We start from the raw sequence: 114,906 nt of genomic DNA on the forward strand, positions 1-114,906 counted from the left end.
CGGGCCCCACTACAAGTGGATCGCCCTGTCCAACACCACCCTCGGCATGTTGATCGCGACGATCAACAGCTCAATCGTGCTGATCGCGCTGCCCGATATCTTCAAGGGCATCAACCTCAATCCGCTGGAGCCGGGCAACACCAGCTACCTGCTCTGGATGATGATGGGATTCCTCGTCGTCACCGCGGTTCTCGTGGTGAGCTTCGGCCGGCTCGGTGACATGTTCGGGCGCGCCCGGATGTACAACATGGGCTTCGCCATCTTCACCGTGTCGTCGATCTTCCTCGCCATCACCTGGTTCGACGGTCCCGAAGCGGCCATCTGGCTGATCTTCTGGCGCATCATCCAGGGCATCGGTGGTGCATTCCTGATGGCCAACTCCTCGGCCATCCTCACCGACGCCTTCCCGGCCAATCAGCGTGGTCTGGCCATGGGCATCAACGGCGTCGCGGCCATCGCCGGCTCCTTCCTGGGCCTGATCATCGGTGGCCTGCTCGCCCCGATCCAGTGGCACTACATCTTCCTGGTCTCGGTCCCGTTCGGCGTCATCGGCACCATCTGGGCGTACCTGAAGCTGCGCGACACCGGCGTCCGCCGCAAGGCCAAGATGGACTGGTGGGGTAACACCACCTTCGCCATCGGCCTCGTCGCGATCCTCGTCGGCATCACCTACGGCATCCAGCCCTACGGCACCTCCAACATGGGCTGGGGCAATCCCTGGGTGCTGGCCGCACTGATCGGCGGTGCGCTGATGCTGGCCGCGTTCGTCATCATCGAGACCCGGGTGGACAGCCCACTGTTCGAGCTGTCGCTGTTCAAGAACCGTTCCTTCACCTTCGGCAACATCGCGAACCTGATGGCGTCCATCGGGCGTGGTGGTCTGCAGTTCATCTTGATCATCTGGCTGCAGGGCATCTGGCTGCCGCAGCACGGCTACGACTACACCAAGACCCCGCTGTGGGCCGGTATCTACATGGTCCCGATGACTGTCGGCTTCCTGCTCAGTGCACCGGTGTCCGGCGCCCTGTCGGACAAGCTGGGCACCAAGTGGTTCACCACCATCGGCATGCTGATCACCGCCGGGACGTTCGCCGGCCTGATCGCGATCCCGGTTGACTTCAGCTACTGGGTGTTCGCACTGATCCTGCTCATCAACGGCATCGGCATGGGCCTGTTCGCCTCACCGAACCGCGCCGAGGTGATGAACAGTCTGCCGATCACCTCCCGCGGCTCCGGCGCCGGCATGATGACGACCTTCCAGAACGCGGCGATGGTGCTGTCCATCGGGCTGTTCTTCTCGATGATGATCGCGGGTCTCAGCGAGCACCTGCCCACCGCGATGTACGACGGCCTCACCGCCGGCGGAATGCCCTCGGCACCGGCCGACTCCATCGCGCACCTGCCCACGGTCGGCATCCTGTTCGCGGCGTTCCTGGGCGTCAACCCGATCCAGGAGGTCGGTGGCCAGGCGCTACAGGGTCTGCCGCAGGCCAGTATCGATCACCTCACCGGTCTCGAGTTCTTCCCGCACCTGATCAGCGATCCGTTCTCCGACGGTCTGACCGCGGCCTTCACCTTCGCCCTGGTGTGCTGCCTGATCGGCGCCGTCGCCTGCCTGTTCACCGGCTCGAAGACGTCGGTTCAGGAGTCCGTCGACGAACCCGCGGAGTCACTCGGTGAGGAGCTCGCCGCCGTGGCCGCCGACGCCTCCGGCGAGGCCCCCGCGGAGTTGGTGGTCGACGAGTACCCCGAGCAGGAACCCGCGGGGCGCCGGTAGGCGCGTGCTACCGTTCTCGGCGGTACATCGGGGCCCGCGGTGTTTGTGTCGCGGCTGTCTACTCCCCGATTTGTGACATGAGTACGCATGCCGTTCCCACCCGTCGGGTTCTGCCCGAGATCGGCCGGTCCGGTCCGTCCTGAGCGCCGCGATGCCGCCCATCGTGTACGCCTCCCTGGGCAGTTGGGAATTCGGTTGCTGCCGAACGGCTCCCCGAGTCGGGGGCCTGCTGGATGACTGTCACCGGCCCCCTGATGCTGAACGTGTCCTGGCATCCCGGCAATCCGCGGTGGCCGGCATACGACGTCCGGGTCGCGTCGATGTATGCCGACTATCGGCGTTGCCGCGTCGTCGGCGGCGGGATTGTGGCCGTTCCGGGTTCGCACATGTACGTCGAGGTCGACGCCGCGGACGAAAGGATCGGACACCAGCCGATTCCGCGGACCGAATTCGGGAACTTCATCAAGGATGAGTACCTGCTCGGGATCCGGGTCACCCCGCCTCGCCCGCTCAGCCGCTGACCGCCGACAGCATCGCCAGCTTCTCGTGACTGTCGCTGCCCGGTACGGCGGTATAAACCAGCAGGATCTGCGCGGTGTCCGGATCGAGGAGTGTCTGACAGAACACCTCGATGAGTCCGAGTTGCGGATGCACGATCCGCTTCTCGGTGTCGGCGAGCGAGGTTGCGACGTCGTGCCGGTCCCAGAGTTCGGCGAACTCCGCGCTCTCGCGACGCAGCGCATCGGCGATTTCCGCGGCCCGCGAGCGCGGCCCGTCGCGGGTGACGGCGGCCCGCAGGCGAGCGGTGTGGGCGGCGGCGTGATGGTCGTGATCCTCGGCCGGAAATCGACCGCGCGTCTGCGGGTCGGTGAACCATCGGTAGACGATGCTGCGTCGATACCCGGTCAGCACCGAATCGTCACCGAGCAACGCCACCGCCATTGCCGTCTGCCTCAACGTCTCCCCCGCACCGTTGACCACCATCGCCGGGGTGTCGGCGAGCCGGTCGACGATGCGCATCATGCCGGGACTGACATGATCGTCGCGGCTCACTCGGTCGGGCGCGTTCAACCCGGCGAGCCGGAACAGGTGGTCACGCTCGTCGAGACCGAGATGCATCGCCTGCGCGATGGCGGCAACCATCTGATCCGACGGGTGCGGTCCGCGTTGCTGTTCGAGCCGGCTGTAGTAGTCGGTGGACATTCCGGCGAGTGCCGCGACCTCTTCGCGCCGCAGTCCGAGTGCCCGACGTCGCGCACCGGGCGGCAGACCCACGTCGGCGGGTTGCAGTGCTTCGCGCCGGGCACGCAGGAACTGCGCCAGGCCCGCACGGTCGATGGACGTCATGACTCCACTGTTACCCGGTCGCCGCGACCCCGCCCAGGGATCGGCGGTCCCTGGATGACTGCGGCCTGGTGGCCGGTCGGTGAGCGCGATGAAGTGGAGTCATGAACCTCACCGACAACACCATCTTCATCCCCGGCGCCACCTCGGGTATCGGGCTCGCCCTCGCATTGCGACTCCACGAGCGGGGCAACACCGTCATCATCGGCGGTCGACGCACCGCACTGATGGACGAGATCGCCGCAGCCCATCCGGGTATCGAGACTGTTCGCATCGACACCGCAGACGCCGACGACATCATGCGGGCCAGTACCGAGGTGCAGACCCGATTCCCCGACACCAATGTCCTCATCGCGATGGCCGGCATCATGCGCGCCGAAGATCTCACCGACCCGTCATTCCTCGACACCGCGGTCGCGGAGGTGACCACCAACATCCTCGGTCCCCTCCGCCTGGTCGCGGCGTTCACCGAATTCCTTTCGGGGACGCCGGGCGCCACCATCATCACGGTGTCCTCGGGACTCGCCTTCACCCCGATGGCCACCACCCCCACCTACAGCGCCACCAAGGCGGCCATCCACTCCTTCACCGACTCCCTACGAATGCAGCTGGCGCCCAACGGGATCAGCGTCCTCGAACTGGTTCCGCCGGCAGTGGCGACAGACCTGATGCCCGGTCAGGCGGAGGCCGAGTGGGCCATGCCGCTATCCGACTTCGTCGACGAGGTGCTGACCCTGCTGCCCGACGCCACCGACGAGATCCTCGTCGAACGCGTCAGGGCCCTGCGGTACTCGGAGACCGACGGAACGCGCCGCGACATGATGGGCGCCTTGGCCCGGTTGCACTGAGCTCCTCTGGGATCTCTACTGGCACGGTCAGATTGGTGATCGGCGTCGTCTGCGGGTGATGGTGCGGTTGTGGGTGGTTCGGCGGGGACGGCGTCGGATCGGTGGGTGGGGGCGTGCTGGTTGTGGCGCCGGTGGTTGGGGTCTGATGAGCGGTGGTGCGATGCTGCGGTAGGTGTGGCCGGTGGGGGTGCGGATGTCGAGGGTGTGGGGGCCGTCGGTGGTGGCGAGGACGGTGTAGGTCCAGCCGTCGGCTTCCTTGGAGTGGTTGTGGTCACTGCAGGTGCCGTCGCCGTTGGTGGCGGTGGTGGCGCCGCCGTGGCGGTGGGGGTCGGCGTGTTCGATCTCTTCGACGGGGGCGTCGCAGTACGGGACGCGGCATCGCTGGTCGCGCAGGGAGATGAAGTGCGCCAGGTTTTTGGGGAAGCAGCGGGAGCGGGCGTCCATGGAGACGAGGGTGCCGTCGGCGGGTCGGACGTAGAGTCGGCGGATGGTGGAGGTGGTGGTGGCGTCGGCGCCGAGGAGGAGCAGTCGTCGGGCGATCTCGGCGGGGATGGGGCCGTAGCCGGGGATGGCGGCGGGTGTGTCGCTGGTGCCGAGCATGGTCTCGGCGGACATGATCAGGTTGACCGCGACGGGGACGGCGTCGGCGGTGGTGTGTCCGGTGACGCGTTCGACGAGGGTGTCGGCCATGATCTGGGCGCGGGTGCGGCGGTCGGCGCCGATGATGGAGTCGGCGTGTTTTTTGAAGGCGGCGTATATGGCGATGCCTTGGGCCATGGGTAGCAGTGCCGAGAGGTGGGTCATGAGGTCGGGTGCGGGCCGGACGCTGACGCGACGGTCTTTGTCGACCTTGGCTTTGCGGTCGACGACGGTGCGGGGTTCGAGTTGGTAGGCGAGTTCTTTGGTTTTGGCCTCGAGTGCTTTGTCACCGACGCCGTCCAATGCTGTGGTGTCGCTGCAGAGTTCGCGGTCGATGGTTTCGCGGGTTTCGCGGGTGAGGTAGGCGGTTTCGCGGACGAGGATGGTGACTCGCCATTCGGTGAGGTGGCCGGCGGCGAGGGCGGCGAGGGTGTGTGGCATCTCGTGGGTCAGGGCGCGGGCGAAGCCGAGGTGGCTGGAGCCTTTGCGTCCGGAGGCTTTGCGGGCCAGGCCGATTTCGGCGCCGAGACCCTTGCCGCGCCGGCGTTGCGGTACGCGGCGGGCTTCTTCGTCGGCGGTGCGGAGTTCGTCGAGGCGGGCGGTTTCACGGACCTGCGCGGCGGTGGCCGCGGATTTCAGTTCCTCGAGGACGGTGAGGCGGTCGAGGGCGTCGGCTTCGGTTGCCGCCGAGGTCATCTCGACGAGCGAGGTCAGTGCTCGACGGATGTCGTCGGTCGTCTCGAACATCCCACCCCCACTTGATATCGAATATGTGTTCCATGGTACACGCGTGTGAGGATGCACGCCATAGGAAAATCGTTGACAGAGAACCTTTTTCCGTCGACCGAGCCGCAATTACGTTGACAGCGCTCGGTTTCCATTGATCGCGAGTGCGCCCACTGGATGTCACCCGCCGCGGGGCGATCGCGATCAGAAACCGCTCGGTGGTGTCGGGCCGGACTTCTTGCGTGAGGACCGGAAGAGCATGGCGCCGCCGTAGATCGCCAGGGCGATCAGGGCGACCCAGAACAGGCCCTTGAGGATCGGCCCGATCATCGCCAGGGCGATCAGTGCGACAGCGATGATGCCGAGGATCTTCCAGAAGGTCAGTCCGGATTCGGAGGTGGTCTTGTGTGATTCGGTTGATGTGTTCATGACTCCACGATGACGCGTCGGAAGGGAAATTTCACTGGTCAGAGCACGCTTTGGGGGAAAGATCAGGGGACTCCCCCATGCCGGTGGGCACCGCACTCAGCCGATGTGCGGGGCCGCACTGGGCGCGGTGTAGCTACATCCGAGTGCCGTCGGACTCGGGAAGGCGCGGCGGTCGCGGAACCAGGCGACGCAGATGCCGGCCACGGTTCGCCGGGATCGACTGAGGAGGTAGCCGTGAGTGCAGTCGCGGAAGCGATCCTCGTAATTCCACCGGTCGAGCATCGCGTTCGGCACGGTGTACGCGGCCACCGCCGGAATATCCATCACCGCCGTCGACAACCGCACCATCATCGTCCGTTCACGCAGCACCACGATCTGAGCGCAGGGCACATCCAGGTCATCATCGTCGGCATCCCCGGACCCGTCATGATCGGACGGACCGAGATCGAGCACCGCACCGGCGGGCATACCGGCCAGGGAATCGACCAGCCAGTCGTACATCGCCGACCATGCCGCGGCCTGCCGGACGCCCTCCGGATCGGAGCTGTGCGCGGCATCGGGGCCGTGTGCATCGAACATGGGAGCCTCCTGGAGAAGATCGGATGTCCACAGTGAAGCACCGGCCACCGACAAGTTCGTCGAACGCGAGTGCGAAGCGTCGACGAGGCCGTCCCTACCGGGCGTCGTCCCCGGTCTCACCACGCTCCCGGGCGGAATCCCGCTTCTGCTGCTCATACTCCTCGGCGATGTTCTCGTCGTCGAAGGTGATGAGCGGCTCGCCGCCGAACTCCCGGTAGAGGGCGAAGGCGGCGAGCACCAGTCCCAGCACTCCACAGAGCCAGGTGCTTCCCGGGACGTCACCCACCCCGCGGTTGATCACGTCCACCAGCGCCCACACCACTCCGGTCAGACCGATGACGACCATGACCAGCCAGATCCCGACGCCGCCCTGCGCGCTCGGTGCGCTACCGCCCTGAGGAGTGTTCACCCGGCGATCTTCCCACGATCACCGATGCCCGCGGCCCGATCCGACGCGCGCGTCGCCCGCCGGGCAAGATGGCACCCATGCCGATCCCCGAGTTCATCCGCGACCTGCGCTCCCACGTCGGACATGCGCCGCTCTGGCTGTCCGGTGTCAGTGGGGTGGTCACCGATGACGCGGGACGCGTGCTGCTGACCCGCCGTGCCGACACCGACGAGTGGGCCGTGGTCTCCGGGGTCCTCGAACCCGGCGAGGAGCCCGCCCGGGCGATCGTCCGGGAGATCACCGAGGAGACCGGGGTGAGTGCCGAGGTCATCCGCCTGACCAGCGTCGACGTCACCGACATGATCACCTACCCCAATGGGGATCAGACCCGGTATCTGGACGTGTGCTTCCTCGCCCGTCATGTCTCGGGTGAGCCGCGGGTCGCCGACGACGAGAACACCGCGGTCGCCTGGTTCGCTCCGGACGCCCTCCCCGAACCGCTCGCCCAGACCTCGAGACTGCGCCTGGACAAGGCGCTCGCCGGCGACCCGCAGGCCTGGTTCCACCGCTGAGAAGATCGCCCGTCACCGCACACCCGGCACCGCGGGCGGATCACCCACCGGGCCGAGCGGGGTGGTGTCGGCTGCCACGCCGGTCGGCGCCTTGCCGACCTGGCCGAGGACTCGGGTCTCCCCCGGAAACTGCTCGAAATCGCGGTCGTAGTCGCCGAACTCGTGATGGAGCGGGAGATTGAGGAACGGGCCGAAGGACGTGTGGTCGCCGGCGCCGTCGGTGTGCAGGACTCGCGTCTGACCGTCGGGCAGGTACTGGTAGGTCTCCATCGACGGGTAATCGGTCACGTTGCCCGAGATGCGGGCACCGCCCCCGTCACCCTCACCGGGCGTGATGATCGTCTGACCGTTGACCGACCAGCCGGCCTCCGCCGTCCCCGGCGGCGCAAGCGGATCCGCGGCGTCGTAGTTGACGAGAACGGTTCCGTCGTCCAGTTGCGAGGCCCGGACCCGCGGTGTCCCGGTGCGCACGGTCGTCCCGTCGGCGGTCGCCGACGGATTCTGCCGGGCGATCACCAGTCCGGTCTCGTAGTCGACGACGTAGGTCACCCTCGTGTCCTCCGGATCGAAGGTCGGGTCGAAACCGCGGTTGTCACCGAGGTGATCGTCGATGCCGCCGTGCACCGTCGCAGTCGGGATGAACAGTCCGGTGGCCACCACCCCCTGCCCCGGAACCGGATTGATACGCAACACGCTGATCTGCGGTGGTACCCCGTTGTTCTTCGGGGAGTAACTGTGCGGATCGAGCACCTCGGCGACCCGCCAGTCGTTCTCCGAGGTCGGCGGCCGCCCATAGAGCGACCGGAACGCCGCGATCTGGTTGGCTTGTCGCGCAGCTGGATTGAAATCCGGATTCTCGCCGTCGGCGGTCAGTGCGATCCCGCCGCTCGCGGCGTTGAGCAGCGCCGCCAGATCGTCGTCGAAACGCTCTGCCCGGCTGCAGATCTCGGCGACGCGGCGCGTGATCTCGGTGATGGCATCCTGATGGGCCTGCCGCTCCGCCGGTGACCACCCCGGCACCGACGGCCACAGCAGGTCGGTCACCGCACCACTGACCGGATCGATGACAAATCCTCGCACATCGGCCTGCGCCTAAACACTTCTCGCGTCCCGGACGAGCGCCGTCGCCTCGTTGAAACAATCCCGGGCGGCCGCGGCCACCTTCGCGTTCTCCACACCGTAGCTGTCGATGTCGACGCGCACCCGCCCCGCCGCCGCGCGTGCCGCGTCGGCGGCATCACCCTGCCACGTCGACAGACTGTCCAGTGAGCCGAGGGTGGTGCCCAGCGTCGAGCAGGTCGCCTGCTGCGCGGAGCAGATCGCGAAGATCGACGAGATCTGCCCCGGGTCGAACCGCAACACATCACCGAAACCGACCATCTACAACCGCAATTCGATGTCGGACGACCCTGATGCATCCGGCCGATAAGGCATCACGCGCAACGATGCGGCACTCGTGTCGTCGGCCGCGAGGAAGGCGGTATCGGCCGCGGTGAGCATGGTGCCGTGGTCACCGACCACGCCGGCCAGCCCCATGCCCCGCCGTCGCCACGATTCGGCGAGAGTCATCAGCGCCTGACCGCTGTTGTCCCACAATCCGGTTGAGATCTCACACAACGATTGATGATGGCCGTCGAACTCGCGCGCGGCGTCGTCGGCGCCCGCGACGAACACCGACGACATCCACCTGAGCTCCGAACCCACGGCCTCGACGCGTCTTTCGGTCATGCGCTGTCCCCCTTCGCGTATCTGGCGGCCTCCCGGCTGCGCCGACCATACGGGGAATGTGTCCCGCTGCCGGCGGTCGTGCACCCGCCTGTGGACAACTGCCTGTGGACAACTCGGGTCAGGCATTTCCGACAATTGTGATCGCAACGGAATAGTCGGCGACCCCGGCCGCCTTGTAGCTGTCATGGCCGACACGAGTGAGACCAACGAGAACACCCTCGATATCGACTCCGCCGCCGTCACCGCGCGGCAGATCGTCGCCACCGCCTACGGCGATCCCGCGGAGGTGATGGAGGTCGTCAAGATCGAGTTACCGGTGCCCGATCCCGGCCAGGTCGTGGTGACCGTGCAGGCCATCGGTGTCAACCCGTTCGACGCGAAGACTGTGAGCGGGGTGATGGGCACCGACGAGTCGAAACTCCCGCTGCACCCGGGCAGCGAACTGACCGGAATCGTCAAGGCACTCGGGCCCGACGTCACCGAGTTCGCCGTCGGCGACGCGGTGATCGGCTACCCGGTGGCCGGCGCCTACGCCGACCACGTGGTCGTCGGCGTCGACCGACTGCACCGGCGACCGGAATCCCTCGACGTCGAACATGCCGCCGGCCTGTTGCTCGTCGGCGTCACGGCCGCCGACACGGTCGCCACCGCGGGCGTCACCGACGGCGACGTCGTTCTCGTCCACGGCGGTGCCGGCGCGGTCGGGTCGATCGCGGTGCAGCTGGCGCTGCGCGCCGGGGCCACCGTGATCGCCACCGCCGCCGAGACCAATCACGACGCTCTGCGCGCACTCGGGGCGATCCCGGTGACCTACGGTGACGGCCTCGCCGACCGCGTGCGCGCCGCCGCACCATCGGCGGTCACCGCCGCCATCGACACCGCAGGCACCGACGAGGCGATCGATGTCTCGCTGAAACTCGGCATCGACGCGTCGCGCATCGTCAGCATCGCCGCATTCGGCCGCACCGACGACGGCATCATCCTGATCAGCGGATCGTCGGACGCGACCAAACGCCACCACGCAGAGGCCATCGAGCCGCTCATCGCCGCGGCCGCCGACGGCTCGCTGATCACCGAGGTCGCGGCCGCCTATCCGCTGGAGCAGGCCGGCCGCGCGCTCACCGACCTGACCGCGCGGCATTCGCGCGGAAAGTTCATCCTGCTGCCCTGACCACCGGCATCATCGACATCACGATCCATCAACCACGTCCACAACAGTGAAAGGTGTTCCATGACAGTCCCTTCCATCACCCTGAACAACGGTGTCCAGATCCCGCAGCTCGGCTTCGGGGTATTCCAGATCGAGCCGCAGGACACCGTCGAGGCCACCCTCTCGGCATTCGAGGTGGGCTATCGCCACATCGACACCGCGCAGATGTACGGCAACGAGAAGGAGGTCGGCGAGGCGTTCGCCAAGTCCGGCCTGCCCCGCGACGAGGTCTTCATCACCTCCAAGCTCAACAACAACAAACACGCCTACGACGACGCCCTCGCCGCGACCGACGAGACCCTGGAGCGGCTCGGCGTCGATCAGGTCGACCTGTTCCTGATCCACTGGCCGCTGCCGGAGGTCGGTGACTTCGTCGAGACCTGGAAGGCGCTGGAGAAGATCTACGCCGACGGCAAGGCCCGGGCGATCGGCGTCTCCAATTTCCAGAAGCACCACCTCGAGCGTCTGTTCGCCGAAACAGAGATCGTGCCGGCGGCCAACCAGATCGAGGTGCATCCGTATCTGACGCAGGACGAGTTGCGCGCCTTCAACACCGATCACGGGATCGCCACCGAGGCGTGGTCGCCGATCGCGCAGGGCGACGTCCTCGACGACCCGGTCCTGGTGAAGATCGCCGAAGAGAAGGGACGATCGACCGCGCAGGTCACCCTGCGGTGGCACATCCAGCGCGGCGACATCGTCTTCCCCAAGTCGGTGACCCGGTCGCGTGTGGAGGAGAACTTCGCGCTGTTCGACTTCGAACTGACCCCGGCCGACGTGGCCGCGATCGACGGCCTCAACAAGAACAAGCGCCGCGGCCCCGACCCGGACACGTTCAACTGGGTGCCCTGATCTGACACCACCGGCCGAACCCACCGCGCCCGTCGCGCAGAATGTGCCCATGCACATCTCGCGACGGGCGCAGCACGTGGCGCCGTTCTACGCGATGGAGTTCGCCAAGAAGGCAGGCGCCGTGGAGGCGGCCGGGCATCGGGTGATCCGGCTCAACATCGGCGAACCCGACTTCGGCCCGACTCCGCAGTTCCTGGCCGCGGCTCGGGAGGCCGCCGACGGCAGGCCGATGACCTACACCGACGCGCTGGGTACCGCGCAGCTCCGCGAGGCCATCGCCGGGTTCTATGCGACGCATTTCGGCGCCGACGTCGATCCGTCGCGGGTGGCGGTCACCACCGGCGCATCGGCGGCGCTGCTGCTGGCCTGCGCCGCCCTCGTCGACCCCGGTGACGGGGTGCTCATCGGCGACCCGTCCTATCCGTGCAATCGGCAGTTCGCCGAGAGCTTCGGCGCCGACGTCACCCTCGTGCCGACGACACCCGACACCCGCTTTCAGCTGACCCCCGACCTCGTCGACGCCGCGTGGCGGCCGTCGACGCGTGGTGTCATCGTGGCGTCACCGTCGAATCCGACGGGCACCTCGGTGCCGCACGACGATCTGGTCGAACTGTGTGCTCGGGTGGCCGCCCGCGACGGCTGGAGCATCGTCGACGAGATCTACCTCGGGCTCGCCGATCCGGGCCCGGACGGCCATCCGCCGCACAGCGTGCTCTCCGAACCCGGAGCGCATACCGCGAACACCGTGGTCATCAACAGTTTCTCGAAGTACTTCGGCATGACGGGCTGGCGACTGGGGTGGGCCATCCTCCCGGACTCCCTGGTCGATGTCACCGAGCGTCTGGCGCAGAACTTCTACGTCAGCCCGCCGACGCCGGCGCAGTACGCGGCCCTCGCCTGCTTCACGCCCGAGTCGCTGGCGGTGTCGGAGGACCGTCGCCGCGAGTTCGTCAACCGCCGGCGCCTGGTGCTCGACGGTCTGGAACGCATCGGGCTGCGGGTTCCGGTGCAGCCCGACGGCGCGTTCTACGTCTACATCGACGTCTCCGACACCGGCCTGACGTCGGCGCAGTTCTGCGACCGGGCACTCGCCGACGCCCACGTTGCACTCACGCCGGGCAAGGATTTCGGCATCGCCACCGCCGACGATCACGTGCGGTTGTCCTACGCGGCGTCCACCGCCGACCTGGAGGAGGCCCTGTCGCGGCTGGACGCGTTCATCGGCCGGCTGTCGCGAACCGTGTGATGACCGGAAAGAAGCAACCGTCGGCCCGGACGATGCTCGTCTGGCAGGTCATCATCGCCGTCGGCGGTCTGGCGGTCGGGGCGCTGTTTCTGACCATGGGGATCGTCGGCGGCTTCGTGCAGGGACCCACGTGCGCCGACCGACCGATGGGGCCGCTGGATCGGTGCGTCTCGATGCCGGGCACCAAGTACACGCATCCGGAACTGCTGGTGCCACCGGCCTTCGACCCCGCACATCCGGGACAGGACGTGCCGGCGGCGGAAGGCCGGACACCCGACGAGGTGATCCGGTCGCAGCGCATCGTCGGGGTGATCCTGATCGTCGTGGGGTCGGCGAGCGTGCTCATCGGGTTGTCGTCAGCGCACCTGGTCACCCGCAAGATCAACGCGCACCGTCGCCGTTCGGACCCCTCCGGCGAGGTGCCGGCACCCACGGGGCACGATGGCTGAGATGAGCCACGATCCGACCCTGCCCGGCGTCATCACCGGGGTGACCAACCGCGACGCCACGATCCGCCTCGATGCGCACGGTCCGCGGACCGTCGGCGAGCCCGAGGAGTTGCGCACCGACGCCATCCTCGCGATGTATTCGGTCACCAAGTCGTTGACGGCGACCGTCGCCGTGCAACTCGCCGACGACGGACTCCTGGATCTCGACGTCCCGGCCGCCGAGTACGAGCCCCGCCTTCGCGACGTCGAGGTGCTCGACGGATTCGAGACCGACGGCACCCTCCGACTCCGTCCGGCCCGAACGCCGCTCACCACCCGGCAGTTGCTCACGCACACATCCGGTTTCGGCTACACCTTCTTCGACGAGGCGACGTCCCGCGCGGCAGAGGCACTGTCGGTTCCCGACGTCGCCGCCGGCAGCGTCGAGTCGCTGGGCACTCCCCTGGTCTTCGATCCGGGGACCCGGTGGTTGTACGGGATCGGCGTGGACTGGGTGGGCCTGGTGATCGAGGCCGTCACCGGACGCCGACTCGGCGAGGTCATGCGGGAACGCCTTCTCGACCCACTGGGCATGCGCGACACCGCTTTTGCGCGTGACGATGCGATGCTCGAGCGGGCCGCGAGCCTGCATGCGCGGCTACCCGACGGCAGCCTCAAACCGCTGCGTCGACCCACCCGGCCGGACGCTCCCGCGGTCGATCTCGGCGGTCAGGGGCTGTATTCGACGGTCGACGACATCCTGCGCTTCCTGCGAATGTGGCTGTCGGACGGCCGATCCGACGACGGCGAGCAGATCTTGCGCCCCGACGCCGTGCGCGCGGCCACGGCCAATCAGCTCGGCGATCTCACCGTGACGGCGCTTCCCGGGATCGATCCCCGACGTACACACGACATGGAGTTCTTCCCCGGACTCCGCAAGGGCTGGTCACTCGTCGCGATGACCAACGAACTCGACGCCCCGACCGGACGCACCGCGGGCAGCCTCGGCTGGGCGGGTCTGGCCAACACCTACTTCTGGATCGACCGCCGGGCGCAGATCGCCGGTGTGTGGGCGACCCAACTGTTCCCGTTCGCCGATCCGGTGGCCCTGCACGCGGCCATGGAATTCGAGACGTCGGTGTACCGCGCGATGAATTCCGGAGCCGGGATCGGTCCAACCTCCTGACCTCACCGCATCACCACATCACCACCGACAGGGAGCACACCAATGGCAACGATCCGCGTCCACGAATTCATCACCGCCGACGGCGTCTTCGAGAACCCGGCCTTCACCATGCCCTACGGATTCACCGAACGGATGGGCGAGGTGATCGGTTCTCTCACCGCGCCGGCCTCGGACATCCTGTTGGGCCGCAACACCTTCGAGATGTTCGGACCGGCCTGGTCGACCCGCACCGTCGAGGACGATCCGGGTGCCGGGTTCTTCAACGACTCCCCCAAGCACGTCGTCTCGTCAACGCTGACCGACGCCGGCTCCTGGCAGAACTCGACGGTGCTCGGCGCCTACGACCCGGCCACCATCGCCGACCTCAAGGACCGCGCCGAGGGCGACATCTACATCAGCGGCAGCGGCCGGCTGGTGCGCGCGATGCTGTCCGACGGCCTCGTCGACGAACTGCACCTGCTCGTCTATCCCGTCATCCTCGGTGCGGGCGCCCGGCTGTTCGACGGCATCGGCGAGGTGGGCTTGCAGCTCCTGGACCAGGAGGCCTTCGACAACGGCGTCGTGCATCTGAGCTACGGACCGGCCTGACACCTTCCCCACCCGCCATTCGGCGGGCAAACTCCACCGATTTCGCGTCGGGTCGGCGGTACCGGGCACGCCACAGCCCTGCCTAGACTGTGATCCATGACACGTCCGAGGCCCGAGTTCGATCCCGAGCTGCGGGCCGGTCTCGCCGTCGTCGGCGGATTGTTCCCACCCACCGTCACACCCGAGCTGATCGGTTTCATGCGGCAGTCCTATGCCTCCCGCCCCGTCGACGAGACAATGCACGGCCGAGAGGTCACCCACACCGATTATGAGATCCCCGGATACCGCGGCGACCCGATCACGGTGTCGGTGTTCCGATCACCCCGAGCCAACGGAGAGCGGCCCGTCATCGTCTACGCCCACTCCGGTGGCCTGATGTTCGGCGACCGGTTCAACGCGCTCGACGCGACGCTGGATTGGGTGGAGCGTCTCGGCGCCGTCCTGATCACGCCCGAATACCGCCTGGCCCCCGAGTACCGGGATCCCTATGCCCGCGAGGACATGTACGCGACCCTCGAATGGACTGCCGGCCAGTCGAATTCACTCGGAATCGACTTGCGACGGCTGATGGTCGCCGGTGCGAGCTCGGGCGGCGGACTGGCGGCCGGCCTGGCCCTGGCCGCACGCGAACGCGACGGCCCGGCGATTCGCGCCCAAATGCTCAGCTATCCCATGCTCGACGACCGCGGAATCGCGCCATCGACAACACAATTCGACGGCGTCGGGGTGTGGGATCGGGTATCCAACGAAACCGGTTGGCGCGCATACCTCGGCGATGCCTACCGGTCACCCGAGGTCAGTCCGCTCGCCGTCCCGGCACGAGCCACCGATCTCACCGGTTTGCCGCCCGCGTTCATCGACGTCGGCGACTGCGAGATCTTCCGCGACGAGGCCATCGACTACGCCGGAGCCCTGTGGGGTGCGGGGGTCAATACCGAACTCCACGTGTGGCCCGGCGCATTTCACGCCTGCGACATCTTCGCCCCGCACACCGCCCTGGCGAAATCCATGCTGCACACCAGATTCGTCTGGATTGCCCGCATGCTCGCCGACTGACCTCGTCGAGAACCCGGGACAACTTTCCACCGCCCCATCCGCTTCACGAGAAAGAGGAATCACCATGAGTACACCCATCGTCAGTTCCAAGCGGGTCGCCGACGCCGCGGACGCCGTCGTGGCCGCCGCATCCACCGGCGACGATCGAGTGCCCGGTGTGGTCGCCGGCGTCACCACCGACCGCGAGACGATCCATCTGAGCGCATCGGGTCTGCGAGCGCTCGACGAGGACACCCCGATGAGCACCGACTCGGTGTTCGCGATCTTCTCGACCACCAAGGCGATCACCGGAACCGCCGCGCTGCAGTTGCTCGAACGCGGCGAGCTCGACCTCGACGCACCCGCCCGCGACTACGAACCGCGGATCGGCGAGATCCAGGTGATCGAGGGCTTCGACGACGCCGGCCAACCCCGACTGCGCGCCCCGAAGTCCGATATCACCACACGCCAATTGCTCACTCACACAGCAGGCTTCGGCTACGACTTCTTCAACGAAACCTACGCCCGACTGGCCACCGAACACGGCCAGCCGAGCATCGTGACCTCCAGCATGGCCGCACTCCGGTCGCCGCTGTTGTTCGACCCCGGAACACAGTGGGAATACGGCTCCAACATCGACTGGACGGGACTGGTCATCGAGGCCATCACCGGCAAACGCCTCGGCGAGGTGATGCGCACCGAGATCCTCGAGCCTCTCGGAATGAACGACACCGCGTTCACCCGCACCGACGACATGCGTGCGCGCACCGCCACCATGCATCACCGCAACGCCGACGGCTCGCTGACCCCCGATCACGACTTCGCCCTGCCGGACGATCCGGAGGTGCACATGGGTGGGCACGGCCTGTATTCGACGGTCGGTGATTACCTCACCTTCATCCGGATGTGGCTCAACGACGGCCGCTCGGATTCCGGGGAGCAGATCCTGCGTGCCGAGACGGTGTCACTGGCCGAGCAGAACCATCTCGGCGAACTGAAGGTGAAGATGCTGCCCGGCGTCATCCCGAGCCTGTCCAACGACGCCGAGTTCTTCCCCGGCATGCCCAAGTCGTGGGCGTTGACCTTCATGCTCAACGACGAGGTCGCCCCCACGGGCCGTCCGGCCGGCTCCCTGGCCTGGGCGGGTCTGGCGAATCTCTACTACTGGATCGATCGGCGCAACAAGATCGGCGGCTACTGGGCCACCCAGATCCTCCCCTTCGCCGATGCCAACTCGGTGGGCGGGTATCTCGACTTCGAGACCGCCGTGTACGGCGCGCTCGAGGGCTGACACGGCGTTCGAGGGCTGACACGGCGTTCGATCGCGCCGGGAGTCGCACCCAACGATTTCCCGGCGCGATCGCACCGTGCGCGAGACACTGGAGCGCGCACCCCGGCCGACGCATCATCGTCGGCCGACAGAGACGACGCCGACAGAGACGACGCCGACAGCGACGACGCCGACAGAGACGACAAGGACACCCACACGTGCAGGAACTCCTCGGACGGATCGCGGCGCTGGACCCGTCCGCGAGCCTCGGCCTGCGGGTGATCGCCTGCTTCGACGAACTCGTGGTGGGCAACGTCAACCTGCACGGACTGCTCGCCACCGCCGCCGCCCTGGCCGGATGCCCCGCCGGAGTGCGCCGCGGCGATGCGGTGACGCGGGTGTCGGTACTCGGTGAGGCCCTGAGCGGTGATGCGCCCGGCGAGGTGCACGCGCTGGAGGTCGACGCGGGCACCGGCGGCGTTGCCACCCGGGTGTGGCTGGAACGTCACGGCCCCGAACTGGCCAACGACGCCATCATCGTGGAGCGTTTGGCGCTGGCCGTCGGAATCCGATACTCGGGAGGGTCGGGCGGCGCCACCCGCGACGTCGCGCGGCTGCTCGATCGCGACGCCGATCTCGATCGCCGACGTGAGGCGGCGGCGCGGCTGCATCTGTCCCCGACCGCGTCCTACCGTGCACTGGCGACGCCGCTGTTCGCCGACTGGTCCAGCCATCCGTCGTGGCCGGCCGATGTGACCGCCACCGCCATCGGCACCATCCACGCCGTGATCGCCCCCGGGGATCTCAACGTGTCGGCCGCCCCATCGACACCGTGCGGGCTGGGCGTCGCGACGACGATCGACGGCCTGGCCGACTCGTTTCGCACGGCCCTGATCGCCCTGCAGCTGTGCGAGCGACCCACCACCACCGTCGTCGACGCGGCCGAGTACGGCGGTCTCGTCCACCTGCTGGCCGAGTCACCGTCGGACGCCCGCAACCCCGACGCCGACAGCCTGGAGTCGCTCATGACGCACGCGTGGGCGCGCCCAACCATCGCCGCGCTGCTCGATGCCTCCAGCGTCCGGCAGGCCGCCCGAGCGCTCGACATCCATCACTCGACCATGCAGACAAGGCTCGAAAACGTCAGTGCCGGATTGGGTTTCGACCCGTTGGACGGTATGGGCCGGGCGCGTCTGGGCGTGGCGTTCCTGACCTGGCGGATGCGACACTCACGCGCCCTGGAGCTCCCGCCGCAGCGCTGAGCGGCACCGCCGGAGAACGTGGGTTCTGTTGGAGAATATGAGTGCTAGCGCCTCCACGTTCGCATACACGACCCACGTGCTGTTGGCGGTGGGTGACCCGGCTCATAACGCCATCATCTCCAGTTGGACCAGCCACTGACCGATGAGTTCGACGACGCGGCCGGCCTCGAGGTCTGCCCACGTCCAGCCGATGACCATGACGTCCATGCTGCGGAGCTTGTCCTCGCGGGCCTTCTCGCGCAGGCTTCGCCCCGAGGCGCAGCGCGGAGTCGAAGACGGCGAGTGCCTGCGGGAAGGTGGCTGTGGCACAGGCGATGTCGACTGCTGTTCGCTCGATGATGGTGACGGCGACCCCCGCCACACCACCGATCCAGGTCAGTGAATGTGTGGTCAGTCTCACAGTGAGACGGGTGTGATTGCCATCACGAGGTTGTATCAATAGCGCTTCAGCCCGCAGGCCGGCACGTAGCCGGCTCTTCTACAGGAGGCGCACATTGAGCAGGCAGAGCTTGACCAAGGCCCATGCGAAGATCACCGAGCTGTCGTGGGAGCCCACCTTCGCCACCCCGGCAACCCGGTTCGGAACCGATTACACCTTTGAGAAGGCACCGAAGAAGGATCCGCTCAAGCAGATCATGCGGTCGTACTTCCCGATGGAGGAGGAGAAGGACAACCGCGTCTACGGCGCGATGGACGGTGCCATCCGCGGCAACATGTTCCGTCAGGTGCAGGAACGCTGGCTGGAATGGCAGAAGCTGTTCCTGTCGATCATCCCGTTCCCGGAGATCTCGGCCGCCCGCGCGATGCCGATGGCCATCGACGCGGTACCCAACCCCGAGATCCACAATGGTCTCGCGGTGCAGATGATCGACGAGGTCCGGCACTCGACGATCCAGATGAATCTCAAGAAGCTGTACATGAACAACTACGTCGACCCGGCCGGATTCGACATCACCGAGAAGGCGTTCGCCAACAACTACGCCGGCACCATCGGCCGCCAGTTCGGTGAGGGCTTCATCACCGGCGACGCCATCACCGCCGCCAACATCTACCTGACGGTGGTCGCCGAGACCGCATTCACCAACACCCTGTTCGTCGCCATGCCCGACGAGGCCGCCGCCAACGGCGACTACCTGCTGCCGACGGTTTTCCACTCGGTGCAGTCCGACGAATCGCGCCACATCTCCAACGGCTACTCCATCCTGCTGATGGCGCTGGCCGACGAGCGCAATCGTCCACTGCTGGAACGGGATCTGCGCTACGCCTGGTGGAACAACCACTGCGTCGTCGACGCCGCGATCGGCACCTTCATCGAGTACGGCACCAAGGATCGCCGCAAGGATCGCGAGAGCTACGCCGAGATGTGGCGTCGGTGGATCTACGACGACTACTACCGCAGCTACCTGCTCCCGCTGGAGAAGTACGGCCTGACCATCCCCCACGACCTCGTCGAGGAGGCCTGGAACCGGATCGTCAACAAGCACTACGTGCATGAGGTCGCCCGATTCTTCGCCACCGGTTGGCCGGTCAACTACTGGCGTATCGACGCCATGACCGACACCGACTTCGAGTGGTTCGAGGAGAAGTACCCCGGTTGGTACAACAAGTTCGGCAAGTGGTGGGAGAACTACAACCGTCTCGCCTACCCGGGCAAGAACAAGCCGATCGCCTTCGAGGACGTCGACTACGAGTACCCGCACCGCTGCTGGACCTGCATGGTGCCGTGCCTCATCCGTGAGGACATGGTCACCGACAAGGTCGACGGCCAGTGGCGCACCTACTGCTCGGAGACCTGCGCCTGGACCGACAAGGTGGCCTTCCGCCCCGAATACGAGGGCCGGCCGACCCCGAACATGGGACGCCTCACCGGATTCCGCGAATGGGAGACCCTGCACCACGGCAAGGATCTCGCCGACATCATCAAGGATCTCGGCTACGTCCGTGACGACGGCAAGACGCTCATCCCGCAGCCGCATCTGGATCTCGATCCGAAGAAGATGTGGACGCTCGACGACGTCCGCGGCATCCCGTTCGCCAGCCCCAACGTGCTGCTGAACGAGATGAGCGACGACGAACGCCAGTCGCACATCGCCGCGTACATGGCCAACAAGAACGGCGCCGTCACGGTCTGAGCCCGTTCGGCAGGGGCGGCGGTGAGCACCCGCCCCTGCCGGACGACCAGCTCAACCATCCCAGCCCAGGAGACTTCATGGCCGACACACATCGGATCAGTTTCGAACCCGTCGACATCGAGATGGAGGTGACCGAGGACGAGACCATCCTCGACGCCGCATTCCGGCAGGGGATCCACCTCATGCACGGATGCCGGGAGGGACGGTGTTCGGCCTGCAAGTCGTACATGCTCGACGGTGACGTGCAGATGGACGACTACTCCACTTTCGCCTGCAACGATTCCGAAGAGGCCGAGGGGTACGTACTCCTTTGTCGCACATACGCATACAGCGATTGCGAGATCGAACTCCTCAACTTCGACGAGGACGAGCTGCTCGGCGGCGCACCCATCCAGGATGTGCTCACCCGCGTCGCGGCGATCGAACCGATGACCCGCGACATCGTCTCGCTCAAGCTCGACGTCGTCGAACCCGAGACCATCGAGTTCAAATCGGGTCAGTACGTCGACCTCTTCGTACCGGGGACCGAGGAGAAGCGGTCCTTCTCCATCGCCACCACCCAGGCCACCCCCGACCGCCTGGAATTCCTGATCAAGAAGTATCCCGGCGGTCTGTTCGCCGGCATGCTCTCCGACGGACTGTCGGTCGGCGACGAGATCAAGGTGAACGGCCCCTACGGTTCCTGCACCCTGCGCAGCGGTCACGTCCTGCCGATCGTCGCGATCGGCGGCGGAGCCGGCATGGCACCGCTACTCTCCCTGGTACGCCACATCAGTGAGACCGGCCTGAACCGGCCGGTGCGCTTCTACTACGGCGCACGCACCGCCGACGATCTCTTCTATCTCGACGAGATCGCCACTCTCGGTGAGAAGATCGCCGACTTCACCTTCATCGCCTGCCTGTCGGAATCGGTGGACGGCGCCCCCGACGGCGTCACCGTCGCGGCGGGCAATGTCACCGACATCGTCAACGACACCGAAGCCGACCTCGCCCGAACGGAGGTGTATTTCTGCGGTCCCCCACCCATGGTCGACGCGGCTCTCGCACTGGCTGAACAACATTCGATGCCCAGAGACCAGATCTTCTACGACAAGTTCACCAGCCCGGCATTCGACTCCTGACCCCTGGTCGCCGAGTCCGCCTGAACGACAGGAACGAAAGGTATGTCCGCACCAGCACAACCACGGGAACGCAGCTTCCCCTCCATCGAGTTCACCGACGCCGAGGCCGGCGCACGGGAATTCCCGAGCAGCCGCAGCCGTAAGTACAACTACTATCAGCCGGCCAAGAAGCGGGCCACGATCTACGAGGACGTCACCATCGACGTCCAGCCCGATCCCGAACGCCACCTGACCCAAGGCTGGATCTACGGCTTCGGCGACGGCCCGGGCGGCTACCCCAAGGAGTGGACGGCGGCGCAGTCGGCCAACTGGCATCAGTTCCTCGACCCGAACGAGGAGTGGGAGCAGACGATCTACCGCAACAACTCGGCGGTGGTCCATCAGGTCGACCTGTGTCTGCAGAACGCGAAACGTGCCCGCGCCTACGACGGCTGGAACTCGGCCTGGCTCAAGTTCATCGAACGCAACCTCGGCGCCTGGATGCATGCCGAGAGCGGCATGGGTCTGCACGTGTTCACCTCGATCCAGCGTTCCGCGCCGACCAACATGATCAACAACGCGGTCTGCGTGAACGCCGCCCACAAGCTGCGGTTCGCACAGGATCTGGCGCTGTTCAACCTCGACCTGGAAGAGGCGGAGGAGGCGTTCGACGGATCGGCACACAAGGAGGTCTGGCAGTCAGCCCCGGAATGGCAGCCCACCCGCGAGGCGGTGGAACGGCTGACCGCGATCGGCGACTGGGCCGAGTTGCTGTTCTGCTCCAACATCGTCTTCGAGCAGCTCGTCGGCTCGCTGTTCCGGTCGGAACTGGTGATGCAGGTGGCCGCCCGCAACGGCGACTACATCACCCCGACGATCGTCGGCACCGGTGAGTACGACTACGACCGCGATCTCAACTACTCCCGCGCACTGTTCCAGATGCTCGCGCGCGACGAGAAGTACGGGGTCGACAACCAGAAGCTGTTCGCCGACTGGATGGCGGTGTGGGTACCACGCTGCCTCGACGCGGCCCGCGGACTCCAGCCGATCTGGTCGCAGCCGGCGGACAAGTCGGTCACCTTCTCCTCCAGCCTCGATCACGCCAAGACCAAGTTCGCCGACGTGCTGACCGCCATCGGCCTCGACATCCCAGAGGAGCTGAACAAGTGAGCACAATGCAATTCGGGGCCAACACCGAGTTCTCCAACATGTGCGGGGTGACGTTGATGAACACCCCCATCGGCCGGATCGTCGCCGACGTGATGGGCGCCAAGGACGGCGTCGAACTCACCGAGTACCCGTCGATGATCCGCGTCGACGGCGTCAACCGCCTCATCTTCGACTACGACGAACTGACCGACGCCCTCGGCCAGGAGTTCGACGGGTCGATCTTCGAGGAGATCAGCTCCACCCACTACGGACGGATGGTGCACCTCGACGAACAGACCATCCTGTTCGCCAGCCCGGAGGACGCGGCCGAGTTCATCGGCTTCGACCTCACCGCTTCCTGATCGGGTAGCGGATCAGACTTCGCCGCCGGGGCCCCGCCCGCCCCCTTGTCGGCCCCGGCGGCGAATTCCATCCGATCCACCTCTCAGCCAACAGTTTCCAGCCCCACAGTTTTCAGCCCAGTACCAGCCCCCACAGCCCCGTCAACGCCGCGAGAGAGCGAGTGAGACCGATGTATGAGAAGAACGGCGAGAAGTATTTCATCGTAGATGCCCATGTGCACCTCTGGGACGGACGCGAGTCCAACCACCGCAACATCCATGGCAAGCAGTTCATCGACTGCTTCTACGACTACCACCGCAACCTGAGCCCGGAATCGGAGCTGTGGGACTACGACACCTACTGCTACTACGGTCCCGAACGGCTCATGCAGGATCTCTTCGTCGACGGGCCGGCCGACCACGCGATCTTCCAGGCCACGATTCTCAAGGACTTCTACGTCAACGGCTTTGCGCAGGTGGACGATTCACTCAAGCTGTGCCAGGACAATCCGGGCAAGCTCACTTACAACCACGCCTACGATCCGCGCGACGGCGAGGACGGCCTCGAGCAGTTGCGTCGTGACGCCGAGACCATGGACCTCAAGGGCGTCAAGCTCTACACCGCCGAATGGCACGGCGATTCCCGCGGGTACAAACTCGACGATCACTGGTCGCGACGCTACCTCGAGGAGTGCATCGAGCTGGGTATCAAGAACGTTCACGTACACAAGGGACCGACGATCCGTCCGCTCGATCGCGACGCCTTCGATGTCGCCGACGTCGACAAGGTGGCCACCGACTACCTCGACCTCAACTTCATCATCGAGCACGTCGGCCTGCCCCGCCTGGAGGACTTCTGCTGGATCGCCACCCAGGAGTCCAACGTGTACGGCGGACTGGCCGTGGCGATCCCGTTCATCCACACCCGGCCCCGCTACTTCGCGCAGATCATCGGCGAACTCCTCTACTGGATCGGCGAGGACAAGATCCTCTTCGCCAGCGACTACGCGCTGTGGACCCCGCAGTGGCTCGTCGAACGGTTCGTGGATTTCCAGATCCCCGAGGACATGACCGAATACGCGCCGATCACCACCGATCAGAAGCGGAAGATCCTCGGCCTCAACGCCGCAGCGCTGTATCCGCACATCGAGGTTCCCGAGGAGCTGCGGATCCCCACCGACGCCGCCGATCCCGGTGCGGAGGTGGCGGCCGGCGCGCAGGAGGCGGTGAACGCATGACCGCGCTGTCGGACCGCCACCACGTCGAAAGCGGGACGGTGCAGATCGAGGACACGGTGATGATGACAGACGCCGTGCTGGGCGCACTCGATACCGTTCTCGATCCGGAACTCGACCAACCCATCACCGAATTGAACTTCGTCCGTTCGGTTTTCATCGACGACGACGGGGTCACCGTCCATCTGCGGCTGCCCACGTCCTTCTGTTCACCGAACTTCGCGTACCTGATGGCCTCGGATTCGCTGGATGCCCTCGAGGACATCGAGGACGTCGGTCAGGTGCGGGTGATGCTCGATGATCACCACGACTCGGACAAGATCAACGCCGGTCTGGCCGCGCACGCCGGCTACAAGGGCACCTTCGGGGTCGAGGCCGAGCAGGATCTCGAAGAATTGCGGATGACCTTCCTGCGCAAGGCCCACACCGCGTCGATGGAACGCGCGGTCAGTGCGCTCATAGCCTCGGGGGCGGCCACCGCCGCCGACTGCGAGCATCTGCTGCTGCGGGACCTGCCCGACGGGCCCGCGAAGTACGCACTGCTACGGCGACGGGTACAGATCGGTCTGGGTGTGTGCCCGAACTGCCGGGTCGTAGTAGACGAGGACGGCAGTCCGTTGCCACCGGAGCAGGTGCCGGTGCGGCTGAGATTCGCACGGTCGGTGCGGATCTCGGTGGAGGGCAACTCGCACTTCTGCCGCGGCCTACTCGCCACCCGCTACGCCGACGACGATGCATGCGACGGCACCAGCGGACCGGTCATCACCAATGTGCGCACCCGCGCACTCCCCGACAGCAATTTCCTTCAGGAGAGGTCATCATGAGAGCCGTCCAGGTCGTCGGATATCACGACAAACTGCAACTCAACGAGATCCCCGACCCGACGATCACCGGTCCGCTCGACGTGATCGTGCGGATCGGCGGGGCCGGGGTGTGCCGCACCGATCTACACATCCTGGAAGGTCAGTGGGAGGCGAAAAGCGGTGTCGCACTGCCCTACACCATCGGCCACGAGAACGCCGGCTGGGTGGAGGCGATCGGTGATGCGGTCACCAACGTCGCCGTCGGCGACAAGGTGATCCTGCATCCGCTGATCACCTGCGGATTGTGCCGTGCCTGCCGCGACGGCGACGACGTCCACTGCGAGAACAGCCTGTTCCCCGGGATCGACACCGACGGCGGCTACGCCGACTATCTGAAGACCACCGCGCGCAGCGTCGTCAAGATCGACGATTCGCTCGAACCGTCGGATGTGGCCGCGCTCGCCGATGCGGGCCTGACCGCCTATCACGCCGCGGCCAAGGTGGCCCGGATGACGCGTCCCGGCGACACCTGTGTGGTGATCGGCGCAGGTGGATTGGGGCACATCGGGATTCAGGTCCTCGCCGCCATCTCCGGGTTGACCATCGTGGTGGTCGACCGCAATCCGGATGCGGTGGCGCTGGCCCTTGAGGTGGGTGCGCACAAGGGCATCGTCGCCGACGGCACTCAAGTCGACCAGGTGCTCGCACTGACCGACGGCAAGGGCGCCGAGGCGGTCCTCGACTTCGTCGGTGAGGGCGGTGCCACCGCCGAGGGGGTGGCGATGCTGCATCGGGCGGGCAACTACTTCGTCGTCGGCTACGGCGAGAACATCAACGTCCCCACCATCGACATCATCTCCACCGAGATCAACTTCATCGGTAATCTCGTCGGTTCCTACAACGATCTCACCGAGCTGATGACTCTCGCCGCGCAGGGAAAGGTCAAGCTGCACACAGCAACCTATGCACTCGACGACTACCAGAGCGCTCTCGACGATCTGGATGCCGGTCGGGTGCGGGGCCGCGCGATCCTGATTCCCTAGAACTCCGTCACGGGACCTGCCCCGAGCTTCCCGGCTGACACGTCGAGTCACGGAGGTGTCCTCGATACACCTCCTCGCTTCGCTCGTCGGCACTCGGAGGGCGGGCGGACAACTGAATACAGCCCGACCACAACAACACCGAACACAGAGAAGAGGTTGACGACATGGCCAAAGAGTTGCGCTACAACGCCGAAGCGCGGCTGCGGCTGGAGCGGGGCGTGAACGCCCTTGCCGACGCGGTCAAGGTGACACTGGGCCCCAAGGGCCGTAATGCGGTCCTGGAGAAGCTCACCGGTCCCCCGACGATCACCAACGACGGTGTCACCATTGCCCGGGAGATCCAGCTGCGCGACCCATTCGCCAACATGGGCGCCCAATTGGTCAAGGAGGTGGCGATGAAAACCAACGGTGTCGTCGGTGACGGCACCACCACCGCAACCGTGTTGGCGCAGGCGATGGTGCGCGAGGGGTTGCGGGCCGTCGAGGCCGGCGCGAACCCGATGCGGGTGCGCCGCGGCATCGAACGGGCCGTCGCCGCGGTACTGGAATCCTTGTCATCCCAGGCGGTTCAGATCGGTGGTCGCAGTGACCTCGAGCGCATCGCATCGCTGGCCGCCAGCGATGACGAGGTGATCGGTGCGGTCATCGCGGCCGCCGTCGAACATGTCGGCAAGACCGGGGTGATCACCACTGAGGAGAGCGACACCCTCGGCCTGTCCGTCGACGTCGTCGACGGCATCGAATTCGATCACGGCTACATCTCCGGCTACATGGTCACCAATCCGGAACGGATGGAGGCGGTCCTGGACAATCCGGTGATCTTGTTGACCAACAAGAAGATCACCTCGGTGCAGGAGATCATGCCGGCCATCGAGACGGCCAAACGCGCCGACCGCCCGCTGCTTGTCCTCGCCGAGGACGTCGACGGACCGGCGCTGCAACTGCTCGTCGGTGGCAACATGCACAAGACGATGCTGTCGGTGGTGGTGCGCGCACCGGGCTTCGGACATCGCCGCATCGCCGAACTCGAGGACCTCGCGGTGGCGCTCGGCGGCCACGTGATCGCCAAGGACACCGGCATCGATCTGCACGAGGTGTCGATGGAACACCTCGGCACCTGCGATCGGGTGACCGTCACCGAGAACGAGACGACCATCGTCGGGGCGCACGGCGATCAGGAACTCGTCGACTCCCGGGTCCGGCATCTGGAGGCCCAACTCGAACGTGCCCGCATCGACGCCGATCGCGACGCCCTCGAACTGCGCATCGCACGATTGACCGGCCGGGTCGCGGTGATCCGGGTCGGCGGTGTGACCAGCGTCGAACTCAAGGAGCGGATGCTGCGGGTGGAGGACGCCCTCGCCGCCACCCGCGCCGCGGTGGAGGCGGGCATCGTCTCCGGCGGCGGCACCGCGCTTGCCCAGGCGCATCGGGCGCTGGAATCCCTCGAGGCCACCGGCGACGAGAAGGTCGGCATCGAGGTCGTCCGCGATTCCCTCGCCGAACCGCTGCGCTGGATCGCCACCAACGCCGGCTTCGACGGTGACGAGGTGGTCACGGTGGTCTCCGGACTACCGCTCGGACACGGCTTCAACGCCCTGACCGGTGGTTACGGCGACATGTTCGACGAGGGCGTCATCGATCCGTGCAAGGTCACCCGGGCCGCGCTGGAGAGCGCGGCGTCCATCGCGGCGCTGCTGATCACCACCGAGACCGCCGTGGTCGAGGAGGTCATGGGCAATCCCGGCGCGATCCCGGCGCCCGGTTTCGGTGACCTGGCCGAGGGTATGGTCCGCCCGTCCAACATCTACTGAACTGATCTGATCTTGTCCGGTCGGGGACACCGCGTTCGCCCGGTGAGGTGATTCCCGACCAGCCCCGGACTGGGCCGACCGCGATCCGAACGGCATCTGCCGTTCGCGGCGTTGATCGCGGTCGGCCCTCCCCTTCCCCCGACGAGGTAGACTCGTCGGAGAGGTGAGATACAGATCACAGAGGAGTCGCTTGCTCGGTGATTTCACAGCCCCCAGCCCAGCCCAGTACGTCCACCGCCACGGTCGCCCGCGCCCGGGAGAAATTCCTGAGCGACGACGGACTCGATGACGCCGTCCGAGAATCGATCTCGACGTCGTGGCGGCGATCCCGCGCGTTCAATGTCCGCGCCGATCGCCTCGAACTGCCTTTCGTCCGGGAACCGAACACCGACGGGCCGTTGATGACGGCCGCACGCCCGATCATCGATCAGCTCGCCGGCGATCTGTCGTCGGAGCCGATGTCGATCATCCTGACCTCGGCCGACGGCGTGGTGCTCTCACGCACCACCGCCAGTACCGGACTGCGTCGGATGCTCGACGAGGTGAGTCTCGCACCGGGATACAGCTACAGCGAGGAGTTCGCGGGCACCAACGGCATCGGCACCGCACTCGAGACCCGCCAACCCACCGTGGTCAGCGGCTCGGAGCATTACGCCGACAGCCTCGGCCCGTTGACCTGCGCGGGCGTGCCGATCGTGCATCCGATCTCCGGAGCGGTGGTCGGCGCTCTCGATCTGACCTGTCGCAGCGAACTCGAGCAGCCGTCGACGTTGTTGCTCTCGCTGGCCAAGTCAGCGACCTCGCAGATAGTGCAGCGCATGGTGTCGCAGGCCAGCGAGCGCGAATCACGACTGTTGAACGCGTACCTGGCCACCTGCCGGCGGGCACCGAATGCCATGGTGCTCGCGATCTCCGGCGACGTGGTCCTGATGAACCGGCGCCTGCGTCACAGCGTCGACCCGGCCGACCAACTCGCCATCCTCGAGCACGCCGTCGACCAGTCGCCCACGCGCGGAACACCGGGCCGGGTGAGCACGCTGCCCAGCGGGCGGGTCGCGCGGCTGTCACCGGTGTCGGAGTACTGCGACGACGGTGCGCAGATCGCGGTCTTCCGGGTGCATCTCGTCGACGCCGCACCCGCACCGTCGGTGGCCGCGCCGAAAACGCCGACGGCAACCCTGCCCGGAGTGGTGGGGCGTAGTTCGTCGTGGCGGCAATGCTGTTCGCGGATCGTCGGTCACGTGCGGGCCGGCCAATGGATCGCGGTGTCGGGCGAGGCGGGATCGGGGCGGACCGCGACCTTGCGTGCGGCCGCCGAACGCTACCAACCGGCCACCACCCGGGTGTTCGCCGCCGACGACTTCGCCGCCGACGACTTCGCCACCGACGCCCTCGACGACACCACGGGCGTCGCCGAGGACACCCTCGACGCGCTGGCCACCGAACTCGATCGGGACGGCTTCTGCGTCATCATCCGCGACATCGACACCATCGGCGCCGACGCCCAGGCGGCCATCGCAGACCTGCTTCCCGGCCGCGAACACGCCGGGTGGCTCGGCGTCACCACCGCGGCGTCCGCGGTCGAGGCGGGGACCACGCTGCTGCCCTTCTTCGGCCACACCGTGGAACTCCCCCCACTGCGGCATCGGATCGAGGATCTGCAGGATCTGGTGCCGACGTTGCTGCGGCAGTTGACGCGCGGCCGTGAACTGAGTGTGGCACCGGATGCGATGCGCCAACTCAGCAAGTATTCGTGGCCGGGCAATGTGGCCGAACTGCGCCAGACACTGCGTGAGGTGGTCACCCATCAACGCTCCGGCGTCATCGGCGTCGGTCAGCTGCCACCGCGGTGTCGCACCACCAGCCGGCACACCCTGACCCGCATCGAGGCCCTCGAACGCGACGCGATCGTGCGCAGCCTCGAGGAGAACGGCAACAGCAAGGCCGACGCCGCGGCCGCACTCGGCATCTCGCGGGCGACGATCTACCGCAAGATCAAGGAGTTCGGGATCGTCACCTGACGACGACCCATTTCGTCTTTTTGCGTCGGCGCGCGCTATTGTTCATGACAGTCATTTTCAACAAGGAGCTGTCATGAAGGTTCGCGTATCCCTCCGATCCATCAAGAATCAACCGGGCGCCCAGGTCATCCGACGACGCGGCCGTGTCTTCGTCATCAACAAGAACAATCCACGATTCAAGGCACGCCAGAAGTGAGCCCCGCGGCCGCGCACCTCGGGCACAATCGAGCCGCTTGTCCTCCACATGCATGTCGATGGGTCTAACGTCGATGGGGTGGGCATCGACGATCACCGCGCCTCTCTGTGCGCGGCCGCGCATCATCTCGCGGCCTCGGCCGGGCTCACCTCCCGCACCGACGGCAACCTGTCGGTTCGCAGCGGCGATCACGTCCTGCTGACACCGACCGGATGCCGGCTCGACGCGGTCACACCGGATCAGCTGGTCATCGTCGACCTCGACGGCGTCGTCGCGGTTCCGACGCCGTACCGCCCGACCAGTGAACTCGGCCTGCACCTGGAGATCTACCGCACCACCTCGGTGTCCGCGGTGGCCCACGCCCACTCGATCGCGTCGGTGTCGGCAGGCACCGTCGTCGACGAACTGCCGGCCATCCACTACACCGCGGCCATGCTCGGCGGCACCGTACGCGTCGCGCCCTATGCCGTCTTCACCAGCCTGGAACTGAGTGAGCTGGTGGGCGCCGCTCTGCACGAGCGCACCGCCGCCCTCATGCGCAACCACGGTTCGATCGCGGTCGGCAGCAACATCGAGACGGCATGCGAGCATCTCGAACTCCTCGACTGGCTGTGCGAGGTCTACCTCCGGTCCGTCAGCGCCGGCACACCGGCCGCGCTCGACGATGCACAACTCACCGAGATCGTCGCCTCGGCCGCGCGGCAGTACTACACCCCGTTCCCCGGAACCGATCACTGATCACTGATCACTGATGGCCGACCTCAGGTCGCGAGCACCATCCGAAGGGCCATCCGCGCGTACATCTGCCCCACCGTCGCCGGGTCCCGGTGCGTCCGCGTGGGGAACCATCGGCACACGTCGACGCACAGCGACGAGATCGCGAGGACGACGTCGTCGGGATCGTCGGCCGCGAACTCACCCGCCTCGACCCCGCCGGCCACGATCGTCGCGATCATCTCGGTGGTCTTCCGCCGCAGTGCCGCGATCGTCCGGAAGTGCGACGGCGTCAACGCCCGCATCTCGTACTGCACGACCTTGGCCAGTTGTTGATGGCGCGCCTGCCAGCCGGCGAAGGCCGCCACCACCGCGGTCAACCGTTCGGTGTGCGACGCACTCGCGTCGTCGGCGGCGGCGATCGCCTCGTTCACCGATCGGTGCCCCTCCAGCGCGATCGAGTACAGCAGTTCCTCTTTGGAGCGGAAATGGGGATACATCGCCGCCGCACTCATCCCGAGGCCGGCCGCGATCTGCCGCGTCGAGGTACCGGCATAGCCGGACTCGGCGAACGACGCGATGGCTGCCTGCCTAATGCGCTGTGCAGCGGCGGATTCCGTGACGCGAACCGTGGTCACTCGAACCGGCCTCCTGTTGGTGATCGCCCGGCACTATTGACCCATCCGGGGGGTTACGGGCAGTATAAGCGAGTGCTTATAACTGAGCGAGTGCTTAGGTGCACGCACGACCGAACGGAGATGTGATGGCCGACCCCTTGTCGCGGCGCGACCTCGAATTCCTGCTCTACGAGTGGCTCGACGTCGAATCCCTCACCAGCAGGCCGCGCTTCGCCGACCACTCACGAGAGACCTTCGACGCGGTCCTCGACCTCTCGGCCGACATCGCGATCAGCCGGTTCGCACCGTTCAATCGTCTCGGCGACTCCCACGAACCGTTCGTCGGCGACGACGGCACGGTGGTACTGCCCGACGAGATCACCGCGGGCATCCACGAATACCTCAAGGCCGGCCTGGTGGCCGGCTCCTTCGACGACGCCCTCGGCGGCATGCAACTGCCCACCGTCGTCGGCCGCGCCTCCTCGGCATGGTTCCAGGCGGCCAACGCGGCGATGTCGTCGTACGCCTTCCTGACCGTCGGCAACGCCAACCTCCTCGCCGAATACGGCACCCCCGAACAGATCGACACCTGGGTTCGCCCCATGATCGAGGGCCGCTACTTCGGCACCATGTGCCTGTCCGAACCCCAGGCCGGCTCCTCACTGGCCGACATCACCACCAAGGCCGCCCCCGCCGACGACGGCACCTACCGCATCACCGGCACCAAGATGTGGATCTCCGCGGGCGATCACGAACTCGGCGAGAACATCGTGCACCTCGTCCTCGCCAAGGCCCCCGGCGGCGGCCCGGGCGTCAAAGGCATCTCACTGTTCATCGTTCCCAAGTTCCTGCCCGACGGCACCCGCAACGACGTCGCGCTGGTCGGCCTCAACCACAAGATGGGCAACCGGGCCACCACCAACTGCCTGCTCAACTTCGGCGACGGGAGTTTTGCCACCGCTCGCTCCGCTCCCGGCGCGGAATCCACTCCGCCCGCTCGCTCCGCTCCCGGCGCGGAATCCACTCCGCCCGCTCGCTCCGCTCCCGGCGCGGTCGGCTACCTGGTCGGCGAGGAGCACAAGGGCCTGTCCTACATGTTCCACATGATGAACGAGGCCCGCATCGGAGTCGGATTCCTCGCCACCTCACTGGGTTACGCCGGATACCTCGCCTCACTGGAGTACGCGAAGGTGCGCACCCAGGGCCGCCCGGTGGACCAGAAGGACCCAGACGCCAAGCCCATCCCGATCATCGAGCACGCCGACGTCAAGCGAATGCTGCTGGCGCAGAAGTCCTATGTCGAGGGCGCATTGGCACTCGGGCTGTACTGCAGCAAGCTCGTCGACCTGCAGCAGACCGGCGACGAGACCGAGAGCGCCCGCGCCGGACTGCTGCTCGACGTACTCACCCCGATCTCCAAGTCGTGGCCGTCGCAGTGGTGCCTCGAGGCCAACAACCTCGCCATCCAGGTCCTCGGCGGCTACGGATACACCCGCGAATTCCCGGTCGAGCAGTACTACCGCGACAACCGCCTCAATCCCATTCACGAAGGCGCGCACGGCATTCACGGCCTCGACCTGCTCGGCCGCAAGGTCACGATGGCCGGCGGGGCCGGGCTCGCGCTGCTCGCCGAGACCATCGGCGACACCATCACCCGCGCAGGCCGGGTTCCTGAACTCAGTGAATATGCTGCGGCGCTGCGTGATTCGATCGACACCCTCGTCGCGACCACGGCCACGGTCTGGTCGGCCGGCGACGTCGCGGTGTCACTGGCCAATGCGACCGCCTACCTCGAGGCGACCGGACATCTCGTCATCGCCTGGATGTGGCTCGAGCAACTCCTCGCCGTGGGCGGAAAGTCCGGGGACTTCTACGACGGCAAACGAGCCGCTGCGGCATACTTCTACCGCTACGAACTGCCCAAGACCGCGGTGCAGTTCACCCTGCTGGCAGCCCTGGACCGCACCACCCTCAACACCGACCCGGCCTGGCTGTAGCGCGCCCGATACAGTCAGCGAATCTGAATCATTCAACAGCTTCTCGACAACAGCTTCTCGACAACCAAGGAGTGACCGCGTGTCCGTTCTCGACCTGTTCTCCCTCACCGACAAGGTCGTCGTCGTGACCGGCGCATCGTCGGGTCTGGGCGTCTCGTTCGCCACCACCTTCGCCGAGGCCGGCGCCGACGTGGTGCTCGCCGCCCGCCGCACCGACAAGCTCGCCGACACCGCCGCCAAGGTGGAGGCGATCGGCCGAAAGGCGTTGTCGGTCACCGCCGACGTCGCCGATCCGGAGTCGTGCCAGAAGGTCATCGACACCGCGATGGAGACCTTCGGTCACGTCGACGTGCTGATCAACAACGCCGGCGTCGGCACCGCCGTCCCCGCCACCCGGGAAACCCCGGAACAGTTCCGCAGCGTCATCGACATCAACCTCAACGGGTCGTACTGGATGGCGCAGGCCGCCGGTCGGGTGATGACTCCGGGCAGCTCCATCATCAACATCTCCTCGATCCTCGGCATCACCACCGCATCCCTGCCGCAGGCGGCGTACGCGGCCAGCAAGGCCGGGGTCATCGGTCTCACCCGCGACCTCGCCCAGCAGTGGGGCGCCCGCAAGGGCATTCGCGTCAACGCCCTGGCGCCGGGCTTCTTCAAATCGGAGATGACCGACGGCTACAAGGACGGCTACCTGGACTCGCAGATGCCGCGCGTGCTGCTCGGCCGCACCGGCGACCCCACCGAACTCGCCGCCACCGCGGTCTGGCTGGCCTCACCGGCCGGCGGTTACGTCACCGGACAGACACTGCCCGTCGATGGTGGGATCACCGTCACGTAGCGTCGCCCGACGTCGCATTCTCCGCGCGCTGGCGCTAGAACTCGTCGTTCTGGAAATCATTTGCATTACAGGTCGACGGAGAGGTTCCACAGATGGCGATGCATGCACTGTTGGTGAAGGCGGGTTCGGCGGTGGCCACCGGGATTGTCGGCGCCGCGGCGTATGACCTCGCCCGCAAGGCCGTGGCGAAGGCCCCGCTGCGCGAGGGTGCGGTGGTGGTCACCTCGTGGGGACTGTTGGGAACCCGCAAGGCCGAGGCCATCGCCGAGGACGCACGCCTGCGCACCGCCGACATCATCGCCGAGGCGTAGGATCGCATCGGCGAAGAGGCGAATCCACCCGGGGTGTCGGAACCGCACGATCACGAGCACTGATCCGCGGTGACCGTCGTCGCAGCCGACATCCGCTCGGATGCCGCCGGCCGACTCCGGCTGATCACACCCGATCTCCGTGGCGCCCCTGCCCGGCGGGCGGTGGCCGTCGAGGACGCACTGATGGCCGTGCCCGGTGTCCGTGCCGCACACGTCTACCCGCGCACCGGATCGGTGGTGGTCTGGTATCGCTCGACCACCGATCGCGCCGCACTGCATTCGGCGCTCGCCGACGGGCTGTCGGTCGACCTGACCAGCGTCGCGCGGGCTCACCCGCATTCGGCCGACATCACCAACACCGAGCTGGTCCGGCTCGGTATCGGCGCCGGGGCTCTCGTGCTTCTGGGCTTGCGGCGCTACGGTTTCCGGCGTCCGCGGCTCCTCGGGCCCGCGTCACGCACCGTTGCCACCGGCGTCACCATCTTCTCCGGGTATCCGTTCCTCAAGGGTGCGCTGCGGTCGCTGCGCGGTGGTCGCGCCGGCACCGACGCACTGGTCTCCGCGGCCACTGTCGCCAGCCTGCTGCTGCGCGAGAACGTCGTCGCACTGACGGTGCTGTGGCTGTTGAACATCGGTGAGTTCCTGCAGGATCTGACGCTTCGCCGACCCGCCGGGCCATCTCGGATCTGTTGCGCGGCAACACCGACACCACCTGGATCCAGCTCGACGACGGTACCGAGGTGCAGGTGCCCATCGACTCGCTGGCCGTCGGCGACGTCATCGTCATCCACGACCACGTCGCCGTGCCGGCCGACGGGACGGTCGTCGACGGCGTCGCGGTGGTCGATCAGTCCGCCCTGACCGGCGAGAATCTGCCGGTGACCGCGGCGGTCGGTGATCACGTGCACGCCGGCTCGGTGGTGGTCAGCGGACGACTGGTGATCCGCACCTCCGCGGTCGGGACCGACACCGCCATCGGTCGCATCATCTCCCGAGTCGAGGAGGCCCAGCACGACCGGGCGCCGATCCAGACCGTGGGCGAGCAGTTCTCCCGGCGGTTCGTGCCCGCATCCTTCCTGCTGTCGGCGGCCACCCTGCTGGTGACCCGGGATCTCCGTCGCGCGATGACGATGCTGCTCATCGCCTGCCCGTGTGCTGTCGGCCTGTCCACCCCCACGGCCATCAGCGGCGCCATCGGCAACGGCGCGCGGCGCGGCATCCTGATCAAGGGCGGCTCGCATCTCGAGGCCGCCGGACGCGTCACGGCGATGGTGTTCGACAAGACCGGAACGCTGACCACCGGGCGTCCGATCGTCACCAACGTCATCTCCTTCGACGACGCCTGGACCCCCGAACAGGTGCTCGCGCACGCCGCGAGTTCGGAGATCCACTCGCGACATCCGTTGGCCGAGGCCGTGATCCGATCCACCACCGACCGTCGCATCGAGATCCCAACACACGCCGAATGTGAGGTCATCGTCGGGTTGGGGATGCGTACGCTGGCCGATGACGGCCGGGAACTGCTGTTGGGTAGCCCGGCCCTGTTCGCCCAGCATGACGTCGCCCTCAGCGACGACGCCCGGGACTGGGTCGATCGGCTCCGAAACGATTGCGAGACACCTCTTCTGCTGGCCGTCGACGGTCGGCTGGTCGGTCTGGTGAGCCTGCGCGACGAGGTCCGCGAGAATGCGCGCGAGGTCTTGGACGTCCTGCGGTCACGCGGTGTCGAACGCATCGCGATGCTGACCGGCGACCATGCCGCCACCGCCGCCGCGATCGCCGAGTCGCTCGGTATCGACGAGTGGCGTGCCGAGGTCCTCCCCGACGACAAACTCGCCGCCGTACGCGAACTACAGGCGCAGGGCCACGTCGTGGCGATGGTCGGCGACGGAGTGAACGACGCACCGGCGCTCGCCGCGGCCGACGTCGGCATCGCCATGGGTCTGGCCGGCACCGATGTGGCCGTCGAGACCGCCGACATCGCGCTGGCCCGGGACGATCTCGCGATGCTGCCCGCCGTAGGCGATCTGGGCGATCACACCCTGGGGGTGATCCGGCAGAACTACGGAATGGCCATCGCCGTCAACGCCATCGGTCTGCTGATCGGGGCGGGTGGTGCGCTGTCCCCGGTCCTGGCGGCGATCCTGCACAACGCCTCGTCGGTGGCGGTGGTCGGGAACTCCGCCCGGCTGATCCGGTATCGGCTGGACTGACCGATCACTCAGTCACCGGCGTCGTCGTCGGCCCCCGCGTCATCGCCACCGCGGGCCCGCGCCGCCGAGATCGCCGGCGCCATCACCACGGCGAGGTCGGCGGCCACGTCGCGGTCGCTCTCCGGTGGCATCGCCACGTAGCTCAGGGCCATGCGGACGATGGCCCGCGCGATCGGGAGGGCGTCGTCGTCACCGAGTCCGATCCACGACGTGGTGAGCGTGTCGATGAGGGCCGCACTCGCGGTGGTGATCAATGGACCCGCGTCGGTGGTGATCAGGCGCAGCAGGTCGGGTTTGGCCTCGCCCCGCTGGAGGGAACCGATGAGAGGGTCGTCGGCTGCGGTGCCGAAGAAGTCGGTGAATCCCTGATACAGCGCGGCGTCGACATCGCCTGCGGTACGCGTGATCGCGTCGGAGACGATCGCGGAGAATTGCTGAGCCAACCGCATGGCGTAGGCCTCGGCGATCCCGTGCCGCGAGCCGAATTCGTTGTAGACGGTCTGGCGGCTCACCCCGGACACCCGCGCCACGTCGGCGACGGTCACCGACGGCCAATCCTGTTCGAGGAGCAGGTCATGCAGGCCGTCGAGCAGCGTCGTCCGCAGGAGTTCCTTGCTCGCCTCTGCGAATGTCCGCCTCGTCCTCACCCCGACGAGACTACCGAGGCACTCCCCGGCCGCCCGCCTCGCCGGGGTCGGGGCTCTCATACCGTCAGCCGGGTCAGCTCGGCGGTCATCTCCTCGCGCGCCGTACGACCCGCTCGCGGCCGCCCGATCGCCACCGCGCCGACGAGTTGTCGGTCGTCAAAGCACCGCACCACCGCATCACGTTCGGCGAGCGAGCCGTCGATCTCATACCGCGTCCCCGAGGCGGGCCACCCGGCGATCTGGAAGTTGACTCCGTAGTGAATCGTCCAGGCGAGTGGGACCTCGCGGTAGGCCGGCGCCGACCCTCCGGCGAGATCGGCGGACACGCTCAGCGCGGCCGCCATGCCCTGCTTGGTGGCCGACATCCAGTTCTCGGTGCGGGCGGGCCGCCCCGTACGCGGGTGCGGCGGCGCGGCCACATCGCCTGCGGCGTAGACGCCGTCGGCGCTGGTGCGCAGGTGGTCGTCGGTGGCGATTCCCGCCGCAGCCACCTCGATCCCCGCGGCAACGGCCAGCGTGACATCCGGGCGCAGTCCCAGCGCCGCCACCACCGGACCGTCGAGTCGCGCACCACCGCTCAGGGTGAGTCCGGCAGCGTCGGCCGAAGCCACCCGGGCGCCGCATCTCAGCACCACCCCCCGCTCGCTGTGCAGCTCGGCAATCACCTCGGAAACGATCTCGGGTACAACGCGTTCCATGACACGATGGGCGCGCTCGACGACATCGACCGGGTATCCGGCGGCCGCCGCGGATGCGGCGATCTCGAGGCCGATGAGCCCACCGCCGACGACCGACACACGCCCGGTGTCCGCGATCGACTCCCGGATTCGCTGCGCGTCGGACCGGGTACGCAGCGTCGGCACCCCGGCCATCGGTTCCGCGCTGGCGGCGCGACCGCCGGTAGCCAGGATGAGCGCATCGTAGGGCAGCGTCCGTCCGTCGGACAGTCCGACCAGCCGGCCGGCGGTGTCGAGGTCGGAGGCCATCACCCCACAGCACACCTCGATATTCTTCTCGGTCCAGAACGCCGACGGCCGCAGCCTTATCCGATCTGCCGACAGATCCGCGCGCAAGAGATCCTTGGACAGTGCGGTGCGCCGGTAGGGATCCTCGGGTTCGCTTCCGATCACCGTCACCGGACCACCGAACCCGTTGTCCCGCAATGTCTGGGCCGCCGTCATCCCGGCGATCCCGGTACCGACGATTACGACACCACCCGTCACGGCCGAGCCACCTCGATCATCTCGAAGTCGGATTTGGCGGCGCCGCAGTCCGGACAACTCCAATCGTCGGGGATGTCGTCCCAGCGAGTGCCCGGCGCGATCCCGTCGTCGGGCCAGCCGAGTGCCTCGTCATATTCGAAACCGCATTGGACGCAACGGAACAGCTTGAAGTTCATGATCGTTCTCCTGGAGTGAGTTGAGGAATGAGGGGCGGGCGATCGCTCACACCGCGGCGCGGACGGGCTCGAAGTCGACCTTTTCGCGGACGCCGCAGTCGGGGCAGGCCCAGTCGTCGGGGACGCCGTCCCACGTGGTGCCGGCCGGAAAGCCCTCGCGCGGAGCGCCGGTCGTCTCGTCGTAGATGTAGTCGCAGACGGGGCATCGGTACGCGCTCATCGGGTGACCCCCGCGCCGGTCGCGGACCCGCCGTGGCGGGCGATGATGCGCTCCGCCTTGCGGGGATGCAGGTTCACCCTGCTGATGTCGCCGTCGTAGTGATCGAGGACGCGGTGATCCATCACCCGCCGCCACAGCGGCGGAAAGTAGGTGAGGCCGATCATGCTGGCGTAGCCGCTCGGCAGGCTCGGTGCCTCCTCAAAGGACCGCAGGGTCTGATATCGCCGGGTGGGATTCGCGTGGTGATCGCTGTGTCGCTGCAGGTGATACAGGAAGATGTTGGTGCAGATGTGATCGGAGTTCCAGCTGTGCCGGGGTGCGCAGCGTTCGTAACGCCCGCTGGAGGTCTTCTGCCGCAAAAGTCCGTAGTGTTCGAGATAGTTGACCGCCTCGAGCAGGCAGAATCCGTAGACCGCCTGGATCACCGCGAACGGCAGGACCTGCCAGCCGAAGATCGCCGCGAGCACACCCCACAGCACGATCGTCATCGCCCAGGCATTGAGCACGTCGTTGCTGTAATGCCAGACCGGTCGCTCGAGACGCCGCATGCGTGTGGCCTCCAGCTCCCACGCCGACCGCAGGCTACCGAAGACGCTGCGCGGCAGAAACATCCAGAACGACTCCCCGAATCGTGAACTCGCCGGATCCTCGGGGGTGGCCACCCGCACGTGATGTCCACGATTGTGCTCGATGTAGAAGTGGCCGTACGCGGTCTGGGCGAGCGTGATCTTGGAGAACCAGCGCTCGAGTTCGTCCTTCTTATGACCCATCTCGTGCGCGGTGTTGATGCCGATGCCGCCCATCGCGCCGATGGTCAGTGCCACACCGATTTTCGACGCCAGACCGAGGCCGCCCTCGATGCCGAGCCAGGACAGGTCCGACGCCGTCCACAGGTGGCAGGCAAAGATCAGGCTGGCGATCTGGAACGGGATGAACGCGTAGGTGCAGTACCGGTAGTACTTGTCGTTCTCGAGTTGTTCCATCAACTCATCCGGCGGATTCTCGCCGTCGGGGCCGAAGAAGATGTCGAGGATCGGCAGTAGCACGTAGATGAGGATCGGTCCGATCCACCACCACACCGGGGCGGCCACACCCCAGCCGATCGCATGGAATGCGGCGACCAGCCCGGCCGCCACGAACAGTGCCGTGGGCGGGATCAGGCCCAGCAACCACAGATACCGCTTCTTGTCTCGCCACTCGAGCGTGGGCGCGCTCGTCGACGTCGAGTCGTCGATGCTCATCGATTACCTCCTGGTGTGTTGTGCATCACGAATGAACATGACAATAGATGGTGATTGATTCGTTGTCTAGACGCAACTCATGTATTTGTACACTCAGGGAACTGATAGCGGCTCTATGTCTGGCGCTTACGGGCGTGAACCGACGCGCGACGACACGCGATGACGACACGCAAGAGGGCTGCATTGGAGAGGGCGGTACCGAACAGCACGGGACGGCGCCCGCGCCACCATCGGGTCCGGCTCGGACTCAGGCCCCGATCAACTCGCGGAGGCGATCGACGAACGCCACCTGGGCAGGGTTGAGCTTGATAGCCGCATCCGCAGTCGAAACCCATTGCGCCCGATCGACTTCCGGAAACTTCTGCACCCGCCCCGACCGCGGCGGCCAGACCATCTCGAAGGTGTTGCTCGCCACCATCGACACATCGAGATCACCCTCGACGGCGAAGGCGACGACCCGTTTACCGCTCTTGAGCCGGACCACGCCGAGATCAAGGACCTCGCCCTCAGGAGCGGGTTGCCCGATCTCCTCGGCGAATTCGCGTCGGGCGGCGGCCAGAAGATCCTCACCCTCGTCGACGAGGCCCTTGGGGATCGACCACGCGCCGTCGTCCTTGCGTGCCCATAACGGTCCGCCGGGATGGGCGATGAGGATCTCGATCCCGGTGCCGGACCGCCGGTACATCAGCAGCCCCGAACTGAGCTGGGAGGTTCGAGGCGCCATGCGGATATATTCTGCCGGAAACACATTCGACACACGAGCGCGTCAAATCGGAAATCTCGCCCTCGTAGACATGGGGAATGTCAGTTCTCGACACCATCAAGCACGGGCGCAGCACCGACCATCCGGTCGACGACATCCCCCCGTTCGCCAAGCTCTTCCCCCTCGGCCTGCAGCACGTCCTGGCAATGTACGCCGGTGCCGTCGCGGTGCCGTTGATCGTCGGTGGCGCGATGATCAGCGCGGGACAGATGCAATCCGACGAGATGGTGCATCTGATCACCGCCGACCTCTTCGTCGCCGGTATCGCCACGCTGCTGCAGGCGGTCGGGTTCTGGCGTTTCGGCGTGCGGCTGCCGCTGATGCAGGGTGTCACCTTCGCCGCGGTCGGACCGATGATCACCATCGGCCTCGGGCACGGCATCACCGCCATCTACGGTTCGGTGATCGCCTGTGGCCTCTTCATGATCCTGGTGGCCCCGATCGTCGGGAAGCTCATCAGATTCTTCCCACCACTGGTCACCGGAACCATCATCCTGATCATCGGCGTCTCGCTGATGCGCGTCGCGGCCGGCTGGTTCGGCGGCGGCACCGCCCAGGGTGAGGACTTCGGCGCACCCAAGGCCATCGGTTTCGGCTTCCTGACGCTGCTGATCATCATCCTGCTGGAGCGCTTCGCCCCGGCGACGATCAAGCGCGTCTCGGTGCTCGTCGGCCTGGTGATCGGCACCCTGATCTCCATCCCGTTCGGGATGACCGACTGGAGCAACGTCGGTTCGGCCTCCTGGGTGGCGATCCCCGAGCCGTTCTACTTCGGCCTGCCCACCTTCAACGTCAGCTCGATCATCGCGATGATCATCGTCGCTCTGGTGATCATGACCGAGACCACCGGTGACATCGTCGCCGTCGGCGAGATCGTCGACAAGAAGATCACCCCGCAGAAACTCGCCGACGGCATGCGCGCCGACGGTGTCGGCACCGTCCTCGGCGGCATCTTCAACACCTTCCCGTACACCGCGTTCGCCCAGAATGTCGGGCTCGTCGCCATCACCGGGGTCAAGACACGCCACGTCGCGACGTGCGCCGGCGTCATCCTGGTGATCCTCGGTCTGCTGCCGAAGATGGCCGCGATCATCGAGGGCATCCCGCAACCGGTCCTCGGCGGCGCGGGCGTGGCACTGTTCGGCATGGTCGCCGCCAGCGGTGTCCGGACCCTGACCAAGGTCAAGTTCAACAACACCAACATCCTGGTCGTCGCCATCTCCGTCGGCGTCGCGATGCTCACCGAGGCCAAGCTGTACTACACCGACCGCACCCTCAGTGATGCGCCGGTCAACGTCTCCCTCGACCTGTATCACCAGTTCCCCGACTGGTTCCAGACGATCTTCCACTCCGGGATCTCCGCCGGCGCGATCACCGCGATCGTGCTGAACCTGCTGCTCAACTGGCGCAGCACCTCCCCCGACCCGGTCGACTACCACAACACCGGCGAGATCGACGTCGCCGAGGCCGAGGGACTGTCCGGCTCCGACGCACCGCGTGGGGGCGCGTTCGACCCGCGCGACGCACTGGCCGCCGCCGACCCGAACACCCCGCCGGAGACCCTCAAGGTCCTCGCCGAACACGATCCCGGACTGCACCGATTCATCGTCACCAACCAGTCGGCACCCAAGGAACTGTGCGAGTGGATCAGGAGCCAGGGCGATCCGACCGCGACGGCTGTGCTGGACCGCTGGGACGGCGTCACCGACGGGAAATTCTCCAGTCGTGGTGAGGGATCGATGACCGTCGACTAGGAGTGTGCCTCGGCGCCGGTACCGCCGGTGCCGAGGCGATTGCGGCCGTAAACTTGACCCATGCCCCCCAGCCCACAGCCCGAAGAACTCGACCCCGCCGTCGACGATCCCGACATCCCGCATGACACCCCACACGAATCGGCGTTCGCCTTCGGTGACGCCACGCCGATCGGCGAGACCGACCGCATCGCCCGCGAACGGGCCATCTACGAGGCGGCCCGCCACGGTAACGACCTGAACCGGGGCCATGCCCTCGGCGGGAGTGACGGGACCACCGAAGGCCAGTGACCGCCCGGCCCGGCGCGTCGAACACCACGACCGGTGCGACGCGCCGGGCCGAGTCATGTCCGACCCGCCGGTAGCGGTGTAGACACTCTAGACATGGAGGTCCTCACCAGCCGCGTGTTGCTGCGTTCGGCCGATCCGGAGAAGCTGCAGCACTTCTATCGACATCAACTCCGGCTCTCGGTGGCGCGCGAGTACCCCGGCGGCATGGTCTTTCATGCGGGCAACGGACTCATCGAGATCCCCGGCCACATGAGTTCGGACATCAGCTCGGGCGTCGAACCGTCCGGAGCACTCTGGCTGCAGGTGCGCGATGCCGTCGCGACCGAACGTGAGTTGCGGGCCGCGCACGTCGACATCGAGCGTGAACCGGTGACCGAGCCGTGGGGTCTGATCGAGATGCACGTCCGCGACCCCGACGGGCGGTTGCTGATCGTCGTCGAGGTCCCCGCGAGCCATCCCCTGCGGCTCGACAACCGGTGACCGTCGCTCCCGGTCGTGTCGGCGCCCCATGACAGACTGGACCGCATGAGCACGTGGACCGCGCCCACCGTCGGCGGATCGGTGGACGCCATCGTCGAGTTGCCCGGCTCGAAGTCGATCACCAATCGTGCGTTGCTGCTCGCCGCCCTCGCCGACGGGCCGTCGACGATCACCGGCACCCTCCGCAGCCGTGACACCAACCTGATGCTCGCCGCGCTCACCGGGCTCGGTGTCGGCATCCGCGTCGACGCCGCCGACCCGACCACGGTGTCCATCGAACCCCGCGACATGCACGGCACCGACGTGTACTGCGGGCTCGCCGGAACGGTGATGCGATTCCTGCCCCCGGTCGCGGCGCTGGCCACCGGGCGGGTCGACTTCGACGGTGACGCACAGGCACGCCAGCGCCCCCTGTCCACGATCCTCGACGCGCTGCGTGATCTCGGAGTCGACGTCGACGGCGACTCGTTGCCGTTCACCGTCAACGGAACCGGGTCCGCACGCGGCGGCGAGGTCACCATCGATGCGTCCGGGTCGTCGCAGTTCGTCTCCGGTCTGCTGTTGACCGGCGCGCGGTTCACCGACGGCCTCACCATCCGGCACGTCGGTCCCCCGGTACCGTCCATGCCGCATATCGAGATGACCATCGCGATGCTCGAGACCGCCGGGGTCACCGTGGACGTCAGCGAACCCGACGTCTGGCGGATCGCACCGTCGACGATCCGCGCGGTCGATTGGATCGTGGAACCCGACTTGTCCAATGCGGCAGCGTTTCTCGCCGCCGCCGCGGCCACCGGCGGCCGGGTGGGCGTGCCGCGCTGGCCGGCGGTGACCACCCAGCCGGGCGCGCAGATCGCCGACATCCTCGCCGAGATGGGTTGCACCGTCGAACTTCTCGACGGGACGCTGACCGTGCGTGGGCCGCAACGGCTGACCGGGATCACCCGGGATCTGCGTGAGGTCGGCGAGCTGACCCCGACCGTCGCCGCCCTCGCGGCGCTGGCCGAGGGCGAATCACGTCTCACCGGGATCGCGCATCTGCGCGGACACGAGACCGACCGGCTCGCCGCACTGGCCACCGAGATCGGCCGCCTCGGTGGCGATGTCACCGAGATCGACGACGGCCTGATCATCCGACCGGCGGAACTCCATGGCGGGCGCTGGGAGTCCTACGCCGACCATCGGATGGCCACCGCTGGGGCCATCATCGGGCTGCGGGTACCGGCGGTCACCGTCGACGACATCGAGACCACCGCAAAGACGCTGCCGGACTTTCCGGGCATGTGGCAGAAGATGATCGGCCGTCCGTGAGTCGCCGCGCGGCGAGTTACGACGAATCCGACGTCCGGATCCGACCGGGCAAGGGTTCACGGCCGCGCACCAAGACACGCCCCGCCCACGACGACGCCGAATCGGCGATGGTCGTCTCCGTGGACCGCGGCCGCTGGGGCTGCGCCCTCGGCGGCGATCCGGACCGCATCGTGGTGGCGATGCGTGCCAGGGAGATGGGCCGGACACCGGTGGTCGTCGGCGACGACGTGTCGGTGGTCGGCGACCTCTCCGGAAAGCCCGACACCCTCGCCCGCATCGTCAAGGTGGCCGACCGGCGAACGGTGTTGCGCCGCACCGCCGATGACACCGATCCCTACGAACGCATCGTGGTGGCCAACGCCGAGCGCCTGCTGATCGTCACCGCCATGGCCGATCCCCCTCCCCGCACCGGCTTCGTCGAACGCGCCCTGGCCGCCGCCTACGTCGGCGGGCTGGAACCCGTGCTGTGCCTGACCAAATCCGATCTCGCCGACCCGACGGAGTTCGTCGCGGCCTTCGACGGCCTCGATCTGCCGATCGTCCGTGCCGGACGCGACGATGCCCTCGACGACCTCCTCGCCATCCTGCGCGGGCACCTCGCCGCCTTCATCGGACACTCCGGGGTGGGCAAGTCCACCCTCGTCAATCGCCTGGTGCCGGACGCCGATCGCGCCACGGGTGTGGTCTCCGGGGTGGGCAAGGGGCGCCATACGTCGACGCAGTCGGTGGCGTTACCGCTCCCCGCGTCGGCGGAGGATCCGGACGGCGAACGGTCCTGGGTGGTCGACACACCCGGCATCCGGTCCTTCGGGCTGGCCCACGTCGAACCCGACGACATCATCGACGCCTTCGACGACCTGCACGAGGCGATCGAGCACTGCCCGCGGGGTTGCACCCATGTCGGCCCGCCCGCCGATCCGGAATGCGCTCTCGACGAGTTGACCGGCCCGTCGTACCGGCGGGCAATGGCGGTGCGGCACTTGCTGATCGCGGTCAGCGGCAGTGGCGGCGGCAAAGACATCGGCACTGGCGACGACGCGGCGCCCGAGTCCCCCACCGAGTGACGTCAGCGGTCGACGACGGTGGTCTCGAAGAAGTACCGGTCCGCGCGATAGGCGTGCCGGCCGACCTCGACCACCTTGCCCGCATCGTCGAATGCGGTGCGCTGCATGGTGAGTAGCGGCGCACCCTCGTCGACGTCGAGGAGGGCCGCCTCGTCGGCATCGGCAGCCTTGGCACCGATGACCTGACGCGCCAGCCGGATGTGCACACCGTTGGCCCGGAGCCCCTTGTAGAGACCCCCGTCCTCGAGGTCACCCGGCGGTGGGCAGATGTCGGCGGGCAGATGGTTGGTCATCACCGCAAGCGGTTCACCACCGGCGCTGCGCAGACGCCGGATCGTCACGGCCTCCGCGTCGGCGTCGAGGCCGAGTTCGGTGCGCAGGTCGTCGTCGGGTACCGATCGGCGATACTCCAGCAGCTGCGTCGCCGGATGCATCCCGGCGGAACTCAGGTCGTCGAAGAGGCTGGTCAGCTCGACCGAACGATTGACCGGACTCTGGACCACCTGGGTGCCGACTCCCCGCTTACGGACCACCACACCCTTGTCGACGAGTTCCTGGATCGCCTGCCGGATCGTGGGCCGGGAGAGCTTGAGTCGCTTGGCGAGATCGAGTTCGTTCTCGAGCCGATCGCCCGGGGTCAGCTCGCCATTGATGATCGCCGACTCGATGGCCTGGGCGAGCTGATGGTAGAGCGGCACCGGGGTCGAACGGTCGAGATCCACCTGCAGCTGGGTGGCCTGTGTCATGCCTCACAGTATGTCATAACAACCAAACATTGGCCTCGGTTCATTCCGGCGGCATGTTGAACGGCGTGATCACCTGGATCTCCGTCGCGCGCGGTCGATACTCCCCGGGCACCGCACCGTGGTGACTCATCACCGTCTGGGCGACCTGTCGCATGTCCGCGCGCAGGTCATGATGCAGCACCGCGGTGAGATGTCCGCTACGCAACAGATCGCGATTCGACGGCCCGAGGTCGTGGCCGAGGAACACCTGGCATGTCCGATCCGCGGCGGCGAGCGCCGCGACGATTCCCTTGTTCCCGCCGCCGATCGAATAGACGGCCGCGATCCGTGAATTGTGGTGCAGCGCCGTGGTGGTCAGCCTCCGACTGGTCACGTCGAGCCCGTCGGAGCCGGAGACGTAGGTGATGTGCCGGTGCGGATCGTCGCGGCGCATCGCGGCACGAAAACCCTTCTCCCGCTCCTCCTCGCCCCGGAATTCCGCGCTGCTGGTCATCACCAGGATGTCAGCGTCGACGTGCCGCAGCCACTGCGACATCAGATAGGCCGCGGTCGCGCCGGCCGCCCGATTGTCCATGCCCACATAGCCGATCCGCGTGCTCATCGGCACATCACTCACCAGCGTGATCACCGGAATACGCGCGGCACTCAACCTGCCGATCGCGGCCGCGACCTCGGGTGCGTCCGGCGCCTTGAGGATGACCGCGTGACTCCCGTGACGCGCGATGGCGTCGAGTTCGGCGACGATCGCCTCGACCTCCCACTGCTCGTGGCAGTGGTAGCGCGCCCGGAAGGTCGCCGGTCGCAGGCTCGGCATCTCGAGCTCCAACGCGGTGCGCACCATGGACGAGAACCGTTGCGGGGTCTCCATCACCAGGTCGATCATGAACTGCCGACCGGAGAGCCGGAGTTGGGTGCGCTGCCGGTCGAGGTCAGCGATGGCCTGCTCGACCTGACGGCCGGTGGCCTCACGCACGCCGGATCGCCCGTGCAGCACGCGGTCGACCGTTGCCTCACTGACGCCCGCCTGCCTGGCGATGTCGCGCACCGGATAGCGATGTGGCATGGCCCACTCCTGAGGGATTTTTGATGGATATCTGCCCTTGTTAGGACATTAGGATCTTGCCAGGGTTGTGGCAAGGGATTCCCCATCGATCCCTCCTTTTATGGACAGGAGCGCACACCCCATGACCGTGCACAACCCCTCCGGCGAGCGCACCTCGACTCACCGCGCCGACCGCTTCGGGCTCGACGAATGCCGCATCGACGACTTCGTCACCGCCATCGACGCCGAGACCGATCTCGCCGACTACCCGTACGCGACATCGGTCGACCACAACGTCCTCGTCTACGACGCGGCTGCCCTGCGGTCACAGATCGCCGATCCGGCCGTCCGCATCAGGGTCGGCGACGAGTTGGCACGAGCGCTGCTGACCGGGCCCGGCATCGTCGTGTTCGCAGGCGCATTCGACGAGCGGCACGGACTGGGCGAATCCACCCGGATCTTCTCCGACATCATCGACGAACAGCACGCCGCCGGCCGCAGTTTCGGCGACCATTTCGCCGCACCCGGAGCCAACGACCGCATCTGGAATGCCCTGCAGAAACTCGCCATCCGCAACCCGGAGACCTTCACCCGGTACTACGCCAACGACATCCTCGCGTTGATCTGCGAGGCGTGGCTGGGCCCGATGTATCAGGTGACCTCGGCCATCAACGTCGTCAATCCCGGTGGCGCCGCACAGAATCCGCATCGCGACTACCACCTGGGTTTCATGTCGACCGACACGGCCGCACAGTTCCGCGCGCACATCCACCGGTTGTCGCCGGCGCTGACCCTGCAGGGTGCGGTCGCCCACGTCGACATGCCGCTCGAGTCGGGTCCCACGACGTACCTGCCGTACTCACAGCGATACGAACAGGGATACATCGCGTTCAACCTGCCCGAGTTCCGCGATTACTTTGCCGCCCACCACATCCAGATTCCGCTCCGTGCCGGCGACGGGGTGTTCTTCAATCCCGCACTGTTCCATGCCGCCGGCCACAACACCTCCACCGACATCAAGCGCATGGCGAATCTGCTCCAGGTGTCGTCGGCGTTCGGGCGCGCGATGGATGCCGTCGACCGGTCGGCGATGCTGCGATCGCTGTATCCGTCGCTGCTCGACCTGGCGGCCTCCGGCGACCAGTCCGGCGTCGACCACGTCATCGCCGCCGCCGCGGAGGGATACGCCTTCCCCAGCAACCTCGACCTCGACCAGCCACTGTCGGGGCTGGCCGGCGAAACCCAGGCCGAACTGGTCCATCGTGCCCTCGCCGGCGGTTTCGACGCGGAGCGCTTCTCCCGCGAACTCGCCGAACTCGATCGGCGGCACACCGCATGAGCACCACGACCGGCCTCCGTATCGCCGCCGCCCCCATCTCCTGGGGTGTATGCGAGGTGCCCGACTGGGGCTACCAGGTTCACCGGGATCGGGTCCTGGGAGAGATGCGCGAACTCGGCGTGACCGCCGCCGAAACCGGCCCGGAGGGCTTCCTGCCCTCTGCCCCACAGGAACTGCGCGACACCCTCGCGTCGTTCGAGCTGACCTGTGTGGGTTCCTTTGTGCCCGTGGTCCTGCACGATGCCGACCACGATCCGGAACCGGAGGTCTCCGAGGTTCTCGACAGACTCGAGATCTCCGGGGGTGACGTCGTCGTACTCGCTGCCGCCACCGGTGTCGACGGTTACGACGCACGGCCCGATCTCGACGATGCGCAATGGTCCACTCTGCTGGCCAACCTCGATCGCCTCGACCGGATGGCTGCGCGCAGAGGTGTAGTGGCAGCATTGCATCCGCATGTCGGCACGCTGATCGAGAATCGCGAGGAGGTGTATCGAGTGCTGGAGAACTCATCGATCGGGTTGTGCCTGGACACCGGTCACCTGCTCATCGGCGGATCCGATCCACTCGAGATCACCGCAGCCTTCACCGACCGCATCCGGCACGCGCATCTCAAAGACGTTCGTCTCGACCTCGCGGAACAAGTACAGCGCGGTGAACTCTCCTACACCGAGGCCGTCGCCGCCGGTATGTATGTCCCGCTCGGCGCGGGCCGGGCCCGCATCTCCAAGGTGGTGGGCGCGCTCACCGACGCCGGATACCAGGGATGGTTTGTCCTCGAACAGGATACGATTCTCGCCGACGAGGCCGCCGCCGACTCGGCCGCTGCCGATGTCGCGGTCTCCATGTCGTATCTGCGCCGCGTGGCCCGCGGAGAGATCTACGTATGAACCGCGCAAGTTCGGTTGACGAACCGTTGCGGATCGGCGTCCTCGGCGCCTCCCGGATCGCCGAGAACGCGATCGTCGGCCCCGCACGCGAACTCGGCCATCGACTGGTCGTGGTCGCCGCCCGGGACCGGCGTCGCGCCGAGGACTTCGCCGCGACGTACGGCGTTGAGCGGGTCGTCGACACCTATGACGAGGTGATTGCGGCCCCCGACGTCGACATGATCTACAACCCGCTCGCCAATTCGCTTCACGCGCCGTGGAATCTGGCTGCGATCCGGGCCGGCAAACCGGTGCTGACCGAGAAACCGTTCGCCCGCAATGCCTCCGAGGCCCGCGAGGTGGCCGATGCCGCCCGCGGGGCCGGCGTTCCGATACTCGAGGGGTTCCACTACCTGTTCCATCCGTTGATGGCGCGCACTCGGGAACTGCTGGGTGACGGCATAATCGGCGATCTCCGGCGCGTGGAGGTCGTGATGGGCATGCCCGAGCCGGCTCCGACGGATCCGCGATGGTCCTACGATCTTGCCGGCGGTTCGCTGATGGATCTGGGCTGCTACAGCGTCCATGTGTTTCGGCATCTGGGCGAGTTCGCCGGGGGTGAGCCGGTGATCACCGCGGCATCGGCCGTGGTCCGCGACGGCCAGGTCGACGAATCGGCGACGATCGACGTGCGGTATCCGTCCGGGGCAACCGGCGCCACGACCACGTCGATGGTCGACGCCGACTACACCTTCCGGTGTCGGATCGTCGGCGACACCGGTGAATTGATCCTGCACGACTACCTCTCGCCGAAGCGCGACGACCGCCTGACCATCATCAGAGACGGCACCGAGCACGTCGAGCACGTCAGTACCCGCGCGACCTACACCTTTCAGCTCGAGGCACTTGCCACCGCATTGCGGTCCGGCGAATCGCTGCCGATCGGGCCGGACGATGCCGTCGCCACCATGGAGTTCATCGATGCCGCCTATCGTGCCGCCGGGTTGATGCCGCGCTGAGTCACCGATCGGAGATCCATTGACGACTATTTGTTAGGACATTTGCACAAACTGGGTTACGATCCTCTTGTGACTGTCATCACTGACAGTGGAAGATGTAACCCAAGGCAAGGAGCACCATGTCCACCACCGATGACCATCCGGGTCTGAAACACGATCAGTCGACTCTGCCGCCGCTGGGAACGGGACCGTTCCGGCGGCGTCTTCATGCCGTGGCCCTGATCGCCACGCTGGGCGGTTTGCTCTTCGGCTACGACACCGGTGTCATCAACGGCGCACTGGAGCCGATGAAGACCGACCTCGGCCTCACCGCCTTCACCGAGGGTGTGGTCACCAGCTCCCTGCTGTTCGGCGCCGCGTTCGGTGCGCTGATCGGCGGTCGGCTGTCGGATGCCATCGGCCGCCGCAAGTCGATCATGGGCCTGGCGGTCCTCTTCCTCGCCGGAACCCTCATCTGCGTGTTCGCTCCGGGATTCGGTGTCATGGTGGTCGGACGTGTGGTGCTCGGACTGGCCGTCGGCGCCGCGTCGACCGTCGTCCCGGTCTACCTCGCCGAACTCGCGCCGTATGAGATCCGCGGCTCCCTCGCCGGCCGCAACGAGGTGATGATCGTCGTCGGTCAGCTCGCGGCCTTCATCGTCAACGCCATCATCGGCAACATCTGGGGCGAGGAGGACGGGGTCTGGCGCATCATGCTCGCCGTCGCCGCCCTCCCGGCGATCTGCCTGATGGTCGGCATGGTCCGCGTACCCGAGTCACCGCGCTGGCTGATCGCCCAGAACCGCCGCGAGGAGGCCTACGACGTTCTCGCCACCATTCGTTCGCAGCAGCGCGCCCGGGCCGAGGTCGACATGGTCGAAGAACTCCACGAGATGGAGGAGACCGCGATCCACGGCAGCTGGACGGCGTTGCGCGACAACAAATGGATTCGGCGCATCGTGCTGGTGGGCATCGGAATCGGTGTGGCCCAACAACTCACCGGCATCAACTCGATCATGTACTACGGCCAGTCCGTCCTGAAGGACGCCGGATTCGCCAGCAACGCCGCACTCATCGCCAACATCGCCCCCGGCGTCATCGCGGTCGTCGGCTCGATCACCGCACTCTGGCTGGCGCAGAAGATCAATCGGCGCACCACCCTCATCATCGGCTACAGCCTCACCACCACCTGCCACTTCCTCATCGGCATCGCATCGCTGGCGTTGCCCGAGGGCAATCCCGCCCGTCCGTGGGTGATCTTGACTCTCGTGGTGATCTTCGTCGGATCGATGCAGACCTTCCTCAACGTGGCCACCTGGGTCCTGCTGTCGGAGATCTTCCCGCTGCACATCCGTGGTCTGGCCATCGGCATCTCGGTGTTCTGCCTGTGGATCACCAATGCCCTTCTGGGACTGTTCTTCCCGACCCTGGTCGAGGCGACCGGCATCACCGGCACGTTCTTCATGTTCGGTGGCATCGGCATCATCGCGCTGCTGTTCGTCATCACCCAGGCCCCCGAGACCCGCGGCAAGACCCTCGAGGAGGTCGAGGACGAGGTGTCCACCGGCCGTATTTACCCGAGCCGACGGATCAGGGAACTCATCTGAGCAGCCAAGACATCACCCGAACACGCGCGATTCCCGCACCGGATACCGGTGCGGGAATCGCGCTTTTCGGATTGCGTGACGAGTACGCCTTCACTCTCCAACCGGATTCCCACAACCGAACCCGGAGTTGAACGCCGCCGGCCATCACAGCAGATATAGATGCGGCCACACAGGTCACTCGCGCCGTATATCGACACCAGCCGCTCGTCACACCGCGTTCGTATCCGCCGCGGGTCGAGTGTTGGGTGGGCACCGACAGAGAACTGCAGCGCGACCCGAGAATTCGGGCCGCGCTGCAGTTGTCCGTGTGTCAGATTGTCAGCTCACCAACGCCGAGTCGGCGGCACGCAGGGTCTGGGCGGCCTCACGCAGTCCGTCGATCTGGCCGAGGGAGACGTCCTCGTGCTCGATGTTGACGGCCATGTTCGGGTCGACGGCCGCCAGTGCCGCGAGGAATCGCGTCCAGAATCCGATGTCGTGACCGCGGCCGACGGCGACGAAGTCCCAGGCGGAGTCCTCCGGCCACTTGTTGACCACATGCTTGCCGCCGAGTCCGGTCGGGTTCTCCGACAGCGGGATTCGGGTGAACCGCTCGTCGAGGACGCCGTAGATCGAGCAGTTGTCGTTGATCCGGGTGTCCTTGGCTGCGGCATGGACGACCAGCGGGCCGAGCCATTCGATGGCGGCCACCGGATCGATGCCCTGCCAGAACAGATGCGACGGATCCATCTCGGCACCGATGTTGGTGGCGCCGAGCCGGTCGACGAGCCGCTTCATCGTCGGCGGATTGAACACCAGATTCTGCGGATGCATCTCGATGGCGACGGTGACGCCGTTCTCGCGGGCGAGCGCATCGATCTCGGCCCAGAACGGCAGGGCCACCTCATCCCACTGGTAGTCGAGCGAATCGAGGTAGCCCGAATCCCAGGTATTGACGTGCCAGGCCGGCCACTGGCCACCCGGATGCGCATGAGGCAGTCCGGACATGGTGACCACGCGGTCGACGCCGAGCAGCCCGGCCACCCGGATCGCGTTACGCAGGTCGTCGGCGTCCTCGGGGCCCACCTCCGGGTCCGGATGCAGCGGATTGCCGTTGCAGTTCAGGCCGGCCAGGGACACGCCGGTGCCGTCGAAGGTCGAGAGGTAGTCACGGACACTCACCTCCCCGGACAGCAGTTCGGCCACCGGGAGGTGCGGGGTACCCAGGAAACCGCCGGCGTTGATCTCCGCGCCGGTCAGGCCGAGTGAGCCGATGACCTCCAGCGTCTCGGGCAGGGAACGGTCGTGCAGGATGGCGGTGTACACACCGAGTTTCATGATGATGCCTCTTTCGGATGGATTGTGGTGCAGGTGAATACGGGTCAGACGATCTTGACGGTGGCGCCGGCCGCGGCGGCGGAGCCGGCGATGGCGGCGGCGACCCGCATGCTGTGGACCCCGGTGTCGAAGCCGGGCAGCGGGCCGAGGGCATCGATCCCGGCGATCTGGTCGAGGAAGGCGCGCGCCTGGTAGGCGAAGAACTCCGCCTTGCCGTGGCCGACGCCGCCGGCGTCCATCGGCAGCCCACCTCGGATGTAGGGATGGTCGGGTCCGATGATGACGCGCCGGGAGCCGCCGAGCGCCGGGTTGTCGCCGGCCAGGGAGATCTGGAACTCGGCCGGCCGGGAGAGGTCCCAGGACACCGATCCCTCGGTGCCGAAGGCCTCGAAGCCCAGGCCGTCGGGCAGGTTGTGCGCGACCCGCGAAGCCGAGAAGGTGCCGACGGCGCCATTGGCGAAAGTGGCCGTGAAGGTGGCGATGTCGTCGTTCTCGACCGGTGCGTTCTCGTCGCTTACGGCGCCCTTGGTGTGACCGTAGGTGGTGCCCAGCGGGATCGGTCGCTCGGTGATCACGGTGTGGAAAACCGCTCCGGACACCTCCACGATCGGCCCGAAGATGAATTCCGAGAGATCGAGCAGGTGGCTACCCACGTCGGCGAGCGCACCGGTCCCCGGTCCGCCACGGTGGCGCCAGGTGATCGGCGAGGTCGGGTCGAGTCCGTAGTCGCACCAGTAGTGGCCGTTGAAATGGATCGGCGCGCCGATGGTCTGTGCGGCCACTTCGCGGCGGATCTGTTCCACCGCCGGTGAGCGACGGTACGTGTAGCCCACGGCGGCAACCGAATCCGGCGCATCCTCGGCTGCGGTCACCATGGCCTCGGCGTCGGCGAGTGACGCGGCGAGCGGCTTCTCGCACAGGACATGCTTACCCGCGGCAAGTAGGCCCTCCACCATCTCCCGGTGCAGGTGATTGGCGACGACGACGCTCACCGCGTGGACGTCCGGCGCATCCGCGAGCGCCCGCCAGTCGTATTCGGCGCGTTCATAGCCGTAGCGTCGGGCGGTTTCGTCGGCGACGGCGGGGTTGGCGTCGGCGATGGCCACCAGACGCACGTCGGGGCGGTCGACGTCGAACAGCGTCGACGCCATCCGGTAGCCGGCCGCGTGCGCGCGGCCGGCCATGCCGCCGCCGATGACGGCGACGCCAACGGGATCCTGGCTCATGGTTTCTCCTTGAAGTGCAAGAGGCGATGTGAATGCGCACGTCGAGCGCGCTAGACCGGTTTAGTAGACCGGTATAGTACGATACTATGACGGCGGTCACCCGCCGCTGTCAACACCCACGCCGCACCGAAGAAGGAGAACGACCGCCGATGGCCACTCGCGGGCGCGTCACGATGGCCGATGTCGCCGATCACGTCGGCGTCTCCAAGGCGACCGTCTCATTGGTGTTCCGGCAGGCGCCCGGGGTCGGCGACGACACCCGGGCCGCGGTCATGGCCGCCGCCGACGAACTCGGGTACCGGGTCAATCGCACCGCGGCACTGATGACCGCGCGGCGCACGCACCTGATCGGCGCGGTCGCCCAGATCCGCAACAGCTTTCACGCCGAACTCGTCGAGCAGTTGGTCCGCGCGGCCGATGCCGCCGGATACGAGATCGTGCTCGGTGCGGTCACCCCGACGCACGGCGAGAATCGCGTCGTCGACACACTTCTCGATTTCCGTTGCGAGGCAATGCTGCTCATCGGCACCGAACTGCCCGACGCCCAGATCGGCGAGTTGGCCACACGCGTACCGACCGTCGCGGTGGGCCGTCGCGTCGGCGGTCCGGACGTCGATGCCGTGCGCACCGATGATGCGCAGGGCATCGCGCAGGTGGTCGACCATCTCTACCGACTGGGGCATCGCCGGATCGTCCACGTGTCGGGCGGGTCGGGCGCGATCGCCGCCGACCGTCGCGCCGGCTTTCTGCGCGCGCTACGGTCCTACGATCTCGCACACTCCGGGTCGGTCATCGAATCCGACGGCTTCACCGAGGCCGCGGGCATGACGGCCGGACACTCGCTGCTCGCCGGAGACCTGCCGACGGCCGTCGTGTGTGCCAACGACCTACTGGCGGTCGGGGCCCTCGACGTGCTCCGCTCCGCGGGAGTCGCGGTGCCGGAGCAGGTCTCGATCACCGGCTACGACGACAGTCCGCTGGCACGACTCGGCAACGTCGCGCTCACCACCGTCTCGCAACGCCCTGCCGAACAGGCCGACCGTGCGATCGCCGCCGTCATCGAACGTCTCGACCGAGATCGCACCGAGCGGTCGACCGCCACGCTCACACCCGAACTGGTCGTGCGAGCCACGACGGGTCCTGCCCAGGACTCGACTTTGTCCTGACATCATGATTATCTTTCTGTGACCCGGTTCACCAGAGAGGACCCCTGCCATGACCGCCGATCTGTCGCTTGCCCGTGCCCAACTCCTCACCGACAAGGTGGTGCTCGTCAGCGGCGGAACGCAGGGCCTCGGCGCGCAGATCGTGCGCACCGCCGCCGCAGCCGGCGCGCGTGTCGCCTTCAGCGGCCGCAACGCCGAGAAGGGCAAGCGCCTCGCCGACGAATTCACCGAGTGCCCCGTCCGATTCATCGAGTCCGATCTGAGTGACCCGCAGGGGGCCACCGATTCCGTCACCGCCACCGTCGCCGAGTTCGGCCGGATCGACTGCCTGGTCAATGCCGCGGGAACCACCAGTCGTGGAACACTTCTCGACACCACGCCGGAGCTCTTCGAACAACACGTCGCGGTCAATCTCCGTGCCCGGTTCTTCACGATGGCGGCCGCGGTCCGCGACATGACCGACCGCGGCGCCCCGGGCACGATCGTCAACATCATCACGATGTCCGCGCACGGTGGTCAGCCGTACCTCGCACCCTATGTGGCGTCGAAGGCCGGCCTCATCGGCCTGACCCGCAACGCCGCGCACGCCCACCGCTGGGATCGGATTCGCATCAACGGGCTCAACATCGGCTGGACAGAGACCGAGGGAGAGGCGCAGGTGCAGAAGCGCTTTCACGGTGCGGATGACTCGTGGATCGAGGAGGCCAATGGATCGGTGCCGATGGGCAAGCTAGGCCAGCCCGACGAGACCGCCGATTTCGTGGTGTTCCTGCTGTCCGATCGCAGCGGCGTGGTCACCGGTTCGGTGATCGACTGGGATCAGACCATCCCGGGCGCGTACGACTAACCGAGCGCCGTTGACAGCGCTCCGAATTACGTTGACAGCGCTCCGTATTCCGTTGACAGCGCTCCGTATTCCGTTGACAGCGCCCAGCGAGCACAGTCGGCTACAAGCAAAGCGCTGTCAACGTCAGAGAGAGCGCTGTCAACGCAATCAGGGTTACGCGGGGACCTCGGCGACGTCGTGGCCGACCCGGACGGCCTTGCCACCATTGTTCATCGATTCGATGAGTGCGTCGGCCACGACCGCGGCGCGGAGCCCGTCGGCGGCGGTGGCCAGCGTCGGCGGTCGGCCGTCCGCGATGGCACTGATCCACTCGGACAACTCATGTCGGTAGGCGTCGGCGTAGCGGGGGCGCCAGTCGGCCGGGTAGCCGACTGATCGCGTCCGGGCCCGATCGATCACCACCGCGGCGGGCAAGGTCAGTGCCGCGGCGCCGTCCTCGCCGACCACCTCGCAGCGCGTGTCATAGCCGTAGCCCGCGTTGACGAAGACCTCCACGGTGATCAGCACGTCGGATGCGGTGCGCAACAGCATGATCTGCGGGTCGACTCGGCGTCCGGCGTTGCGGCTCGACCGTCCCGCATGCCAACTCACCTCGACGATCGGGGAGCCGAGCAGCCACGGCATCACATCGAGTTCGTGGATGGCCGCGTTCGTGATGGTCGACGCCGAGTCACCGCGCGGATCGGCCGACACGGTGCGGCTGACGCAGTGCGCGACGAGGATCTCGCCGAGATCCCCGGACCTCACGACCCGACGAAGATCGACGTAGGACGGATCGTGGCGCCGCATGAATCCGACGCTGATCAGCCGCTGCCCGCCTCGAATCTCGGCCTCGCACACCTCGCGGGATTCCACCGAGGTGGGCGCCAGCGGCTTCTCGCACAGCACCGGTTTCCCGGCGTCGAGAGCCGCCAGGGTCAGTTCCGCGTGGGTGGAGTCATGTGAGGCGATGACGATGGCATCCACGGCGTCGTCGACGATGAGCGCGGTGGCGTCGCCGAACACCCGCGCTCCCCCGACCGCGGCGGCCACCCGGCGCGCGGCGTCGGAGTTCACGTCGGCGACCGCGGTCACCGCGGCACCGCTGACGTTACGGTGCAGGTTCTCGGCGTGGTCGGCACCCATGATGCCGGTTCCGATGATCCCGACCCGGACCGTCATGCGACGGCCTCCCCGGGGAACACGATGCCGATCTGCGCGCGGATGGCATCCATCGTCTCGAGTGCAGCCACCGCGTCGGCCAGTGGATGGACCTCGGATTCGTTGGCACCGAGACCGATTCGGCGCGCGGCGTCGACCGCCGAGTAGTGCAGCCCGTCCTCATGTGAGCCGTGCTCCTCGTCGTAGGAGAGCACCGCGCCGTCGCGGAGGCGGATCTCGAACGGTCCCGGTTGATAGAAGGGTCCGGGGATGATCACCTCGGCGTCGACGCCGCAGATCGCCGCCGTCGTCGGGGTATCGGACATGATGGTCGTGTTGAGCAGTGCGTGCCCGCCTGTGGTCGACCGCAGTAGCGCCGAGACCTGACCGTTGAGAACGTCATTCGCGGGTGTACCGAGCGCTGTGATCTCCGATGGCCGACCCAGCACCCACTGTCCGAAGGCGACCGGGTACGACCCGAGGTCGAGCATCGGCCCGCCGGCCAGGCTCGGATCGTAGATGCGGTGGTCGGCGGTGAAGAACTCGCCGTGGTCGGCCATCACGGTCCGGATCTCCCCGAGGATTCCGGCGTCGAGGACCTGTTGCAGGACATCGAATTTCGGCAGGAATCGAGTCCACATCGCCTCACCGGCGAAGAGCCCGGTCTCCGCGGATCGCGCGGCGACGGTGCGGGCCTGATCGGCGTTGATACCCAGCGGCTTCTCCACCAGCACATGCTTACCGGCGTCGAGCGCCGCCAGGGCACCCGCCAGATGTTCGGTGTGCGGCGTACACACGTAGACGATGTCCACGCTCGGGTCGGCGAGCAGGTCCGCGTAGGCGCCGTGCGACGCGGGAATGTCGAACTGCCGCGCGAACTCCTCGGCGCGCGCCGCCGAGCGGGAACCGACAGCCGTCACCCGCTGATCGGTGTGCTTGTGCAGTGCCGCGACGAATCGGGATGCGATCCAGCCGGGGCCCAGGATCCCCCAGCGCATCACCGGCGCCGAACGCGCATCGGGTGTGCGTGCGGCGGGCAGAGAGTATGTCACGGAATACCTTTCAACTGAGGGAGAGCGACAGGGCGATCGGTGGATGACACGATGCGACGTACCTGCTTGCCGGCCGCCGCGGAGCGGAGCGCCCACTCGTCGGCAAGGTCGTCATCGAGGGCGATGAGCACCGCGTCGATGTCGGGGTCGTCGAGCAGATCCCCGTACAGCCCGTAGCTGGCGAGGATGCCGAGCCGGTCGGCGATCTGCCAGGCGTTCATGGTCGACGCACTCGCGACGACCTCGATGGAGCCGCTGACCAGAGCGGGGTCGGCGAGGGAGTTCATGACGGTGTCGTCGAGGTGCTCGACCATCAGGCCCCACCGGAGGCGCGGTTCATCGCGTTCGCGCGGCGGCCGCCGACGACGCTTGGGCGCCGCGGTGGTCGCCCGAACGATCAACTCGGGTTCGAGTGCCACGTCACCCAGAAAGCCGCATCCGCCGGGTTCGACGGAATCATCGGTCAGCACTCGACCGACCGCATCGATCGCCGCGGCCGCCAGACCTCCGATGTCCTGCCGGATCGTGGTGAGGTCGACGCCATCGACGCCGGCCAGATGACCGTCGTCGTAACCGACCACCGACATCTCGGCGGGCACCGAGACCCCGTGGGCTCGCATGACATCGATGAAGCCGAAGGCCATGCGGTCGTTGGCGAGGAACACCGCGGTCGGCCGCGGCAATCGATCGAGGAGTTCGCGGGCGACCCGGGCGCCGGCCTCCTCGGTGTAATCACCCCGCAGGATCTGACAGTTCTGCTGCAATCCGGCGGCGGTCATCGCCCCGATGTACCCGCGCTGCCGCTCGGCCGCGCACGGATGGTCACCGCCGCCGATATGCGTGATGGCGCTGTGCCCCAGATCGATCAGATGCTGAACGGCCAGGTGCGCACCCTGCCATTCGTCGGTCCCGATGGTCAGTGCGGGCAGATCGGCGATCCGTTCGCCGATGATGACGGTGGGCAGCGGCAGGTCGAGGGCGTCGTCGTGGGTGGCGCCGACGACGATGAGCGCGTCGCAGTCGACGTCGACGAGATCGGCGATCGCGCGGGCCCGGTTGCGTGCGCGGCCGTGGATGCTCGAGGCGATACGGTAGCGCGGGTGCGACTGTCCCGCTGCGGATTCGGCGACGGCACGCGCGTCGGCGGCGGCGTAGACGGCGTCGACGAGGTCGGCCTCGAAGGGATTCGACGCGTCGAAGACCAGCCCGATGAGCGGCGATCGCACCGGCTCCCGGGACACACACTCCGGGGACACGCTCTGCGTCATGTCGCGATCCTTTCCGTCGGGATTAGCCACTGATGTAATACCGATCACAACCGAATGTCAATACTTTGTCCGGACATTCGGATCAATTCCCGCCCAGGGCGTGGGCTCCCACCCGAGACGGCAGCCGGGCCGCACCGACACCGCAGATGATCATCACCACCGCCAGCGCCAGGAACACCACCGAGTAGCCGCCGGCCGGGAGAGCACCCACGCCACCGCCCACCAGCGCGATGGTCACCGACGCCAGTGCGACACCGAAGGCATTCCCCAACTCCTGCACGGCGGCGTGCAGGGCATTGGCGTCGCCGAGTTGCGTGGCGTCGACGTCGGCGAAGGCCACGGTGTTGTAGGCGGAGAATCCGATCGAGCGCAGCATGCCGGAGACGAACAACCCGATGGCGATGAGCACCGGCGGGGTCTGCTCACCGATCAACGCCAGACCCGCGAACGTGATCGCCGAGGCCACCGCGACGGCCAGCAGCACCTGCCGAATCCCCCACCGGCGCATCAGCGGGGTCGTGGCCGGTTTGATGACGACGTTGCCGGCGAAGAGCGCCGTGACCATCGCGCCCGCGGTCACCGGCGACCAACCCAGCCGCAACTGCAGCATGAGCGGCACCACGAACGGCACGGCACTGATCGCCATCCGGTAACCGGTGCCGTAGCCGATCACCGAACCGAACGACTTCACGCGCAGGACAGCGAGATTGAGCAGTGGATGGGCAGCGCGTCGCAGGTGCCGGATGGTCAGCGCACCGACCACTGCCGCGACGATCACGCCGATCGCGACTACCAACCACCGGATCGGGGCGGCCGTCAGCATTTCGGCGACCGCCATCGCGGCGCCGATCGCGATGATCGCGCCGGCGGCGCCGATCGCGTCGAGCGGCGTGTCTGCGCGCGGCCCGTCGGGCGACAGAATCCTGAGGGCCGCAACGACTCCCAGGACTCCGATGGGAATGTTGATCGCGAAGATCACCCGCCAGTCGGCGTGCTCGACGATCAGCCCGCCGAGCAGTGGCGCGAGCACCGGGGCGACCAGTGCGGGCCAGGTGAGGTAGGCGATCGCGCGGGCCACGTCACCGACGTGTACCGCCCGCAACACCGCGAGCCGACCGACGGGGACCATCATGGCGCCGCCGGCGGCCTGGGCCACCCGCATCCCGATGAGCACCGGAAGTGACGGCGCCAGCGCGCATCCCAGCGATGCCACGGTGAACACGACGAGGGCGGTCAGGAACACCCGCCGCATCCCGAAGCGGTCGGCCAGCCAGCTGCTCAGCGGGATGAGCACGGCGAGTGTGATCAGGTAGGCGGTGACCACGCCGGTGGCGTCGATGGCGTCGACCCCGAGATCGGCGGCCATCGACGGCAACGCGGTGACCACGATGGTGGCGTCGAGGATCTCCATGAACATCGCGCCCGCCCCCAGAAGGGCAAGCGCGCGAGGGAAATCCGCGTGCGGTGTGGCCGCCGCCTCCGATGCCACGTCGTCGGATCCCACACCGGTCACCCGTCGTGCGACACCGATACCGACGACACCGATACCGACGACACCGATGCCGGTGACACCCACGCGCCGTGTTCCACCGACGCCGTCATCGCGTCGAGAACCTCGGCGGCCCGCACCGCGTCGTCGATCGTGGCACCGGCACCGACGGCCGCGACGGCGTCGGGACCGATGATCGACGCGCAGAATCGCGCGGCCTCGATCACCTTGAGGTCGTCGTAGCCCATCGCGGTGGCCGAACCGGGCTGGAATGCGGCGTACTGGCCGTGGCCGGGCCCGACGTATACCGTCGAGGTCGGCAGATCCTGGATGACCCCGGAGGTTCCGCTGCGGCCGATCTCGAGTTCGCCCATGCGCCGGAAGTCCCACCGCAGGACGCCGGTGGTGCCGTGGATCTCGAAACCGTAGGAGTTCTGCTCCCCGACCGAGACACGGCTCGCCTCGAGGACGCATCGGGCGCCGGAGGCCATGCGCAGTTGCGCGGACAGGTAGTCCTCGTTCTCCACCGGCCCACGTTCCCCACCGGTGGCCAACTGGTGTCCCGAGGTGGCACCGGTGGGTTTGGGGCGGGAATCGATGAAGATGGCGGTGTCGGCCACCAGGGAGTCGATGTCGCCGAGGAGATACCAGATGAGATCGGCGCCGTGCGACGCAAGATCTCCGAGCACACCGTTGCCGCCGCGCTCACGTGCGAACCGCCAGCTCAACGCGCCGTCCGGGTGGGCGGCGTAGTCGCTGAACAGGCGGAAGCGGGCGTGGGTGATCTCGCCGATCTCACCGGCGCCGATGATCTCGCGGGCCGCGGCGACCGCCGGAGCGTTGCGGTAGTTGAATCCGACGGCGGTGGCCACACCGGCGGCGTGGGCCGCGTCGGCGACGGCACGTGCATCTGCCGACGAGAGTCCCACCGGCTTCTCGATCCACAGATGCTTGCCGGCAGTGACGACGGCGCAACCGATCTCGCGGTGCAGGAAGTTGGGCGCGGTCACGCTGACCGCGGCGATCGAGTTGTCGGCGACCAGATCTCGCCAGTCGGTGACGAAGCCGGCGTCGAACTGTGCGGCGGCGGTGGCCGCGCGGTCGGCGACCTCGTCGGCGATGGTCATCAGCCGGGGCGCCGGGGTCAGGTGCGGATAGTGATGCCGCAGGCGCGCATACGCTTGGGCATGCGCCCGGCCCATCCACCCGAATCCGATGATGCCGACCGGTAGTGCAGTGGCCGCCGAACCGTCGGCCGTCGGCTGGGCATCGGGAATCGTGGTTGCTGTCATGGGAACGCATCCTTTCGTCACATGAGGGTGTTGTGATCCGTACCACCGATCATGCCAGGTTCGAATGTCCTGACAAAGTCTTGACTTTTGGTTGTGGTCTGTCGCACAGTGGAGGGGCACCGCCCGAGTGGCCCGCCCACCGCACATGACTTTCGACCAGGAGCGATTCGTGACCACAGACCGCCCATCAGCCCGCTTCGACGTGCTGGCGATCGGACGCAGCGGCGTCGACATCTATCCGCAGCAGATCGGCGTCGGCCTCGAGGACGTCACCAGCTTCGGCAAGTTCCTCGGCGGCAGCGCCGCCAACGTGACCGTCGCCGCGGCCCGTCTCGGTGATCACTCGGCCCTGATCTCCGGCGTCGGCGACGACCCGTTCGGCCGCTTCGTGCGCGCCGAACTGAGCCGCCTCGGCGTCGACAACCGTTACGTCGGCGTCGACGACACCTATGCCACGCCGGTGACGTTCTGCGAGATCTACCCGCCGGATGACTTCCCGCTGTACTTCTACCGCAAGCCCACCGCCCCCGACCTGCAGGTCGAGGTCGCCGACATCGACACCGACGCCGTGGCCGATGCCCGTCTCTACTGGTCGACGGTGACGGGCCTGTCCGAAGAGCCTTCGCGCAGTGCACATTTCGCCGCGTGGGAAAGTCGCGCCCGCCGGCCGCTCACCGTACTCGATCTGGACTACCGGCCGATGTTCTGGGACACCCCCGCCGCCGCCACCGAGCAGGTGCAGCGCGCGCTGGGACACGTGACCGTCGCCGTCGGCAACCGCGAGGAGTGCGAGATCGCCGTCGGTGAAACCGATCCCCACAAGGCCGCCGACGCGCTGCTCGACCTCGGAGTCGAACTCGCCATCGTCAAGCAGGGCCCGCGCGGCGTGCTCGGCAAGACCCGCCATGAAACGGTCGAGGTCGCACCGATCCCCGTCGATGTGATCAACGGACTCGGTGCCGGCGACAGCTTCGGCGGATCGCTGTGCCACGGCCTGCTCGCCGACTGGCCGCTGGAGAAGATCCTCCTGCACGCCAACGCCGCCGGCGCCATCGTCGCCGGACGCCTCGAATGTTCCACCGCCATGCCGACGGCCGACGAGGTCGCCGCACTCGCAGCCACAGCCCAGGAGCACATCCATGCCTGAACTCGCCACCGCGATCACCCCCGCCCCCACCGACTACCTCGCCGACGCGCCCCTGTGCGCCGACTACGCCGACGTCACCGCGATCCGGGCGCAGCGCCCGCACGTCATCGCCGAGGCGTGGGCCCGGCGCCGGCGCCGCGACACCGTCATCGGCGACGACCGCCTGATGATCGTCGCCGCCGACCATCCCGCCCGCGGTGCCCTGTCGGTCGGCAAGAATCAGACCGCGATGAACAGCCGCACCGATCTGCTCGACCGGTTGCGGACGGCGCTGGCCAATCCCGGTGTCGACGGGGTGCTGGCCACGTCCGACATCCTCGAGGACCTGCTGCTGCTCGGCGCGCTGGAGGGCAAGGTGGTGTTCTCATCGATGAACCGCGGCGGCCTCGCCGGCGCCTCGTTCGAACTCGACGACCGGATGACCGCCGCCACCGCGGGCTGGACCGTCGAGGCCGGACTCAACGGCGCCAAGATGCTCTGCCGCGTCGACCTCGACGACCCCGGCACCCTGAACATGATGACCTCGTGTGCCGCGGCCGTCGATGAGCTCGCCGCCGGCAACGTCATCGCGATGCTGGAACCGTTCCTGTCCAACCGGATCGAGGGCAAGGTCCGCAACGACCTCACCGCCGACGCGGTGATCAAGTCGATGCACATCATCCAGGGCCTCGGCTCCACCTCGGCCTACACCTGGCTCAAGCTGCCGGTGGTCGACGAGATGGAGCGCGTCATGGACGCCACCACCATGCCGACCCTGCTGCTCGGCGGCGACCCGCAGACCGCGCCGGAGGAGACATACGCCAGTTGGGAACGCGCACTGGCCATCCCGTCGGTCCGGGGGCTCATCGTCGGCCGCACCCTGCTCTACCCCGCCGACGACGACGTGGCCATCGCCGTCGACACCGCCGTCAATCTGGTGAAGTGAGGGTCTCAGGCGTGAACAGCAAGTACTACATCCCCGCGGGAAGTGCGACGGCCCCATTGGCCGTCGATGTCACCCCGGAGTCGGCCGGCTGGACCGAGTCCTCGCTCTGGGTGGTCGAATTGGATGCCGGCGAATCGGTGACGCGGCGGTCGGGACCGGACGAGATCATCGTCATCCCGCTGTCCGGATCGGCGGTCGTCGCGTGTGACGGCCGGCAGTTCGAACTCGAGGGCCGGGCAAGCGTTTTCGACGGTCCCAGCGACTTCGCCTACGTCGGCCGCGACTCCGAGTTCTCCGTCACCAGCGCCGACGGTGGCCGCTTCGCCCTGTGCGGAGCGCGGGCATCGACGACGCTCCCTTTCCGGTACGGCCCGAAAGCCGCTGTGCCCGTAGAACTCCGTGGCGCGGGGAACTGCAGCCGGCAGGTCCACAACTTCGGTACCGCCGATGCCTTCGAGGCCGATTCGCTGATCGCCTGCGAGGTCATCACCCCCGGCGGCAACTGGTCGAGCTATCCCGCACACAAGCACGACGAGAACTCCGAGGTCGAGTCGCAGCTCGAGGAGATCTACTACTTCGAGATCCAGGAGAACAGCGGCACAGCGGGTTTCGGCTATCACCGCGTGTACGGCACCCCCGAACGCCCGATCGAGGTCCTCGAGGAGGTGCGCAGCGGTGACGTCGTCCTCGTGCCCCACGGCTATCACGGCCCGTCGATCGCCGCGCCCGGCTATCACATGTACTACCTCAATGTGATGGCCGGACCGGGCGAGGAGCGCGCCTGGAAGATCTGTGACGATCCCGCACACACTTGGCTGCGGGACAGCTGGGAGCACCAGGAGATCGACCCGCGTCTACCCTTTCCGCTGGTCGAGTAGCACCCACCCCACCGCCAATCGAGTAGCACCCCAACCCACCACCCGCTGATCGAGTAGCCCCGAGGAACGAGGGCGTATCGAGATCACCGACCAACACCGACCACCCGCTGATCGAGTAGCCCCGAGGAACGAGGGGCGTATCGAGATCACCGACCAACACCGACCACCCGCTGATCGAGTAGCCCCGAGGAACGAGGGGCGTATCGAGATCACCGACCATCACCCACCGAGAAGGAAGACCCATCGTGGCACCGATCAACCAGGGACGCGCCGGCGGCGTGACCGGCGTCCGTACCGCACACGGTGAACCGACCATCCGCCTGACCGTCGCGCAGGCCACCGTGCGGTTCCTGGCCAACCAGTACGTCGAACGTGACGGGCAGCGGTCGAAGTTCTTCGCCGGCTGCTTCGGCATCTTCGGCCACGGCAATGTCGCCGGACTGGGGCAGGCGCTGTTGCAGCAGGAGGTCGACGACGTCAACTCAGGCGCGGAGCCCTCCCTGAAGTATGTGCTCGGCCGCAATGAGCAGGCCATGGTGCATTCCGCGGTGGGTTATGCCCGGATGAAGGATCGGCTGCAGGCGTGGGCCGTGACCGCCTCGGTCGGCCCCGGCGCCACCAACATGCTCACCGGTGCCGCGCTGGCGACCATCAACCGCATTCCGGTGCTGTTGTTGCCCGCCGACACCTTCGCCACCCGCGCCACCTCCCCGGTGCTGCAGGAACTCGAGCTCCCGTCGTCGGGCGATGTCACCGTCAACGACGCCTTCAAGCCGGTGTCGCGCTACTTCGACCGCGTCTGGCGTCCCGAACAACTGCCCGGCGCCCTACTCGGTGCGATGCGGGTGCTCACCGACCCGGTGGAGACCGGGGCGGCGACCGTCGCCATCCCGCAGGATGTGCAGGCCGAGGCCTTCGACTTCCCGGAATCACTGTTCGCCGAACGCACCTGGCACATCGCCCGCCCGCTCCCGGAGAAGCGCGTCATCGCCGAGGCCGCCGAGATCATCCGCTCCGCGAAGCGACCGCTGATCGTCGCCGGCGGTGGCGTGATCTACTCCGGAGCCACCGAGGCCCTGGCCGAATTCTGCACGCGCACCGGCATTCCCGTGGGACAGAGTCAGGCAGGCAAGGGCTCACTGCCTTATGACCACCCGCAGTCGGTGGGTGCCATCGGTTCCACCGGCACCACCGCCGCCAACGCCCTGGCCGCCGACGCCGACGTCGTGATCGGGATCGGCACGCGCTACAGCGATTTCACCACCGCGTCGCGTACCGCATTCACCGGTGCGGGCGTGCGGTTCGTCAACATCAACGTTGCCTCCCTGGATTCGGTGAAGCACTCCGGCTACAGCGTCGTCGCCGACGCCCGTGAGTCGATCGAGGCGCTCGATGCGTTGCTCGACGGCCACAGTGTCGACCCGGCGTATCGTGCACGGGTCGCTGAGCTCGCCGCCGAGTGGGATCGCATTGTCGAGCAGGCATATTCGCCGACGACCACCGGTGTGAACATCGCCACCGGCGAGGAGGCCCTCACCCAGGGTTCGGTGATCGGGCTGGTCAACGAGACCTCCGATCCCCGCGACGTGGTGGTGTGCGCCGCCGGCTCCATGCCCGGCGACCTGCATAAACTCTGGCGCACTCGCGATTCCAAGGGCTATCACGTCGAATACGGATACTCCTGCATGGGATACGAGGTGGCCGGCGGACTCGGGGTCAAGATGGCCAGCCCGGACCGCGATGTCTTCGTGATGGTCGGCGACGGCTCCTATCTGATGATGGCAACCGAGTTGGTCACCGCGGTCCAGGAGAATCTGAAGGTCATCGTCGTGCTGGTCCAGAACCACGGCTTCGCCTCCATCGGATCGCTGTCGGAATCGTTGGGGTCCCAGCGATTCGGCACCGACTACCGTTACCGCGGCGACTCCGGACGACTCGACGGCTCGACGTTGCCGATCGACCTCGCAGCCAACGCCGCATCGCTGGGCGCCGACGTCATCCGTGCCACCACCGCCGCGGAGTTCACCGATGCCATCAAGGCGGCCAAGGCAGCCGAGCGCACCACCGTCATCCACGTCGAGACCGATCCGCTGATCGGGGCCCCCGACAGTGAATCCTGGTGGGATGTACCGGTATCGGAGGTCTCCACGCTGGACTCCACCCAGCAGGCCTACGGCGTCTACGAACAGTGGAAGGCAGTCCAGCGACCGTACCTGTCCCCCACCAACACCCAGAACACCCCCACTCAGATCGACACCGGTCAGACCAACCCCACTCTGATCAACGGAGCTCAGTGATGTCGAAGATTCTCGTGGGTTCAGCCCCCGACTCGTGGGGAGTCTGGTTTCCCGACGATCCGCAGCAGACCCCCTACACCCGATTCCTCGACGAGGTCGCCGCGTCCGGCTACGAGTGGATCGAGTTGGGCCCCTTCGGATACCTGCCGACCGACCCGGATCAGCTGCTCACCGAACTCGGAGCGCGCGCTCTGAAGCTCTCGGCCGGAACGGTTTTCGAACATCTGCATCAGGACGACTCATGGGATGCGGTGTGGAGCCAGATCGAGGATGTGGCCAAGCTGACCGCGGCCGTCGGCGGTAAGCACGTCGTGGTGATCCCGGAGATGTGGCGTGATCCCGCCACCGGTGCGGTCCTCGAGGACCGTGACCTCACCGACGAGCAGTGGCGCAAGAAGACCAACGGCATGAATGAGCTCGGCAAGGCGATGTTCGAGAAGTACGGTGTCCGTGCGCAATACCATCCGCATGCCGACTCGCACGTGGACACCGAGGCGAACATCTACCGGTTCCTGGAGAACACCGACGGCGAGTTCGTGAACCTGTGCCTGGACACCGGCCACGTCAGCTACTGCGGAGGCGACAACATCGCCATCATCCGCAAGCATCCCGAACGCATCGGGTATCTGCACCTCAAGCAGGTCAACGAGGAGGTCCGCGCGAAGGTCTCCGCCGACGACCTGCCCTTCGGTGAGGCCGTCAAACTCGGCGCCATGACCGAACCGCCGATGGGCATCCCGGAGATGCCGCCGCTGCTCGAGGCCGTGGCCGACCTCGACATCGACATCTTCGGCATCGTCGAGCAGGACATGTACCCGTGCTCACCCGACGCTCCGCTGCCGATCGCCCAGCGCACCCAGAAGTACCTGGGTTCGTGCGGGGTGCCGGCCGTCGCGTTCCGATAGTCATTCAGTCCGACACCACATTTCACGGAGAACACCATGACCGACCTGCGTATCGCAGTCCTGGGCGTTGGCATGATGGGTGCCGATCATGTCGCCCGCATCACCGACCGCATCAAGGGCGCCACCGTCACCGTCCTCAACGACTACTTCCCGGAGAAGGCCGAGGAACTCGCGGCCACCATTCCCGGGTGCCGGGTGATCAACGACCCGCTCGATGCGATCGCCGACGCGGATGTCGACGCTGTCATCCTGGCCACCCCCGGCCCCACCCATGAGAAGCAGCTGCTGGCGTGCCTCGAGGCCGGCAAGCCGGTGATGTGCGAGAAGCCGCTGACCACCGATGTGGCGACCTCGCTGGAGATCGTCAAGCGCGAAGCAGAGCTGGGCCGCAAGCTGATCCAGGTCGGCTTCATGCGCCGATTCGACGCCGAGTACGCGCAACTGAAGGACCTCATCGACGCCGGCACCTTCGGTCAGCTCCTCGTCGCCCACTGCGTGCACCGCAATCCCGCGGTGCCGCCGAGCTTCGACTCGGCGATGATCGTCAAGGATTCGATCGTGCACGAGGTGGACGTCACCCGCTTCCTCTTCGACGAGGAGATCGCCTCGGTGCAGATCAACGCCCCGGGCTCGAATCCCTCGGCACCCCAGGGCCTCAAGGATCCGCAGATCGCGATCTTCACCACCGAATCGGGTCGGCACATCGACGTCGAGTGCTTCGTCACGACCGGTGTAGCCTACGAGGTGCGCACCGAGGTCGTCGGCGAATTCGGTTCGGCCTTCATCGGTCTCGACCAGGGCGGGGTGATCCGCAAGCAACGCAATCCCGGTGTCGCGGTATCCGGGGACGGCCGGAAGGTGGCCGGGATCTGGGGAGGCGACATCACGCCGTCGTTCGTCGAACGTTTCGGTGCCGCCTATGACGCGGAGATCCAACGATGGGTCAACGCGGTCAAGGCCGGGACCAACGTCGACGGCCCGGGTGCGTGGGACGGCTACGCCGCTGCCGCAGTGTGTGCGGCCGGTGTGCAGGCCCTCGAGACCGGTGAGGTAGTCACCGTGGACATGGTGTCGCGCAATTCGATCGAAGGAGCATGACGATGAAGGTCGCACTCGATCCCACCCCGTATCATCACGATTATTCGCTGCTCGAACTCCCCCGCGTCGTCGCCGATCTCGGCTACGAGTATCTGCAGTTGACCCCGCACGTGGACATGATCCCGTTCTTCAATCACCCCAAGGCCGACGACGACCTCGTTGCCAGGTTCCGCAGGGCGTGCAAGGATGCCGGCGTCGGTATCGCCTCGGTGCTGCCGGTGCTGCGGTGGTCGGGCCCCGACGAGGACGCCCGCGAGGCGGCGGTGCGCTATTGGAAGCGCGCCATCCAGATCACCGTCGATCTCGGTGTGAACGTGATGAACACCGAATTCTCCGGTCGCCCGGAGAAGCCGGAGGAATCCGAACGGGCCTTCTACCGGTCGATGGAGGAACTCGTCCCCATCATCGAACGTGAGGGAATCGACGTCCGGATCGATCCGCACCCAGACGATTTCGTCGAGGACGGTCTCGCCGCGATCCGGATGATCCGCGGGATCAATTCGAAGAACTTCGGCCTGGTCTACGTGGCCTGCCATTCGTTCCACATGGGCGGCAACATGCGTGAGATCATGACGACCGCCGGCGACATGCTGCGTCTCGTGCACGTCGCCGACACCATGGATCACCATGCGTCCCATGGTCTTCGGTACATCACCAACCCGCCGGGCAACGCGGTCCGCGTCCACCAGCACCTGAAGATCGGTGACGGTGACGTCAATTGGGACGAGTTCTTCGGCACACTCGGCGAGATCGGCTTCTACGACCGCGACGATACCGTCATGGTGTCGAGCGTGTTCGCCGAGAACGAGAACGCCGACGAGGTCTCGCGCTACCAGCTCAAGACCATGACCGATTACGTCACCAAGTTCAGCAGCTGAGTCACCACCACGCCCACCCCACTCCTTCCCTTCCCCGCTGGTCGGGTAGCCACGAGCGAGCGCAGCGAGCCCGAGGCATATCGAGACCAACCCAACGACAACACATCCCAGGAGCACCTACCATGCCCACCACCATCTCCCACTGGGTCAACAACAAGGCCTTCCCCGGCACGTCGAGCAACACCGCGCCGGTCACCAACCCCGCGACCGGTGCCGTCACCGGCGAGGTCGCCCTGGCCAACGTCGAGGACGCCCGCGCCGTGATCGATGCTGCCGCAGCGGCATTCCCCGCGTGGCGCGACACCAGCCTGACCAAGCGCACCGCGATCCTCTTCCGGTTCCGCGAGCTGCTCAACGAGCGCAAGGGCGAGCTGGCCGAGATCATCACCGCCGAACACGGCAAGGTACTCTCCGACGCCCTCGGCGAGATCTCCCGTGGCCAGGAGGTCGCCGAATTCGCCTGCGGCATTCCGCATCTTCTCAAGGGCGGGTTCACCGAGAACGCCTCCACCAAGGTCGACGTCTTCAACATCCGTCAGCCGCTCGGCCCGGTCGGCATCATCTCACCCTTCAACTTTCCCGCCATGGTGCCGATGTGGTTCTTCCCCATCGCGATTGCGGCCGGCAACTCTGTCGTCCTCAAGCCGTCGGAGAAGGACCCGACCGCCGCGATCTGGCTGGCCGAACTGTGGAAGGAGGCCGGCCTGCCTGCCGGCGTCTTCAATGTCCTGCAGGGCGACAAGACCGCCGTCGACGAGCTGCTGACCAACCCGAGCATCAAGTCGATCAGCTTTGTCGGATCCACCCCGATCGCGCAGTACGTCTACGCCACCGGCACCGCCGCCGGCAAGCGCGTGCAGGCGCTGGGCGGGGCCAAGAACCACGCCATCATCCTGCCCGACGCCGACCTCGACCTGGCCGCCGACGCCATGGTCAACGCCGGATTCGGTTCGGCCGGTGAGCGATGCATGGCCATCAGCGTGGCCGTGGCCGTCGGCGATGTCGCCGACGATCTCGTCGCCAAGATCACCGAACGCGCACAGACCATCCGCACCGGTGACGGCACCAAGAACTCCGATATGGGACCGCTGGTCACCGCCGCGCACCGCGACAAGGTCGCCTCCTACGTCGACGCCGGCGAGAAGTCCGGGGCCACAGTCGTTCTCGACGGGCGTGGTGTTGAGGCCGATGGCGGCAAGGACGGTTTCTGGCTCGGCCCGACCCTGTTCGACAACGTCACCACCGACATGTCCATCTACACCGACGAGATCTTCGGCCCCGTCCTGTCGGTCGTGCGCGTCGAAAGCTACGACGAGGCACTCGAACTCATCAACTCCAATCCCTACGGCAACGGCACCGCGATCTTCACCAACGACGGTGGCGCGGCACGGCGGTTCCAGAACGAGGTCGAGGTCGGCATGGTCGGCATCAACGTCCCGATCCCGGTGCCCATGGCGTACTACAGCTTCGGCGGTTGGAAGGCCTCGCTGTTCGGCGACACCCACGCCCACGGCACCGAGGGCGTCAACTTCTTCACCCGCGCCAAGGCCATCACCAGCCGATGGCTCGATCCGAGTCACGGTGGTCTGAATCTGGGCTTCCCGCAGAACGGCTGAGATCCGGCAACTCTCGACGACGACAGCCCGGGTGCGCAACCGAGAGGTAAGCGCACCCGGGCTGTCGCTCATACGTAGGTGGACAGTTCGATCAGGTTGCCGTCCGGGTCCCGAAGGTAGATGCTGCGGATGGGCCCCAGCGCCCCGGTCCGCTCCACCGGCCCCTCCTCGATCGCGACGCCCTTGTCGGTCAACGCGCGCAGCACGTCATCGAGATCCCGACGGATCACGAAACACAGATCCGCGCTTCCGGGCGTGGGCGTTCGTGCGGCCGGCTGCAACTCGTGGCCGGCGAGGTGCAAATTGATCTTGCTCGTGCCGAACCGCAACGCTTTTCGGTTCTCACCGAAGGTCTCCTCGCTCATCCCGAGCACCTCGGTGTAGAAGCGGATCGACGCATCGATGTCGGCAACAGTGAGTACCAGATGGTCCAATCGCTCGATGAGTTCGTCCGCCATGTCGACAGTGTCTCACCGCGGACCCGCCGTCGTACCACGCACCTTCAGCGACGGCTGCAGCACGACGTCATGGACGTCGATGGCCGCACCCTCCACCATGCCCGTGGCCAGCCGCACCGCTTCTCGGGCCAGCGCCGGTGCATCCTGGTGGATGGTGGTGAGGTCGATGCGCGGGTTGTCCGACAATTTGCTGTCGTCGTATCCCACGAGTGACACCTCGCCCGGCACATCCACACCCTCGCGTGTGAAGACATCGAGGATGCCGAGCGCACATCGATCGTTGCCGGCGATGACGGCGGTGGGCAAGGCATTGCGCGCCAGTATTTCTCGCGCGGCATGCGCACCGGCCCGCTCGTCATGCGCTCCCGCGACGACCGCCACCCGATCACCGAGACCACGATCGACCATCGCCACGCGATAGCCCTCTCGGCGTTCCGCGGAACCCGGCTCCCCGCCGCCGTCGACATGCACGATGTCGCGATGACCCAGGTCGGCGAGGTAGTCGACCGCCAATCGCATTCCCACGGCGTCGTCGGTGCGCGACGCGGCCAGCGTTCCGGCGAGCAGCGCCGGCGGTAGGCAGCGGCCCACGACCACCGTCGGCGCGCGTCCGGCCATCTCCTCGATGCGTTCGGCCCCCAGCGACGGCCCGAGCAGGATCAATGCTCCGCACCGGTGGTCGAGCAGGGCGGCGCCGGCCACATCCTCGGCGCGCCCCGGAAGGCTCGCCGAAAGCAATACGTCATAGCCGAGGGCCTCGGCTGCCGGGTAGATGTCGGCGACGAGTTCGGCCTCGAAGAGTTGGGCCACGTCGATCACCACACCCAGCGTGCGGCTGCGTCCGCGGGCGAGCATCCGCGCCGCCGAGTCCGGGCGGTAGTCCAGTTCCTCCGCGGCCGCGAGCACGCGCTGCCGCGTCGACTCGCTGGCACCGGGTTTGCCGTCGAGGATGAACGACACCAACGTGCGCGAGACACCCGCATGTGCGGCCACGTCGGCCATCGTCGTCCGGCGCCGCCGGGTATCACCGTTGGCGGTCATCACCGCACCCCTTTCAGAGTGACCCTTGACACACTATCCATGTCAGGACATAGTAGACCTCACTCGCATTAGTAACGCGCGTTAGTCATCAAGGTAATCGAGGTTCTCATGTCCAGTGCGACTTCCACCGCCTCCAATGGGCGATTTCTCACCAAGCTGACCGTCATCGCCACCCTGGGTGGTCTGCTGTTCGGCTACGACACCGGCGTCATCTCCGGCGCACTGCTCTACATGAAGGACGACCTGCACCTGACGCCCTTCACCGAGGCCACCGTCGTCAGTGCACTCCTGTTCCCCGGCGCCGCCTTCGGCGCCCTCTTCGGCGGACGCGTCGCCGACCGCATCGGCCGCAAACGCATGCTCCTGACCTGCGGCGTGATCTTTCTCGTCGGGGCCCTCGGCTGCGCCCTGGCACCCAACGTGCCGATCATGGTCATCGCACGCATCGTCCTCGGCCTCGGCGTCGGCGCCGCGGCGGTGACCTGCCCGCTCTACCTCGCCGAGATGGCACCGGCCGAACGACGCGGACGCATGGTCACCATCAACGAGCTGATGATCGTCACCGGCCAGATGCTGGCGTTCGCCATCAACGCACTGCTCGACCAGATCGTCACCGACCCGCACGTCTGGCGCATCATGCTCGCCGTCGCCTCGGTCCCCGCAATCGCCCTGCTCGTCGGCATGACGGTGCTGCCGGATTCGCCGCGGTGGTACGCCCTCAAGGGTCGCTATGACGAGTCGCGCACCGTCCTGGGACTGTCGCGGACTCCCGCCGAGGCCGACGCCGAGTACGCCATGATCGTCGATCACACCGAGCACATGACCGGGTCATCCCGGACACCGCTATCGGTGTTGCGCGACGTCCCGTGGATTCGCCGCATCGTGCTGATCGGCTGCGGCCTCGCGATCATCCAGCAGGCGACCGGCATCAACACCGTGAACTATTACGCTCCAACAATCTTGGAGCAGAGCGGCCTCGGGGTGAGCGCCGCGCTGGTGGCCACCATCGCGGTCGGCGTCACCTCCGTGGTCACCACGATCATCGGGATCATCCTGCTCGGCTACCTCGGACGCCGAACCATGCTCTTGATCGGATTCGCCGGCGTCGCACTTTCGCAGGCCGCCCTCGCTCTGGCATTCCTACTGCCGCAATCCACCTCACGCAGCTATCTCATCCTCGCCGCCATGGTGTTGTTCGTCGGCTTCGTCCAGATGTTCATCGGCACCTGCGTCTGGCTATTGCTCTCGGAGATCTTCCCGCTGAGCGTGCGCGGATTTGCCATGGGCATCGCGGTTTTCGTGCTCTGGTGCACCAACGCACTGATCTCGTTCCTGTTCCCGGTGCTCAACTCGGCACTGGGATCGACCGGAACCTTCGGACTGTTCGTGCTCGTCAACATCGCGTCCCTGGTGTTCGTCTACCGCTCGGTGCCGGAGACCAAGGGAGTGTCGCTGGAGAAGCTCGAAGAACATCTCGAGGCACACCACGACGCCCGGCTCGCCGCACGGATCGCCGCGCCGGGCGTCGCGGCCTGAGTTCAGAGGTGGATCGTGGTGCCCTCGGTGTCGCTTCGCCGCGCAGCGTCGAGCACCTTGAGCACCGCGATCCCCTCGGCAGCCGGGACCGGTTGCGGTGCACCGTGATCGACGGCCGCGGCGAAGCGCCGATAGAACTCGTCGGCGCGACCCTGCGCGGACGGGACGGTGACGGCGCCGACGCCGGTATGCAGGACGCCGAGGCGATCGGGACGCTCGAAGCCCCAAGTCGCCAGATCGTCCGCCGGGCGTCGGCCGGCGAGGATCTGCTCGGTCTGCGCATCGGTGCCGTCGCTGACGTAGGAACCGCGCGAACCGTAGAGCCGCCATTGCCGAGCGGCGATGTGATTGAGTTTGCTCGCGGTGACCGTCGAGAACACCCCGCTGCGGTGCCGCATCGAGACGCTGAAACCGACGTCGGTACGGCCGGCCTCGAGGTCGATCCAGTCCAGGTGCGCCGACACCGCCGCCACCGGACCGAGCAGCACCAGCATCTGATCGACGAGATGCGCACCGAGATCACGCAGCAGCCCACCGGTCGGACCGGCGTCGAGGCCGCCGGGCTCGTCGAGGTCATAGCGCGATTCGACCCGCCACAACTCACCGAGTTCACCGACCACACCGGAGACGGTCGCGAAGTCCGCGTCGAACCGGCGGTTGTGGAACACACTCAGCAGCACACCGGCTTTCGACGCAGCCTGCGCCAGCTCCCGTCCACCCGCGGCATCCGGCGCGAATGGCTTGTCGGCGACGACGTGCACGCCACGTGCCACCGCCTCGAGCACCAGCTCACGTCGCGTCTGGGGCGGTGTCGTGAGGGTCACCGCGTCGACGCCGGCGTCGATCAGATCCGACAGCGAGTCGAACACAGGCGTGCCCGGAAGGTCACGAGCAACCTCGGTGCGACGGTCGGCATTGCGGGTGACGACTCCGACCAGCTCGATCTCCGGCACCGCGCAGATGTAGGGGGCGTGGAAGATCCGTCCACCCGCCCCGTAACCGACTAGACCCAAACGCATATGCTCACCTCTCCGGATAAATTGTCCGGACATTATAACAAATGAGCCCTCGGGGGCTCGTGTGGGCTACCGGTCGACCCGGTGGAGGTCGTGACGGACGAGCTGTGGCGGACCGCCGTCGCCACGCCGAGTCGGCTCGCCGAGATCGGCGAACGCCACGACCGGGTGTTCACGCTGGAGAACCTCAATCTCGCCGTCGATCATCCGGGTGTGCCATTCGCGCGCGCCGCGGACACCATGGTGCTGGTGCGCGAGGTGGATTGGCCCCACCTCCGGATGAACCTGGATCTGTATCACGCACAGATCGGCGAGCGGAATCTGATCGAATCAACCCGCGCCGCACTGTCTTTCGTCGGGGAGATTCAAGATGTTCCGGGACGCTGTGAGCCGGGCACCGGGGAGATCGCGTACCCGGCCATCGCGGCAGCGCTGCGATAGCCGGGTACCGCGGCGTGATCGGTTCGAGGGATGGGCCAAGCATGATCGCCACGACGACCGGGCCGTGATCGCCATCCGGACGACGAACCGCCCGGGTGACCGCACCCGCCTTGCTGGCACCGGTTATCATTACCGGCTATGACCTTCTTCTCCAGGCGGCTGGGACTCGTCGCGGCCGCGGCCCTTCTGGTCCCACTCGGACTGGCCGCATGCAGTTCGGACTCCGATACCGCGTCGTCGAGCAGTTCCGGACCCGCCGCCAACGCCCCCGCATGCCCGACCACCCCGGTGAACGTGGTGGTCAGCGTCGACCAGTGGGGTGACATCGTCTCCGAACTCGGCGGTAAGTGCGCCGACGTGAAGACGATCGTGGCCAGCAGCTCGGTCGATCCCCACGACTACGAACCCAGTCCGGCCGACGGCGCCGCCTTCACCGATGCGCAGATGGTCGTCGTCAACGGCGCCGACTACGACGTGTGGGCGTCGAAGCTGGCCGCGGCATCGGCACCCGATGCCCCGGTGGTGAACGCCGCGCAGGTCACCGGCACCGCCGACGGCGCCAACCCGCACCTCTGGTACAGCCCGACCGCGGTCACCAAGGTCGCCGACGCCGTCACGGAAGGACTGTCGAAGATCAGCCCGGACGCACAGGCCTACTTCGCCACGCAGCGTTCGACGTTCACCGATTCGCTGTCGGAGTACAACGATCTGATCGCCAAGATCAAGGCCGGCGCATCGGGCAAGACCTTTGCCGCCACCGAGGGCGTGTTCGACTACATGGCGCAAGCGGTGAGGCTGGTGGACAAGACCCCGGCCGGGTTCGCCGCCGCCGCGGCCAACGAGAGCGATCCGTCCCCGGCCGACCTCGCGGCGTTCATCAAGACCCTGTCCGATCGTCAGGTCGACGTGCTGATCTACAACACCCAGACCGAGGGATCGACCCCCGAGCAGATCCGGGCCGCCGCCGAGAGTGCCGGGGTTCCGGTGGTCGAGGTGACCGAGACGGTGCCGCCGGGCCAGAACTCCTTCGAGTCCTGGCAGGTCGACCAACTGACGTCGCTGGCCAAGGCACTCGGTGTCCAGTCCTGACCCGACGACTCCACCCGCACTGACGTTTGACGACGTCAGTGCGGTTCGTGGGGGCCGGGTGATCTGGTCCCAGGGCACCTTCTCGGTGCCCGCCGACGGGATCTACGCGGTGATCGGAACCAACGGCTCCGGCAAGACCACCCTGTTGAACATGATCCTGGGGCTGATTCCCGCGCGGGGCACGATCAGGGTGTTCGGTCGCCCTCCCGGTGAGGACCGCGATCGGATCGGATACGTCCCCCAGCACTACGCCGAGGAATCCGGCGGCGCGATCCGGGCCCGGGATGCGGTTCTCCTGGGCCTCAACGGCACCCGGTGGGCGTTCAGTCGCACGTCTGCGGCGGATCGACGCCGCGTGTCGGAGGCACTGGCGGCGGTCAACGCCGAGGAGTTCGCCGACCGTCGCCTGGCGACCCTTTCCGGCGGTCAGCGACAGCGGGTGGCCATCGCCGAAGCACTGGTCGGCCACCCCACGATGCTCATTCTCGACGAGCCACTCGCCTCGTTGGATCTGCGCAGCCAGCACGAGATCGTCGACCTGCTCCATCGACTGCAGGTCGAGTACTCGATGACCATCGTGGTGGTGGCACACGACCTCAATCCGTTCCTGCCGTTCCTCACCGGTGCCATCTATCTCCTGGACGGCCACGCGCACTATGCGGCGACCGGCGAGGTGATCGACGAGGCATTGCTGACCCACCTGTACGGCACCCGGATTCAGGTTCTCCGCACGCCGCAGGGCGAGCTCTACACCAGGAGCGCGTGATCCCATGACGGCGTACGCGATCGGGTATCAATCCAATTGGTGGACCATCTTCACCACGTCGTTCATGCAGAATGCCCTCATCGGTGGCACGCTGGCGGCTCTGGCCGCCGGCCTGATCGGCTACTTCGTGGTGGTCCGTAACACCGCCTTCGCCGCACATGCGCTGGCGCACATCGGCCTCCCCGGCGCGACGGGGGCGGTACTGATCGGGGTTCCGGTCACCCTCGGCCTCGGCGTCTTCTGCGTGGGTGGCGCACTGGTCATCGGGTTCCTCGGCAAGAAGGCCGGCGAACGCGAGGTGGTGACCGGCACCGTGTTGTCGTTCGCGACGGGCCTGGGATTGTTCTTCAATTCACTGGCCACCAAGAACTCTTCGACGATGACCAACGTCCTGTTCGGCAACCTGCTGGCCATCACCCACGATCAACTCCTCGTGTTCGCCGGACTGTTGGTGTTTCTGGCCCTGTGCATGGGATTCATCTACCGGCCGCTGCTCTACACATCGGTCAATCCCGGTGTCGCCGAGGCCAAGGGCGTCCCGATCCGCGCGCTGTCGATCGTCTTCATGGCCCTGTTGGGTCTGACCGTGACCATGGCCGTCCAGGCGGTGGGCACGCTGTTGCTGTTCGCCCTGGTCGTCACGCCGGCGGCGACGGCGATCATGCTCACGCCCCGCCCGTTGCGCGCGATGATCGGCTCGACCGTCCTGTCCGTCGCGTCGGTCTGGGCGGGTCTGATGCTCGCGGCGATGTTCAACGCTCCCCCGAGCTTCCTGATCGTCACCATCGTGTGCGCCGTCTGGCTGATCGTGTGGCTGAGCAACAATCGGGTGCGCGCGACCGCCGCGGCGCTGGACGACAAGGGCGTCGTCGGGCACGGTCAGCAGGCGCACGCCGCGGTTTCGGTCACGAAATCAGCACCGAAAAGCTGATCCGCGACAACCGCATTCATGCCCGCGTTGACCACTCAGTCATCACAGCAGTCGCAATCGTGGGCGGTGGCGGAGGCATGTGCTCCGACCGACGGCGCGCAGCACGCATCCCCCTTCCACGCGTTGACACCTTCACGCAGGGCGATCGCCGCGATGACCAGGGCCGCGATCGGATCGGCCCACGACCAGCCCAGCGCCGCATTGAGAACCAGCCCGACCAGGAGTACCGCGGAGAGGTAGGTGCACAGCAGGGTCTGTTTCGAATCGGCCACCGCGGTGAGGGAGCCCAGTTCCCGCCCGGCTCGACGCTGCGCCCACGACAGCACCGGCATGATGACGAGACTGGCTGCGGCCACGGCGATCCCGACCGTCGACGGCCGCGCGTCGCTGCCGACACCCACCAGCGACAGGGTCGCGTCGACGCTGACGTAGAGGGCGAGCGCGAAGAAGGAGTACGCGATGATGCGTAGGGTGATCTTCTCCCGATGCTGCGGGTCCTTCCCGGCGAACTGCCAGGCCACCGCGGCCGCCGAGGACACCTCGATCACCGAATCCAGCCCGAACCCGATCAACGCGCCCGAGGATGCCCGCGTCCCCGCGCCGAGAGCGATGACCGCCTCGATCACGTTGTAGGTGATCGTCGCGGCGACGAACCACCGGATGCGGCGCTGCAACAGTTCTCGTCGTTCGTCGCGGTCCGTCGACGCACCGATGGCGGGCATGCCCAGTTCTGAGGCCATCAGCAGCACCCTTCGTCCGCCGAACGTGCACAGCACGCCGGATCGACCGCCAACACCAGTCCGAGCAGGTCGTCGAGGGCGTGCGCGATGCGCTGGTCGGCCAGTTCGTAGCGCGTCCGGCGACCCTCGGGCACCGCGACGACCAACCCACATCCACGCAGGCAGCTCAGGTGATTGGACAGTGATTGCCGGGTGACGCCGATCGAGTCGGCCAGCTCCGACGGATAGGCGCCGCCGCTGCGCAGCCGCAGCAGAACCTGGGTGCGCGTCGAATCCGACAGGGCGTAACCGAATCTCGTCAAGGCGTCCCGGGCCGCGACCACAGTCTCCATGCCCGTGACGGTACACCCGATTCTGTATTCAGGGAAGTCTGTACTGTCACCCGCCCGTCGGCCGGCCCAGGTCGATCACCCGATCACAGAAGTCGACCTCGTCATCGTCGTGGGTGGCGATCAGGATGGCCTTCCCCTGCTCAGCCTTCTCTCGCAGCAGCGTGAACAGCACCTGCTTACCCGCCGTGTCGAGAGCAGCCGACGGTTCGTCGAGGAGGTAGAGGTCGGCCTGCTGCACCATCGTCTGCGCGATCATCATCCGTTGCCGCTGCCCGCCGGAGAGGTCGCGCAACCGCGCGTTCCGGTGGTCGATCATGCCGACACGTTCGATCATCTCGTCGGCGGCCCGACGGTTCCGCGCACCGAGCGGACGCCAGAACGGGACCTGCGCGTAGCGACCGATGCGCACGCAATCCCGGACCGTCAACGGAAGCCCGTCGATGTGCTCGGTGCGTTGGGCCAGCATGGCCGGGCGCTGCGGACGTGGTCGAATCTCCCCGGCGTCCGGCCGCAGGATGCCGGCAAAGATGTTGAGCAGCGTGCTCTTTCCCGATCCGTTGCCACCCACGAGGGCGGTCACGCGGCCCGCGGGGACGTCGGCATCGAAGCCGTCGAAGATCGCCGTGGCGCCGTAGCCGAAACCCAATCCACGAACGTCGAAGCCCGACACCGCACACACCCCCATTCTTTACCGCAAATGACAACCGATAGCATTATGCCGTGCTTGTCGGACTTTTCGAACCACTGGGTGTCGCCTTCGTCCAGCGAGCACTCTGGGGCGGCATCGCCCTGTCGGCACTGTGCGCACTGGTCGGCGTCTGGGTGATCGCCCGCGGGCTGACATTTCTGGGTGAGGCCATGGGACACGCCATGCTCCCCGGCGTCGCGATCGCCTCCCTGTTCGGCATCGACCTCGTCATCGGCGCCGCGGCGAGCGCGGTGGTCATGGTCCTCGGGGTCGAGGCCATGCGAACCCATCAGGATTTCGGCAGGGACACCTCGATCGGCCTGCTGTTCGTCGGACTGCTGGGGATCGGTGTCATCATCGTGTCCTACTCCTCGTCGTTCGCAACGGATCTCACCGCATTCCTGTTCGGCGACGTCCTCGCCATCACCACCGGCGACATCATCCGGCTCCTGGCGCTCGTCGCGATGGTTGCGCTCGTCACCACGGCGTTCTATCGGGCGTTCCTGGCGGTGACGTTCGACGAGCGCAAGGCGCGCACCCTCGGGCTACGGCCGGTGACCACCAATCTGATGATGGTGCTCACGCTTGCGGTTGCCATGGCCGGCGCCTTCAGTGTCGTCGGCACCCTGCTGGCCTTCGGGATGCTCGTCGCGCCGTCGGCCAGTGCGCTGCTGATCGTGCGTCGGGTACCGGCCGCCATGGGGGTGGCGTTCGTATTCGGCTCGGCGTCGACGGTGATCGGCCTGCTGGTCTCGTGGCACGCCGCCACCGCGGCCGGCGCCACCATCGCGACCACCGCGGTGATCCTGTTCTTCCTCACCCTCGTCGTCCGGACCGCCGCCCGGGCATTGCGCCGCGTCACCATCGGGGACGTGGGCACTCACACACGAAAGGACGTGCGCAGGTGCGCAATCGAATCCGACCAGCCGCAATCGCGATGATCACCGGCGCTGCCGTCGCGCTGTCGGGGTGCGGCGCGGATGATCAGACCGGTTCGGACGCTTCCGATGAGACGACGCCGCACGGGTATGTCGAAGGCGCACAGGAGAAGCCCGAACCCCAGATCTCGCTCGCGTATACCGCCACCGGCGACCGGCGGCTCCGGCTGATCGACGTGGCAACGGAAGCGACGTCGACCGTCGACCTGAGCATCCCCGCTCGGCGTCTCGACGAGGACGGGCGGTTCGTCTACGCCACCGACGGCACCACGATCGAGGTGGTCGACAGTGGCGGCTGGACCGTCGATCACAGCGATCACGTCCACTACTACCGGGCCCCCTCCGCCGCACTGGGCACCGTGACGGCGTCGGCCGCGGTCACCTCGATCGCCGGGGCGGGCCCGCTCACCGCAATCGGTTCCGAGGACGGCAGCGTCATGCTCCTCGACCGAAAAGCGTTGGAGAACGGCGATGTCACGGAGCTACGCACCCTGTCCACCGGCAGCACGTCCGGGTTCGCGGTCCCCTACCGCGACGGTCTGGTGATGGCCCGGGGCACCGATCCGGGCAAGCCCGCGGACACCCTCGTCCACGCCGACGCGCAGGGCACGTCGCTCGGTACCGAGCAACGGTGTGCGGATCCCCGTGGCGCCGCGATGCTGCGCAACGTGGTGGCCGTCTCCTGCGAACAGGGCATCGCCCTGTTCACCACCACCGTCGGCCGGGTCAGCAGTCAGCTCCTCGAGTACGGTTCCCGCGGACCACGGGCCACCGACCTCACCTTCCGGCCCCGGAGCAACTATGCGGCGGCACCCACCCCGGCCGGGGTGTGGGCGATCAATTCCGCCACGCGAACCCTCGAGTGGACGGCGTCGGCGGACCCGATCGCGACCGCCGTGGCGCCGGGCCGGGACGCGAACCTCGTCGAACTCACCGAGGCCGCAACGTTGCGCAGTGTGACCATCGGTGACGGGCGGCTGATCGCCGCGGCCGAGATACCCGGCGCCGGTGCGGACTCCGCGCTGACCGTCGACTCCGCTCGTGCCTACCTCTCGGCCCCGGCCACCGATCAGATCGTCGAGGTCGACCACGCCGACGCCTTGCGGGTCGCGCGGACGTTTCCCACCGAGGGCGCACCGGAGCTGATGGTGGAGGTCGGTCGATGACAACCACCCCACGACGCGCGATCACACACTCGACGCGTCGCCTTGTGGCCATGCTCGTGGTCCTCGTCGCGGCCGTCGCCGCGATCGGGTGTGGCACCGACGCCGATGATCACCCTCAGGTGGTGGTCACCACCAACATCCTCGGCGACGTCGTCACCGAGCTCGTCGGCGACCAGGCCACCGTGACCACGTTGATGAAACCCAATGCCGACCCCCATTCCTTCGGCATCTCGGCGCGCGAGGCGAACACCATGCGCACCGCCGGTCTGATCGTCTACAACGGCCTCGGACTCGAGGAAGGCATCGAACAACACGTCAGCGCCGCCGCCGACGACGGGGTGCCCACCGTCGAGGCGGCCGCGGCGGCCCGGCCGCTGGCCTACACCACCGGGGACGCGGCCGGTGCCCAGGATCCCCATTTCTGGACCGATCCCACCCGCATGAAGGATGCGGCACAAGCCATCTCGCGGGCGTTGGCCGAGGTGGACGGGATCGACACGGACCGGCTGCGGCAGGCCACCGACGACTATCTCGCCGAGCTCACCCGACTCGATCAGGAGATGACCGACCAGTTCGCCACGATTCCGGCCGACCGGCGCAAACTCGTGACCGATCACCACGTCTTCGGCTATCTCGCCGACCGATACGACTTCGAGGTCGTCGGCGCCATCATCCCGAGCGGAACCACGTTGGCCTCACCCAGTAGTTCCGATCTCGCCTCACTGGTCGGCGCGATCAACGAATCATCGGTCCCCGCGATCTTCGTCGACACCTCACAGCCCGACCGCCTCGCCCAGGCACTTGCCAAGGAGACCGGGTCCGACATCGAGATCGTCGCGCTGTACTCCGAATCCCTCGATCGCCCGGGAACCGAGGCCGATACCTACCTGAACATGATGCGGACCAACGCATCTCGGATCTCGGGCGCGTTGACGTCGTGACGTCACCGCACCCGCGTATCGGACATTCCAGCTCCCGCTCAATCACTCCCGGGTCGGGTCGCGGTCGCGATGATGGTGTCGCAGTTGACCTCGAGCATGCCGTCGTCGGCGAGACGACGCAGGAATCCCGTTCGGATGTCGGTCACCTGCCCGGCATCCAGATCGAGGAGCGCACGTCGCATTCCGCTGCCGAGCACCATCGCCCACGAGAAGTCGTCAGTACGGGGTACCCGCAACGGCAACACCGTCGCCGATGTGTGCACTGTGCCGAGGGATTCGAGCCAGACGGTGATCTTGTCCACCGTGTCGATACGGGTGATCGGATGCCGCGGGCCGTCCGACGGTGCGCGCAACGACGGCGGTGGCGGTGCACCGGTCACCCGGGACACCTCGGCGAAGTATGCGGCGGTGAAATCGTGCAGTGCGTCCTCATGCCAGACCGCGAAGGCCACCCGACCACCCTGGCGCAGCACAGCCAGGAGACTGCGCACCGTGTCGTCCATGTCGGGGAGGAAGAACACACCGAAACCACATACCAGGGCGTCGAAGTCGGACCGGTATCGCTGAGGCAGGGCGGTGACGTCGCCCACCTCGAAGTCGATGGTGCGCAAGCCTTCGGTGTCCGCTTTCGCGCGGGCCCGCTCGACCAGGTCGGCGGCGAAATCGACCGCGGTGACCGAACCCTCGGGACCGACGAGGCGGGCGGCGGCCAGTGCACTGGCGCCGGTGCCACAGCAGATGTCGAGCACGGATTCGCCGGCGCGCAGGTCCGCGGCGGCGGCGAGCGCAGCACCGGCGGGCCCCCACACCGTCGGCGTCACGGCGTCGAAATCCGCGCTGGTGGAGTTGAAGACATCGGCAAGGGTCGGTCCGCTCATGCCTTCAGATCCTAGACGTGTTGAGAACCGTTCTCGATAGGCGGATCGGTCGTCACCTCGCGCACGATGTCGAGCACCGCCCGCGCCACCGTGGACGGCGTCCGGGTGGCCGAGTGCGCGATGGAGATGACCCAGGTCAGGTCGGCGTCCCGGCAGTGCGCCGGACGCGCCCGCGGATGTCCGGCCACCACGCTGACGGGTACCAGACTAAGTCCGAAACCATTGAGCGCCAATTGGATTCCGAAGTCCTGATCCGCCACCTCGATGACCGACCGCCGATTCGGCACATGGCGATCCGTGATGGCCCGCGTCCCCCATCCCGGCGGGAAATCGATGGTGCGTTCGTCGGCGAGATCGGCCACCGAGAACGAACCCGCCTGCATCAGAGGATGATCCGGGGAGCCGACGAGCACCAGCGGTTCCGCGGCCAATCGGTGCGCGACCACGCCGGGGACCTGGTCCGGCAATCCACCGAGAAGAGCCAGATCGAGTGTCCCGTCCCGGATTCCGCGCACGTTGCCGGCACTGCCCTGCTGATTCTGGCGCATCGCGATCGTGATCCCCGGATGCCGCCGGTGCACCTCGCCGAAGGCCTCGGCCAGATCGATGGTGGCGATGTTGATCAGGGCACCCACCGACACATGCCCGGAGATGTCACCCCGCAATGCCCCGATCGCCTCCACGATCTCCGACCGCGCGCGTAGCGCGGCCCGGGCGGGTTCGACGATCGCCTGTCCGGCCTCGGTCAGGACCAGCGCCGTGGTGGTGCGGTCGAACAGTCGCGCACCGACCTCCTTCTCCAGTTTGGCCACCGACGACGACACCGCCGACTGCACCACGTGCAGTGACTTCGCGGCCGCGGTGAACGTGCCGGTATCGCAGCAGGCGAGAAAGTACTCGAGCTGTCGGAGTTCCATGGTCTTCCTCCCGCCGAACCTGCTACCCATCTCGAGAAGAGATGTCTATATCAAAATCTATCGCTTTTCATCATGGCCGATGTGCGTCACGATGGTGACATGCACACGTCCACCGATACGCCGGCCTCATCGGCGAGTACCCGACTGAGTCGCGTCGTCGTCCTGCTGTTCGCCCTGACCGCCGGATCGTCGGCCGGGTGCCTCTACTATCTGCAGCCACTGCTGCATGAGGTGGGTTCCGATTTCGGGGTGTCCACCACCGCCGCCGGGCTGATCATCTCCGTCACCCAGGCCGGCTATCTGATCGGCCTCGCGCTCGTCGTCCCGCTCGGCGACTTCGTCAATCGGCGTCGCCTGGTCAGCGGCCTGTTGATCGTCTCGTGTGTCGGCCTGGCCATCGCCGCCGCGGCCCCCGCCTACGCGGTCCTGATGGTGATGGTGTTCGCCGTCGGGATCTCCGCGTCGGCGGCGCAGGTGGTCGTCCCGTGGGCGGCCGCGATCGCCGGACCGGGCGAGCGTGGCGCGGTGGTCGGCACCGTGATGAGCGGTCTGCTCATCGGCATCCTGTTCTCCCGCGTCATCTCCGGGCTGATCGCCGAGGCCGGCGGCTGGCGCACCGTTCTCGTCGTGGCCGCCGTCGTCCAGGTCGTGATGGCCCTTGCTGTCTGGTTCCGGGCCCCGCAGACGGCCACGTCGACGGGCGGAAACAGCTATCTGCGGGTGCTGGGGTCCATCTTCACCCTGATCCGCACCGAGAACGTCCTCCGGCATCGCATGCTGCTGGGTGGACTCAACATGGCGACGTTCAGCGCCATGTGGACGGCGATCGCGTTCCTGCTCGCCGGAGCGCACGGCTCGTCGTATCACTTCTCCGACGCCGCGATCGGGCTGTTCGGTCTCGCCGGCGTGGCCGGCGCGATGGCCGCACCCCGGGTCGGCAGGCTCGCCGACCGCGGTTTCCTGCGGCACACGCAGTACGGCGTCTGGCTGGTTCAGCTGGTGAGCTGGGGCCTGCTGTGGGTGGGTGCGCATCAGGTGATCGTGCTGATCATCGCCCTGCTGGTCTTCGACTTCGGGGTGCAGGGTGTGCAGATCGCCAACCAGGCGGCGGTGTACTCACTCGACGGCGAGGCCCGCTCCCGCCTGACGACGGCGTACATGGTCGCCTACTTCACCGGGGGCGTCATCGGCTCCGCGTTCGGCGGCTGGGCCTATCAGACCGGCGGGTGGTCACTGGTCTGTGCCGCGGGGGCCGGCGCGGCAGCGGCCGGACTGGCGCTGTGGGGGTGGTTCGCGATCACCGAACGCGGGCACGAGGTCCAGGGTGTCGCGGCCCAGGGGCGCTTACGCGCTCGCGCGACGGCGTAAACGCCGACGCCGACGCACCTCGGCGATGGCCGTCTTGAGGCCGAGAGCCCGGTCGGTGCCGACGAAGCGGCGCTCGGAGGCGGTTTCCGGGGCGTCGTCGGCGGTGTCACGCAGGAACCGATCCGGCAGGGCCAGCTTGTTGATGGTCCGCAGTGTCTTGAGGTACTGGAACCACAGCGAGCCGGTGGTGTAGGGCAGGTCGTACTTGTCGCACAGCGCCCGCACCCGGACCGCGATCTCGGCGAGCCGGTTGCTCGGCAGATCCGGGTAGAGGTGGTGTTCGATCTGATAGCAGAGGTTCCCGGACATGAACGCCATCGCCGGTCCGGCCCGAAAGTTGGCGCTGCCCAACATCTGTCGGAGATACCACTGGCCCTGGGTCTCGTTGTCCAGGGTGTCGACGGTGAACTTCTCGGCCCCGTCGGGGAAGTGACCGCAGAAGATGACCACGTACGCCCACAGGTTGCGGATCAGGTTGGCCGTGAGGGTCGCGGTCAGCGTGTGCCGGAAGTTGGGGCCGGTCAGGGCCGGGAACAGCACGTAGTCCTTGGCGACCTGCTTGCCGATCTTGCGGCCGAACTCCTGGATCTGGGGAATGCCGACCGCGCGGGACTTCTTACCGGTGAGCACGTCGCCTACGGCAATGTCGTGCAGGCCAATACCCCATTCGAACGTCGCGGCGAGCACGATGTTGGAGATGGGTTGCATCAGACGCTTGGGTGCCCACGGCTCGTCTCGGGTCACCCGCAGGACCTTGTAGCCCACATCGTGATCCATGCCGACGACGTTGGTGTATTTGTGATGGATGTAGTTGTGGGAGTGCTTCCAGTGCGGCGACGCACACACCATGTCCCATTCCCAGGTGGTCGAATGCACCTCGGGATCGTTCATCCAGTCCCACTGCCCGTGCATCACGTTGTGCCCGAGTTCCATGTTCTCGATTATCTTGGCCAGCGCGAGGGAACCCGTCCCGAGCAGCCACAACGGACGCTTGTGGCTGCCGAGCAGCAATGCCCTGCCGGTGACCTCGAGAGCCCGCTGGGCGAGGATCGTGCGGCGGAGGTACCTGACATCGCGCAGACCGCGGTCGGCCTCGACCTCCCGTCGAAGGGCGTCGAGTTCGGCGCCGAGCGCTTCCACGTCGGCGTCGGTCAGGTGCGCGTACTCATTGATCTCGGTGATTGCCATCGCCGTCGATTATGCCCTCACCACACCCACCGGGGCCACCTGCACTCAGGCCGCCCGCGACCCGATGACCTGGGACGACCGTCCAAGTCGGTTGCGACGGCCCCCGTTTCGACGGTCACGCAGCGCCCTGATGGCCGACCGCAGTCCCCGGCGACGCCCGGTCATCGGATCGGTGGTCGACGCCAACCGGGCCCCGGCCGGCAGATCCTGCTTGAACCGGCGCTCGGATGCGGTCTCCGGCGCGTCGTCGGCGGTCGCCTTCAGGTACTTGTTCGGCAGCGACAGTTTGGCGATGGTGCGCCACGACTTCGCGTACTGCAGCGGGAACGAGCCAGTGGTGTAGGGCAGGTCGTACTTCTCGCAGAGCGCCTGCACCCGCACCGCGATCTCGGCGAGCCGGTTGCTCGGCAGATCCGGGAAGATGTGGTGCTCGATCTGATACGACAGGTTCCCGCTCATGAAGGCCAGGATCGGACCGCACCGGAAATTGGCGCTGCCCAACATCTGTCGCAGATACCATTCGGCCTGCGTCTCGCTGTCGACGTCCTGCTTGGTGAACTTCTCGGCACCGTCGGGGAAGTGACCGCAGAAGATGACCGCGTTGCTCCACACGTTGCGGATGGCGCTGGCCATCGCATCGGCGGTCACCGCCTTACGGAAAGCCGTTGCCGCCGAGCGCTTGTCGCCACCGACGGCCACCGCGGCCGCGGCCACGAGTGACGGGTGGATGAGGTAGTCCTTGGCAACCTGCTTGCCGACCTTGCGGCCGACATCATTCAGGTCGCGGCGGAACTGTTCCTTGGCCTCGGGCGTCTTGCGCTTCTTGCCGAGTTCGAGATGCTGTGCGGCGACGCCGTATTCGAACAGCAGGGCCAGCAGGGTGTTGTACACCAGGTTGCCGTAGTTGAACGGCCGCCAGCGCTGATCGCGGGTCACGCGCAGCAGTCCGTAGCCCACGTCGTCGTCCATACCCAGCACGTTGGTGTACTTGTGATGGATGTAGTTGTGGGTGTGCTTCCAGTGCGCCGACGGGTCGGTGTTGTCCCACTCCCAGGTGGTCGAGTGCACCTCGGGATCGTTCATCCAGTCCCACTGCCCGTGCATCACGTTGTGGCCGAGTTCCATGTTCTCGACGATCTTCGCGACCCCGAGGGTGGCCGCACCGGCCCACCACAGGGTCCGGTTGCGTGATCCGGCGATCATCGTCCGCCCGGCCAGTTCGAGACCTCGCTGGAAGCGGATGGTGTTGCGGATGTAGCGGGCATCCCGCTCGCCGCGCGCCGCCTCGATGTCGGCGCGGATGGCATCGAGTTCGGCCCCGAGGGCCTCGATGTCGGATTCGGACAGGTGGGCGTATTCGGGAATGTCGGTGATTGCCATGCGCTCCCTCTCGACTCACGCCGCGGGCACAAACCCCTCGTGCCTACGGCTACGTTTCCGTAACTTACGACAGCGTAGGTTGTCGCCGGGCGTGGTGTCCAGCCATTGCAATGAACGATGGTGAGGTGTGGCGCGGACCACCGGGCGGTTCGCGCCGGGGGGCGGATCAGTCCCGCAGCAACTCGTATCCGACGAGGTCCTCGATGTGCCCGTCGGAGCTGGCCGCGAGTGGCTGGGTACCGAACTCGTGGAATCCGGCGCGCAGCGCGAGTTTCTTGCTGCCCTCGTTGGAGTCCGCGGCGAACATCGTCAGCCGGCGCAGCCCGAGCACATCGAAGCTGTGGCGGACCGCCGCCGGGAACGTCTCCCCGAGCACGCCGAGACCGCGGGATTCGGGGTGGGTGTAGAAGCCGGCCTCGGCACCGACGACGGGATCGATCTTGAACAGCGAGATGTCGGCCATGTACTTGTCGGTCTCGCGGTCGGCGACCGCCCAGGTGCAGGTCTGCCCGCACGCGGCGGTCCACCACTTGCGGGTGCGTTCGGCGGCGGCATGCTCGATCGTCAGCGGATCGGGACGACCGAACAGGTATCTACGCGAAATCGGGTCGTCGAGGGTCTCCCGGATCCGTTCGTCATCCTTGACCTCCAGGGGCCGCAGCCGGAACCGTTCGGTCTCGAAAGTCGTTGCTTGCCAGGTGGTTTTGGGGTCGAAGCTGTCGCCGGCATGCCACTTGCCGCACCATGCGTCGACGACGCCGCTGTTCATCTCCAGCCAGTCCGGCAGCCGCCCCACCAGGGTGAAGCCCGCAGCGTGGGCGGCCTTCAGGCTCGACAGGTTGCCCTCGGCCGCCTCCCAGCGCACCACCTCGACGTCACGCTCGGCGACCGCGTACTCCATGGCGAGCACCATCGCCCGACGGACCAGGCCGAGACCACGCGCATCGGGGTGCAGACCGAAACCCATGTCGACGATCCGGCCGGAACCCCGCAGGTCCATGCTGCCGATGAAGCGGCCCTCGTGTTCGATCGCCCAGATCATGGACTTGCCGTCCCGCCAGCCCTGCAGCGCACCGATGATGAAACGCTCGGCATCGGATCGGCCATAGGGTGAGGGCATCTTCGCCCAGCGCATCGTCAGCGGATCGGTGGCGTACCCGACCACTCTCTCGACGTCGTCGGTCTGATGTGCCCGAAGCGTGATGACGCCGTCGGACAGGACCGGCACATCGCTCGTCGTCGTCAGTTCGATCAGTTCGGCTCGCACGCGGATCTCCTCCGTGGTCGACAGCGTCGCCCATCGAGCCTAACGCGTCGGCGCGGACGGCGGCGCGAACACCGGGATCGACCCCCGGTTGCGATGCGTGTCAGACGTCGATCGTGCAGTCCCCCGCCGCGGCGCTCACGCAGGTCTGGATGCGTTCCCCCTCGACGTGTTCGGCGCCGGACCGCAGGTCACGCACACAGCCCTTGTCGAGCATCACCACGCAGCTCTGGCAGATCCCCATCCGGCAGCCGAACGGCATGATGACCCCGGCCGACTCACCTGCCTCGAGCAGGGTCGTCGCCCCGTCGACCTCGGTGCTGCGGCCCGCCCGTCCGAAGGTGACCGTGCCGCCCTGCGCCCCCACGGCTCCCCGCTCCAGCGCGAAGCGTTCGATGTGCAGATTCTCGGTGACCCCGGCGGAATCGAAGGCGCCGGTCAGCATGTCCAGGAAGCCCGACGGACCGCACGCCCAGGTGGCCCGCCCGGTCCAGTCCGGGCACAGGGTGGTCAGATCGGCGGCGGTGAGCTTGCCGTCGACTCGGGTGTGGCGGATATGCAGGTCGATCATCCCGGAAGCGGCGAGGTCGTCGAGTTCGGTGGCGAACAGCAGACTCTCCGGCGTCGGGGTGGAGTGGATCAGCGTGATGTCGGTGCGCTGCCGGCGATGGGTCATGGTCCGCAGCATCGAGATGATCGGCGTGAGACCACTGCCCGCGGTGGCGAAGAGGATCTTCGCGGGCAGCGGATCCGGCAGGACGAACTCCCCCTGCGGGGCGGCCAGCCGGACGATCGTGCCCGGAGTCAGTCCGTTGACCAGATGCGAGGACAGGAATCCCTCGGGCATCGCCTTCACCGTGATGGCGACGAGGCCGTCGGTCCGGGTGGTGTCAGGCACCGAGGTGAGCGAGTACGACCGCCAGGTCCAGCGACCGTCGACGAGGACACCGATGCCGATGTATTGGCCCGGGGCGTAGTCGAAGGTGAATCCCCAGCCCGGCCGGATGCGGATGGTCGCCGTGTCATCGGTCTCCCGGGCGACCGACTCGATCCGCCCGCGCAGTTCGCGCGCCGACCACAGCGGATTCGCCAGATGCAGATAGTCGTCGGGCAGCAGCGGAGTGGTCATCCGCGCCACCGCGGCGCGCACCCATTGGCCGGCCCGGCTGCGTGCCGCGATTCCCGATACCGGCGCCTCGAAGCGATCCCGGATGCCCACCGATCACCGTCCTCTAGTTCTCGATTCGTGCGCCTCGACCGACGATCGAGACGTAACCTACGCACCCGTAGGTTACGTCACCGAAACCTGATGCGCGACAGCGGCCCGGAGAGCAGGACTCAGAGCAACTCCAGCAGGAACGGCAGCTCCTGCGTGGCATACCAGGCGAGATCGAAATCCTCGACGTCACCGACCGCGAGTTCGGCGTCCTCGTCACCGAGGTCGGCGGCATCGATCACCTCGACGGCCGTCCGCACCGCTGGCTCGGCATCGGCGCCGTCGACGTGCACCGAGGCGATCGAGGTCCGCGGGATCGGGCCGGCCACCCGCACCACCGCGACGTCGAGATCGGGTCGCAGCGTCGCATCGGAAACGTCGGCGGCCACCACCACCCGCCGGACGGGCAGCTGCGAGGAATCGGCGGCGAGCAACCGCAGCGATGCCCGCGCGGCCTCCCGCATGGCGACCTCGGCGAGTTCCTCGTCGTCGCCGGAGAGGAAGGACTCTCGCAGCGCCGGGGTGAGCGCGAACCCGGTGCCGCTGACCGGCGTGAACTCCCCCGTCGACTGCAGCGTCGTCAGCATCGTCAACGTCGCCGGAAAATAGACCCTCATCGCCACACCTCATCACCTTCGCCGCCGCTGCGCCCCACGCCGATCAGCGTAGGAGACGCCCCGACCGGCCCGCCGGTCCGGGTCAGTCGGCACCGACGAGTTCCTCGAACGACTCGGTGACGTAGTCGGCCAGCGCCGGCAGGTCGGCGATGACGCCCCGGTCGGCGGTGAAGGCGAACCGCAACGCTCCGGCATACTCCACGACGCCGATCGACAGCGAATGCCCGGCCACCAGACCCGGAATCGAATAGATGCCGGATACCTTGCGCCCCAACACATACCGATCGGCGACGGGTGCGGCACCGATGGCGATCGGGACGTTGTAGCCGCGCTTTCCCCACGACCGGAACGCCCACGAACCGAGCTCGGGGAAGGGCACCACGCCCAGCTCGGACAGGATCGGGCGGGGTCCCTGGGTGACTCGCCGCGATGACTGCGAGTACCGATCGGCCAGCCCGGCCACCTGCGCGAGTCGCACGGTCGGATTGTCCTCACCGATCGGCAGATCGGTGACGAAACCGGGCGCGCCGACGTCGACCCACCGATCGCCGCATTCGGCGGAGGTGATCACCCCGGGATCGCGGGTGGTCAACGGGATCTCCACCCGCACGGTGCCGGTGATGGGGGCGGCCACGTCGTAGGACAGCAGCCACCGCCGCAGGACGCCGCCGATGATCGCCAGCACCACGTCGTTGACCGTGCAACCGTGCCGCTCGGCGATCTTGGCGCAGTCCCGCCGGGGTATCGAGGCCACCGTGAACATCTGTGACGAGGTCCCCGGCGCGTCCAGCGGGCTCGACGGCGTCGAATCAGTCACCTGGGCCAGCAGATCTCCCACCCGGTCGACGGTGAAACCGACCAGCGAGCGGACCCCGCCGATGACACCGTTGCCGGCGACGACCGACTCGAGCAACTCACCGGGACGCGACACCGCCTCGGCGACCGCTCCGATCGCCAGCGCGGCGGCGCCCGGGGGATGTCCGGGCATCCACACGTCGGGATCGAGGCGGCGGACCTGCGGCGATTCGTCGGTGATCACCTCCGACATCTCCGGCCCGTGCGTGTCGACGAGGCATCGATGGGTTTTGGTGAGGAGGGCATGGCCACCGTCTGCGAGACCTTCGATCAGATACATCTCCCACAGCGGCCGCGAGCGATCGAGTGGCCGCGACATCACCCGGGCGATCAGATCGGCGAGATCGCTCATCGAACCGGGACGCGGCAGACCGGATCGCCGGATGTGGAAGTTGATGTCGAAATCGGGGTCGTCGGCCCACACCGGGCGGGCCAGACCCATCGTCACCGGGCACACGACCTGCCGGTAGCGCGGCGCGACCTGGAGTCGGTTCTCCACCAGCGACACCAGCGACGGGTAATCGACGGGCGATGTCTGATCGGCCTTCTCCGACGACGCCTCGTCGACGACGAGCAGTGCGCCCAGATGACTCGTGGCCCCGGTCGGATCCATGAAGTAGTACATCGCCTCACGCGGGGACAACCGATTGACCACGTCGCCGATCCTAGGACATGTCTCACACTTCCCTTCGCGAGCGGTTGCCGTCGCAGACCCACGCTGCAACTCCCGGCAACGCTTGACTCTCCGCCGCGACGGCGGTTTGACTCCGGGGATGCGGCGGTCATCGCCGAGCGCCGCACCCGATCAAAGGAGATCTCCATGCGTGCAGCCCGCTACTACGATCGCGGCGACATCCGGATCGAGGACATCGACGAACCCGTGGTGACACCGGGCACCGTCGGCATCGACGTGGCCTGGTGCGGCATCTGCGGAACCGACCTGCACGAGTATGCCGACGGCCCGATCTTCATCCCACCGGCCGGGCATCCGCAGCCGATCAGTGGGGAAAGCGCGCCGGTCACGCTCGGCCACGAGATGTCGGGGGTGGTGTACGCGGTGGGCGACGGCGTGGACGACGTCGCGGTCGGCGATCACGTGGTGGTCGAGCCCTACATCATCGGCGAGGGAGTCGACACCGGACCCGACAGTCACGACTACCACCTGTCGGCGGACATGAACTTCATCGGACTCGGCGGATGCGGAGGCGGGCTGGGCGAGAAGATCGTGGTGAAACGCCGCTGGGTACATCCGATCTCGCCGACGATCCCGCTGGATCAGGCGGCCCTGATCGAACCACTCTCGGTGGGTTTCCACGCGGTCGAACGTAGCGGTGCGCGCAGCGGTGACACCGCATTCATCACCGGGGCCGGTCCGATCGGGTTGCTCACCGCGGCGGTGTGCAAGGCCGAAGGGGTGACCACCATCGTCAGCGAACCGAGTTCGCTGCGCCGTCAGAAGGCACTCGAGGCCAAGGTCGCCGACCATGTGATCGACCCGTCCGCCGAGGACGTCGCCGCCCGCGTACGTGCGATCACCGACGGTCGGGGCGCCGATGTCGGCTTCGAATGCACGTCGGTCCAGCCCGGTCTGGACGCCCTCGTCGATGCCCTGGCACCCCGGGGCGTGGCGGTGGTGGTGTCGATCTGGAGCCATCCCGGATCGATCGACATGCAGAGACTGGTGCTCAAGGAACTCGATATGCGCGGCACCATCGCCTACGTCAACAGTCATCCGGCGACGATCCGGCTGGTCGAGGAGGGCCGGATCGACCTGGCACCGTTCATCACCGGACGCATCGGCCTCGACAACCTCGTCGACGACGGCTTCGACACGCTGCTCCATCACAACGAGACCGCCGTGAAGATCCTCGTCTCCCCGTCCGGGGCAGGTCTCTAGATCACGCTCAGGTGAGCGCGAATTCCACCAGCCGCCAACGGTATTCGACGCGCACCGGAATCGTGGGGCGATTGCGGGTGGGCGCCTGGCGAACCCGGCACGGCACCCGTTCGATCCGGCCGGCGAAGGCCCGCACCCGGCGTCCCCGCTCGTAGCTGCCGAAGATCTCCGCGGTGGTGGCATCGCGCATCTGGATGTGGACGCGCCGGACATGGGCCGCCTCACCGACGCCCGCCGGATCGGCATGCGCGAGATCGGCGCGCACCAACGTGCCGATGTGTTCGACGAGGTGCGCCGACACCACCGGTTCGAGGTGATGGGCGGGGCGTCGCCGGTCGATCACCTCGAACACGGCGGTGATGATCGCGATGGCGAAGCGACGCGCCTCGATCGTCGCCGCCGGTACACCGACGGGCGCCCGCCGCGCCGGCGCAACCGGAAGTGATGGCGCCGCCGCGAACACCGCGGTGGTGTCACCGGCACTGCTGGGCACGCCGACGGGTTCACACGCCGGCGCCGGGACGATCTCCAGTCGTACGGGCGGGCCGTCGGGGCCAGGCCTCGGGTCGGCGGCGGCGAGCAGTGCTGGAGGTTGCTGGGTCCGGATGAAAGTGCGCGTCATGGAAGATCGGACGCAGCACACGCCCTTTCGGTTCCATGAATCTCAAAGTTTTTTCGCCGACGGCACTCAGCGCCGCTTCTTCTTGGATTTCGGCGGCTTGCCACCCGCGGTCTTGCCCTGGGCGCGGGCCGCGGCGCGACGCTCACGACGCGTCGCCGACACCAGTGCCGGATCCTCGAGTTCGTCGGCCTCGCTGTGCACGACGGTCGATCCGTCCTCGTTCGGACCGGAGTAGCTGATCTCCGATTCATCCGGGGCCGAGTCGGACACCCCGACCGCCCGTAGTGCCGGTGGTGCCTGACGCGCGGCAGTAGTCGCGGCACCGTTCCCGGCGGCGGCACCGGCCAACGCCGGGGCCGGCTCGCGGCGGGTCGCGGCGGCCGGTGCGGATACCGGCGGGGCCTCGGTCTGCACCTGCACGTTGAACAGGAACTGCAGCGTCTCCTCTTTGAGGCCCTCGAGCATGCCGCTGAACATGTCGTAGCCCTCGCGCTGGTACTCCACGACGGGGTCACGCTGGGCCATCGACCGCAGGTGGATGCCCTCCCGCAGGTAATCCATCTCGTAGAGGTGATCGCGCCACTTGCGGTCGAGGACGCTGAGCAGGATGGTGCGTTCGAGTTGACGCATCGCGCCCTCGCCGGCGACCTCGGTGATCTGCTCTTCGCGGCCCTCGTAGGCGGCCTGCGCGTCGGCGACGAGGATGGTCTTGAGTTCCTCGGCGGAGATGTCGTCACGCTCGCCGTACTCGTTCTCGCCGACGACCTCCTTCGGATCGAGGTCGACCGGGTAGAGGGTCTTCAGTGCCGACCACAATTCGTCGAGATCCCAGTCCTCGGCGTACCCGACCTCGGTCGCGCCGTCGACGTAGGCGCCGACGACCTCGGCGATCATCTCCAGGATCTGTTCCCGGTGATCGGTGCCCTCGAGGATGGTGCGGCGCTCGGCGTAGATCACCTTGCGCTGCTCGTTCATCACCTCGTCGTACTTGAGGACGTTCTTGCGGACCTCGAAGTTCTGCTGCTCGACCTGCGTCTGGGCACTGCGGATGGCCTTGGTGACCATCTTGGCCTCGATCGGCACGTCGTCGGGCAGATTGACCCGGTTCATGATGGATTCGAGGGCGGCACCGTTGAATCGGCGCATGAGTTCATCGCCGAGGGAGAGGTAGAACCGCGACTCGCCGGGGTCACCCTGACGGCCGGACCGGCCACGCAGCTGGTTGTCGATGCGGCGGGATTCGTGCCGTTCGGTGCCGAGCACGTAGAGACCGCCGGCGTCGCGGACCTTCTCGGCCTCCTCGGCGGCGTCGGTACGCGCGGTCTCGATGGCCTCTTCCCACGCCTCCTCGTACTGATCCGGGGTGGAGACCGGGTCGAGTCCGGCCTTGCGCAGCCGGATGTCGGCGATGATGTCGGGGTTGCCACCCAGCACGACGTCGGTGCCGCGACCGGCCATGTTGGTGGCGACGGTGACCGCGCCGGTGCGTCCGGCCTCGGCGACGATCTGGGCTTCTTGCTCGTGGAACTTGGCGTTGAGCACGTTGTGCGGGATGTCGCGCTTCTTGAGTTGACGCGACAGGTATTCCGACCGCTCGACGCTGGTGGTACCGATCAGCACCGGCTGACCCAGCTCGTGCCGCTCGGTGATGTCGTCGACGACCGCGGCGAACTTGGCCTCTTCGGTCTTGTAGATGAGGTCGCCCTGGTCCTTGCGGATCATCGGCTTGTTGGTCGGGATCGGCAGCACACCGAGCTTGTAGATCTGGTCGAACTCGGCGGCCTCGGTCTCAGCGGTACCCGTCATGCCGGCGAGCTTGTCGTACATGCGGAAGTAGTTCTGCAGGGTGATGGTCGCCAGGGTCTGGTTCTCGGCCTTGATCTCGACGCGTTCCTTGGCCTCGATGGCCTGGTGCAGGCCCTCGTTGAAGCGCCGGCCGTCGAGCACACGACCGGTGAACTCGTCGACGATGAGGACCTCACCGTTGCGGACGATGTAGTCCTTGTCGCGGTGGAACAGTTCCTTGACCTTGATGGCGTTGTTCAGGTAGCTGACCAACGTCGAGTTCGCGGTGTCGTAGAGATTGTCGATGCCGAGCTGATCCTCGACGAACTCCACACCGGCCTCGTGAACACCGATGGTCTTCTTCTTGATGTCGACCTCGTAGTGCACGTCACGTTCGAGCAGCGGGGCGATGCGGGCGAACTCGACGTACCACTTGCTCGATCCCTCGGTCGGGCCGGAGATGATCAGCGGGGTGCGGGCCTCGTCGATGAGGATCGAGTCGACCTCGTCGACGATGGCGAAGGTGTGGCCGCGCTGGACGAGGTCGTCGAGGGAATGCGCCATGTTGTCACGCAGGTAGTCGAAGCCGAACTCGTTGTTGGTGCCGTAGGTGATGTCGGCGGCGTAGGCCTCGCGACGCTGGTCCGGGGTCATCCCGGTGAGGATCACCGCGGTGTCGAGACCGAGGAAGCGGTGGACGCGGCCCATCCACTCCGAGTCACGCTTGGCCAGGTAGTCGTTGACGGTGACGACGTGTACGCCGTCGCCGGCGATGGCGTTGAGGTAGGCGGGCAGCACACAGGTGAGGGTCTTGCCCTCACCGGTCTTCATCTCGGCGATGTTGCCGTAGTGCAGGGCCGCACCACCCATGATCTGCACGTGGAAGTGCTTCTGGTCGAGCACGCGCCAGGCCGCCTCCCGGGCGACCGCGAAGGCCTCCGGCAACAGTTCGTCGAGCGACTCGCCGTCGGCGTGGCGTTCCTTGAATTCGGCTGTCTTCGCCTGCAATTCGTCGTCGCTGAGCGCCTCGACCTCGTCGGAGAGTGATTCGACGTGCGATGCGATGGCATCGAGTCGCTTGACCATGCGGCCTTCACCGACGCGCAGCAGCTTGTTCAGCACCGTGGATCGAGTCCCTAACTCATGTCGACAAACGTGGAGAACCGGCCTGCGCAGCGCACAGGCCGGTTCTCATGGTACCGAGGTCGCCTGAGGACCAACTGATCGGCCGGTGTGCCGACCAGCGAGTCCTCGGCTCGATCGGGTCAGGCCAGACGGATCAGGCCGTAATCGAATGCATGCCGCCGGTACACCACCGAGGGCTTGTCGGTCTCCTTGTCATGGAACAGGAAGAAGTCGTGTCCGACGAGTTCCATCTCGTACAGCGCGTCGTCGACGGTCATCGGCACCGCTTGATGCTCCTTGACACGAACGATCTGCCCGGGCGTGCGCTCGGCGACCCCGTCATCCCACTGCGGTTCCGCGGAATCCGGGAGCGGCCCGGGCACCGACAGCTGATTGTCCTTCAGCGGTGGGGCGCCGACCTCGGTCGCCTCGGCCACCGAGATGGGACGCCGATTGCCGTAGTGCACCTTGCGGCGGTCCTTCACCCGACGCAACCGGGACTCGACTTTGTCGAGGGCCGACTCGAGAGCGGAGTAGAAGTTCTCGCCGTGCGCCTGGGCGCGGACCACCGGGCCCTTGCCTGCCGCGGTGATCTCCACCTGCTGACAGACCTTGGACTGCCGACGGTTGCGTTCGTGGTTCAGCTCGACGTCGAAGCGAATGATGCTGGGGTCATACCGTTCGAGTCGCGCGAGCTTGTCGCCGACGTAAATCCGGTAATGGTCAGGGATGTCGACGTTGCGACCACTGAACACCACTGTCGCGGTGGGCTCGGCGGGTTCTTCCGACTCGACGGTCCCGGGGGGAACGACAAATGCGGAATCGTTGTCGTAGTCGTCGACCGCGGCGACCTTGGATTCGCGCTGGCCCTTGCGGTGGATGACAGATGACATTCAACTACCTCCTGGAAAGTGCGCCCCCACGATGCCGCGAACCCGGCGGATCGAACCTCGGACGCCCAAGAGGATGTGAAAGTAGTTGGCGCCCTGCGTATTCGACGATTCTGGCGTTCGCCCGGCAGTGAAGGAGCAGGAACCGAGTCAGTACCGACCGACGGTCGGCACCCATGACGCAGATGGCCTCACCTCCCGCACGAACCACATCCCGCGGTCCGCGATGACCTGTCAACCTCTTGTACCTTCGACCGTAGTCGGATGTTCGCTCCGCGGCCATGTTTCCGATCAGTGCGTCACAATCTCCCTCTTGAAGAGGGGACGAAGGTCCTCGACGGGGTCGGTCGGGCCCGTCGAACCGTCGGGCCGACGCGCCGCGATCCCCAGATCACCCGCCGTCCCCACCCGCGCCGATGGGCCGGTGCGGACCGACGCGTCACCGCCGACCGACTGTCACACTGGCGCCCGTGTCGGCGACCTCGGACCTGTATGCGGCGCTGCGCCAGATCGTCGTCGACGGCGTCGATCTGGCATTGCCCCGACGCTGCGCCGGCTGCGGCGCGCAGGGCCACGACTGGTGTGAGCAATGCGCGAAAGCAACTTACGACGCCCCGGTGGAGCTGCGTCCCCGGGTACCGATCGACATCCCGGTGTGGGCGGCGGGCCGCTACCGGGGTCCGCTGCGACGGGGGATCCTCGACCTGAAGGAGCATCAACGTCGAGGTCTCGCCGAGCCTCTCGGAGCGCTGCTGGGCTCGGCGCTGATCACCCTGGCCCGCTGGGGTGAGCTCCCCGACGCCCCACGGCTGCATCTGATCCCGGCGCCCACCCGCACCCTGGCCGCCCGTCGACGCGGCGGCGACCCGGTCACCGCGATGACGCGGGTCGCGGCGCGGCGGATCGGCCCGCGCGCCGGGGTGATCAGCGCCCTGGTCACCGCGCCGACCACCCGCGACTCGGCCGGACTTGATGCGCGGGACCGCCGGGACAACCTGCGCGGCCGTATCCGGCTGCGTCGGATCGATCCACTGCCGGTGGGTACGACCGTCCTCGTCGACGACGTGCTCACCACCGGGGCGACCGCCGCGGAATCCGTCCGGGTCCTGCGTGCGCACGGCATCGACATCGCGGCGGTGCTGGTGCTCGCCGGCGCCTGAGTTGTCAGGGGATCACCGGGATCGTGCCCGGCGTCATCGCCGGCTCAACCTCGGTCCAGTACTCGTCGGCCTGGCCGTTGGTGCTGCCCAGGCGCAGCACGCCACGCTGATCGGCGAGGTAGACCGTCGACGAATTCGCCACCACCGCGGTGACCGGCGGTGACACGTTCCCGCTGAGCAATCCCACCGCCGGGGTGCCGTTGATGGACAGTTGCGCCACCGGCGAATCGGTCGCATCCCGCGCGATGACCAGAGTGGTCGGCGACGCCCAGTCGAGCGACACCGCGCGATTGCCGATGTTGTACGCGGCGATCCGCGGCTGCTCGAGGGACAGCTGGCCGTCGTCGTTGGTGGCGATCACCGCGAACAGAACCTGTCCGTCGACGATCATCGCCACGCGCACACCGTCGGGGGCGATCTGCAGTTCGGTGATCGCGCCACGGACCAGACCGGTCACCTGATCTGCGTTGACATCGACGATGCGGGTGGCACCGCCGTCGTCGCGCATCCACTCGATCGGCCGACCGTCGACGACCGACCACACCGTGTTGTCCCCGGACCCGAACGACGGGCGGGTCATCGAGGTCCCGGAGGTGACGGTGACGACGTCGCCGCCGTAGTCGCCGATGGCGAGGTCCCGCCGGGCCGGATCCCCGGCGACCGCGAGGACCGCGGCCACCCGGGAGCCGTCGGGGGCGATCGAGGCCGCACGCACCAGGCGGGAAGTCCCGAGTTCGCCGGTGACCGGTGTCGTTCCGTTGTCGATCACGTCGAGCAGTGCGCCGTCGCGGACGATGTTGAGTCCGACGTCGGTGTTCGGTATCGCGTTCGGATCGAACGACCGGACATCGGCGGTCTGCCATCCCCCGGAGCGGTCGGCGACCAGCGGTGCACCGTCGGCGTTGATCACATACGGTCCGCCGACCTCGGCGCCGCTAAGCGTCCAGACCAGCTGGGCCGCCAGCACGGTCCGATCCCGGACGTCGGGGTTGCCGATGCCGGTGAGATCGATTCGTACGCCACCACCGGGGACCGGGGTGACCGGACCGCGCAACGCCGCACCGGCGGGCAACGCCGAATCCACCGCGGGCGCGAGGTCGGTGGCCGGACCGTTGATCAGTGTGGTGATCAACGCCGTCGGGTCGGAGTCCTGTCCGGAATACATCCAGCGCGGGTCGGTGACGAGATGGGTGCGGGTGCGGTCGGTGAAGTACACCGACACCTGCCGATAGCTGACCTCGAACTGATCCCGGTCGATGAGTGTCTGGTCGGGCAGCGTGCCGTCGATGCGCCACTGATTGTTGACGCGAATCATGGTGATGGTGGCCTCCACCTGCCCGCTCGACGGCAGCAGCTGCCCGTCGGGACGCAGCACACCCACGGTGTCGCCGACGAGCCGCATCCGCACGGCGGTCTCGCTGCGCTGGTCGACGTAGGTGTTGATCTTCTCGACGACGATCGAATCGCCGCGGTCGTCCCACTGCGACGCCGAGGCGCGGCTGAGGAATTTCCGCGCGGCCGCGTGCGCGTCGGTCGGCGACGCGGACGCCTTGAGGAAGGCCCGGACCAACGCCTCCGGGTCCATGTCCGACTCCGGTTCGGGCACCGAGTTGGTCGGGCCCTCACGCGCGAACGAACTGATCGGTTGGGGTGCGGAATCGTCGGGCACTCCCCCACATCCGGCGAGCGTCAGCGCGGCCACCACGCCACACACCACCACCATCAGCCGACGACGAACCCGACGGGACCGAGCCCGACGGGGAGTGGACGATGCGCGCATCGGCTCAGTCATCGGCATCCTCACGCCCGGCGGTCGTGGTGGCCGCGGTGCGGGGGGCCTTGCCCGACCCCACCGGCTTGAGTGGCAGCGGGCTGCCCAGCACCTTGTGCCCCCGGACCAGCGGCAGCGTGAGACGGAAGCAGGAGCCCTGCCCCGGTTCACCCCACGCCTCGAGTCGTCCCTGATGCAGTCGGGCGTCCTCGATGCTGATCGCCAATCCGAGACCGGTACCGCCGGATCGTCGGAACCGGGACGGATCCGACCGCCAGAACCTGTTGAAGACGAGCTTCTCCTCTCCCGGACGCAGGCCGATGCCCTGATCACGGACGGTGATCGCCACCGCGTCGCCGTCGGAGCGCATGGTCAGCGTCACCGGGCGGCGTTCGCCGTGGTCGATGGCGTTGGCCAGCAGATTGCGCAGGATCCGTTCGACGCGACGGGGATCGATCTCGGCGAGGACCGGTTCGGCCGGAAGATCGAGGACCAGCTCGGTGCCGGTCTCGTCGGCGAGGTGACCGACGGTCGCCAGCGCCGCATCGATGGGGATCGCCATGTCCATGCGTTCGGCGGCGAGTTCGGCCATGCCCGCGTCGTGACGCGAGATCTCGAGCAGTTCGTTCAGCAACGTCTCGAACCGGTCGAGTTCCTTGTCGAGCAGTTCCACCGACCGCCGGCGCACCGGGTCGAGTTCGTCGCGGCCCTCGTAGAGCACATCGCTGGCCATCCGCACCGTCGTCAGCGGCGTGCGCAGTTCGTGGCTGACGTCGGAGGTGAACTGGCGTTGCAGGCCGCCGAATTCCTCGAGGTGGGTGATCTGCTTGGACAGGCTCTCGGCCATGTCGTTGAACGACATGGCCAGTCGTGCCATGTCGTCCTCACCGCGGACCGGCATGCGTTCCTTGAGCCGGCCGTCGGCAAACCGCACCGCGATCCGTGACGCCGACCGCACCGGGATGACGACCTGCCGCGACACCAGCCACGCGATGGCGGCGAGCAGCCCCAACAACACCAGCCCGCCGGTGAGCAGGGTGCCGCGCACCAGGTCGACGGTGTTGCCCTCGGTGGTGAGGGGGAAGACCAGATACAACTCGAGTCCCGGCACCGACGCGTTGGTCGGCGTCCCGATGATCAGCGCGGGCTGTGTCCCGCCACCGGCGGCCGGCACCGACGAGTACTGATAGGCGATCTGCCCGCCGGCCACCATGTCACGCAGATTGCTCGGGATCTCGGTGATCGGACCGACTCCGGTGACCGCGCCGTCGGCCCCGGGCACGATCAGGACGGTGTCGAAGGTGCCGACATTCCCCATCGTCTGCGGGCTGTCGGTGTCTCGGTCGGTCAGCAGCGACCGCGTCTGCCGTAGCCGGTTCTGCACCGACATGTTGGCGTCGCCGCCGGCCAGGTCGCGTTCCACCGCGATGCGGGCACGCTCGACCTCCTCGGTCGCGGCACTGAGTTTCACGTCGAGGAGCCGGTCGGTGATCTGACTCATCAGGACGAACCCGAGGATCAGCAGCACCACCACGGACAGCACCAACGTCGACACCACGACCCGCAACTGCAGGGATCGACGCCAGATCCGGCCGAACACCGAGGCCAGCGAACTCGCCGAGCGGGTGAGTCGCCCGAAGGTGCTGTTGACGCGTCGTCTGTTGCGGCCGATCACGGCGGGCCGGCCTTGTAGCCGACCCCCCTCACCGTCAACACGACCTCCGGGTTCTCCGGATCGGTCTCGACCTTTGCCCGCAACCGCTGGACATGCACGTTGACGAGTCTGGTGTCGGCCGGATGCCGGTAACCCCACACCTGCTCGAGCAGGACATCGCGGGTGAACACCTGACGCGGCTTGCGGGCCAGCGCCACCAGCAGGTCGAACTCGAGCGGCGTCAACGAGATCGGCACGCCGTCGCGGGTGACCTTGTGGGCGGGGACGTCGATCTCGACGGGCCCGATGGACAGCAGTTCGGCCGGCTCCTCGTCGGTGCGGCGCAGCCGGGCGCGTACGCGCGCGACGAGTTCCTTCGGCTTGAACGGTTTGACCATGTAGTCGTCGGCGCCCGATTCGAGGCCGAGCACCACGTCGACGGTGTCGGATTTGGCGGTGAGCATCACGATCGGTACACCGGAGTCGGCGCGCAGGACGCGGCACACGTCAATACCGTTCATCCCCGGCAGCATGAGGTCGAGCAGCACCAGATCGGGCCGGATCTCGCGCACCGCGGTGAGCGCCTGCGTCCCGTCGCCGACGACGAACGGTTCGAAACCCTCACCCCGCAACACGATTGTGAGCATCTCCGCGAGCGCGGCATCATCATCGACGACGAGGATCCGTGGCTTCATGGTGACAATGGTGACACTGTTGTGACCGTCCGGCCATGATCGACGCGCCGGGCGTGCATCGTCGAGCGAGAATCGCGGAGGAGAACACGTTGGGTCGTCTGATCGCTGTGGAGGGCCTCGACGGCGCCGGCAAGAACACACTCGTGACCGGACTTCTCGACCATTGGAACGGCCTGGGTGCGCGGGTCGCCACGGTGACCTTTCCGCGCTATCACCGATCGGTGCATGCCGACATCGCCGCCGAGGCGCTGCACGGTGATCACGGAGACCTGCGGGACAGCGTGTATGCGATGGCGTTGCTGTTCGCCCTCGATCGCCGCGATGCCGCCGCCGATCTCCGTGAGGCGCTGGACACCCACGACGTCGTCGTCGCCGACCGGTATGTCGCGTCCAATGCCGCCTACAGCGCCGCGCGGCTGCGCGAACCCGCCGACGGCGCGGTCGTCGGCTGGGTGCACGACCTCGAGTTCGAACGGTTCGCGATCCCCCGGCCCGACCACACCCTGCTCCTCGGTGTCGCCGCCGAGGTGGCCATGGATCGCGCGGCCTCCCGTGCCGCCGCCGACCCCGGCCGGCCACGGGATCACTACGAGAAGGATGCCGATCTGCAGGTGCGGGTGGACGAGCTCTACCGTCGGCTGGCGGTCGAATCGTGGGTGTCGCCGTGGACGCTGGTGAGCGACAACGACCCGGCCGTGCTCGGTGATCTGCTCACCGAATGACGGGTCACGGCCGGTCGGCGGCGACGTCGGATAGCCTGGTGCCGACCCCACGTCGCGAGGATGATTCATGACCTATCCGCCATCTCAGGGTGGCACCCCCGGCCCCACCGGTCCGACGGGTGGTTACGGCCCGACCACGACACATCGGGTCCCGATGGCACCTCACCAAGGCGGTTCGGCGGCTCCGGTTCCTCCGCAGGCGGCACCACCGGGCCCGGCGTTCGTCCCGCCGGGGCCACCCTCGCAGGGGTTTCCCGCACAACCCCATGGCGCTGCTCCGCAGGGCCCTCCACCCCAGCCCTTCGGCGCTCCGCCGCAGGGCCCGCCACCGCAGTATGGGCCGGGCCCGGGTCCCGGGATCACACCCGGCACCCCACCGCCGCCGCGCAACACCGGCGCACTCGTCGCGATCATCGGAGGTGCGCTCGCCGTGGTGGTGATCGTCGTGCTCGCGGTGACGCTGATCGTGGTGAACACCGGCGACTCCTCGACCACCGTCGCCGACGACCCGACCACCTCGACGACCACCCTGCCGCAGGGTGGTGGCGGGTCATATCCGACGGACGGGACCGAACCCCCGACGACGTCGGAGCAGTCGGGCAGTCCGGATCAGTCCACGCTGTACGCGATCGGCGACGCGATGCAACGTTACGTCGACGCCCTCAACACCCGGGACCGCAACCGGATCGCCGGCACCGTGTGCTCGGAGGCCCGCAGCGCGGTCGAGGTGCCCACCGAGCAGGGCACGCTGGTGCTGGAACGACTCGCCCTGCGCTCGGTCAACGGGGATATCGCCGAGTCGACGGTGACCACCCACCTGGAACTCGGTTCACAGCAGACGAGCCCGGAGCAGAACGCGGCGACGTTCCGTCGTGAGGACGCCACCTGGTACTACTGCCCGGGCGCCGAACCCGGCATCACCGCCTGAGACCTACCGACGACAACAGCCCGGCGGTCATCCGCCGGGCTGTTGTCATCTCGCTCGAAAGGTGAAGCCGCCGATCAGTAGCGGTAGTGCTCCGGCTTGTACGGGCCCTCGACGTCGACGTTGATGTATTCGGCCTGCTCCTTGGTGAGCTTGGTCAGCTCCCCGCCGAGTGCCTCGACGTGGATGCGCGCGACCTTCTCATCGAGGTGCTTGGGCAGCCGGTACACCTCGTTGTCGTACTCGTCGTTCTTGGTCCACAGTTCGATCTGCGCGATCACCTGGTTGGAGAAGCTGTTGCTCATCACGAACGACGGATGGCCGGTCGCATTGCCCAGGTTCAGCAGGCGTCCTTCGCTGAGCACGATGATCGAGTGACCGTCGTCGAAGATCCACTGGTCGACCTGCGGCTTGATGACGATCCGCTTGGCGCCGGACCGCTCGAGTCCGGCCATGTCGATCTCGTTGTCGAAGTGGCCGATGTTGCCCAGGATCGCCTGATGCTTCATCTGCTTCATGTGATCGAGCAGGATGATGTCCTTGTTGCCGGTGGAGGTGATGACGATGTCGGCGTCACCGATCGCACCCTCGACCGTCACGACGTCGAATCCGTCCATCAGCGCCTGCAGGGCGTTGATCGGGTCGATCTCGGTGACCTGCACGCGGGCGCCCTGGCCGGCGAGAGATTCCGCACAGCCCTTGCCGACGTCACCGTAACCGCAGATCAGCACCTTCTTGCCACCGATGAGGACGTCGGTGCCGCGGTTGATGCCGTCGATCAGCGAGTGGCGGGTGCCGTACTTGTTGTCGAACTTCGACTTGGTGACCGAGTCGTTGACGTTGATCGCCGGGAAGGCGAGGTCACCGGCCGCGGCGAACTGGTAGAGCCTCAGCACACCGGTGGTGGTCTCCTCGGTGACACCCTTGACCGATTCGGCGATGGTGCTCCACTTGGTGGCGTCCTTCTCGAAGCTCGCGCTCAGCAGGTCGAGGAACACCTTGTACTCGGCGGAATCGTTCTCGTCGGCGGACGGCACCACACCGGCCTTCTCGAACTCGGCGCCCCGCAGCACCAGCATGGTGGCGTCGCCACCGTCGTCGAGGATCATGTTGGCCGGCTCATCGGGCCAGGTGAGCATCTGCTCGGCGGCCCACCAGTACTCCTCGAGGGTCTCGCCCTTCCACGCGAAGACCGGAACGCCCGCGGGCGCATCCGGGGTGCCGTGCGGTCCGACCACGACGGCGGCGGCGGCGTGGTCCTGGGTGGAGAAGATGTTGCACGACGCCCATCGGACCTCGGCGCCCAGCGAGACCAGGGTTTCGATGAGGACCGCGGTCTGGATGGTCATGTGCAGCGACCCGGAGACCCGGGCTCCCTTGAGCGGTGCGACGTCGGCGTACTCCCGGCGCAGCGACATCAGTCCGGGCATCTCGTGCTCGGCGAGTTCGATCTCCTTGCGGCCGAAGTCGGCGAGCGCGAGGTCGGCGACCTTGAAGTCGATTCCGTTGCTGTGCTCTGCCTGGAGTGCGGTCATCTGGTCCCCTTGCGTATCGGCGTATCTGTCGGTGATGGTCAGATCTGTCGGTGCAGTGGTCCCCTCGCGCGCATCGGCGCACCACCGCGCTGTCCGAGCATCAGGCTATCGGACACAGACTGCACCGCCACCGGCGCCGTCGGTCAGGATTTGTCGAGGCTGACCTCGTCGTCGACCTCGCCGCGTTCCCGCTTGCCGACCATCGAGTGCCGCATGCCGTACAGGAAGTAGATCGCCACCCCGATCACCATCCAGACGACGAACCGGATCCAGGTCAGGGCAGTCAGGTTCAGCATCAGCCACACGCAGGAGATGATCGCGAGCACCGGGATGATCGGTCCGCCGGGGACGGTGAAACCGCGATCGAGATCGGGGCGCTTGGCGCGCAGGATCATCACCCCGGCCGCGACCACGATGAACGCGAAGAGCGTGCCGACGTTCACCATCTCCTCGAGCTTGTCGATCGGGAAGAAGCCGGCGACGACGGCCACGACGACACCGATCAGGATGGTCAGCCGGGCCGGGGTCCCGAATCGCGGGCTGGTCCGGGCCAGCCCACGCGGCAGCAGACCGTCGCGGCACATCGCGAACAACACCCGCGACTGCCCCAGCATCAGCACCATCACCACCGTGGTCAGACCGGCGAGGGCGCCGACGGCGATGGTCTTCTCCGCCCAGGTCACCCCGTTCAGTGCAAAGGCGGTGGCCAGATTCTTGGGTTCCCCGTCGCCGGCGGAGGTGGCCAGCTCCTTGTAACTGACCATGCCGGTCACCACGATCGTGACCAGCACGTAGAGGACGGTGACGATCGCCAGCGACCCGAGGATGCCGCGCGGCACGTCCTTGCGCGGGTTGCGCGTCTCCTCGGCGGTGGTGGCCACCACGTCGAATCCGATGAAGGCGAAGAAGACGATCGAGGCCGCGGCGAGGACGCCGTACCAGCCGTAGGAACTCTCACCGCCGCCGGTGATGAGGGAGAACAGCGAGGAGTCGACGGATTTGTGTGCGTCCCCGGCGGTTTCGGCCGGCGGCACGAAGGGACTGTAGTTCTCGGTCTTGACGTAGAAGAATCCGACCACGATCACCAGCAGGACGACGGCGACCTTGATGGCGGTGATGACCGCGCTGAACCGGGATGACAGTTTGGTGCCCAGGACCAGCAGCGTCGTCACCACCGCGACGATGATCACCGCTCCCCAGTCGATCGTCACCGATCCGACATCGACTGTGCCGCCGGAGAATCCGAAGACGCTACCCAGATACGACGACCAGCCCTTGGCCACCACGGATGCGCCGACCGCGAATTCGAGGATGAGATCCCATCCGAGGATCCAGGCGAGGAACTCCCCGAAGGTGGCGTAACCGAAGGTGTAGGCGGAGCCGGCCACCGGCACCGTCGAGGCGAACTCCGCGTAGCAGAGCGCGGCGAGCGCGCACGCGATGGCGGCCATGATGAACGACAACGAGATCGCGGGTCCGGCCTTGTTGCCCGCCGTCGTCGCGGTGATGGTGAAGATACCGGCACCGATCACCACCGAGACGCCGAAGACCATCAGGTCGAAGGCGGTGAGGTTCTTTCGGAGTTGGTGGCCGGGCTCGTCGGTGTCGGCCATCGACTGTTCCACCGATTTGATGCGTGTCAACGGGTTCGCCATGCGCTCGACCTCCTCATCTCCGCGGCGCGCGTGAGCGCCGGTGTGGACGTGATCTCCCCGACGCTATCGGACCGGCCGCTCACCCGCGCGCAAATCGCCTTCGGCCCAAGGACATGTCTTCGGGGCGCTCACCCGTCTCACCCCTGGCCGAGACCGCTGCGGTCGATGTCGGGTTCGAGGTAGATGATCCGCGCCTGCGGTACCGCCGCACGAATCCGCCCCTCGGCATCGTCGATCGCGGTGGCCACCGTGGCCAGGTCTGCCGACCGTGGCATGGCGATCTTGGCCGCCACGAGCAGTTCGTCGGGTCCGAGGTACTGGGTCTTCATGTGGATCACCCGGTCCACGCCGTCGGCGGCGAGGGCGTCGAGGATCTGGCGTTCCTCCTCGTCGGTGGCACCCTCACCGATCAGCAGGCTCTTCATCTCGACGATCAGCACGATCGCGATGACGCCGAGCAGCACACCGATGCAGACGGTGCCGATGCCGTCCCAGATCGCGTCGCCGGTGATCATGGTCAACCCGACGCCACCGAGGGCCAGGACCAGACCGATCAGTGCCCCGGTGTCCTCGAGCAGCACCACCGGCAGTTCGGGATTGCGGGAGTTGCGGATGAATCGCCACCAGCTCGACGATCCCTTCAGCGGACGGGATTCGCGCGCGGCGGTGGCGAAGCTGTAGGACTCCAGGCAGATCGCGACCAGCAGGATGATCACGGCGACCAGTGGCGATTCCAGGCCGTGATCGTGTGCGTGGGTGATCTTCTCGACACCCTCGTACAGCGCGAACAGGGATCCGAGGGCGAAGATCACCAGTGCGACGATGAAGGAGTAGAAGTAGCGGCTGCGGCCGTAGCCGAACGGGTGCAGTTTGTCGGCACGTTTGCCCGCCCGGTTCTGGCCGACGAGCAGCAATCCCTGGTTGGCGGTGTCGGCCACCGAGTGCACGCCCTCGGCGAGCATCGACGACGAACCGGTGATCGCGAATCCGGCGAACTTGGCAACGGCGATGCCGGCGTTGGCCGACAGCGCCGCGATGATGGCCTTCTTGGAACCCTCGGCGGACACGACTTCCTCCCAATTGCCGGACATGCCCAGATGGCGATGAACACACCGACTCTAGCCGGGATGAGCGCGACCGGGGTGGGCGCGCGGTCCTCCTCCGACCCGGCCGCCGTCGACCGCTCTCGATCCCGTCACCCGGCCGGGCGACGGGGGCGACGGGATCGAGAGACTTCTACCTCAGACCTCAGGCGAGTCCGCCGAAGCCCCGGGCGATGGTGCTGTCGGTGTCGGCCATGACGGTGCGGGCATTGGTGACGCCGCGCTGGATGCCCAGCAACTGCTCCCGGGACCCGCTGAAGACCCGGTCCCAGGTCTGTTGCGCCTGGTCGTAGGCCTGCTTCGCCGCCGGCGAATGCCAGTTGCCGTCGAGCGCGGCCACCTGGGTCTTGAGCTGCGATGCGAGGTCTTCGAGGCGGTTGAACTGGGCGCCGAGACCCCCTTCGAGGTCACCGAGGGCGCCGAAGTCGTATCGGATTCTTCCGGACATGTCGATCTCCTTCTGTCGTGATGCGATGTGGGTGAATGGGTGTGGCGGGGTCGGGGCTGGTCTACAGGTTGAGCGGACCCTGACCGGCGAACCCTGCCGCCGCGGCCCCGTCGTGGTCCTCGTAACCGGTGAAACCGGCGGTCAACTGCGTCCGGATGTCGTCGAGGGCCTGGTTCAGTGCCGTCGCCGACGAGTTCCAGTCCGAGTGGGTGGAGTCGAAGGCGGTGGACGCCCGGCCGTTCCAACTGGCCATGCCGGTCGACGCGGTGCCGGCGATCTGCCGGATGATGCCCTGCATCTCGTCGACGATCTGCGAAACCGATTGCGCGGTGGACATTCCCGACGCGACGTCGAGATCAACAGCTCCATTGAGATTCATCGGTGCTCCTCCTCATAGATGTCGGCACCGGCATTGCGATGCCCCCGAAGCGACAACCCGGGCGGGTGCCACTGAATGATTCCCTCACGGGCGATGACCCCGTCGGGACCTGACGAGGTCACGGAAACCACCCACCTCCCGGGATGGTCTCGAGCAGCCCGGCGATGGCCCGGCCGATGCGAGAATCGATCCCGGAGGTGAGGGTGGTCCACACGATCCCGTCAGGAGATTCGTTGGGACTGAACAGGATTCGTCCACATTCCGTGTCGGCGATGCCGACGGTCCCACGACACTGCACCGCGCGGCCCTCGACCCTGCCGACCGCCACGATCTCGGTTCTCCGCCGGCACGATACGAGGGCAGCACACAACTGGGCGGTGTCGGTCGAATCGGCACCGATACCGGCCAGTGCCGAACTCAGCGCCGCCCGGTCGCCGGCATGCCCCAGCACTTGCGCGAGTTCGTCTGCCGGAGCGCTGATATCGCCGATGCGCAGCGGTGGGCACACCCCGTGCAGTGCCGGTATCACCTCGCGGCTCACCAGTTCGCCGAGTCGCGCGGTGTCGGCGGCCTCGACGAGCCGCAGCACCATATGCGTACCATCGTCGATGACGAGCGTGTGCAGGGTGCCGCGCCGGACAAGGCAGGCGCGTTGTACCGTATCGGTTGCGACGGTGCGGATCTCGAGCTCACGCTCCGGGTCTGCGAGGACCTCGACGGCGTCGCTCACCCACGCGGCCGGCCGGCCCGCGTCCAGCAGCCCGGAGGATTCGAGGATGCGATCGGCGTGAGCTGCGGCCGCCGTCGCCTCGTCGATCCGGTCCGCGCTCGGGTACACCGCCATCGCCACCGGCCAGTCGGTCATCCCACACCGCTGGGCGAGCCTGACCGCGGCACCGGTGTCGAGTCGGATCGAGGTCGCGATCATCGACCGCTCCCCTCGGCCGGCGTCACCGTCTGGGTCATGTATCGGGAATCCGGCGCGCCGGGCGCGGGCCCCGCGGCCACCGCCACCTCCGCCCACGTCTGCGGCACCTCCGCGGAGTCCCCGGCCGCCGGCATGGTCTCGGCGTCGACGACCGTACGTACGGTGGCCCGCTCACCGACGGTCGGCGCCGCCGGCGACACCGGTGGCGGCAGACCGGCGGAGGGGGCGAGCGCGTCGTCGGAGACCTTCGGCGCCGTCGCCACCGGTGCCACCGGAGACGATGTCGGCACCACCGGGTGGTAGTTGCCGCGTGGCACCGCGACGGCCGGAATCATGGCTGCGGCAAGCGATCCGGCACCGGAGGCGCTCGCGGCGTTCGGGTGGTGATGCTCCTGGACCGGAGGCCGCGGCGCCGGGTGCCGCTCGGCGACGAGGGCGGCATCGGACACCACGATCGGCGCCGGTGCGGCCTCCGGTGGCCGGGTGCACAGCGGCGTTCCGGCCGCCTCATAGGCCTCCATCACCCGGGCGGCGCGCATCCGTTGGTCGTGGACCGCCCGCTCGGCATGGGCGGCGGCGCCGGTCGCCAGGGGCGTCAGTGCCGTCACCGACAGCGCGGCGTCGGCGATCGAGGCGAGGAGGTCGATCTCACCGAGGTCGGGCATCGCCAGGCGGGCGGCATCCACGGCGGCGGCCTGGGCACCGAGCGTCAACGCCGTGGTCGTGGCACGTGCTGCGGCCTCGACCAGCCACCCGGTGACCCTCGCGAGGTGATCCAGCGCGGGCTGCGCCGCCCCCGATTCCCAGTGCTCACGCAGCCGGGAGACGATGGATGCGTATTCCGCTGCCGCCGTGCCGAATTCGTCGGCAAGCGCCAGCCAGGACGCGGCGGCCTCGTGGAGT

At 67.1% G+C, this 114,906-nt stretch carries 109 protein-coding genes and 2 pseudogenes (2 of these 111 only partly in view); 60 read left to right on the plus strand and 51 right to left on the minus strand.

The genetic code is table 11. The features are described 5' to 3' along the window. Both ABLE92_RS08970 and ABLE92_RS08975 read left to right on the plus strand, forming a co-directional pair. Positions 1-1,777 carry the 3' portion of an MFS transporter gene (locus tag ABLE92_RS08970; protein ID WP_348804397.1) on the plus strand. Its footprint begins 38 nt before the window's first position, so only the last 1,777 of its 1,815 coding nucleotides appear in the window; the start codon falls outside the window, past its left edge; its stop codon occupies positions 1,775-1,777. 233 nt (positions 1,778-2,010) lie between these two features. Further along, the gene (locus ABLE92_RS08975; RefSeq protein WP_348804398.1) at positions 2,011-2,298 is read left to right on the plus strand and encodes a hypothetical protein; all 288 of its coding nucleotides are present in this window, start codon (positions 2,011-2,013) and stop codon (positions 2,296-2,298) included. Here ABLE92_RS08975 and ABLE92_RS08980 read toward each other — a convergent pair. Continuing rightward, positions 2,288-3,124: a helix-turn-helix transcriptional regulator gene (locus ABLE92_RS08980; protein ID WP_348804399.1), complete on the minus strand. Its 837-nt coding sequence runs from the start codon at positions 3,122-3,124 to the stop codon at positions 2,288-2,290. The two genes, ABLE92_RS08975 and ABLE92_RS08980, sit on opposite strands and share 11 nt — an antisense overlap. Positions 3,125-3,225: 101 nt before the next feature. Between ABLE92_RS08980 and ABLE92_RS08985 the strand changes: the two genes are divergently transcribed. Continuing rightward, positions 3,226-3,969, plus strand: coding sequence for an SDR family oxidoreductase (locus ABLE92_RS08985; RefSeq protein WP_348804400.1), 744 nt, complete (start codon positions 3,226-3,228; stop codon positions 3,967-3,969). A gap of 27 nt (positions 3,970-3,996) precedes the next feature. Here ABLE92_RS08985 and ABLE92_RS08990 read toward each other — a convergent pair whose 3' ends face one another. The 4 genes from ABLE92_RS08990 to ABLE92_RS09005 all read right to left on the minus strand — a co-directional run bounded on the left by ABLE92_RS08990 (position 3,997) and on the right by ABLE92_RS09005 (position 6,751). Then, the gene (locus ABLE92_RS08990) at positions 3,997-5,355 is read right to left on the minus strand and encodes an HNH endonuclease signature motif containing protein (protein ID WP_348804401.1); all 1,359 of its coding nucleotides are present in this window, start codon (positions 5,353-5,355) and stop codon (positions 3,997-3,999) included. Between the two features lie 183 nt (positions 5,356-5,538). Next, the gene (locus ABLE92_RS08995) at positions 5,539-5,763 is read right to left on the minus strand and encodes a hypothetical protein (protein ID WP_348804402.1); all 225 of its coding nucleotides are present in this window, start codon (positions 5,761-5,763) and stop codon (positions 5,539-5,541) included. A gap of 96 nt (positions 5,764-5,859) precedes the next feature. Further along, on the minus strand, positions 5,860-6,342 hold the full coding sequence (locus tag ABLE92_RS09000) for a hypothetical protein (protein WP_348804403.1): 483 nt from the start codon (positions 6,340-6,342) through the stop codon (positions 5,860-5,862). Positions 6,343-6,436: 94 nt separating this feature from the next. After that, positions 6,437-6,751: a hypothetical protein gene (locus ABLE92_RS09005; protein ID WP_348804404.1), complete on the minus strand. Its 315-nt coding sequence runs from the start codon at positions 6,749-6,751 to the stop codon at positions 6,437-6,439. 77 nt (positions 6,752-6,828) lie between these two features. Here ABLE92_RS09005 and ABLE92_RS09010 point away from each other — a divergent pair, with 77 nt between their 5' ends. Further along, positions 6,829-7,302 carry an NUDIX hydrolase gene (locus ABLE92_RS09010; RefSeq protein ID WP_348804405.1) on the plus strand — a complete coding sequence of 158 codons (474 nt, stop codon included), beginning with the start codon at positions 6,829-6,831 and terminating at the stop codon, positions 7,300-7,302. Positions 7,303-7,314: 12 nt separating this feature from the next. On the opposite strand, the gene ABLE92_RS09015 is transcribed toward ABLE92_RS09010, so the two are convergent. Genes ABLE92_RS09015 through ABLE92_RS09025 form a run of 3 tightly spaced genes read right to left on the minus strand, consistent with a single transcriptional unit; the run spans position 7,315 to position 9,030 of the window. After that, complete coding sequence (locus tag ABLE92_RS09015) at positions 7,315-8,346, minus strand: hypothetical protein (protein ID WP_348804406.1); 1,032 nt, start codon at positions 8,344-8,346, stop codon at positions 7,315-7,317. A 48-nt stretch (positions 8,347-8,394) separates the two neighbouring features. Further along, positions 8,395-8,682, minus strand: a complete 288-nt coding sequence (locus ABLE92_RS09020; RefSeq protein ID WP_348804407.1) for a hypothetical protein — start codon at positions 8,680-8,682, stop codon at positions 8,395-8,397. Beyond that, entirely contained in the window at positions 8,683-9,030 is a 348-nt protein-coding gene (locus ABLE92_RS09025) for a hypothetical protein (protein ID WP_348804408.1), read from the minus strand. Positions 9,031-9,214: 184 nt separating this feature from the next. On the opposite strand from ABLE92_RS09025, the gene ABLE92_RS09030 reads away from it, so the two are divergent. The 20 genes from ABLE92_RS09030 (at position 9,215) to ABLE92_RS09125 (ending at position 30,679) form a co-directional block, all read left to right on the plus strand. Further along, on the plus strand, positions 9,215-10,201 hold the full coding sequence (locus tag ABLE92_RS09030; protein ID WP_348804409.1) for an NADP-dependent oxidoreductase: 987 nt from the start codon (positions 9,215-9,217) through the stop codon (positions 10,199-10,201). A gap of 60 nt (positions 10,202-10,261) precedes the next feature. Then, positions 10,262-11,092, plus strand: coding sequence for an aldo/keto reductase (locus ABLE92_RS09035; protein WP_348804410.1), 831 nt, complete (start codon positions 10,262-10,264; stop codon positions 11,090-11,092). Positions 11,093-11,141: 49 nt separating this feature from the next. Beyond that, a complete protein-coding gene (locus ABLE92_RS09040; protein WP_348804411.1) occupies positions 11,142-12,338 on the plus strand; it encodes an aminotransferase class I/II-fold pyridoxal phosphate-dependent enzyme in 1,197 nt (398 codons plus the stop codon). Continuing rightward, positions 12,338-12,787 (plus strand): hypothetical protein, encoded by a 450-nt coding sequence (locus ABLE92_RS09045; RefSeq protein WP_348804412.1) that lies wholly within the window; start codon positions 12,338-12,340, stop codon positions 12,785-12,787. Before ABLE92_RS09040 ends, ABLE92_RS09045 begins: the two co-directional genes overlap by 1 nt. Before the next feature lies 1 nt (position 12,788). After that, positions 12,789-13,952 (plus strand): serine hydrolase domain-containing protein, encoded by a 1,164-nt coding sequence (locus ABLE92_RS09050; protein ID WP_348804413.1) that lies wholly within the window; start codon positions 12,789-12,791, stop codon positions 13,950-13,952. A gap of 42 nt (positions 13,953-13,994) precedes the next feature. Then, positions 13,995-14,540 carry a dihydrofolate reductase family protein gene (locus tag ABLE92_RS09055; RefSeq protein WP_348804414.1) on the plus strand — a complete coding sequence of 182 codons (546 nt, stop codon included), beginning with the start codon at positions 13,995-13,997 and terminating at the stop codon, positions 14,538-14,540. Positions 14,541-14,636: 96 nt separating this feature from the next. Further along, positions 14,637-15,596 carry an alpha/beta hydrolase fold domain-containing protein gene (locus tag ABLE92_RS09060; protein WP_348804415.1) on the plus strand — a complete coding sequence of 320 codons (960 nt, stop codon included), beginning with the start codon at positions 14,637-14,639 and terminating at the stop codon, positions 15,594-15,596. Positions 15,597-15,660: 64 nt separating this feature from the next. Beyond that, a complete protein-coding gene (gene acmB, locus ABLE92_RS09065) occupies positions 15,661-16,866 on the plus strand; it encodes a methyl acetate hydrolase AcmB (RefSeq protein WP_348804416.1) in 1,206 nt (401 codons plus the stop codon). A 197-nt stretch (positions 16,867-17,063) separates the two neighbouring features. Next, positions 17,064-18,107, plus strand: a complete 1,044-nt coding sequence (locus tag ABLE92_RS09070; RefSeq protein WP_348804417.1) for a helix-turn-helix domain-containing protein — start codon at positions 17,064-17,066, stop codon at positions 18,105-18,107. 494 nt (positions 18,108-18,601) lie between these two features. Next, complete coding sequence (locus ABLE92_RS09075; protein ID WP_348804418.1) at positions 18,602-20,239, plus strand: aromatic/alkene/methane monooxygenase hydroxylase/oxygenase subunit alpha; 1,638 nt, start codon at positions 18,602-18,604, stop codon at positions 20,237-20,239. A 77-nt stretch (positions 20,240-20,316) separates the two neighbouring features. Next, the gene (locus tag ABLE92_RS09080) at positions 20,317-21,360 is read left to right on the plus strand and encodes a 2Fe-2S iron-sulfur cluster-binding protein (RefSeq protein WP_348804419.1); all 1,044 of its coding nucleotides are present in this window, start codon (positions 20,317-20,319) and stop codon (positions 21,358-21,360) included. Positions 21,361-21,402: 42 nt separating this feature from the next. Next, positions 21,403-22,509 (plus strand): aromatic/alkene monooxygenase hydroxylase subunit beta, encoded by a 1,107-nt coding sequence (locus ABLE92_RS09085; protein WP_348804420.1) that lies wholly within the window; start codon positions 21,403-21,405, stop codon positions 22,507-22,509. A gap of 5 nt (positions 22,510-22,514) precedes the next feature. Further along, positions 22,515-22,850, plus strand: a complete 336-nt coding sequence (gene mimD / locus ABLE92_RS09090) for a propane 2-monooxygenase effector subunit MimD (RefSeq protein ID WP_348804575.1) — start codon at positions 22,515-22,517, stop codon at positions 22,848-22,850. Positions 22,851-23,020: 170 nt separating this feature from the next. Continuing rightward, positions 23,021-24,067 (plus strand): amidohydrolase family protein, encoded by a 1,047-nt coding sequence (locus ABLE92_RS09095; protein ID WP_348804421.1) that lies wholly within the window; start codon positions 23,021-23,023, stop codon positions 24,065-24,067. Then, positions 24,064-24,888, plus strand: coding sequence for an iron-sulfur cluster assembly protein (locus tag ABLE92_RS09100; protein WP_425476220.1), 825 nt, complete (start codon positions 24,064-24,066; stop codon positions 24,886-24,888). Before ABLE92_RS09095 ends, ABLE92_RS09100 begins: the two co-directional genes overlap by 4 nt. Next, a complete protein-coding gene (locus tag ABLE92_RS09105; RefSeq protein ID WP_348804422.1) occupies positions 24,885-25,910 on the plus strand; it encodes an NAD(P)-dependent alcohol dehydrogenase in 1,026 nt (341 codons plus the stop codon). The genes ABLE92_RS09100 and ABLE92_RS09105 overlap by 4 nt, the downstream gene beginning before the upstream one ends. Before the next feature lie 164 nt (positions 25,911-26,074). Next, positions 26,075-27,724 carry a chaperonin GroEL gene (gene groL, locus ABLE92_RS09110; RefSeq protein ID WP_348804423.1) on the plus strand — a complete coding sequence of 550 codons (1,650 nt, stop codon included), beginning with the start codon at positions 26,075-26,077 and terminating at the stop codon, positions 27,722-27,724. Between the two features lie 200 nt (positions 27,725-27,924). After that, complete coding sequence (locus ABLE92_RS09115; RefSeq protein WP_496560787.1) at positions 27,925-29,745, plus strand: sigma-54-dependent Fis family transcriptional regulator; 1,821 nt, start codon at positions 27,925-27,927, stop codon at positions 29,743-29,745. 73 nt (positions 29,746-29,818) lie between these two features. After that, positions 29,819-29,941: a type B 50S ribosomal protein L36 gene (gene ykgO / locus ABLE92_RS09120; RefSeq protein WP_348804425.1), complete on the plus strand. Its 123-nt coding sequence runs from the start codon at positions 29,819-29,821 to the stop codon at positions 29,939-29,941. 78 nt (positions 29,942-30,019) lie between these two features. Next, a complete protein-coding gene (locus ABLE92_RS09125; RefSeq protein WP_348804426.1) occupies positions 30,020-30,679 on the plus strand; it encodes a class II aldolase/adducin family protein in 660 nt (219 codons plus the stop codon). A 23-nt stretch (positions 30,680-30,702) separates the two neighbouring features. Here ABLE92_RS09125 and ABLE92_RS09130 read toward each other — a convergent pair whose 3' ends face one another. Next, positions 30,703-31,293: a TetR/AcrR family transcriptional regulator gene (locus tag ABLE92_RS09130; RefSeq protein ID WP_348804427.1), complete on the minus strand. Its 591-nt coding sequence runs from the start codon at positions 31,291-31,293 to the stop codon at positions 30,703-30,705. Positions 31,294-31,418: 125 nt separating this feature from the next. On the opposite strand from ABLE92_RS09130, the gene ABLE92_RS09135 reads away from it, so the two are divergent. The 4 genes and pseudogenes from ABLE92_RS09135 to ABLE92_RS09150 all read left to right on the plus strand — a co-directional run bounded on the left by ABLE92_RS09135 (position 31,419) and on the right by ABLE92_RS09150 (position 36,634). Next, positions 31,419-33,269 (plus strand): acyl-CoA dehydrogenase, encoded by a 1,851-nt coding sequence (locus tag ABLE92_RS09135; protein ID WP_348804428.1) that lies wholly within the window; start codon positions 31,419-31,421, stop codon positions 33,267-33,269. Between the two features lie 79 nt (positions 33,270-33,348). Beyond that, positions 33,349-34,110 (plus strand): SDR family NAD(P)-dependent oxidoreductase, encoded by a 762-nt coding sequence (locus ABLE92_RS09140; protein WP_348804429.1) that lies wholly within the window; start codon positions 33,349-33,351, stop codon positions 34,108-34,110. Between the two features lie 92 nt (positions 34,111-34,202). Continuing rightward, positions 34,203-34,421, plus strand: coding sequence for a DUF1490 family protein (locus tag ABLE92_RS09145; RefSeq protein ID WP_425476219.1), 219 nt, complete (start codon positions 34,203-34,205; stop codon positions 34,419-34,421). 90 nt (positions 34,422-34,511) lie between these two features. After that, a pseudogene (locus ABLE92_RS09150) lies at positions 34,512-36,634 on the plus strand (heavy metal translocating P-type ATPase). Between the two features lie 8 nt (positions 36,635-36,642). Here ABLE92_RS09150 and ABLE92_RS09155 read toward each other — a convergent pair. From ABLE92_RS09155 to ABLE92_RS09180, 6 genes are all read right to left on the minus strand, one after another. Then, the gene (locus tag ABLE92_RS09155; protein ID WP_348804430.1) at positions 36,643-37,281 is read right to left on the minus strand and encodes a TetR family transcriptional regulator; all 639 of its coding nucleotides are present in this window, start codon (positions 37,279-37,281) and stop codon (positions 36,643-36,645) included. Positions 37,282-37,337: 56 nt separating this feature from the next. Beyond that, positions 37,338-38,504: an NAD(P)/FAD-dependent oxidoreductase gene (locus ABLE92_RS09160; protein ID WP_348804431.1), complete on the minus strand. Its 1,167-nt coding sequence runs from the start codon at positions 38,502-38,504 to the stop codon at positions 37,338-37,340. Next, positions 38,501-38,683, minus strand: a complete 183-nt coding sequence (locus ABLE92_RS09165) for a rubredoxin (protein WP_348804577.1) — start codon at positions 38,681-38,683, stop codon at positions 38,501-38,503. The genes ABLE92_RS09160 and ABLE92_RS09165 overlap by 4 nt, the downstream gene beginning before the upstream one ends. Positions 38,684-38,726: 43 nt before the next feature. Next, complete coding sequence (locus tag ABLE92_RS09170; protein WP_348804432.1) at positions 38,727-38,900, minus strand: rubredoxin; 174 nt, start codon at positions 38,898-38,900, stop codon at positions 38,727-38,729. Continuing rightward, a complete protein-coding gene (locus tag ABLE92_RS09175) occupies positions 38,897-40,141 on the minus strand; it encodes an alkane 1-monooxygenase (protein WP_348804433.1) in 1,245 nt (414 codons plus the stop codon). The genes ABLE92_RS09170 and ABLE92_RS09175 overlap by 4 nt, the downstream gene beginning before the upstream one ends. 247 nt (positions 40,142-40,388) lie before the next feature. After that, positions 40,389-40,865, minus strand: a complete 477-nt coding sequence (locus ABLE92_RS09180) for an NUDIX hydrolase (protein WP_348804434.1) — start codon at positions 40,863-40,865, stop codon at positions 40,389-40,391. Between the two features lie 77 nt (positions 40,866-40,942). Here ABLE92_RS09180 and ABLE92_RS09185 point away from each other — a divergent pair, with 77 nt between their 5' ends. The 5 genes from ABLE92_RS09185 (at position 40,943) to rsgA (ending at position 45,801) form a co-directional block, all read left to right on the plus strand. Beyond that, a complete protein-coding gene (locus ABLE92_RS09185; RefSeq protein WP_348804435.1) occupies positions 40,943-42,658 on the plus strand; it encodes a nucleobase:cation symporter-2 family protein in 1,716 nt (571 codons plus the stop codon). A 60-nt stretch (positions 42,659-42,718) separates the two neighbouring features. Further along, on the plus strand, positions 42,719-42,946 hold the full coding sequence (locus ABLE92_RS09190; protein WP_348804436.1) for a hypothetical protein: 228 nt from the start codon (positions 42,719-42,721) through the stop codon (positions 42,944-42,946). A 93-nt stretch (positions 42,947-43,039) separates the two neighbouring features. Beyond that, positions 43,040-43,426: a VOC family protein gene (locus tag ABLE92_RS09195; protein ID WP_348804437.1), complete on the plus strand. Its 387-nt coding sequence runs from the start codon at positions 43,040-43,042 to the stop codon at positions 43,424-43,426. 45 nt (positions 43,427-43,471) lie between these two features. After that, positions 43,472-44,737: a 3-phosphoshikimate 1-carboxyvinyltransferase gene (gene aroA / locus ABLE92_RS09200; protein ID WP_348804438.1), complete on the plus strand. Its 1,266-nt coding sequence runs from the start codon at positions 43,472-43,474 to the stop codon at positions 44,735-44,737. Then, positions 44,734-45,801 (plus strand): ribosome small subunit-dependent GTPase A, encoded by a 1,068-nt coding sequence (gene rsgA / locus ABLE92_RS09205; RefSeq protein ID WP_348804439.1) that lies wholly within the window; start codon positions 44,734-44,736, stop codon positions 45,799-45,801. Before aroA ends, rsgA begins: the two co-directional genes overlap by 4 nt. A 2-nt stretch (positions 45,802-45,803) precedes the next feature. Here rsgA and ABLE92_RS09210 read toward each other — a convergent pair whose 3' ends face one another. Beyond that, a complete protein-coding gene (locus ABLE92_RS09210; protein ID WP_348804440.1) occupies positions 45,804-46,547 on the minus strand; it encodes a GntR family transcriptional regulator in 744 nt (247 codons plus the stop codon). Between the two features lie 40 nt (positions 46,548-46,587). Then, positions 46,588-47,610, minus strand: coding sequence for a LacI family DNA-binding transcriptional regulator (locus ABLE92_RS09215; protein WP_348804441.1), 1,023 nt, complete (start codon positions 47,608-47,610; stop codon positions 46,588-46,590). Positions 47,611-47,731: 121 nt separating this feature from the next. On the opposite strand from ABLE92_RS09215, the gene ABLE92_RS09220 reads away from it, so the two are divergent. The 4 genes from ABLE92_RS09220 to ABLE92_RS09235 all read left to right on the plus strand — a co-directional run bounded on the left by ABLE92_RS09220 (position 47,732) and on the right by ABLE92_RS09235 (position 52,402). Next, positions 47,732-48,928 carry a phytanoyl-CoA dioxygenase family protein gene (locus ABLE92_RS09220; protein ID WP_348804442.1) on the plus strand — a complete coding sequence of 399 codons (1,197 nt, stop codon included), beginning with the start codon at positions 47,732-47,734 and terminating at the stop codon, positions 48,926-48,928. Continuing rightward, the gene (locus ABLE92_RS09225) at positions 48,925-49,818 is read left to right on the plus strand and encodes a sugar phosphate isomerase/epimerase family protein (RefSeq protein WP_348804443.1); all 894 of its coding nucleotides are present in this window, start codon (positions 48,925-48,927) and stop codon (positions 49,816-49,818) included. The genes ABLE92_RS09220 and ABLE92_RS09225 overlap by 4 nt, the downstream gene beginning before the upstream one ends. Further along, positions 49,815-50,816, plus strand: coding sequence for a Gfo/Idh/MocA family protein (locus ABLE92_RS09230; protein WP_348804444.1), 1,002 nt, complete (start codon positions 49,815-49,817; stop codon positions 50,814-50,816). The genes ABLE92_RS09225 and ABLE92_RS09230 overlap by 4 nt, the downstream gene beginning before the upstream one ends. 119 nt (positions 50,817-50,935) lie before the next feature. Then, positions 50,936-52,402 carry a sugar porter family MFS transporter gene (locus ABLE92_RS09235; RefSeq protein WP_348804445.1) on the plus strand — a complete coding sequence of 489 codons (1,467 nt, stop codon included), beginning with the start codon at positions 50,936-50,938 and terminating at the stop codon, positions 52,400-52,402. Between the two features lie 318 nt (positions 52,403-52,720). Here ABLE92_RS09235 and ABLE92_RS09240 read toward each other — a convergent pair whose 3' ends face one another. Together ABLE92_RS09240 and ABLE92_RS09245 are read right to left on the minus strand one after the other, a co-directional pair. Then, positions 52,721-53,719 (minus strand): sugar phosphate isomerase/epimerase family protein, encoded by a 999-nt coding sequence (locus tag ABLE92_RS09240; protein WP_348804446.1) that lies wholly within the window; start codon positions 53,717-53,719, stop codon positions 52,721-52,723. Positions 53,720-53,763: 44 nt separating this feature from the next. Beyond that, the gene (locus tag ABLE92_RS09245) at positions 53,764-54,945 is read right to left on the minus strand and encodes a Gfo/Idh/MocA family protein (protein WP_348804447.1); all 1,182 of its coding nucleotides are present in this window, start codon (positions 54,943-54,945) and stop codon (positions 53,764-53,766) included. A gap of 149 nt (positions 54,946-55,094) precedes the next feature. On the opposite strand from ABLE92_RS09245, the gene ABLE92_RS09250 reads away from it, so the two are divergent. Further along, a complete protein-coding gene (locus tag ABLE92_RS09250) occupies positions 55,095-56,111 on the plus strand; it encodes a LacI family DNA-binding transcriptional regulator (RefSeq protein WP_348804448.1) in 1,017 nt (338 codons plus the stop codon). A 49-nt stretch (positions 56,112-56,160) separates the two neighbouring features. Continuing rightward, the gene (locus ABLE92_RS09255) at positions 56,161-56,958 is read left to right on the plus strand and encodes an SDR family oxidoreductase (RefSeq protein ID WP_348804449.1); all 798 of its coding nucleotides are present in this window, start codon (positions 56,161-56,163) and stop codon (positions 56,956-56,958) included. Between the two features lie 153 nt (positions 56,959-57,111). Here the strand turns inward: ABLE92_RS09255 and ABLE92_RS09260 are convergent, their stop codons facing one another. From ABLE92_RS09260 to ABLE92_RS09280, 5 genes are all read right to left on the minus strand, one after another. After that, positions 57,112-58,119, minus strand: coding sequence for a Gfo/Idh/MocA family oxidoreductase (locus tag ABLE92_RS09260; RefSeq protein ID WP_348804450.1), 1,008 nt, complete (start codon positions 58,117-58,119; stop codon positions 57,112-57,114). Further along, positions 58,116-59,150, minus strand: coding sequence for a Gfo/Idh/MocA family protein (locus ABLE92_RS09265; RefSeq protein WP_348804451.1), 1,035 nt, complete (start codon positions 59,148-59,150; stop codon positions 58,116-58,118). The genes ABLE92_RS09260 and ABLE92_RS09265 overlap by 4 nt, the downstream gene beginning before the upstream one ends. Continuing rightward, positions 59,147-60,418: a LacI family DNA-binding transcriptional regulator gene (locus ABLE92_RS09270; protein ID WP_348804452.1), complete on the minus strand. Its 1,272-nt coding sequence runs from the start codon at positions 60,416-60,418 to the stop codon at positions 59,147-59,149. Before ABLE92_RS09270 ends, ABLE92_RS09265 begins: the two co-directional genes overlap by 4 nt. A gap of 82 nt (positions 60,419-60,500) precedes the next feature. Next, a complete protein-coding gene (locus tag ABLE92_RS09275; protein ID WP_425476221.1) occupies positions 60,501-61,949 on the minus strand; it encodes an MFS transporter in 1,449 nt (482 codons plus the stop codon). Beyond that, the gene (locus ABLE92_RS09280; RefSeq protein ID WP_348804454.1) at positions 61,928-63,199 is read right to left on the minus strand and encodes a Gfo/Idh/MocA family protein; all 1,272 of its coding nucleotides are present in this window, start codon (positions 63,197-63,199) and stop codon (positions 61,928-61,930) included. The genes ABLE92_RS09275 and ABLE92_RS09280 overlap by 22 nt, the downstream gene beginning before the upstream one ends. A gap of 145 nt (positions 63,200-63,344) precedes the next feature. Here ABLE92_RS09280 and iolC point away from each other — a divergent pair, with 145 nt between their 5' ends. The 8 genes from iolC to ABLE92_RS09320 all read left to right on the plus strand — a co-directional run bounded on the left by iolC (position 63,345) and on the right by ABLE92_RS09320 (position 72,943). Further along, the gene (iolC, locus tag ABLE92_RS09285) at positions 63,345-64,346 is read left to right on the plus strand and encodes a 5-dehydro-2-deoxygluconokinase (RefSeq protein WP_425476218.1); all 1,002 of its coding nucleotides are present in this window, start codon (positions 63,345-63,347) and stop codon (positions 64,344-64,346) included. Beyond that, positions 64,339-65,271 (plus strand): Cgl0159 family (beta/alpha)8-fold protein, encoded by a 933-nt coding sequence (locus ABLE92_RS09290; protein ID WP_348804456.1) that lies wholly within the window; start codon positions 64,339-64,341, stop codon positions 65,269-65,271. Before iolC ends, ABLE92_RS09290 begins: the two co-directional genes overlap by 8 nt. A gap of 11 nt (positions 65,272-65,282) precedes the next feature. After that, positions 65,283-66,149: a 5-deoxy-glucuronate isomerase gene (gene iolB / locus ABLE92_RS09295; protein WP_348804457.1), complete on the plus strand. Its 867-nt coding sequence runs from the start codon at positions 65,283-65,285 to the stop codon at positions 66,147-66,149. A 254-nt stretch (positions 66,150-66,403) separates the two neighbouring features. Next, positions 66,404-68,446 carry a 3D-(3,5/4)-trihydroxycyclohexane-1,2-dione acylhydrolase (decyclizing) gene (iolD, locus tag ABLE92_RS09300; RefSeq protein ID WP_348804578.1) on the plus strand — a complete coding sequence of 681 codons (2,043 nt, stop codon included), beginning with the start codon at positions 66,404-66,406 and terminating at the stop codon, positions 68,444-68,446. Further along, positions 68,446-69,351: a sugar phosphate isomerase/epimerase family protein gene (locus ABLE92_RS09305; RefSeq protein ID WP_348804458.1), complete on the plus strand. Its 906-nt coding sequence runs from the start codon at positions 68,446-68,448 to the stop codon at positions 69,349-69,351. The genes iolD and ABLE92_RS09305 overlap by 1 nt, the downstream gene beginning before the upstream one ends. A 36-nt stretch (positions 69,352-69,387) precedes the next feature. Then, positions 69,388-70,449 (plus strand): Gfo/Idh/MocA family protein, encoded by a 1,062-nt coding sequence (locus ABLE92_RS09310; protein ID WP_348804459.1) that lies wholly within the window; start codon positions 69,388-69,390, stop codon positions 70,447-70,449. A gap of 2 nt (positions 70,450-70,451) precedes the next feature. Next, positions 70,452-71,327 carry a sugar phosphate isomerase/epimerase family protein gene (locus ABLE92_RS09315; protein WP_348804460.1) on the plus strand — a complete coding sequence of 292 codons (876 nt, stop codon included), beginning with the start codon at positions 70,452-70,454 and terminating at the stop codon, positions 71,325-71,327. A 122-nt stretch (positions 71,328-71,449) separates the two neighbouring features. Then, positions 71,450-72,943, plus strand: a complete 1,494-nt coding sequence (locus ABLE92_RS09320; protein WP_348804461.1) for a CoA-acylating methylmalonate-semialdehyde dehydrogenase — start codon at positions 71,450-71,452, stop codon at positions 72,941-72,943. A gap of 68 nt (positions 72,944-73,011) precedes the next feature. On the opposite strand, the gene ABLE92_RS09325 is transcribed toward ABLE92_RS09320, so the two are convergent. Beyond that, complete coding sequence (locus ABLE92_RS09325; protein WP_348804462.1) at positions 73,012-73,401, minus strand: VOC family protein; 390 nt, start codon at positions 73,399-73,401, stop codon at positions 73,012-73,014. A gap of 12 nt (positions 73,402-73,413) precedes the next feature. Further along, positions 73,414-74,442: a LacI family DNA-binding transcriptional regulator gene (locus tag ABLE92_RS09330; protein WP_348804463.1), complete on the minus strand. Its 1,029-nt coding sequence runs from the start codon at positions 74,440-74,442 to the stop codon at positions 73,414-73,416. Positions 74,443-74,550: 108 nt separating this feature from the next. Here ABLE92_RS09330 and ABLE92_RS09335 point away from each other — a divergent pair, with 108 nt between their 5' ends. After that, the gene (locus tag ABLE92_RS09335; protein WP_348804464.1) at positions 74,551-75,978 is read left to right on the plus strand and encodes a sugar porter family MFS transporter; all 1,428 of its coding nucleotides are present in this window, start codon (positions 74,551-74,553) and stop codon (positions 75,976-75,978) included. Between the two features lie 2 nt (positions 75,979-75,980). Here ABLE92_RS09335 and ABLE92_RS09340 read toward each other — a convergent pair whose 3' ends face one another. Further along, on the minus strand, positions 75,981-76,997 hold the full coding sequence (locus ABLE92_RS09340) for a Gfo/Idh/MocA family oxidoreductase (RefSeq protein WP_348804465.1): 1,017 nt from the start codon (positions 76,995-76,997) through the stop codon (positions 75,981-75,983). A 54-nt stretch (positions 76,998-77,051) separates the two neighbouring features. Here ABLE92_RS09340 and ABLE92_RS09345 point away from each other — a divergent pair. The 4 genes and pseudogenes from ABLE92_RS09345 to ABLE92_RS09360 form a co-directional block, all read left to right on the plus strand. Next, a pseudogene (locus ABLE92_RS09345) lies at positions 77,052-77,577 on the plus strand (TIM barrel protein); the annotation flags it as partial. Beyond that, positions 77,574-78,524: a metal ABC transporter solute-binding protein, Zn/Mn family gene (locus ABLE92_RS09350; protein WP_348804466.1), complete on the plus strand. Its 951-nt coding sequence runs from the start codon at positions 77,574-77,576 to the stop codon at positions 78,522-78,524. The pseudogene ABLE92_RS09345 and the gene ABLE92_RS09350, both read left to right, overlap by 4 nt. Beyond that, positions 78,511-79,290: a metal ABC transporter ATP-binding protein gene (locus tag ABLE92_RS09355; RefSeq protein WP_348804467.1), complete on the plus strand. Its 780-nt coding sequence runs from the start codon at positions 78,511-78,513 to the stop codon at positions 79,288-79,290. The genes ABLE92_RS09350 and ABLE92_RS09355 overlap by 14 nt, the downstream gene beginning before the upstream one ends. A gap of 4 nt (positions 79,291-79,294) precedes the next feature. Further along, entirely contained in the window at positions 79,295-80,221 is a 927-nt protein-coding gene (locus ABLE92_RS09360; protein ID WP_348804468.1) for a metal ABC transporter permease, read from the plus strand. 35 nt (positions 80,222-80,256) lie between these two features. Here the strand turns inward: ABLE92_RS09360 and ABLE92_RS09365 are convergent, their stop codons facing one another. The 3 genes from ABLE92_RS09365 to ABLE92_RS09375 are packed head-to-tail and all read right to left on the minus strand — an operon-like array spanning position 80,257 to position 81,963. Further along, entirely contained in the window at positions 80,257-80,961 is a 705-nt protein-coding gene (locus tag ABLE92_RS09365; RefSeq protein WP_348804469.1) for a cation efflux transmembrane domain-containing protein, read from the minus strand. Continuing rightward, a complete protein-coding gene (locus tag ABLE92_RS09370; RefSeq protein ID WP_348804470.1) occupies positions 80,961-81,293 on the minus strand; it encodes an ArsR/SmtB family transcription factor in 333 nt (110 codons plus the stop codon). The genes ABLE92_RS09365 and ABLE92_RS09370 overlap by 1 nt, the downstream gene beginning before the upstream one ends. Positions 81,294-81,339: 46 nt before the next feature. After that, positions 81,340-81,963, minus strand: a complete 624-nt coding sequence (locus ABLE92_RS09375; protein WP_348804471.1) for a metal ABC transporter ATP-binding protein — start codon at positions 81,961-81,963, stop codon at positions 81,340-81,342. Positions 81,964-82,013: 50 nt separating this feature from the next. Here ABLE92_RS09375 and aztB point away from each other — a divergent pair, with 50 nt between their 5' ends. The 3 genes from aztB to aztC are packed head-to-tail and all read left to right on the plus strand — an operon-like array spanning position 82,014 to position 85,026. After that, on the plus strand, positions 82,014-82,922 hold the full coding sequence (gene aztB, locus ABLE92_RS09380; RefSeq protein WP_348804472.1) for a zinc ABC transporter permease AztB: 909 nt from the start codon (positions 82,014-82,016) through the stop codon (positions 82,920-82,922). Continuing rightward, positions 82,886-84,085 (plus strand): hypothetical protein, encoded by a 1,200-nt coding sequence (locus tag ABLE92_RS09385; protein WP_348804473.1) that lies wholly within the window; start codon positions 82,886-82,888, stop codon positions 84,083-84,085. Before aztB ends, ABLE92_RS09385 begins: the two co-directional genes overlap by 37 nt. After that, positions 84,082-85,026: a zinc ABC transporter substrate-binding protein AztC gene (gene aztC / locus ABLE92_RS09390; protein WP_348804474.1), complete on the plus strand. Its 945-nt coding sequence runs from the start codon at positions 84,082-84,084 to the stop codon at positions 85,024-85,026. The genes ABLE92_RS09385 and aztC overlap by 4 nt, the downstream gene beginning before the upstream one ends. Before the next feature lie 38 nt (positions 85,027-85,064). Here aztC and ABLE92_RS09395 read toward each other — a convergent pair whose 3' ends face one another. Beyond that, positions 85,065-85,904, minus strand: coding sequence for a class I SAM-dependent methyltransferase (locus ABLE92_RS09395; RefSeq protein ID WP_348804475.1), 840 nt, complete (start codon positions 85,902-85,904; stop codon positions 85,065-85,067). 11 nt (positions 85,905-85,915) lie between these two features. After that, positions 85,916-86,821, minus strand: coding sequence for a LysR family transcriptional regulator (locus ABLE92_RS09400; RefSeq protein WP_348804476.1), 906 nt, complete (start codon positions 86,819-86,821; stop codon positions 85,916-85,918). A gap of 99 nt (positions 86,822-86,920) precedes the next feature. Here ABLE92_RS09400 and ABLE92_RS09405 point away from each other — a divergent pair, with 99 nt between their 5' ends. Next, positions 86,921-88,189: an MFS transporter gene (locus ABLE92_RS09405; protein ID WP_348804477.1), complete on the plus strand. Its 1,269-nt coding sequence runs from the start codon at positions 86,921-86,923 to the stop codon at positions 88,187-88,189. Here the strand turns inward: ABLE92_RS09405 and ABLE92_RS09410 are convergent. The 6 genes from ABLE92_RS09410 to ABLE92_RS09435 all read right to left on the minus strand — a co-directional run bounded on the left by ABLE92_RS09410 (position 88,166) and on the right by ABLE92_RS09435 (position 95,364). Then, positions 88,166-89,377, minus strand: a complete 1,212-nt coding sequence (locus tag ABLE92_RS09410) for a fatty acid desaturase family protein (RefSeq protein WP_348804478.1) — start codon at positions 89,375-89,377, stop codon at positions 88,166-88,168. The two genes, ABLE92_RS09405 and ABLE92_RS09410, sit on opposite strands and share 24 nt — an antisense overlap. Positions 89,378-89,422: 45 nt before the next feature. Continuing rightward, a complete protein-coding gene (locus ABLE92_RS09415) occupies positions 89,423-90,757 on the minus strand; it encodes a fatty acid desaturase family protein (protein ID WP_348804479.1) in 1,335 nt (444 codons plus the stop codon). 166 nt (positions 90,758-90,923) lie between these two features. Further along, on the minus strand, positions 90,924-92,024 hold the full coding sequence (locus ABLE92_RS09420) for a GNAT family N-acetyltransferase (protein ID WP_348804480.1): 1,101 nt from the start codon (positions 92,022-92,024) through the stop codon (positions 90,924-90,926). A 100-nt stretch (positions 92,025-92,124) separates the two neighbouring features. Then, positions 92,125-93,240: a ferredoxin reductase gene (locus ABLE92_RS09425; RefSeq protein ID WP_348804481.1), complete on the minus strand. Its 1,116-nt coding sequence runs from the start codon at positions 93,238-93,240 to the stop codon at positions 92,125-92,127. 119 nt (positions 93,241-93,359) lie between these two features. Continuing rightward, positions 93,360-93,854 (minus strand): DUF6912 family protein, encoded by a 495-nt coding sequence (locus tag ABLE92_RS09430; protein WP_348804482.1) that lies wholly within the window; start codon positions 93,852-93,854, stop codon positions 93,360-93,362. A gap of 82 nt (positions 93,855-93,936) precedes the next feature. Further along, entirely contained in the window at positions 93,937-95,364 is a 1,428-nt protein-coding gene (locus tag ABLE92_RS09435; RefSeq protein WP_348804483.1) for a wax ester/triacylglycerol synthase domain-containing protein, read from the minus strand. Between the two features lie 165 nt (positions 95,365-95,529). On the opposite strand from ABLE92_RS09435, the gene ABLE92_RS09440 reads away from it, so the two are divergent. Further along, the gene (locus tag ABLE92_RS09440; protein ID WP_348804484.1) at positions 95,530-96,606 is read left to right on the plus strand and encodes a 2,3-butanediol dehydrogenase; all 1,077 of its coding nucleotides are present in this window, start codon (positions 95,530-95,532) and stop codon (positions 96,604-96,606) included. Positions 96,607-96,613: 7 nt separating this feature from the next. On the opposite strand, the gene ABLE92_RS09445 is transcribed toward ABLE92_RS09440, so the two are convergent. The 3 genes from ABLE92_RS09445 to hpf form a co-directional block, all read right to left on the minus strand. Then, the gene (locus ABLE92_RS09445) at positions 96,614-97,228 is read right to left on the minus strand and encodes an Rv3235 family protein (RefSeq protein WP_348804485.1); all 615 of its coding nucleotides are present in this window, start codon (positions 97,226-97,228) and stop codon (positions 96,614-96,616) included. Positions 97,229-97,294: 66 nt separating this feature from the next. Beyond that, positions 97,295-100,135, minus strand: a complete 2,841-nt coding sequence (gene secA, locus ABLE92_RS09450; protein WP_348804486.1) for a preprotein translocase subunit SecA — start codon at positions 100,133-100,135, stop codon at positions 97,295-97,297. Between the two features lie 143 nt (positions 100,136-100,278). Continuing rightward, complete coding sequence (gene hpf / locus ABLE92_RS09455) at positions 100,279-101,031, minus strand: ribosome hibernation-promoting factor, HPF/YfiA family (protein WP_348804487.1); 753 nt, start codon at positions 101,029-101,031, stop codon at positions 100,279-100,281. Positions 101,032-101,498: 467 nt separating this feature from the next. Between hpf and ABLE92_RS09460 the strand changes: the two genes are divergently transcribed. Beyond that, positions 101,499-102,188, plus strand: coding sequence for a ComF family protein (locus tag ABLE92_RS09460; RefSeq protein ID WP_348804488.1), 690 nt, complete (start codon positions 101,499-101,501; stop codon positions 102,186-102,188). Positions 102,189-102,192: 4 nt separating this feature from the next. Here the strand turns inward: ABLE92_RS09460 and lpqB are convergent, their stop codons facing one another. The 3 genes from lpqB to mtrA are packed head-to-tail and all read right to left on the minus strand — an operon-like array spanning position 102,193 to position 106,317. Further along, positions 102,193-103,980 (minus strand): MtrAB system accessory lipoprotein LpqB, encoded by a 1,788-nt coding sequence (gene lpqB / locus ABLE92_RS09465; RefSeq protein WP_496560783.1) that lies wholly within the window; start codon positions 103,978-103,980, stop codon positions 102,193-102,195. Further along, complete coding sequence (mtrB, locus tag ABLE92_RS09470; RefSeq protein WP_348804489.1) at positions 103,973-105,634, minus strand: MtrAB system histidine kinase MtrB; 1,662 nt, start codon at positions 105,632-105,634, stop codon at positions 103,973-103,975. The genes lpqB and mtrB overlap by 8 nt, the downstream gene beginning before the upstream one ends. Continuing rightward, positions 105,631-106,317 (minus strand): MtrAB system response regulator MtrA, encoded by a 687-nt coding sequence (gene mtrA, locus ABLE92_RS09475; RefSeq protein WP_348804580.1) that lies wholly within the window; start codon positions 106,315-106,317, stop codon positions 105,631-105,633. Before mtrA ends, mtrB begins: the two co-directional genes overlap by 4 nt. An 80-nt stretch (positions 106,318-106,397) precedes the next feature. On the opposite strand from mtrA, the gene ABLE92_RS09480 reads away from it, so the two are divergent. Then, a complete protein-coding gene (locus ABLE92_RS09480; protein WP_348804490.1) occupies positions 106,398-107,030 on the plus strand; it encodes a dTMP kinase in 633 nt (210 codons plus the stop codon). Positions 107,031-107,097: 67 nt separating this feature from the next. Next, entirely contained in the window at positions 107,098-107,958 is an 861-nt protein-coding gene (locus tag ABLE92_RS09485; protein ID WP_348804491.1) for a hypothetical protein, read from the plus strand. A gap of 74 nt (positions 107,959-108,032) precedes the next feature. On the opposite strand, the gene ahcY is transcribed toward ABLE92_RS09485, so the two are convergent. The 7 genes from ahcY to ABLE92_RS09520 all read right to left on the minus strand — a co-directional run. Beyond that, positions 108,033-109,490: an adenosylhomocysteinase gene (gene ahcY, locus ABLE92_RS09490; protein ID WP_348804492.1), complete on the minus strand. Its 1,458-nt coding sequence runs from the start codon at positions 109,488-109,490 to the stop codon at positions 108,033-108,035. A 143-nt stretch (positions 109,491-109,633) separates the two neighbouring features. Then, the gene (locus tag ABLE92_RS09495) at positions 109,634-111,145 is read right to left on the minus strand and encodes an APC family permease (RefSeq protein ID WP_348804493.1); all 1,512 of its coding nucleotides are present in this window, start codon (positions 111,143-111,145) and stop codon (positions 109,634-109,636) included. A gap of 137 nt (positions 111,146-111,282) precedes the next feature. Continuing rightward, the gene (locus ABLE92_RS09500; protein ID WP_348804581.1) at positions 111,283-112,212 is read right to left on the minus strand and encodes a cation diffusion facilitator family transporter; all 930 of its coding nucleotides are present in this window, start codon (positions 112,210-112,212) and stop codon (positions 111,283-111,285) included. Positions 112,213-112,393: 181 nt separating this feature from the next. Then, positions 112,394-112,696: a WXG100 family type VII secretion target gene (locus ABLE92_RS09505; RefSeq protein ID WP_348804494.1), complete on the minus strand. Its 303-nt coding sequence runs from the start codon at positions 112,694-112,696 to the stop codon at positions 112,394-112,396. Positions 112,697-112,757: 61 nt separating this feature from the next. Then, complete coding sequence (locus ABLE92_RS09510) at positions 112,758-113,075, minus strand: WXG100 family type VII secretion target (RefSeq protein WP_348804495.1); 318 nt, start codon at positions 113,073-113,075, stop codon at positions 112,758-112,760. A 118-nt stretch (positions 113,076-113,193) separates the two neighbouring features. Continuing rightward, positions 113,194-114,003 carry an ESX secretion-associated protein EspG gene (locus tag ABLE92_RS09515; RefSeq protein ID WP_348804496.1) on the minus strand — a complete coding sequence of 270 codons (810 nt, stop codon included), beginning with the start codon at positions 114,001-114,003 and terminating at the stop codon, positions 113,194-113,196. Then, positions 114,000-114,906, minus strand: partial view of a PPE domain-containing protein gene (locus ABLE92_RS09520; protein WP_348804497.1) — the 3' portion only. 86 nt of this gene lie beyond the right edge of the window; 907 of the gene's 993 nt are visible here — the last part of the coding sequence; its start codon lies beyond the right edge, outside the window; the stop codon is at positions 114,000-114,002. The genes ABLE92_RS09515 and ABLE92_RS09520 overlap by 4 nt, the downstream gene beginning before the upstream one ends.

Origin of the sequence: Gordonia oleivorans (genome assembly GCF_040044975.1) — a bacterium.
Taxonomy (GTDB): domain Bacteria; phylum Actinomycetota; class Actinomycetes; order Mycobacteriales; family Mycobacteriaceae; genus Gordonia; species Gordonia oleivorans.

Excerpts from the sequence above, each read along its gene's own strand:
- ABLE92_RS09195 (WP_348804437.1), top strand. The coding sequence starts at position 43,040 with ATGGAGGTCCTCACCAGCCGCGTGTTGCTGCGTTCGGCCGATCCGGAG.
- ABLE92_RS09190 (WP_348804436.1), top strand. The coding sequence starts at position 42,719 with ATGCCCCCCAGCCCACAGCCCGAAGAACTCGACCCCGCCGTCGACGAT.
- ABLE92_RS09405 (WP_348804477.1), top strand. The coding sequence starts at position 86,921 with ATGCACACGTCCACCGATACGCCGGCCTCATCGGCGAGTACCCGACTG.
- aztC (WP_348804474.1), top strand. The coding sequence starts at position 84,082 with ATGACAACCACCCCACGACGCGCGATCACACACTCGACGCGTCGCCTT.
- ABLE92_RS09395 (WP_348804475.1), bottom strand. The coding sequence starts at position 85,904 with ATGAGCGGACCGACCCTTGCCGATGTCTTCAACTCCACCAGCGCGGAT.
- ABLE92_RS09040 (WP_348804411.1), top strand. The coding sequence starts at position 11,142 with ATGCACATCTCGCGACGGGCGCAGCACGTGGCGCCGTTCTACGCGATG.
- ABLE92_RS08975 (WP_348804398.1), top strand. The coding sequence starts at position 2,011 with ATGACTGTCACCGGCCCCCTGATGCTGAACGTGTCCTGGCATCCCGGC.
- ABLE92_RS09045 (WP_348804412.1), top strand. The coding sequence starts at position 12,338 with ATGACCGGAAAGAAGCAACCGTCGGCCCGGACGATGCTCGTCTGGCAG.
- ABLE92_RS09180 (WP_348804434.1), bottom strand. The coding sequence starts at position 40,865 with ATGGCGCCTCGAACCTCCCAGCTCAGTTCGGGGCTGCTGATGTACCGG.
- ABLE92_RS09360 (WP_348804468.1), top strand. The coding sequence starts at position 79,295 with ATGACGGCGTACGCGATCGGGTATCAATCCAATTGGTGGACCATCTTC.
- ahcY (WP_348804492.1), bottom strand. The coding sequence starts at position 109,490 with ATGACCGCACTCCAGGCAGAGCACAGCAACGGAATCGACTTCAAGGTC.
- ABLE92_RS09350 (WP_348804466.1), top strand. The coding sequence starts at position 77,574 with ATGACCTTCTTCTCCAGGCGGCTGGGACTCGTCGCGGCCGCGGCCCTT.
- ABLE92_RS09240 (WP_348804446.1), bottom strand. The coding sequence starts at position 53,719 with ATGAAACTCGGTGTGTACACCGCCATCCTGCACGACCGTTCCCTGCCC.
- ABLE92_RS09260 (WP_348804450.1), bottom strand. The coding sequence starts at position 58,119 with ATGACGGTCCGGGTCGGGATCATCGGAACCGGCATCATGGGTGCCGAC.
- ABLE92_RS09495 (WP_348804493.1), bottom strand. The coding sequence starts at position 111,145 with ATGGCGAACCCGTTGACACGCATCAAATCGGTGGAACAGTCGATGGCC.
- ABLE92_RS09365 (WP_348804469.1), bottom strand. The coding sequence starts at position 80,961 with ATGGCCTCAGAACTGGGCATGCCCGCCATCGGTGCGTCGACGGACCGC.
- aroA (WP_348804438.1), top strand. The coding sequence starts at position 43,472 with ATGAGCACGTGGACCGCGCCCACCGTCGGCGGATCGGTGGACGCCATC.
- ABLE92_RS08985 (WP_348804400.1), top strand. The coding sequence starts at position 3,226 with ATGAACCTCACCGACAACACCATCTTCATCCCCGGCGCCACCTCGGGT.
- ABLE92_RS09100 (WP_425476220.1), top strand. The coding sequence starts at position 24,064 with ATGACCGCGCTGTCGGACCGCCACCACGTCGAAAGCGGGACGGTGCAG.
- ABLE92_RS09445 (WP_348804485.1), bottom strand. The coding sequence starts at position 97,228 with ATGACGCGCACTTTCATCCGGACCCAGCAACCTCCAGCACTGCTCGCC.
- ABLE92_RS09170 (WP_348804432.1), bottom strand. The coding sequence starts at position 38,900 with ATGAGCGCGTACCGATGCCCCGTCTGCGACTACATCTACGACGAGACG.
- ABLE92_RS09370 (WP_348804470.1), bottom strand. The coding sequence starts at position 81,293 with ATGGAGACTGTGGTCGCGGCCCGGGACGCCTTGACGAGATTCGGTTAC.
- lpqB (WP_496560783.1), bottom strand. The coding sequence starts at position 103,980 with ATGACTGAGCCGATGCGCGCATCGTCCACTCCCCGTCGGGCTCGGTCC.
- ABLE92_RS09315 (WP_348804460.1), top strand. The coding sequence starts at position 70,452 with ATGAAGGTCGCACTCGATCCCACCCCGTATCATCACGATTATTCGCTG.
- ABLE92_RS09230 (WP_348804444.1), top strand. The coding sequence starts at position 49,815 with ATGAACCGCGCAAGTTCGGTTGACGAACCGTTGCGGATCGGCGTCCTC.
- ABLE92_RS09095 (WP_348804421.1), top strand. The coding sequence starts at position 23,021 with ATGTATGAGAAGAACGGCGAGAAGTATTTCATCGTAGATGCCCATGTG.
- ABLE92_RS09135 (WP_348804428.1), top strand. The coding sequence starts at position 31,419 with ATGGCCGACCCCTTGTCGCGGCGCGACCTCGAATTCCTGCTCTACGAG.
- ABLE92_RS09485 (WP_348804491.1), top strand. The coding sequence starts at position 107,098 with ATGACCTATCCGCCATCTCAGGGTGGCACCCCCGGCCCCACCGGTCCG.
- ABLE92_RS09310 (WP_348804459.1), top strand. The coding sequence starts at position 69,388 with ATGACCGACCTGCGTATCGCAGTCCTGGGCGTTGGCATGATGGGTGCC.
- ABLE92_RS09215 (WP_348804441.1), bottom strand. The coding sequence starts at position 47,610 with ATGCCACATCGCTATCCGGTGCGCGACATCGCCAGGCAGGCGGGCGTC.
- ABLE92_RS09235 (WP_348804445.1), top strand. The coding sequence starts at position 50,936 with ATGTCCACCACCGATGACCATCCGGGTCTGAAACACGATCAGTCGACT.
- ABLE92_RS09000 (WP_348804403.1), bottom strand. The coding sequence starts at position 6,342 with ATGTTCGATGCACACGGCCCCGATGCCGCGCACAGCTCCGATCCGGAG.
- ABLE92_RS09055 (WP_348804414.1), top strand. The coding sequence starts at position 13,995 with ATGGCAACGATCCGCGTCCACGAATTCATCACCGCCGACGGCGTCTTC.
- ABLE92_RS09185 (WP_348804435.1), top strand. The coding sequence starts at position 40,943 with ATGTCAGTTCTCGACACCATCAAGCACGGGCGCAGCACCGACCATCCG.
- ABLE92_RS08990 (WP_348804401.1), bottom strand. The coding sequence starts at position 5,355 with ATGTTCGAGACGACCGACGACATCCGTCGAGCACTGACCTCGCTCGTC.
- iolC (WP_425476218.1), top strand. The coding sequence starts at position 63,345 with ATGACTTTCGACCAGGAGCGATTCGTGACCACAGACCGCCCATCAGCC.
- ABLE92_RS09030 (WP_348804409.1), top strand. The coding sequence starts at position 9,215 with ATGGCCGACACGAGTGAGACCAACGAGAACACCCTCGATATCGACTCC.
- ABLE92_RS09320 (WP_348804461.1), top strand. The coding sequence starts at position 71,450 with ATGCCCACCACCATCTCCCACTGGGTCAACAACAAGGCCTTCCCCGGC.
- groL (WP_348804423.1), top strand. The coding sequence starts at position 26,075 with ATGGCCAAAGAGTTGCGCTACAACGCCGAAGCGCGGCTGCGGCTGGAG.
- ABLE92_RS08980 (WP_348804399.1), bottom strand. The coding sequence starts at position 3,124 with ATGACGTCCATCGACCGTGCGGGCCTGGCGCAGTTCCTGCGTGCCCGG.
- ABLE92_RS09085 (WP_348804420.1), top strand. The coding sequence starts at position 21,403 with ATGTCCGCACCAGCACAACCACGGGAACGCAGCTTCCCCTCCATCGAG.
- ABLE92_RS09290 (WP_348804456.1), top strand. The coding sequence starts at position 64,339 with ATGCCTGAACTCGCCACCGCGATCACCCCCGCCCCCACCGACTACCTC.
- ABLE92_RS09225 (WP_348804443.1), top strand. The coding sequence starts at position 48,925 with ATGAGCACCACGACCGGCCTCCGTATCGCCGCCGCCCCCATCTCCTGG.
- ABLE92_RS09105 (WP_348804422.1), top strand. The coding sequence starts at position 24,885 with ATGAGAGCCGTCCAGGTCGTCGGATATCACGACAAACTGCAACTCAAC.
- ABLE92_RS09025 (WP_348804408.1), bottom strand. The coding sequence starts at position 9,030 with ATGACCGAAAGACGCGTCGAGGCCGTGGGTTCGGAGCTCAGGTGGATG.
- ABLE92_RS09430 (WP_348804482.1), bottom strand. The coding sequence starts at position 93,854 with ATGAGGGTCTATTTTCCGGCGACGTTGACGATGCTGACGACGCTGCAG.
- ABLE92_RS09440 (WP_348804484.1), top strand. The coding sequence starts at position 95,530 with ATGCGTGCAGCCCGCTACTACGATCGCGGCGACATCCGGATCGAGGAC.
- ABLE92_RS09515 (WP_348804496.1), bottom strand. The coding sequence starts at position 114,003 with ATGATCGCGACCTCGATCCGACTCGACACCGGTGCCGCGGTCAGGCTC.
- ABLE92_RS09220 (WP_348804442.1), top strand. The coding sequence starts at position 47,732 with ATGACCGTGCACAACCCCTCCGGCGAGCGCACCTCGACTCACCGCGCC.
- ABLE92_RS09145 (WP_425476219.1), top strand. The coding sequence starts at position 34,203 with ATGGCGATGCATGCACTGTTGGTGAAGGCGGGTTCGGCGGTGGCCACC.
- ABLE92_RS09340 (WP_348804465.1), bottom strand. The coding sequence starts at position 76,997 with ATGCGTTTGGGTCTAGTCGGTTACGGGGCGGGTGGACGGATCTTCCAC.
- ABLE92_RS08995 (WP_348804402.1), bottom strand. The coding sequence starts at position 5,763 with ATGAACACATCAACCGAATCACACAAGACCACCTCCGAATCCGGACTG.
- ABLE92_RS09020 (WP_348804407.1), bottom strand. The coding sequence starts at position 8,682 with ATGGTCGGTTTCGGTGATGTGTTGCGGTTCGACCCGGGGCAGATCTCG.
- hpf (WP_348804487.1), bottom strand. The coding sequence starts at position 101,031 with ATGTCATCTGTCATCCACCGCAAGGGCCAGCGCGAATCCAAGGTCGCC.
- ABLE92_RS09505 (WP_348804494.1), bottom strand. The coding sequence starts at position 112,696 with ATGTCCGGAAGAATCCGATACGACTTCGGCGCCCTCGGTGACCTCGAA.
- ABLE92_RS09410 (WP_348804478.1), bottom strand. The coding sequence starts at position 89,377 with ATGGCAATCACCGAGATCAATGAGTACGCGCACCTGACCGACGCCGAC.
- ABLE92_RS09270 (WP_348804452.1), bottom strand. The coding sequence starts at position 60,418 with ATGACGCAGAGCGTGTCCCCGGAGTGTGTGTCCCGGGAGCCGGTGCGA.
- ABLE92_RS09035 (WP_348804410.1), top strand. The coding sequence starts at position 10,262 with ATGACAGTCCCTTCCATCACCCTGAACAACGGTGTCCAGATCCCGCAG.
- ABLE92_RS09245 (WP_348804447.1), bottom strand. The coding sequence starts at position 54,945 with ATGAGCCAGGATCCCGTTGGCGTCGCCGTCATCGGCGGCGGCATGGCC.
- ABLE92_RS09010 (WP_348804405.1), top strand. The coding sequence starts at position 6,829 with ATGCCGATCCCCGAGTTCATCCGCGACCTGCGCTCCCACGTCGGACAT.
- ABLE92_RS09050 (WP_348804413.1), top strand. The coding sequence starts at position 12,789 with ATGAGCCACGATCCGACCCTGCCCGGCGTCATCACCGGGGTGACCAAC.
- ABLE92_RS09080 (WP_348804419.1), top strand. The coding sequence starts at position 20,317 with ATGGCCGACACACATCGGATCAGTTTCGAACCCGTCGACATCGAGATG.
- ABLE92_RS09210 (WP_348804440.1), bottom strand. The coding sequence starts at position 46,547 with ATGACACAGGCCACCCAGCTGCAGGTGGATCTCGACCGTTCGACCCCG.
- ABLE92_RS09280 (WP_348804454.1), bottom strand. The coding sequence starts at position 63,199 with ATGACAGCAACCACGATTCCCGATGCCCAGCCGACGGCCGACGGTTCG.
- ykgO (WP_348804425.1), top strand. The coding sequence starts at position 29,819 with ATGAAGGTTCGCGTATCCCTCCGATCCATCAAGAATCAACCGGGCGCC.
- ABLE92_RS09330 (WP_348804463.1), bottom strand. The coding sequence starts at position 74,442 with ATGACCGCCAACGGTGATACCCGGCGGCGCCGGACGACGATGGCCGAC.
- ABLE92_RS09060 (WP_348804415.1), top strand. The coding sequence starts at position 14,637 with ATGACACGTCCGAGGCCCGAGTTCGATCCCGAGCTGCGGGCCGGTCTC.
- mimD (WP_348804575.1), top strand. The coding sequence starts at position 22,515 with ATGCAATTCGGGGCCAACACCGAGTTCTCCAACATGTGCGGGGTGACG.
- ABLE92_RS09400 (WP_348804476.1), bottom strand. The coding sequence starts at position 86,821 with ATGGAACTCCGACAGCTCGAGTACTTTCTCGCCTGCTGCGATACCGGC.
- ABLE92_RS09335 (WP_348804464.1), top strand. The coding sequence starts at position 74,551 with ATGTCCAGTGCGACTTCCACCGCCTCCAATGGGCGATTTCTCACCAAG.
- ABLE92_RS09255 (WP_348804449.1), top strand. The coding sequence starts at position 56,161 with ATGACCGCCGATCTGTCGCTTGCCCGTGCCCAACTCCTCACCGACAAG.
- ABLE92_RS09415 (WP_348804479.1), bottom strand. The coding sequence starts at position 90,757 with ATGGCAATCACCGACATTCCCGAATACGCCCACCTGTCCGAATCCGAC.
- acmB (WP_348804416.1), top strand. The coding sequence starts at position 15,661 with ATGAGTACACCCATCGTCAGTTCCAAGCGGGTCGCCGACGCCGCGGAC.
- ABLE92_RS09250 (WP_348804448.1), top strand. The coding sequence starts at position 55,095 with ATGGCCACTCGCGGGCGCGTCACGATGGCCGATGTCGCCGATCACGTC.
- ABLE92_RS09325 (WP_348804462.1), bottom strand. The coding sequence starts at position 73,401 with ATGGCGGACGAACTCATCGAGCGATTGGACCATCTGGTACTCACTGTT.
- ABLE92_RS09510 (WP_348804495.1), bottom strand. The coding sequence starts at position 113,075 with ATGAATCTCAATGGAGCTGTTGATCTCGACGTCGCGTCGGGAATGTCC.
- ABLE92_RS09175 (WP_348804433.1), bottom strand. The coding sequence starts at position 40,141 with ATGAGCATCGACGACTCGACGTCGACGAGCGCGCCCACGCTCGAGTGG.
- ABLE92_RS09305 (WP_348804458.1), top strand. The coding sequence starts at position 68,446 with ATGTCGAAGATTCTCGTGGGTTCAGCCCCCGACTCGTGGGGAGTCTGG.